This is a genomic window from Sphingomonas sp. Leaf198 (genome assembly GCF_001424005.1).
GTDB lineage: Bacteria > Pseudomonadota > Alphaproteobacteria > Sphingomonadales > Sphingomonadaceae > Sphingomonas.
Genome location: NZ_LMPX01000003.1, coordinates 275,990 through 391,332, shown reverse-complemented (window position 1 = coordinate 391,332; position 115,343 = coordinate 275,990). Strand labels below are relative to the sequence as shown.

Here is a 115,343-nt window from a genome sequence, read left to right as displayed (position 1 = left end):
CTGGCCGCGATCACCGCACAGACCGATCCGATCACCGGCAATCTCCGCTCCGATCCCGCCGCGACCAGCCTGCTGCGATCGTTCAAGGCGCTGTCGTCCAAGGCGCTCGTCGGCGGTGCGGTCTCGGGTATCCCGCGCACGCTGTCGGAGATCGGCGTCGCGACCAGCACCGACGGCACGTTGCGCGTCGATGCGGTGTTGCTCGCCAAACAGATCGCGGCGAACCCCGACACGATCGAATCGATGTTCGCGCCGTCGGGGACCAACGCGCTCGGCCTGTCCGCGACGCTGACCGCGCTGACGACCGGCGCGACCAGCACGCTGACCGGGCTCGGTGCGTCGGCGCTGCGCTACACCGCGGCGCAGTCCGTCGTCACCGACCAGCAGGACAAGGTCACCGATCAGTCGGCCCAGATGAACACCCGCCTGACCCAGCAATATGCCAGCATGAATTCGCGCGTGTCGGCGTACAAGTCGACGCAGACGTTCCTCGCCGGCCAGATCGCCCAGTGGAACAAGAGCGACTCGTGACCTACGCAACGACCCTGACCCGCGACCCGTTCGCGACCTATCGCCAGATCGATGCGGTCGGCCGCACCGCGACCGCGGATGGCCCGGCGCTCGTCCAGCTGCTGTACAAGGAACTGGTCGCCGCACTGCGCGCCGCCGCCTGGGCCGCCGAAAAGGGCAAGCTCGCGATCAAGAGCGAGCGGGTCACGCGCGCCACCGCGATCCTGTTCGCGCTCGAATCGGGTCTCGATTTCGAAAATGGCGGCGCGGTCGCCGAAACGCTGGCGCGGCTGTACGGCGGCGCGCGGAAAACCATCATCAACGCCTCGATCGGCCTCGATCCCCGCCCGTTCCGCGATTCGGCCGACATGCTCGATGAGATCGCGCAGGCCTGGCGGACCGTCAGCGCGGCGTAGGCGCTACCGCCGGAACCAGTGGCGCGCCGAGAAATATCCCACGACGCCGACCGCGATCACCAGGCACGCCACCGCGATCGCATCGAACGCCCACGGCTCCTCGGCATAGGGCAGCCCCTTGACGTTCATCCCGTACAGCCCGGTCAGGAAGGTCAGCGGCAGGAACACCATCGCCGCGATCGAGATGATCAGCGAGCGGTTGTCGATCTGCTCGGCGCGCAGGTCGGTCAGCGTCTCGTGGACCAGCGCCGAGCGTTCGCGGATCGATTCGAGCTCCTCCGCCATCCGCGCCGCGCGGTCCGCCGCCGCCGCCAGATGCAGCCGATCGTCGTCGGCGAGCCAGTCGCCCGGCAGCGCCGCCAGCTTCTCCAGCGCCGCACGCTGCGGATTGAGGAAGCGTTTGTAGCCAATCGCCGCGACGCGCACCTTGCTGACCGTGCGGCGCAGTTCGAACACGCGGTTGGCGTCGAGCTGTTCCTCGCAATCGTCGAGCTCGTCGCCGAGCGTCGCCACGTCGGGATCGAGATCGGTGGTGATCGCGGTCGCGAACGCGGCGATCAGGTCGCCTGGATCGCGGATCTCGCCACGCTCGACCATCTTTTCGACCTCGGCCACCGCGATCAGCGGTTTCCGCGTGACCGAGTACACGCGGCCCTTCACCGCCCATATCCGCACCGAGGCGAGCAGGTCGGAGGTGTCGAGCTCCTCCTTCGATCGCCCGCGCAGATTGACGAACGCGCCGTCGCCGACCGCCTCGCACCGCGGCCGCGTCTCGGTCGCGGTCAGCGCATCGACGACATAGTCGAGCAGCCTGGCTTCGTCGCGCAGCCAGGTTTGCGCATGCTCGGCAGTGGTCGACAGATGCACCCAGACGAGGTCGGCGGTACAGTCGAGCGCTTCCTTGACGTCGACGCGCGTCGCTTCGCCGTTGGTGATGCGAAAGCCGAAGCCGCTCACAGGGCCATCTCGATCGCCACCGACAGGCCGGTGCCCGGATCCGCCGGCATTGCCGCGCAATGGCGGGCTGCATCGGCGCGCGCGCGGTCGAGGATCGCCGCGGGGACGTCTGAGCTATGATAGACTCGGTCCGCGCTGGCCAGCGCGCGCGCCTGACGCAATGTCAAATCCTCGGGATCGTCGGACAGCAGGACAAGAGTAATCGCCACGTCGCGCGCCGCAGCCGGCGTCCCCGTCGGAGTCAGCCACGCATCGACGTCATGCGTCGGCGACAGTGGATCGAGCATGCCGCCCGCCCCCATTGCCGTCGCCAGCGCCCGGCGGCGCTCCCCCATGTCGGGCCAGCGCTTTCGCAACGCGCCGCGCGCGCCCTGCAACGCCAGCGCGAGTTTGCCGAGATCGGCGGGAACGATCGCTTCCAACCGTTGCCGCAGCGCCGCCGCGAGTCCCGCCGAAACGCCGCTCGTCCCGATCGCGATCAGTACCGGCGCACGGTCGACGATCGCCGGCAGCGTGAAATCGCATAGTGCCGAGCGGTCGACCGCGTTGACGAGGATGCCGCGCGCCTTCAGCCGCGCCACCGCCGCCAGCGCGTCGTCCTCGTCGTCGATCGCGACGATCGCGAGCGACGCACTGGCATCCTCGCCGACCACGTCCGCCCCCGCGCGATCGAGCAACCGGCGCTTGGCATCTGCCGCCTCGCCCTCGCCCAGCAGGATCACCGGGCGCCCCGCCAGCCTGACGAACAGCGGCAGGCTCTGTAGCGGGACGGGCAGAGGCGCGGGTGATGTCACCGCTTGAGCCATTCGGGCACGCGCTCGGCGGCCAGGATCGTCTCGGGGTGAATGCGGTCGGCGACCACCGCAAACCGGTCGCCGTCGACCAGCACTTCGGGCACCAGCGCGCGGCTGTTGTAGGTCGACGCCATCGTCGCGCCATACGCGCCCGCGGTGCGGAAGATGCCGAGATCGCCCGACTTCACCGCGTCGATATCGCGGCCCATCGCGAAGGTATCGCCGGTCTCGCACACCGGCCCGGCGATGTTGGCGGTCATCCGCTCGCCGGTCGGCGCGACCGCGACGAAATCATGATACGCGTCGTACATCGCGACGCGCGCGAGGTCGTTCATCGCCGCATCGACGATCACATACGGGTTCACGACGCCGGGCTTCACCCAGATCACTTCGGTCAGCAACACGCCGGCATTGCCCGCGATCACGCGACCGGGTTCGAACATCAGTTCGACGTCCCAATCGGCAGTCGCGCGCGCGACCATCGCGCCGTACTCGGCCGGGCTCGGCAGCACGTCGCCGGGCTTGTACGGCACGCCGAGCCCGCCGCCGAGATCGACGCGGCTGATCGTGTGACCGGCGGCACGCAGTTCCGCGACCAGCTCGCCGATCCGCGCATAGGCGGCCTCGAGCGGCGCGAGATCGGCGAGCTGGCTGCCGATGTGGATCGCGACGCCGCGCAAATCGAGACCGTCATGCTGCGACAACCGATCGAACATCGCCACCGCCTGGTCGATCGCGACGCCGAACTTGTTCTCCTTGCGCCCGGTGGAGATTTTCGCGTGCGTGCCGGCATCGACGTCGGGGTTCACGCGCAGCACCGCCGGCGCGCGTTCGCCGCGCGCATGGGCGAGCGCGGCAAGGACTTCGCCTTCCTCCTCCAGCTCGAGATTGAACTGGCCGATCCCGGCGTCCAGCGCCTGCGCCAGTTCGCGCCGCGTCTTGCCGACGCCCGAGAACACGATATCCGACGCCGGAATACCCGCCGCCAGCGCGCGCTGCATCTCGCCCGCCGACACGACGTCCGCGCCGTAGCCCTCGTCGGCGAGCACGCGCAGCACCGCAACGTTGGGATTCGCCTTGATCGCATAGGCCAGATGCACCCGCCCGGCGCCCTTTAGCGCGTCGCGAAACACCTGCGCGTGGCGGCGGAAGGTGGCGGTCGAATAGACGTAGACGGGCGTGCCGACAGCCTCGGCGATCGCCGGCAGGGCGACGTCCTCGGCGTGCATCACACCGTCACGATAGGCGAAATGGTCCATGGATCAGGTCTTCAATTGGGCGGCGGCAGGTCGAACTCGTCGCTACGCCGCTCGTCGGATTGGGTCAGCAGCTCGTCGCTGCGCTTGGGGCGTTGCTGCGTGGTGGGGGTCAGCAACTGCGCCGGCGTCGGCCGGGTCTTCGCACCATAGGGCGCGACTGGCAGCATCTTGCCCTCGGCCGGTTTCAAGCCATCCGCCGCACCGCACCCGGACAAGGCCAACGCCAGTCCCGCCAATCCAACACACCGCTTCATGCCGTCTCTCCCCGAGCCGCGCGGATCGCAGCACGCACATTGTCGGGCGCAGTACCGCCGAAACTGGTCCGGCTGGCGACCGACGCATCGACCGAGAGCACGCCGTACACGCGTTCGTCGATCCGCGCATCGATTGCCTTGAGGTCCTCGATCGGCAGCGCGTCGAGCGCGACCTTGCGCTCCTCCGCGAGCTTCACCGCGCGCCCCGTGACATGATGCGCCTCGCGGAACGGCAGTCCCGCTTCGCGCACCAGCCAGTCGGCGAGATCGGTCGCGGTCGCGAAGCCGCTTTCCGCCAGCCCGCGCATCCGATCGGTGCGGAACGTCGCGCTCTCGACCATCCCGGTCATCGCCGCGATCGACAGCGCGAGCAGGTCGTGCGCCTCGAACACCGGCGGCTTGTCGTCCTGCATGTCCTTCGAATAGGCGAGCGGCAGGCCCTTCATCGTCACCATCAGCGCGGTCATGCAGCCAAGGATACGCCCGGCATGCCCGCGCACCAGCTCGGCCGCATCGGGATTGCGCTTCTGCGGCATGATCGAGCTGCCCGTCGACCATTGATCGCTGAGCGCGACGAACCCGAACGGCTGCGATGCCCACAGCACGAACTCCTCGGCGAGCCGCGACAGGTGTAGCGAGGTCTGCGTCGCGGCGGTGAGATACTCGATCGCGAAATCGCGGTCGCTCACCCCGTCGAGCGAGTTGGTCATCGGCCCGTCGAAGCCGAGCGCCTCGGCGGTCATCGTCCGATCGATCGGGAAACCCGTGCCCGCCAGCGCCGCCGAGCCCAGCGGCGACTTGTTCATCCGCGCCCGCGCGTCCGCGAACCGCCCGACGTCACGCGAAATCATCGCGTGATACGCCATCAGATGATGCCCAAGCGTCACCGGCTGCGCAGACTGCAAGTGCGTAAAGCCTGGCATAACACTCGCCGCATGCTCTTCCGCCCGCGCGAGCAGTGCCGCCTGGAACCCGGCGAGCGCCGCCAGCGCCTGGTCGATCGCATCGCGCACCCACAGCCGGAAATCGGTCGCGACCTGGTCGTTGCGCGACCGCGCGGTATGTAGCCGCCCGGCGACCGGACCGATCGCATCGGCCAGCCGCGCCTCGGTCTGCATGTGGATATCCTCAAGGACCAGATCCTCCTCGACGCCGTGCTCGGCGTAGTACGCCGCCACCGTGTCGAGGCCCGCCGAGATCGTCGCAGCGTCCTCCGCCGAAACGATGCCCTGCTTGCCGAGCATCGCGACATGCGCCTTCGAACCGGCAATATCCTGCTGCCAGAGCCGCTTGTCGAAGGGAATGGAGGCGTTTATCTCGCGCATGACCGCTGCCGGTCCTTCGGCGAACCGCCCGCCCCACATCGAATTGGAACCGTCCATGTTCTCGAATCCTGTGTTCAATTCGCTGTTAAAGTCTGGGCCGATCGCCGCCGTGATGGGGATGGGCCTGCTGGTCGCCGGCTGCGATAGGAAATCGTCCGCGCCGGAGCAAGCAAACGTCGTCGCGGCGAACACGGCGTCCGCCGACGAGGTCGCGTCCGGCCCTGCGCCCGACGAAGCCACCGGTGCGACCGCCCCCGCCGAAAAGCTCGACCGCAGCCACAAGGGCGAGACCGGCCCGACGGTCGCCTTCACCGCGCCCGACGGCAAGCCGGTCACGCTCGCCTCGTTCAAGGGCAAGCCGTTGCTGCTCAACATGTGGGCGACCTGGTGTGCGCCGTGCGTCGCGGAAATGCCGACGCTCGACGCCGCGGCGAAGTCGCTCGCCGGCAAGATACAGGTCATTGCGGTCAGCCAGGACATGCAGGGCGCGGAGAAGGTGACGCCGTTCTTCGCAGCCAAGAAATTCTCGACGCTGAAGCCGTATCTCGACCCGAAGCTCGGCCTCAGCCTCGCCTACCAGGCGAACCTGCCGACCACGATCCTGTACGACTCGGCGGGCAAGGAAGTGTGGCGGATGACCGGCGGCTATGAATGGAACACGCCCGCCGCCGCCAAGCTGATCGCCGAAGCGTCCTGATCGGGACGCGACCGCGTCAGTCGCCGAGCGCGGACCTATATACCCGGTCGACCGCATCGACCATTTTCTCCGCGGTATATTCGGCGATGAAGCGCGCATGGCCTCGCTCGCCCCAATCGGGCAACGTGGCGGGGTCGAGCGCTTCCAATGTCCGGCGCAGCGCGGCTGCATCGTTCGCCGGGAAGCTCACGCCGTAGCGTCCGCCGTCGAGGATGTCGTTCAGCCCGCCCGCGGTCGAGGCGATCACAGCACGGCGGACTCGCATCGCCTCGATCGCGACCAGGCCGAAGCCTTCCCAGCGTGACGGCACGATGATCGCATCCGCCGCCATCATCTCGGCGACCACGCCGTTGCGGTCGCGCCATCCGACATACTCGACGAAATCGGGCGTCGGGCTGCCCGTTCCCGTCGACAGCACAGCCTGCCCGACGATTCGCAACGCATAGCGATCACCCAGCCCGGCGATCGCCTCCAGCAGCAGATCGAGCCCCTTCTGCCGGTCCAGCCGGCCGACAAACAAGAGCTTGATCCGGGCGTCGTCCCACCGCGCCGGCGCGACCGCGGGCGGGGCTGCGGCGATCGCGTTGTTGATCGTTACCAGCTTGCGCTCGGGCAAGCCGGCCTCGACCGCGACATCGCGTTCGTGCGGCGAGATCAGGATGATGCGGTCCGCCGCCCTTGCCAGATAGCGCTCGACCGCAACGATGAAGCGCCGCACGTTCGGCGACACCTGCATGCTGAACGCCCAGCCATGCGGGCAGAACAACACGCGAGGGCGACGCCCGAACCGCAGGATCCGCGTGATCACGCCCGCGCCGAACGAATGCGCGTGGACGATGTCCGGCCGCGTCGCGCGCCGCACGCGCCGATACGCAAAGAACAGTTTCGCCATCCCGCGCAGCCGGTTGGGCCGATCGAAATATTCGAACCGGATCCCGCTGTCGCGCAGCCGCGGCTCGATATGGTCGCGGTGCTGCTCGGGCATCAGCAGCGTCAGCGCGGCGGGGCCGTAAAGCTCCGCCTGCGGGGTCAGCAGTTCGGCGAGAAAGCTCCCCGTCCCGCCGATGATGCTGTCGCACACATGCAGCACGCGGGGCGCGCCGCCATCCCCGCGCGGTCCGGTCGACACGGCCATGCGATCAGACGAGGACGGTGCCGGTGATCGGAATGCCGTGTTGGTCGAGCACTTCGATCAGCCCACGCACGTCGCTGCGCTTGGTCCGGTGTTTGCGGACGACGATCACCGCCGCGTCGAAGCCGCTGATCGCATCGGCGATGCTGGTCGCACCGTTGGTCGAATGGATCGCGGCGACGGCCAGCATCTGGCCGCTCGAGGTCGCGACCGCATCATGCTGTTCGAGCAGCGACCGCCGCTCGATCGGTTCGCCGCTGCCGCCATCCGATCCGGTCCCCTGCACCAGCAGGCCCGGGATCGCGGTGCCCTGGTGATCGGCATGATCGGCCAGCTGGAACAGGCTCGCGATCCGCGGATGCGCGCGATTGGTGTCGACGATCAGCGTGTGCGATCCGGCCTGCGCCATCACCACGCCGATATTGGCGGCCAGCACGGCGAGCGCCTCGTCGCAATCGACGCCGATCAGCGCACAGGCGCGCGACCGGCGGTCGGTCTCGCCGTAGCTTTGCAGGATCGAGCTGCGGATCGCGCGCGCCGCCACCACATAGGGGGTGTCGGCCGCATAGGCCGCGACGACCAGCGGATCGACGCTGCCGGGGGCGACATGGGACGATCCGGTATCGTCGCCGTCGGAACGAAACGATGCGGGACCAGTGGTCGAACGAAGCCTCACGCTATTGCCTCCTTGCGCGGGGCTCGCCAGCCCGTTGTCCCGCTTTCGATGTCGGTCATGTCGGCGATCACGTCGAGATCGAGCGCGCGCGCGGTCCCCGACGGGGTCCGCAGCCGCGGCGTGAGCATTTCCTGCCCGATCGCCGAGGCGAGGCCAGCGCCTGCACCCAGCACGATCGCTGCGATCACCCACAGGATCAGGTTCGGCTTGGATGGCAGCGTCGGCGCCACCGCGCGATCGAGACGGCTCGCATTGGCCTGCGACACCTCGGATTGCAGCGTCGCCTCGTTGTAGCGCTGACGCACCGTGTCGTAGGTCGCCCGTGCCGCATCGACGTCGCGCTGCAACACGTTCAGCTGGTCCTGCACACCCGACAGCGCGAGCATGCGCGTCTGCTGTGCCGCCAGATCGGCGCGGATCTGCGACTCGCGCCGGCCCGCTGCCGAGCTCGAGGCGGTCAACGCCTGCGCCTGGATCGATCGCGCCGATTCGAGCTGGCTACGCAGCGCCGCCAGCTGCGCGTTGGCGGCCAGCATGTCGGGGTGGTTCGGACCAAGCGTCTTCGACAGCTCGGCGACCTTGCCCGCCTGCAGACCGCTCTCGCGCTGCAGATCCTGGACGATCGTCGACTGCGCGACCTCGGGCTGCGCGGTCGACCCCGATTTGGACTGCGCGACCGCCGCGGCGGCCTGCGCGGAGACCAGCTCGGTCGACAGGTTGCGGACGCGGTCGGCCTCGACGTCCATCCGGTTCATGCCGACGATGCCGTGCTGCCGCTGGAAGTTGGACAAGCGCGACTGCGCCGCTTCCAGCCGGTCACGAACATCGCGGGTCCGCGCGTCGTACCATTTGGCGTTACCCTGCGCGCTGCCGCTGCGCAGCGTCACCTGCTTGGTCAGGAACGTGTCGACGATCAGGTTCAGCGTCTTGGCCGCCTGCTCGGGCGTGTTCGCGGTCAGGCTGAGCCGGATCACGTTGCTGCCCTTCTCGTTGCTGATCGCGAGATCGCGGCGCAGCATGACGAGGCCGTTCTGGGTCCGCTCCGCGGGCGTATCGCCCAGCTTCGCGCTCTGGAACTGCGGGCTGCGGCGAATGACCTCGCCGAGCACGGCATCGCTGCGGATGATGTCCTCCTGCGTGCCGATCACCGATTCCAGGACCGAACTATTGTCGGAACCGGTCACGCTGTTGGCGCTGACCGGATCGCGCTGGGTCAGATCGACCAGCACCGACGACGACGCGGTGTAGGCGCGGGGACGCGTGAAGCCGAGCACGGCGATGGCGAGAAACACCAGGCCGCCCACGATCAGGACAAGCCGGAGCCTATACCGGATCGCGCTTACCAAGTCAGTGAAACCGATCACAGATCACGCACTCCCCGTTCCAGAACAGTTCGCAGATCGTCGAGCCCGGGGGTCTTGATCCGGGTCGGATCGATCCTGCGATTATACACAAGCAGATAGAATTGCGGTGCCAGCGTATCGTCGAAATAATAGCTGCCTTCGATCGCGCTGGCATGCAGGATCGGGCTCAACGCCGCGAACGCCGCGGCGATCGTCGCATCGTCATGGCCGTCTTCGTCGAGCACCAGGACCACCTCGGTGCGTTCGATGCGGGTCCGCATCGCCGCCGCAAGGCAGATGACCGCCGCCGCCGTCGCGATCTGCTTCGGCAGGCGCTGGATATCGGCGACCACCGCGGCGGCGCGCGGGCTCAGCGCACTCCACTCGGCATAGGCGTCGACCAGACCCTGCTGGACGACCGCGTCGTCGATATGGTCCTGACCCGCGCGGCTTGCCGCGATCGCGCAATTCGATCCGAACAACCGCAGATGATAGGGCGACCCCACCGCGGACCGCGAGATCCTGGTGGCGGCGGCGTCGTCGATCGTCATGCCCGCGGTCTCGCAGCAGCGCAGCAGCAGCGCCTTGAGCTGCTCGGTCTCGATCCCGCCGATCGGCACCGACACGATATGCCGGCGGAGCGACGGATGCCCCTCGATCAGATCCTCGAGATTGGCGGCGATGCCGACCGCGACGATCCGCACCGGCGAGCGCATGTCGGACAGCAGCTTCATCAGCGTCGCCATCTCGGTCTTGGTCGCCAGGTTCTCGATCCGGTCGAACTCGTCGAGCACGAGGATCGTCGGCCGGCGAACCTTTTCGGCGAGGATGCTGGCCACCTGTCGCGCGTCGAACGGCGCGTTGAGCAGCGGCTGGATATCGATCCGCCGCACGCCCTCGCCGGGGATCGACATCAGCTCGACGAGGTACGGACGGCACAGCTCGGAGAAATCGATGTCGCCGCCGGCCAGATTGTACAGGACCGTCGCCCCGGCCTCGTCGGCCAGATCGCCGAACACGCGCGACAGCGACGTCTTGCCCGATCCGCGTGCGCCGAACACGATGCCGTGCTTGCCATGCTCGAGGACCGCCTCGACGAGCCGGTCGAGCTCACGCGCGCGCCCGGCCAGACCGGCGCGATGCTCGACCGGCATCCCTGCATCGAACGCCGCATGGATACGAGTCCGCTGCGAGCTGATCGCCATGACGCCCGCGTTCGCGCGCGCCGGTTGCGATACCGCACCCGGAACCGGCTGCGCCGCCGACCCCGGACGCGCGCCCGGACGCACCGTCGCGGAGGCTTCCTGCACGGGCGTACCGACCGCGATACGCAGGTCGGGCAGGCTCGACATCGGCGGCTCGGGATCGAGCAGACCGGACAGCCAGTCACGGAGGCGTGCGAAGAAGCTCACGAGTGGCTACCCCGCGCTTCGGACAGGATCGGGATCATCACGATCAGAACCACTTTTCCTTGATGACCAGCACGTCTTCGGGCTGAACCACCATGTCGAGATCGGGCTTGTCGATCTTCTGACCGCCGCGCCGCACTTCGATCCGCTTGACCGAACCGGCCAGCGTCGGCCCACCGGCGAGCGCCAGCGCCTGGCGGAAGGTCATGCCGGGCTGGATCGGATAGGCGCCGCCCTTGTTGACTTCGCCGTAGACATAGACCGATTCGGCGGTCGGCACGAACAGCGTGTCGCCCGGCTGGACCATGCGCGACGCGCCGCCTGCCAGATCGGCGAGCGAGATGCGGACCGGCTGGCCACCGACCGGGGTCAGGATCACGGCATTGGCGCCGTCGATCCGCGGCCCGCCCGCGCGCGCGACCATCGCCGACACGGTATAGGGACGATCGATCGGGTAGAGACCCGAATTGGGTACGGCACCCAGCACGGTCGCGGTCTTGCTGGCATAGGCGGTGATCTCGACGTTGATCGAGGGCTTGCTCAGATAGCCGCCACGGACATACGCCTGCGACAATTCGGTGCCGAGCTGCGCGGTCGTCTTGCCCGCCGCCTGGACCACGCCGAGGAACGGCGCGGTGATCGTGCCGTCGGCGCGGATCCGCGTCTTCGACGACATCGAATCCTGTCCGAACACGGTGACCGAAATCTCGTCGTTGGGCCCGAGCACGTACGAGCTTGCCGGCGTGACGGGTCCCTGACCAACGCCCGTCTGACCAACGGGTGCATTGGCGACCTGCGCCTGCGCCTGCGCGAGCGGCACCGCGGACAACGCCACTGCGCCAGCCAGGCGTACGAAGTGCCAGCTAACTGTCATGATGTGCCTCGTCATTGTGTCAGAACCTGTACGATACGCCGGCCGCGGCGCGGTTGGCATCATAATCGTTTAACCCCGTATTGGTACGCCGCGACGTGCGCTGGCCATCCAACGTCAGATTGAGGCGCTCGCCCATCGCACGGGTCAGCCCCAAAGTCAGGCTGGAAAAACGATCGCTGGAAAAAGGCGACGCGATCACAAGCGGATCGCCACGGAACTGTCTCCGCCCCAGAATCGCGCCGCCGCGCAGCGTGGTGCGCTCGGCAAACCGCCATTCGGTGTTCAGCGCGTAATCGGACTGGACGGTGAACCCGGACGGCACCAGCGAATCGTTGACGATGCGACGACCCGCCTCGCCCTTGAACATGATCCGCGGAATAGGCCGGAACACGAGGTCCACGTCCCACCCGGGGCCATGATAGGGCCGCACGTTGGCCCCCTCGCTTCGCGCCTGGAGGTAATGCAGATCGACGTTCAGCTCGACCCGGCTCACGACCGCGCGATTGAACGTCACGCCCGCCTCGTCGATGCGATTGACGACGCCGATCGTCGGACGATCTGCGCGCGAATAGCGATAAAACAGTGCCACCTGTCCCAGGCTGGGACGCGCATAGCCGATTCCGCCCGCCGCGGAGACCAGCGTCTGATCCGCGAAATCGAACTGCGTCGTGTTACGCGTGGTCCGCCGAGACACCTCGGCCAGCGGGAAGAACCCTACGGCGCGAGGGCAGCTGGCCTTGACCGCCAGCGTCGAGAACGTCTGGAAGTTGTCGACCGGGCCGTTGATGTCGCCATAATCGGCCTGTTGCCGCGCGAATCGCAGATCGGGCTGAATCTGGCAAATGCCGGCGACACGGATCGTACCGGTCCCCTCTATATCCGCGCGCGCGCGGCTGCGATCGGTGTTCCGGGTATAGAAACTATAGGCGAAATCGCCGTCGACGCGCAGATCGTTATGCCCGACCTGCCGTTGATAGGTCGCGCGCACGGCAGGCGTGACGATGATGTCGTCGACCGGCGCCGCGCGGGCTTCGTTGGTTCGGAAGATGTTGTCGTCATAGGCGACCTCCCCCGACGGCGTCACGCTCAGACCCGGCTGATCGATCGTCGTTACGCCGATCAGCGGGATCGGCAGCAACGGATTCCCCAGCTGCTCGGACTGCGCGACGGCGACCTGCGGGACGACGAAGGCAGCGGCCCCCATTGCCTGGGCAAGAACGCTGAAGACTCGCGCGCGATTCGTGCTGCAATGCAACATCGAGCGACGAACCGGTGAGGAATAACAACCGAACATAGAGTCTGCGTGCCTTCTCGTATCCACGGCGTCAAGACGCTCCTAACCGATGTAAAAGACGAACTCACCTTCGATCACGCTGCGCTGCCGCATAAGTGTTCCTATATGTCCCCTCCATTAACCGCATGTAAAACCCTGCGAATTAAGCATGAGTCCTCATCGAGGGTTCGTCATGGTTCGCCGTTTTTTGCCACTATTCAGCATTTTGCTCGCATCCTGCGGCGGCGGCGACGGCAGTTCCGCCTCGACCGAGGCGGTTACGACGGTTCCTGCTGCAGTGCCGTCGCCGACGCCCGCGCCTGCCGCCACGCCGACCGCCGCCGACGCCAGTGCGCTGCCCACCGAAGCCGGCGCCACCGCGATCATATTCGCCGCATCGGACCTGCCGGTGCGCGCGTCGCCCTATATCGTCGGCGCGGCCACGCACTTCTCCTATGCGGCGCTCGCCGGTTACGATCCCGACAGCGTTGCGCAGCGGTTTACCGATAGCGGCATCCGGGCGTTCCGCGAGGATCTCTACTGGAACGCGCTGGCACCCGATTGGGACGTCACCGGCGCGCATCTGCCGCAGCCGCTCGTCACCTTCCTCGGCAAGACCACCGCACGCCCTTTGTATATCCTCAACAACGGCAATGCGTTCATCCCGGGCGCGTCGCCGCCGGTCGCCGATGCCGGACAGACCGCGTTCGCTGCCTATGCACAGCGCGCGGTGGCCGCGACCGGGGGCCGCGATGCGATCTACGAGATCTGGAACGAATGGAACCGCAACGTCGTCCGCGACAAGCCGGTGATGGTCGGTCCGGGCGACGCGTCGGACTATCGCGCGTCGCTCTACTACGCGCCGCTCGCCGCGCGCGCGACCAGCGCGATCAAGCAGGTCGCACCGAGTGCGAAGGTCTTGGTGGGCGCGGCGGGCGACGATCCCGAATGGCAATGGACGCTCGACGTCCTTGCCCGCGGGGCGGCTGCGCAGGCCGACGGCGTCTCCGCGCACATCTACAATCACTGCGCCAGTACCGCCAATCGCACCGCGTCCGAGGCGCTCGGCCGGCTGACGTTGCTGCACTCGAAGGTCGCCGGCGCCAATGGCGGGCGCGACCTGCCCTTGTATGTCACCGAATGGGGCTGGCCGGCGGGTACCAACGTCTGTGCGGTGAGCGCTGCGCGGATCGCGACCAACGTGCCGCAGTTCCTGCTGCACACCGCCGCGCTGCCCTGGGTGGCGGGGTCCTGGTATTACGAGACCAAGGATTCGGGCGTCGATCCGACCAATATCCAGCATAATTTCGGTCTGTACGACGCCAATTACGCGGCGAAGTCGGCGCAGTGCGCGTTCGCCGATGCCAGCGCGGTGATCGCCGATGCGAAGGCGATGGCGGTGCAGAGCGTCGACAACGGCTTGACGGTGATCCGCGTCACGACCTCGCGCGGCCTGGCGATCGTCGCCTGGAGCGCGGTAGCCGGCCGACAGGGGCGGATCACGGTCGGCGGCACCGCCGCCTACACCACCCGCACCCTCTGCCAGGCCACCGCTGCCGCCACCTCCGACCGCACCCTCACCATCGGCGAGATGCCGGTGGTGATCGACATGCCCAACGCCAGCCGACTTGGGGTCAACGCCCGCCTGCTCTAGGCTGCCGGACAAATCGCGAACCCCGCGCCGGTCAGCGGTTTCCGCTGCCGGCCGCGATCTGGTCGAACGCGTCGAGCATCTGTTTGGCGAGCACGTCATAGTCGTACCGGTCGGTCTGCTTGGCGGCCTGCTCGCGCAGGACCAGCAATTGCTCGGGATTCTCCAACACGTCGACGATCGCCGCGCGCCAGCGCTCGGTGTCGCCGGGCGGTACCAGCATGCCGTTGACACCGGGCTCGATCAGTTCGGGCAGCCCGCCCTTGTCGCTGCCCATCACCGGCACCGCGTTGACCAGCGCCTGGAACACGACGCCCGGCGAATTTTCGGCCCATAGCGACGGAACGATCAGCATATCGCTTTCGGCCATCAGATCGGAGACGTTCTGCTGCGGCACATGGCCCTGCATCGTCAGCCACGGGCGATCCCCATACGCCGCCCGCAACGCCTGATCCTCCGGCCCCTTGCCGAGCACGGTGAGATGGAACTTATACTGCGCGGCGAGCGGATCGAGCAGTTCGAGGAGGAAATTGATCCCCTTGGTCTTTTCCAGCCGTCCGACGAACACCAGTCGCACCGTATCCGACGGCACGTGCGTGGTGCGCGGGGTGGGATAGCGGTTGGGGTTGAGGATGTGGAAGCGCGGATAGTCCTCGATCGGCAGGAACGACGACACCGTGTCGAGGTTGGACTGCGACGGCGAGATGAAGCCGAGCCGCGGGATCTCCCGCAGGAACCCCATCTTGACCTTCGAACTCACGCGGCAGCTGGTGCACTGGCCGACGCATTCGTCGCTGCCGCGGAACATCGTCGTCCGCAGGCAGGTATAGGCGAGGTCGTGCAACGTGATCGCGGTCGGGATGTCGTGACGGCCGATCGCCTTCAACCCGTTATAGCCCAGCCCCGATATCCAGTGGATATGGATGAAATCGGGTTTGAAATCGGCGATGACCTGCTCGAACATAGCCTCGTTGCGCGGGTCGTAATGATCCTGCGCATGCCAGATCGGCTTCTTCCAGCTTGGCGCCTGGCTGGTCTTGAACACCGGATAGATATGCGGCGTGCCGACCCGGTACAGCGTGTAGCCGTCCTGCGGCGTCGCCCAGCTCTCATGCTCGGCCATCGGCGCCGCGGTCAACACCGCCGCCTCATGGCCATTGGCCGCGAACCAGTAGGTCAGACTGTGCGCGCACAGTTCCGCGCCACCGATCACATAAGGCGGGTAATAGGCGGAAATGCTTAGGATGCGCATCGCGTGCCGCTCCAATGGCTATAGGACGAAAGTTCGCGCAGCATCATGACGCGGCGACGATCCGGGCCGGCACGCCAACCGCGACCGCACCGTTCGGCACGTCACGCAACACTACGGCATTGGCGCCGATCATGGCTCCCTCCCCGATTGAGATCGCGCCTATAATTGCCGCCCCTGCCGACAGATAGGCGTTTCGGCCGATCCGTGCATGACCAGGGCTGTGCGAATGGCGCGAGCCGATCGTCACGTTCTGCAGGATCGCGACGTTTTCGCCCAAGGTGCAGACGCCCACGACGATCCCGTACGGATGAGGAATGTACAGTCCCGGCGAAACTGTACAGCCGATCGCGATCTCCGAACCGAACGAGCGGCACGTCGCCCACCACCAGATACGCCGCATCGGACGACCAATCACGGGAATGCGCGCCAACAGATCCTGGATCCGCCGCGCCAGCACGAACTGGAACCCTTGCGTCACCAGGATCATCCGCAAGGCGAAGCCCGCGGTTACGATGGTCGATTCGTGATGGGCGAACAACGCGAGATCACGCCGAACCGCCGCGCGGAAACCGGCGGCTTCGCCTGATTCCGTATTGGTCATGGGCGGACACTACCTCTGCTGGAGACTGCCATTTGGCGTGGTGAAAATGGTATAAAGAAATTTTTTGTGCATTGCGGCAATTGTGACGTCACGCAAAGCCATAACGGTGAACTCGTATCGTTTTTTGTAAAAATATCGTCTGTCGAGGCCACGTGCCTGCCCTTGCCTTCACAAGTTCACGGTTGCGAAAGATGCTGAGGTCACGATATCGCAGACGCGAGATGAACGTTCGATGGCGTAGTATCCGCACTGGATTTGATCGCGACGATAGTAACGATCGACCAGAACGGGTGGATGTCGCCTAAGAACTACGCCGCCTTGAATTCCATGGTGCGCCTCCTCCGCGGTATTTGGGTCGCGGCTGATACGCAAAAGACGAATTGATAGGGTAGCATGCGCATTCTGATCGTGAACACGTTGTATCCCCCCTCCCTCGTCGGTGGCGCCGAGCGGTCGGTCGCGCTGCTCGGCCGGGCGGTCGGCGCGCGCGGTCACGACGTTCACGTCGCCTCGCTGCACGACGGCGATACGGTCATCGAGGAACGCGACGGCCCCGTCACGGTGCACCGCCTGCCGCTGCGGAACATCTATTGGCCGTTCCGCCCCGGTCATCGGCCGTCGAAGCCCGTGCGCCTGATGTGGCACCTGCGCGACCGGAAAAATCGGCGGGCAACCCGCGACCTGATCGCGCTCGCCAAGCGAATCAAGCCCGACGTGCTGCACACCAACAATCTGCAGGGGTTCTCGACCGAGATCTGGCACTGGGCGCGCGCCAACGACATCCGGATCGTCCACACGCTGCGCGACTACAGCCTTATGTGCGCGCGTGCAGCGCTATACCGCGACCGCAAGGATTGCGTCGAGCGCTGCGCCGATTGCCGCCTGCTGACCGACCGCAAGAAGCGCAATACGCCGCTCGTCGATGCGGTCGCCTCGAACAGTCAGTACGTGATCGATACGCACGAGCGTCACGGCTTCTTCGACGATACGCCGAGCCGCGTGATCTTCAACATCGCCGATGTGAACGCGGTGGTGTCCAGCGCGGAACGACCGGGGCGCGAGGACGCGGCCGGCCTGGTGTTCGGCGTGATCGGCCGGGTCGAACCGGAAAAGGGCATCGAAGTGGTGCTCGCGGCGATCACCAGCGTCGAAGGCGACTGGCGACTGCGCATCGCCGGCGGCGGCCAGACCGACTATATCGACGGACTGAAGGCGCGCCATCCGGATCCACGGATCGACTGGATGGGGTTCGTCGAGGCCGATGCGTTCTACGACAGCATCGACGTCCTGATCATCGGCTCGACCTGGCCTGAACCGCTGCCGCGTACCATGATCGAAAGCCTCGCGCGCGGCACGCCGACCTTGTATTCGGACGCCGGCGGCACGCCCGAGATCGGCCATATGGCGCCGCTCTCGGCGATGTACGCCAAGGACGATCCCGAGGCGCTCGCCTCGCAAATCCGCCTTGCGCTCGACGACCCAGCGACCTGGCGCGCGCGCCGCACCGCCGATCCGGCATTGCTCGAGCAATTTTCCGAAGCCGCGGTCGCGGGCCGCTATATCGCGCTCTACACCAGCGACGCCGACCGCCCAGTCTGATCCGCGTTTTTTTTTCGCTCGCTATTCAGATCGCAGCGAGCGCGGCGATCAAATCGTCGGTGCTCGCCGACCAGCTATAGGCGTCGGCGCGCGCCGCGGTGCGTGCCGCCAGATCGTCGACCAAAATGTCGTCGCGCAGGATCCGCTCAAGCCCCGCAGCGATCGCGTCGATCGAGGTCGGATCGACGTACAGCGCCGCATCGCCGCACACCTCGCGCACCGGGGGGATATCGCCCGCCAGCACCGGACGGCCGAACTGCATCATTTCGAGCGGTGGGATGCCGAAGCCTTCGTACAGGCTGGGAAACACCAGCGCGCGGGCGGCGCGATACAGCCCCATCAACGCCTCGTCGCTGATCCGGCCCGGCAGGATCACGCCCGGCGGCACGTCGTCGATGCCGTTCTGCGCGAACGACTTGACCGCCGCGCCGACCAGCACGAGCCGATCGTCGGGCCGCGCGACCCGCGCGAACGCCTCGAGCGCGCGCGGCAGGTTCTTGTTCGGCGCGAACGATCCGACGAACAGCAGGAATCGCCCTGGAATCAGGCCCAGTTGCGCGACGATGTCGGTATCGGGGACGATCGCATCGACATGGTCCGCCGCGTTGGGGATCACCGGAATTTTGGCGGCGTCGAGCTTGAGCACAGCGGCCAGACGATCGCGCGAAAAGCCCGACACGGTCGCGATCTGTGAGCGACGCGCGATGAGATGCCCGAGCGTCCGGTGCATCGTCCGATACGGTCGCGAGAAATTCTCCGGCAGATCATAGACCAGCGCGTCGTGGATCACGGTCAGCGACCGGCGCGGCGCGACCGGGCCGGAATTGCACAGGTTGAGAAGCGTCGACCCGTGCGCCGCTCGCGGCAGATGGATCTGCTCCCAGGCGTGACCACCGCCGCGACCGACGGTGCGCGCCGAAAACCGCGGCCATTCTGGCGGTGCAGCAACGCCGGGTGGCAGCAACAGCGTCCAGCGAGGCGGCTCGGCGCCCGCCACGATGCGGTCGTGAACCTGCCCCAGCAACATACGCGCGAACCGTTCGACACCGGTGACCGAACGTCCCAGAAAACGACCATTAACTGCGATCATTGTCTCTATTTTCCAATTCTATCCGGGGATAGGCACGGTGTGACGCCATATTGTTGCAAGGCTGCTATGCGCCGCCATGGGTGGCCATCTAAACTGATTCGAGTGTTTCGTTCAGGTTAGATCCTGCATCGTAAGGTTATATCGCCGTGATTGCTCCACGATGGCCCACCCGCTATCACTGTTGCAGCGCAGCGAAAACCGGTCGGGTGGCCAGGGGCCGATTTTCTAAGGATAAAGTCACGCGATGGAAGTAGCCATGGACCATCTCGGCGAAGTTTCGTTGGCCGGCGCCCTCCACCGACGGAACCTGCGCCTGCGGCTATATTGCCTGTTGATCGCGACCGACCTGTTCGCGATCGCGATCGGATTCGCGATCGGCAGCTTCGTCCGCGGCGACAATTGGCTGTCGCTGAGTGGGATCGATCTCGCCTATCCGGTCCTGCCGATCTATTTCCTTATCGCCTTCAACAACAAGGCATATTCCCGGCCCGCGATCACCAGCGGCACCGAATCGATGATGCGCGCGATCGTGCCGCTGGCGATCACCGGGTTCGCGCTGCTGACGCTGATCTTCTTCGTTCAGGCGGGCAACGACATCTCCCGCGTCGCATTCGCGATCGGTTTCGGCGGCACGACGATCCTGATGGCGACGTTCCGGATGATCATCGTCATCGTCGTCCGCCGCACGGTCGCGCCGAAGCTGGTCGCCGAACTGCTGATCGTTGACGACGTGCCGCGCGCGCAATGGCACGAGCCGAAGCTCTGCGACACGATCTTCGCCGGCGAGGCCGGAATCGAGCCCGACATGGGCAATCCGCACATGCTCAATCGATTCGGCCAGATGGTCAGCAAGTACGAGCGGGTCGTGGTGCACTGCCCGGTCGATCGCCAGCTCGACTGGTCGCTGCTCCTGCGCGGCGCCAATGTCGATGGCGAGATCCTGTCGGCCGGTTTCGGCAAGCTGGGCGTGCTGGGCCTGCAGAACTTCAAGGGCCGCCAGACGCTGCTCGTCGCACGCGGGCCGCTGAGCTATACCGACATGGCCAAGAAGCGCGCGCTCGACATCATCGTGACGCTGATCGTGCTGATCGCGATTTCTCCGGCACTCGTGCTGATCGCGCTCGCGGTGAAGCTCGATTCGCCCGGCCCCGTGCTGTTCCGGCAGGAGCGGATCGGGCGCGGCAACCGCATCTTCAACATCCTGAAGTTCCGCTCGATGCGCGTCGAAAGCCTCGATGCGAAGGGCGCAACGTCGACGCAGCGCGACGACAAGCGCATCACCCGCGTCGGCGCGTTCATCCGCAAGACCAGCCTCGACGAGATTCCGCAGTTCCTGAACGTCCTGCTCGGCGACATGAGCCTGGTCGGGCCGCGCCCGCACGCGCTCGGCTCGCTCGCGGGCAACCAGCTGTTCTGGGAAGTCGACCGCGAATATTGGCATCGCCACGCGCTGAAGCCGGGAATCACCGGCCTCGCACAGGTTCGTGGTTTTCGCGGCGCGACCCATCGCGACGTCGATCTCAAGAACCGGCTGCAGGCCGATCTCGAATATCTCCATGACTGGAGCCTGATGCGCGACGTCAAGATCCTGTTCCGGACGATGACCGTTCTCGTCCACAGCAACGCCTATTGAGCCCGCGCCGCGGGGGCGGTAGGGCGCGATTCCGGGGGTTGAGGAGAAGCCAATGCCATCTATTCGATCCCCGAAATCCCGCCTGACGGCCGGGAAGATCGTGGCCCGTGCCGGGCTGGCGCTGGCCGGCCTGGTCGGGGGTGCCGTCGCGCTCGCCTCGATGGCGCCGATGCCGTCGTCGTCGCCCGGCCCGTTGCGGCCGCTGCCCGATGGACCGCTGACGCCACGCGCCGCGCCGTTGATCATCGGCGTCGGCGTGCATTTCGGGATCGGCGGCGAATATGGCTATGATCCCGCCCGGACCGCGCAAGCGATCGACACGGTCGGTGCCTCGTCGTTCCGCGACGATCTGACCTGGCCCGGCTTCAAGGGTGCGGGCATGAACGCGCCGGGCAGCATGCGGCCTCGCCTGGCGGCGTTCCTGGCCGCGACCAAGGCGCGGCCGCTGTTCATCCTCGATCATCCCAATCCGGCGATCGGCGGCGACGGCGTGCCGGTTACCGATGCGGGTCGTGCGGCGTTTGCGAACTTTGCCGGCGAGGCCGCGCGCCAGACCGCGGGGCGACGCCCGATCTACGAGATCTGGAACGAGTGGAACCTCAACGCCGCGCCAGCGATGGGCAAGCTGATCGGACGCGCCGCGCCCGGCGATCCGCGCGGCGGCGACGCCTATGCCCGACTGGCGGCCAAGGCGACCGCCGCGATTCGCGCGAGCCAGCCGAACGCCACCGTCCTGGCGGGTGCGGCGGGGACGGATGACGGGTGGCAGTGGGTGCACGCGGTAGCCGGCGGCGGCGGGCTGAAGGGCGCCGACGGCCTGTCGGTACATTATTATAACCACTGCGAACGCCCCGATAACCGGACTGCCGCCGAAGCGATCACGCGGATGCAGGCGCTCGCCACGAAAATGCGGATTCGCGGCGGTCGGGCGATGCCGATCTACGTCACCGAGATCGGCTGGCCGACCACGCAGGGCGGGCCATGCGATATAGCGCGCAACGATTCGGGCAATAACATCGCCCAGTTCCTGCTGTGGTCCGCGGCGACGCCGTGGATGCGCGGCGTCTGGATCTATCAGTTGAAGGACCAGGCCCAGGACCCCGCTGACAACGAGGCCAATTTTGGGCTGTTCACCTACGATTACAAACCCAAGCCCGCCGCCTGCATGATGCGCGATGTCAGCCGCTTGATCGGCCGCGCGAAAAGCTGGCGGATCGATCGGCCGCAGCCCGGTCTGACCGTGGCGAGGATGAGCGACGGGCAGTCGCGCACGCTGATCGCGTGGACGGATCGTGCCGCTCAGAAGGCCGAGCTGCAAATCGGCGACGCGCCGACGCCCTACCGGCCGATCTGTTCGCCCGCCGGCCCGCGCGACACGACGATCCCGGTCGGGTCGCGGCCTGTCGTGGTGTCGCTGTCGGGCAGCGGTGCGGGAATACGCTACCGCATGTTGTAGACGCACAAAAAAAAAAGCTGGCCGCCTCCCTCCTGCGCGTGGAGGGGGCGGCCAGCGCAAATCTCCGAAGCTAGCGGACTGTCAGCCCAGCAGACGCTCGACCACCAAAGTGATCGCGGTCCATCCTGCCAGGCTGATCACGCCGAGCAGCAGCAACCGCCCGCGCGGCTGCCATTTGAACGTGGCGGGCGCACGGATCGCGCCGGTGATGGTGTTCAGACCATAAACATTGTCGGTCATCGCCGCGGTGATGCTGCCGGCGGGGAGCGGCAGGTCGAACTGGCAACCATAGTCGCGTGCGCCGGCCCAGGTGATCTGCGCCTCGCGCTGGCCTACGCCGGGAATACCGACCACGACACTCTGATCGAGCAGCAACGGCAGTACCGATTCGATCCGGCACCCGTCGCGGTTGAGATCGGCGATCCGGATCTCGCGCGACGTCGTCTCGTCATGCAAGCGCAACGTACCGGTACGCGCCAACGCCACTCGCGTGTCGGCGCGACGTTCGGCTGGATCCGCGAAAAATGCTGCGTTGTGTACCGTTGCCACCATCTGTTCCCTAGTGCGGGCGAAACCCTGAACCCTCGCTCTATCTAGGTGGCATGCAATGAAAAATTGCTGTTATTCTATAGTTTCTTCGATCTTAACTAATATTTGTTTTGCTCCGAAGATTATTACAAAACGATCCGGGCTTTGGACGGCGACCCGACGCCGAGCAGCCTGCCGAATGCGCGCTGGAACACACGCTTGCGACGCTCCGACACTTCGGCGATTAGTAGCGCCAGGACCACTGCGGCGACGATTGCCACCGGGCCACCAAGCGCACTCGCGCGCAGCTTCGGGAAGACCGATGCCAGCATGAGGAAGAACGGCTGGTGGACGAGGTACAACGTGAAGCTTGCCCCGGCCAGCCAGCGGATCGCGCGGGCGATGCCGGCGGGGAAGATCGTCCGCCCTTCGGTCGCGCGCCGGAACGCGATGATGTTGACGGTGATCAGCCCGCCGACGAGCGCGAAATAGACGAAGCTCTTCGCCAACTGCGCCAGGTCGGCTTGGTCGTACATCGGCCACGCCCAATGCTCCAACGTCCGCTTGACGACGAAATAGGCGAGCAACGTCGCGACGAACGCGGCAAGCGCCAGCCGCTTCGGCATCGTCACGCGGCCGGCGCGAACATGGCGGTAGGCGAGCAGCCCGAACAGCCAGATCGGCATGTACGCGACGACCTTCGGTCCGAACGCGAGCATCAACAGGACGCCGATCACCGCGCCCCGCACGCGCCCGAGATAGAAGAACGCGGCGAAGATGACGTAATAGGCGGCTTCGAAACCGAGCGACCAATAGGGCTCGTTGCTGCCGAACACGCGGTGGCTGAACCAGAGTTCGTTGGTGAAGGTCAGCGCGAACGGCAAGTTGGTGAAGTAGGCGGGATCGTAGAACGGGTGATCGGTGAGCGGTACCACGCCATATCGCTGCGTGATCATGTCGCAGACGAACCCCGCCAGCAGCGCGATCAGGCACACCGAATAGAGCCGCGACAGACGCGCGGTCGCATAGGCGCGCAGGCTGTGCTCCTTCTCCTCGGCGACGAAGGCGATGACGAACCCCGACAGCACGAAGAACACCGCGACCGCTTCGCCGGTGTGGCCCGAAATGAACCCGGGCAGCCGGGGCATGACGAAATGCCGGGCATGGCCGAGCACCACCTCGAATGCCGCGACGAGGCGCAGCAGATCGAGATAGATCGACAAATTGGGATCGAGCACCCTGACCTTCGTCCCGAAAGGACCGGTCGGTTCTGCGTGCGTCTGCGGCTCGCTCACGATGCCCGCTCCTTATCCGTCTTGGGCGCCATCATCCGGCCCGTCCTGCGCGTGCTCCGATCAGCGTATCGACCAGGGCGCCCTCACGCTGCCGGCTGTGCGCGGCCCAGCGCTCGCGGACGTGCGTCCGCGCCGCCTCGACCGCTGCAGGGTCCTGCGCGAGCCCGAGGATGTGGCGGGCGGCGGTTTCGGGCTGATCAAGGTCGAGCAACGCGGGCACGCCCATGAATTCGAAACCCTGGAGCGACAGCGGCGTCGCCATCACCGGCGCGCCCGCGGCGAAAGCCTCGAGCATCTTGATCTTCAGCCCGCTGCCGTGAACGACCGGGCTCAGCATGCACAGGCACGCGCCGAGCAACCGCTCCATCTCGTCGTCGGCGACGAAGCCCAATGTTTCGACATTGGCGGCGGGGGTGCCGATATGCTCGCGCGTGCCCTTGCCGATGAACGTCACGATCGCGGCGGCGTCGAGCGCCAGCAGCGCGGGCGCGAGCGACCGCGTGATCCAGTCGATCGCGGCGCGATTGGGCGGGAAGCCGGGACTGCCGATGAACAGGACGCGGCGGTGGTCGACGTCGTTGGATGCCGGCGCGATGGCCTTTACCGCAGAAACCGGCGCGCGCTCGATCACCGGGCACAGCGCGACGCCCTTCGCGCCGGTCAGCCCGCGATAGTGGCGCGCGTCGCTGTCGGAGATGAACACGGTCTGCGCCGCACGCCGCAGCAGCAGCGCCTCGATCAGCCACGCCTGCACCGCCTCAACGCGGAGGAACGCCGCCGCCGCGCGCGATTTCCGCAGCCGCGCGCCATCGACCAGCGTGTCCGGCGTAACGTTGTGCGCGATGAAGACGAAGGGCGTGCGCCCCAGCACGAGCCGCCACAGCGAGACGTTCGCGAGCGTCTGGATATGGTCGACCACGATCAGATCGGGTTTCGCCGCCAGTCCCGCGCGGATCGCACGTCGCGCCGGAGTCGAGACGAAGCCGATGCTCATCAGCAGCTTACCCGACAACAGATGCGCCAGCTTGCGCGCCTTGGACGGAGTCTTCGTATCCGCCCGGTAGCCGGCGACGCCGCCGAACGCGGGCGCCGGGGTATCGGCGGGCAACGTCGTGAAGACGCCGGTCAGGTCGATCGCGGGTGAGGCGGCGAGTTCGGCGATGTGCGCGCGTGCGACGACATCCATGCCCGAGCGCGGATCGACCGGATCGCCGGCACCGATATAGAAGACCCGCAGCGCTCGGCGACCGGACGCCGCAGTCTCCGTCATCGCGCGCCGCCGAGGATGCGCGCCGGCGATCCGGCAGCGACCGCGCCCGCGGGCACGTCCTTCAGCACCACCGAGTTCGCGCCGATCTTGGCACCGCGACCAATCGTGATCGGGCCGAGGATCGTCGCGCCTGCGCCGATCTCGACATCGTCGCCGATGATCGGTCCGCGCGGTGCATCGTCGCCGCGCTTGCCGATCGTGACGCATTGCAGGACCGCGACGTTGCGGCCGAGCGTGCAGTCGCCGAGCACGATCGCATAGGGGTGCGGCATGTAACAGCCCGGGCCGACCGTCGCGATCGCGGCGATCTCGGATCCCGATCGCCGACACGTCCGCGCCCAATAGAGCCGCGCGACGACCCGTCCGACCACCGGCAGCGACGCGAGCAGGCGCTGGATCCGGTGCTGCAGGATGAAGCGGAAGCCCGGCAGGAACAGCCACGCATAGACTAGGAACGCACCGCCCGGCCGCTGCCCGCCGACCTTGGCGACGCGCACCAGATCGCCGCGAAGATGCTCGGCGAACGTAGCCCAGGCAGGGGGCTTGCGCGTGTCGGTCATCGGCGTATCGGTCATGGGCGGGGCATCTCCGTTGCCGAGCCGCCCCCCGTTTCGGAGAAAGGCTCGGGCTGCTTCATCTTCCGGAGCACATGCCGCAGATAGAGCAAACGGACGATGAACAGCGTGCTGGCGGTGGCCGCGGCCGACAGCCCCGCCCCGATCAGCCCGAAGAAATACATGAACCCGGTGCCGAACGCGATCGCGACGATCACGCCTGCGACGTTGTTGACCGCGTACATCCGGTCGCGCCCCATGCTGGTGATCGACACGTTGAGCAGGTCCGACCCCGAACGGATCGTCGCCGCTAGCAGCATGATCGCGAGCAGCACGCGAAACACCGGGAAGCGCCCCGCCGGCGCGAAGTAGAAGATCATCTCGGTCGCGAGGAAGATGCCGACGCTGAACACCGCGGCGAAGGTCATCGTCTTCATCATCTGGCGGCGCAGTTCGGCCTGCCACTCGACCGGATCACCGCCGCGGAACGCGCGCACCATCCGCGGCAGCGCGAGCTGCACGACGGCGGTCGAGATCAGGGTCTGGAGCGCATTGGTGATCGAGAAATAGAAGCTGTAGATACCCGTCGCGACCAGCCCGAGCAGCGCGTTCAGGATGAAGCGATCAGCATAGCCCAGCCCGACGATGCCGAGGTCGCTGAAATAGATGTACCAGGCGCGGCGGGCCCGCGTGACGAGCACGCTCAGCTTCTTCTCCTCGCGCAGGCTCGCCTTCATCGGCCAGCGACGCAGATAGACGAACAGCATCGCGATCGCGAGCACATGACTGAGAATCCAGCCGATAAAGATCATGTCGAGCGTCTTCAGCGTCGGCAGCGCGAACCCGATCGCGACGACGATCGGGATCCACAAGGCCGAGCGGACGAACACGAGGACATTGGCGAACAGCGCAAGTTCGAGCCCGATCATCGGCATGTAGATGTCGAGCGCGACCGTCTCGAGCCACAGGAGGATCAGGATCAGCACCTGCGTCTGCGTGATCCCGCCGGTCTGCCAGACCAGCACCGGCACCGCGATCAGCGTGCCCGCGAGCAACGACGCGAAGGTGATGATCAACCGGTCGCGGATCAGCGGCGCGGCGGTCGCGGGGGTATGCCCGACCACTTCGCGCGACACGAAATAGTTCAGGCCCCAGCCGACCGTCGCGGGGACGATGCCGATCGCACCGATCGCCAGGCCATAGACGCCCGCCGCCGCCAGACCGAGCTGGCTGACGATGTAAAAGGACAGCGCGAATCGAAGGAACAGCGTCGAGCCACGCAGAACCATGTTCGGCGCGCCACCGCGGATCAATCGTGTCAGTAAGACAGACATGACGAGGGCGGTCTCTCCGCTAGGACATCGGCACAGAACCCGATCGCCGGCCGACTGCCGGGTCATACTGCACTACAGCATGCCACTAGGCGATTTCGGTCCCGCACGTCCACCCACGCCGATCCCACCCGACCCTACTCGCGACCGGCGGACCGCGAAAAACGATCGGTTCGGGCGGCCAACCTGCCTCGTTTCGGGGCGTGCTGCACCGCACCGTAATTTTCCGCAATTGACGTTGCAGAGTGCATTCAGCAGTGAGTAGATTCCCAACCTAAGGTTTTCCCGATGCGTCTAGGCCGGATAGACAGCCTCCAGATCCTGCGTTTCCTAGCGGCCTTTCTCGTACTCTGCGGGCACAGCCAGCACGCGCTGGTCGATCATCTCGGCGCACGCGCCGGATACTGGAGCTTCGTTCCGCTCGACTGGGGACTGGGCGTCGACGTCTTCTTCGTGATCTCGGGCTTCGTGATGTACTACATGATGCACGACCGGTTCGGGAAGGCAGGCGCCGCCGCCGACTTTCTGCGCCGCCGTCTGATCCGGGTCGCGCCACTCTACTGGGTTTTCACCACGCTTGCGCTGGTCGTACTGGTCGCGACCGGCGCGCCGCGACCGGGCGCGCTGAACATCGTGTTCTCGTACCTGTTCCTGCCCGGACCGGTGTGCGGCGACTATTGTTTTCCGGTGTTCACGCTTGGCTGGACGCTGAACTACGAAATGATGTTCTACGCCGTGTTCGCGGTCGCGCTGCCGTTCCGCCGCGCCACCGGCATCGCGATCATCGTCGCCGCGATCCTCGGGCTGATGGCCATCGCGCATCTCGCCCCGGCCGACTGGCGGATGCTGCATTTCTGGGGCTATCCGCTGACCGGTGAGTTCCTCGCGGGGATCGGGCTCGCGCACCTGTTCCTGAAGGGCGTCCGCATTCCCCGCCCGATCGCGCTCGCGACGATCCCGTTCGCGCTAGTGCTCGCGGTGATCGGGTATCAGACCGACGCCTACGACACGATCGGCCGGATCGTCACCGGCGGTATCCCCGCCACGCTGATCATGGCGGCGGCCGTCCTCGGGCTGGAGCCGGTCGGCGGACGCCAGGTCGCCCCCACCGGCCTGACCCGTCTGCTGGTCGCGGGTGGCGACGCGTCCTACGCGCTGTACCTGTCGCATCCGATCGCGATCAAGCTGGCCCAGGTGATCGCGCAGAAGCTCGGCATCCTGGACCGCGCACCGGAACTGCTGCTGCCGCTCGTGTTCGTCGGCGCGGTGATCGGCGCGGTCATCGTCCACCGCTTCATCGAAAAGCCGATGCTCGCCTTTCTCAGCCGCCGCTGGAGTCGCTTCGGCAGCACTGGTATGGGCGACGGCCAGCCCGCGCCCGGCCGCGCCGGCGTCATCGTCACTGAAGAACCGGAAACTCGCTGATGGCTACCACGATCGATGCATTTCCCGCCCGGACGACGGTCCAGCGGAACTGGTCGACGAGCATGAACCAGGAACTGGCCAACAAGCTGCTGGCCGGTCTGTTCCTGATGTTCGCGTTTCGCGATACGCTGACCGCGGTGCTGCGCTGGGCGCTCGCGCTGACGCATCTGTCGCCGGTGTGGTTCATCCCCGACCTGCTCTCGATCGGCGCCTTCGGCTATTTCGCCTGGCATATCGCGTTTCGAGACCGCTCGCCCTTCGCCATTCTGCTGGTCCTGAACACGATCACCGCGGCGATGGTCGGCTATGTCTTCATGTCCGAATCGCCGTTTGCGCTGATCTCGTCGCTCAAGCTGTTCTTTCCGTTCTACGTAGGTCTGGCGCTCTGCGGCAGCGACATCACGCAGTACAAGTTCGTGCGGTATATGATGATCGGGCTGATGATCGCCTCGATCGTCGGCCTGATCGCCGCGCCCTATTTCGATTATCCGTGGACGGGCGCGGAGTTCGAGAATTTCGGCAACAGCAAGGAAGTCGGCCGGGTCTGGTGGATCGACGGCGTCGTGCGGTACGGCGGACTGGCCGGCGACAGCACGATGGCCGCGTACATGGTCGTCTTTCCGTATCTGATGCTGTTCCACCGGATTCCCAAGTGGCTCAATCTGGCGTTGTGGCCGGTCATCTATTGGGCGATCCATATCAGCACCAGCCGGTCGGCGATGCTGGTCGCGGTGTGCTTCGCGCTCTATTATCTCGCTACCGAGATCCTGATGCCGTCGTTGAAGAAATACGACATCGAGCGCAACCTCGCCAAATGGTCGTTCCTGTGCGTCCCGATTCCGTTCGTACTGATCGCGGTTCTCGGCGGCGTCGACCTGTCCGAGATGAGTTCGTCCCTGTTCAGTCTCCAGGACCGAATCAACAACAGCTGGCAGCTGCCCTTCACCTACCTGTCGGATCTCTTTCCTGCCGGCCTGTTCGTCGGCTGCGGGCTCGGCTGCTTCTCCTATCCGATGGGCTATACGGATATGGCGGGATACACCGTACCGGTCGATAATTTCTATCTCAGCACGTACCTGATGATGGGGGTCCCGTGGCTGGTCTTCATGGTGGGCATGGCGATCGCGCCGTTCCGTACCAAGATCCGGTCGAAGCTGGTGATGATCTTCATCCTCAACATCTACACGATCACGGTGCAGTGCTACGGTCCGTCGTTCGCGACGATCTCGATCGGCTATGCATTTTCGGACATGTTCCTGCGCGGCAAGCCCTGGCAGCGGCGCGCGCGCCGCTCGGCCGAAACCGATGCCAACGCCGCGGTCGCTACCTGATCGGTGACGGGGCCGGCCGGTGTCGCTTGAACGGCGACTTGCCGGTCAGCGCGGCCCAGTCCGCCATGCCGAGCCGCTCGGCCAGCATGAAGACGGCGACCGGAACATACAGCCCGACGACCGTGCCGAACGCCAGATCGAGCGGAACGCTGCGCAGGTGCAGCGTCGCGAGAAGCCGCGGCGCCGCCGGCAGGAAAATGACGTGCATCAGGTAGATCGGCAGCGACACCATCCCGAGCCAGGCCAGATGACGACCGGCGCGCCCGGCGGGTGCCAGCGCACAGGCCAGCGTCATCATCAGCGACAGACCCAGCATCGACACCGGGATCGTCCACAGGCTGACCGCCACGACGTCACCACGCCGCCACAACGCCAGCGCGGCCGCAACGAACAGGATCGCGGCGACGGCGATGCCGATCGGCGAACGGATCGGATGCATCAGTTTGCGGCCATGCTGCGCCAGCCATAGGCCCGCCACGAAATACGGCGCGTGGACGATCATCTGCGGCACGACGTCGGTCGGCGGCGCGTCGGACAGAAACGTGAAGGCCAGCAATGCGAGGGCGGCGGCACCGGCGGCGACAGTGGCGCGCCCGGCGAACAGCAGGGCCGCCAATTGCATGAGCAGCAGCGCGTACAGGAACCAGAAGATGCCGATCGGGTGTGTCGCGATATGCAGCAGCGCATCGAGAGGGAGATCGCCGTTGACGTGGATGATCAGCCGCGCCGCCGTCATGCTCGCCCAGAACAGGGCCGACCACAGCACATAGGGATAGACGATCGCCCATCCCCGCGACCGGAGATAGTGTCCGGCCGCGACCTTGCGGATCGAGAAGAACGCGTTGTAGCCCGCGACCAGGAAGAACACCGGCATGTGCGTCGTGTAGATCGCGAAATCGATCGCCTGGAGCACGCGCAGCATAGCCGAGGCATCGGGATTCTTCATGACGCCACGCGCGTGATGGCCATAGACGACCAGCACGATCGCCAACCCGCGCAAGATATCGGCGGCGACGTCGCGCTCTCGCCGAACTACCGTTCCGGGCTTATCCGTCATCTGCATTCGTTCCGATCCGCCTCGCCCGTCGCATCCGAAGTCGATCGAAACGGACTGTGGGAAACCCGCGTTCGGTCGATGGACCAAGAGGCCTGGCCCGCGATATCGCGCCGCGGGCCCTCTAGGTCATCTTGCAGCATGGGCGCAAGATGATGCGGCACATCCGGTTCGGATGCGCCCACCCCTACCGCTCTCGCGCCGCTTCGGAGACATCGCGCGATACCGGGTCGAGCATGTAATCGAGCAGGCGGCGGCGACCGGTGCGGATATCCGCGGTCACCGCGAGGCCGGGGGTCAGGACCATCTGACGCCCGTCAGCGGTCACGGTGCGCTGATCCATCGCGATCCGCGCCATGTAATAGGACGGCCCCTTCTCGTCCTGCACCGCGTCGCGGCTGACCGAGACGATCCGGCCCGGCACGGTGCCGAACCGCGTGAACGGATACGCCTCGAGCTTGAGCGCGACCGGCTGGCCGGCGTGGACGAAGCCCGCATCGCGGTTGAGCAGCTTGGCCTCGACGGTCAGCTTGCCGTCGGGGACCACCACCATCAGCGTGCGGACCGGCTCGACGACGCCGCCGACGGTGTGGATCGCGAGCTGCTGGACGGTGCCGTCGACCGGCGCGACCAGCCGCTGCATCCGGCTCTGCTGGCTGGCCTTGGCGAGATCCTGGCGACGCTGCATCGCATCCGACTGCGCCTTGGCGAGATCGCCGAGCGCGGTCTGGCGCGCCTGTTCGCGCGAATGGTTGAGTTCCTCGCCGAACCGCTGCGCCTCCGACAGCCCGCGCGTGCGCTGTTGCGCGGCGACGTCGCGGCTGCCCATCTCGCTGTGCCGCTGGCGCTGCATGTCGAGAACACGAAGCCCGCTGGCATAGCCGCGCGCCGCCAGCGTCTCGATCGCCTTGACCTGGCGCTCCATCAGCGGCCGGTTGGCGTCGAGCGCGCGCATCTGGTCGCCCGCCCCTGCCGCATCGGCGAGCGCGGAGCGACGCGCGGCGGCGAGCCCGGCATCGGCGGCGCGGGCGCTGCCGAGTTGCGCCGCGACCAGCCTGCGCTGCGTGTCGAGCACGTCGGCGGGCGTGCCGGGCGGCGCCGTGAAGACGCCGCGCCCGCCGCTCAGCCCGTCGACGATCGCGGCGTTGCGCGCGACGTCGATCTCGGCGGTGAGCAGCGCCTGGCGCGCCTGCGCTTCGTCGGCGGAGGACAAGGTGGGATCGAGATCGACCAGCGGCTGGCCGCGCTTGACGACGTCGCCGTCATGCACCCAGATCCGCCGGACCAGCCCGCCGCTGACCGACTGGACCAGCTTGACGCTGTCGGCGGGGATCGTCCGCCCCTCGGCGGTCGCGACGATGTCGACATGGCCGAGCGTCAGCCACAGCCCACTCGCCGCCATCCCGCCGAGCAGCAGCCAGGCGGTGATCCGCGCGGTCGGCGACACCGGGCGCTCGATCACCTCGAGCGCGGCGGGCAGGAACGCGGTCTCGAGCGGGATGCGACGGTCGCGGCGCGTCGCGCGATCCTCGATCCAGGCGCGACGGACGAGCGACAGATGATGGGTGAGCGCGGTCATGAGGCGATTCCGTACAGGACGCCCATCTGGCGTCGGTAGAGGTCGGCATAGCGGCCGCCGTGGCTGAGCAGCTCGTCGTGCGAGCCCTGTTCGACCAGACGCCCCTTCTCGAGCGCGACGATGCGGTCGCACTGGCGGATCGCGGACAGCCGGTGGGCGATGATGATGACGGTGCGGCCGACCGCCATCTGCTTGAGGTTGGTCTGGATGATCTCCTCGCTCTCGGCATCGAGCGCGGAGGTCGCCTCGTCGAAGATCAGGATGCGCGGCTGCGTGACGAGCGCGCGGGCGATCGCGAGCCGCTGGCGCTGGCCACCCGACAGGTTGGCGCCGCGCTCCTCGATCATCGTGTCATAGCCTTGCGGCATCCGGCTGATGAACTCGTGCGCGCCCGCCATCTCGGCGGCGGCCATGACCTTGTCGATCGGCAGCGCGGGGTTGGCGAGCGCGATGTTCTCGCGCACCGTGCGGTTGAACAGCACGTTCTCCTGCAGCACGACGCCGATCTGTCGCCGCAGCCACGCCGGATCGATCTGCGCGACGTCGACGCCGTCGACCAGCACGCGGCCATTGGCGGGGACGTAGAGCCGCTGGAGCAGCTTGGTCAGCGTCGACTTGCCCGAGCCCGACGAGCCGACGATGCCGAGCGTCGAGCCGGCCGGGACGACCAGGTCGATGTCGTCGAGCGTCCACGGACCGTCGTCGGCATAGCGGAAGCGGACGTTCTCGAACGTCACGCTGCCGCGGATCGCGGGCAGCGCGGTCTGGCTGCCGGCACCCGGCTCGACACGGTGGTTGAGGACGTCGCCGAGCCGCTCGACCGCGATCCGGACCTGCTGGAACTCCTGCCAGAGCTGCGCCATGCGGATCACAGGCCCTGAGACGCGCTGTGCGAACATGTTGAACGCGACCAGCCCGCCGACGGTCAGGTCGTGCGCGATCACCGCCTGCGCGCCGAAATACAGGATCGCCGCCATGTTGAGCTTCGAGATCAGCTGGATCGCGTTGTTGCCGGTGTTGCCCAGATCGATGACGCGCTGGTTGGCGGCGGAATAGCCCGCGAGCCGGCGCTCCCATGCGTCCTGCCACTGCGGCTCGACCGCGGCGGCCTTGACCGTCTGGATCCCGGCGATGCTCTCGACCAGCAATGCGTTGTTGGCGGCACCCCGCTCGAACTTGTCGTCGAGGCGGCTGCGCAGCGGCCCCGTCACGAGCAGCGCGACCGCGAGATAGGCGGGGATCGCGAGCACCGCGACGAAGAACAGTTTGATCGAATACAGCGCCATCACCGCGAGGAAGACGACCGCGAACACCGGGTCGATCAGCACCGTCAGCGAGGCGTTGGTGAGGAATTCGCGGATCGTCTCGAGCTGGCGGACGCGCATCGCGGTGTCGCCGACGCGGCGCGATTCGAAATAGCTCAGCGGCAGTCGCAGCAGGTGCCGGAACAGCCGCGCGCCGAGCTCGACGTCGATTTTCTGGCTCGTTTCCGAATACAGGCGCGTGCGCAGCCAGCCGAACGCGGTTTCCCAGAACGACACCGCGACGAAGCCGATCGTCAGCACCGACAGCGTCGACAGCGTGCCGTGGACCAGCACCTTGTCGACCACGCTCTGGAAGAACAACGGCGCGGCGAGCCCGAGCAGGTTGAGCGCCAGCGTGATCAGCAACACCTCGCCGATCAGCCGGCGATAGCGGACGATCTGCGGGATGAACCAGGAGAAGTCGAACCCCTTGCTCGCCAGCGCCGCGCTCTCGCGCGTGGTGACGAGGACGAGCGTGCCCGACCACAGGGTCGCGAGCGTCGCGAGGTCGATCTTCTCGACCGGCTGGTGCGCGCGCTGGATCAGCACCTCGTCGCCCTGCATCCGGCCGATCAGGAACCAGCCCTCGGGCCCATCCGCCAGCGCCGGCAGCGGCAGGCGGGCGAGATCCTCGGGCTTGGCGGTCCGCGTCTTGGCGCGGACACCGTCGATGCCCCCCGCCAGCCGGACGAGCGCATCGGCGTCGAGCGAGTGGAAATGGCCGAGACCGTGCCGCAACTGATCGGAATCTACCGCAATGCGGTGGATCGCCAGCAGCGCGGTCAGCGCGACCAGCCCGCTATCGTCCTGGATCGCCTGATACTTCATGCGCCCGGCCGGCCCGCAGCAGGAACACGGACGACCGGCGCACGAGTGGCGGGAATACGGACTGGGGTCATAACATCTTCCACAAAACCGATTCGGTGTTGTTTATGGTTAAGCCCTAAATCCTAATCGGATGTTGCGGTGCGGCGCGCTTCACCGCTTAAACCGGTACGCGCGCCGCAAAGCGTCAGCCGAAGGCGTAAACCCCGCTGCTCGCCGAGGTCTGGACGAGCTTGTGTGCCGCCGCCCCGGTCAGCGTGATCGTCGCCCCCTGATCGTATTTCACGGTAAGGTCGCTACCCGAAATCTCCATCATCGGCTGATACCCCGATTTGGCGAACGCCGAGAGATCGAGCAGGTCGTGGCCCGCACCGAAGTCGGCGATCGTCGCCGAGGTGCCGAGTGTGACCAGGAAGCGATCGTTGCCACCGCCGCCCGCCACGGTCGCGCCGCTGCGATCGACGAGCAACAGTTCGTCCGCCACCGAGCCGGTGACCCCGCCCGCACCGCCGACCAGGATCGCGTCATAGCCACTTGCCGCGCTCCGGGCATCGGCGATCGCATGGCCCGCGGTGGCGAAGTTCTCGGTCGTCGCAACGCCCGCGGCGGTGGTCGTCGTACGCCCGGTCATGACGCCCGCGGTATAGGTGCGGGCAATGCTGCCCCCGCCGGTCAGCTCGGTCTTGCTCGCGTAGAGCTGATCCTTCGCGGTATCGAAGTTCATCGTCGTACGCCCGGCTGCATCGGTCACGACCTTGCCCTGCTCGCGCCCGGCGACGTCGAAATATTGCTGCGTCTGGCCGGTCGCGTCGCTCACCTCGGCATAGGCGCGGCTGCCGTCGGCGCGGGTGCGATCGACCGAGATCGTCTTGCCGGTCGCATCGGTCTTGATCACGCCGACCGCATAGTCGGAGCCTGCGGGCATATAGACGGTGTTGACCGCCGAGCCGTCCGGCGCCGTTACATAGCGGCGCGTGACTGCCCCCGACTGATCGTACAGCAGGGTCGTCCACTGCCCCGTCGCGGTAACGGTGACGTCCTTGGTGAGCAGCCCGGCGGAGTCGAACCCGCGACTGTGCGTGATGCCCCCGCCCTGTTCGGTGCGGGTCAGCAAATTGCCGGTCGCCGCGTCGTACTCGCTGGTCTGCGTCGTGTTCCCACTGACCGTCGCAGCCTGCGTCTTCCGCCCCTTCGCATCATAATAGGTCAGCGTGCGGGTGCCGTCGGGATCGCGCGTTTCGGTGTAGTCGAGCGTGCCGTCGCCATGCGTGCGCACGACCGAAACGACCGCGCCCTTCGCATCGACCTGCTGCGTCTGCGTGACGTAGGATTTGCCCGTGAGGTTATACAGCGTGTTCTCGGCGGTGCCGTCGGCGCGTTCGACGAAGTTGCTCGTCTGCTTGCCCGCCGCGTCATACAGGGTCGTGCTCCAGGTGCCCGCCGCATCGACGACGACGGCCGTCGTGCGGAGTCCGGCAGCGGTATAGGTGTCCGCGGTGCGTGATCCGTCGGTGTTGTACGCCTCGACGATCCTGCCGCCCGCCGCGAGTTGCGTACGACGGCTGGCGAGTTTCCCGTCGGTGTAGAGCGAGGTCGCGACGTCGCCATTGACCAGCTGGCCGATATCGCGGGTGATCAGCCCGGTGGTCGCATCGAACTGTTGCGTATGCGTTTCGCCACCGACCGCGATCGTCACCGACTGAACGAGCTTGCCGGTCGCGTCGTAGGTCTGGAGCAGACGCGATCCGTCGGCGGCATTCGCCTCCTGATACGCCGCGCTGCCATCGGCGTGGCTGCGCACCACCAGCGTGACCTTGCCCTTGGCGTCGAACACGCTGCGCTGGGTGGTCCAGGCCTGGCCGGTGATACCGAACAGCTGCGTTTCGCCGCTGCCGTCGGCGTTCTGGATATAGCGCCTCGACGCCGCACCCGTGGCGTCGAGCACCGTCGTGGTCCAGGTCCCGGCGGCATCGACCGTCACTTCGTTGGTCTTCTTGCCGGCGGCGTCATAGGTCATCGTCGAACGGCTGCCGTCGGGCAGGACCGAGACGATCTGTGCGACGATCCCGGCCTTGAAGCTGGTCGTGACCGTCCCGCCGGCCGCCGACTGAAACACGCGAGACACCAATGTCGCGCTCGCCGGATCATAGGTCAGTATCGTCCGCGTACCGTCCTTGGTCACGTCGCCCGTCGCCGTCGTCTCGGTCTGGCGGCGTCCCTGCGAGTCGTAGGCGGTCGTCACCCGCGAGGTGCCCTGGACGATATCGGTGGACACCAGCCGCCCACCGTCTGCGCTGCGGGTGAGCGACACCAGCTTGCCCGCCGCGTCGGCAACCTGGACTTCCGTCGTCCAGGCGAGCCCGGTCAGGCCATAGGCGCGGGTTTCGCTGCTGCCGTCCGGATTAGCCAGATAGACCTTCGTGACCGCCCCCGTCGTCGCGTCGTACAGCGTCGTGGTCTTGGTACCGTCGGTGGCGGTCTGCACCTGCGAGAGCTTCGCACCCGCGCTGTTATAGGTGTAGCTGACCTTGCCCTGATCGCTCGCGACCTCCTCGTTCGCCAGACCGCCGCCGCTGTAGGTCTGGTTGCTGATGATCGCGCCGTTGGCGGCCTGCTCGATGCGGCTCTTCAGTCCGCCGGTCGCCGTATCGTAGGTCGTGATCACCCGCGCGCCGCTGACCGCGGTGATGGTCTGGTTGAGCCTGTGCCCGGTGGCGTCATAGGCGATCGTCGTCCGGACCCCGTCGCTCGCATACGAGTCGGTATAATCGGGCGTGCCGTCGGCATGGCTGCGCACGACCGACACGACCTTGCCCGCCTTGTCGGTGGTCTGCGTCTCGGTGACGTAGGATTTGCCGGTGACGTTGTAGCTGGTGACGATGCTGCGACCGTCGGCATATTGCACATAGGTCCGCTGCGGCTTGCCCGTCGTCGCGTCGAAGACCTGCGTGGTGTAGGTCTTGGCGGTGTCGACATCGACCTGCCGCGTCTTCATCCCGGTCGTGTCGAAGGTTTCGGCCGTGCGGCTGGCATCGGCGCGGACCAGCGTGCGATCGGACATCACGCCTGCGACATAGTTGATCGTCGTCGTCGCGCCGGCCGACGTCTGCACGACGCTGGACGCCAGCTTGGCCGTGGTCGCGTCGTAGGTCAGCGAGGTCATCGTGCCGTCCGCCGCATTCGTGACCCTGGTCAGCAACTGACCCTTGGGTCCGAAGCTGCTCGAGACCTTGCCGCCATCGGCCAGGACCTGGGCGGTGGTCACCAGCGTGCCGTCGGCGCGCGACCGTTCGACCAGAGTCACCACGCCCTTGGCGTTCATCACCTGATGCTCGGTCGCATAGGCGAGGCCGGTCAGATTATAGCCATAGCTCTCGCTGCTGCCGTCGGGGCGCTGGACGAACTTGCGCGCGACCGCGCCGGTCGCGTCATATTGCAACGTCGTCCACACGTTGCCGGTGTCGACCTGCACTTCGCTGACCCGCGCGCCGGTCGCATCGAAGGTGTCGGTGATCCTGGCGCCGTTCGCCGCGATCGCCGTGTAGGTGGAGACGATCCCGTTCTTGTACACCGTCGCCGCACTGCTGCCGTCGATGTTGGTCACGGTCATCGTCGTCGGCTTGCCGGTCGTGATGTCGTAGCTAGTGACCGTGCGACCGAGTTTCGGATCGTTGACGATCGTCGCCGACAGCTTGCCGGTGGTGAAGCTCTGATCGCTGACCACGCCACCCGCGAATTCGGTGTGGATGTTAGAGACGACGCCGCCGACATAGCCGTAGTCGGCGGTCGACACGAGGACGCCCTTCGCGTCGAACGACTGGTCTTCCTTCCAGCCATCGCCGGTCTGCGTGACCAGGAACGAATAGCCGCCCGACACCTTCGCGAGCGTCGAACCGTAGTTCGCGATCATGTACCGCATCGTCGATACCGATGCGACGCTCAGCACCGCGCTGTCGCTCAACGCGATCGTCTGCAGCCCGGTCGACGCCGCCAGCTTGTCGATCTGCGCGACGAGGCCGTCGGCAGTCGTGCTCAACGCCGCCGGAATCGCCGTCGCCGTATCGGTATAGGCCGATTTCGACCCCACTTCGACGACCAGCGCGTGATCGCCGACCGCCAGCGTGATCTGGCTGACGTTGGTATAGGTCGCGATCGGCGTGCTGCCCTTCAGCGGATCATAGACGTAGACCGTCTTCTGCAGGCCGCCGAGATCGACCGTCACGGTCTTCGCCGCCAGCGTCGTTTCGGACTGGGTCGCGGTGTTCCACAGATTGGCGTCGCGCCACAGCAGGATGTCGTAGGCACCATTGGCCTTGGTCAGCGTCATCGAATGGCCGTCCGCGGGCATGCCACTCAGCGAATAGGCGGTCGCGGCAGACGCGGCCGTGCCGGTGCCGGCATCGACATAGGACAGCAGGCTGGTCAGGTTGTGGACCGCGGTCGCCGCCATCTTGGGCGTCCCATCCGCGTTGAACAGGCCGAAGTGGAATTCCTTTTCCGCACCGCTCGGATCGAGGCTGCTGTCGAACAGCTCGTACAGGAAGGTCTGGCTCGATCCGTTCTCGAACGCGGTGAGCAGCGCATTGACCGTCAGCTTGGCCTGCGCACTTTCGTTGACGCCGAGGCCGGGGTCGCTCGACAACGTGGTATAACCGGTTTCGGTGATGACCACCTTGTCGCCCTTCGACGCCGCGCCCGCGCGCGCCATCGACGCCTCCATGACCTTGTCGGAGGTGCTGCCCGACGCGGTATAGGCATGCGCGTTGGCATAATCGGAATACGCGCCGAGATCGCCGATCGCCGCATAGGCCGACGGGCTTTCCAGCGCGACCGACAGGTTGATGACCGACACGCCGGACAGGCCGGTGCTGCCCTTGACCGCGGTATACAGCGCCTTCTGGTAATCGACCGCTGCCGCCAGCGATCCGCTGCCGTTATAGCTGAACGGCTGCGTGTTGACCTCGTTCAAGCCCTCGACCGCGACGATGCTGCCGGCATGCCGTGTTTGGAAATCCGCCAGCGTCGCGACATAGCTCGCCAACCCCGACGCCCCCGTCGCGGGCAGCGCCGACGACGTGACGAAGTCGAATTTGACGCCCGCCGCCGCCATCGCGTTGACGACGGCGTTACCGATCCCGGACCCGGGCAACGTGTCGCGCACGGTGCCGATGCCGAGATAATTCAGGCTGTTGATCGTCAAGCTCGCATTGCCGTACGCGTTGTTGGCGTTCCCGGAATGCGCGTTGACGCCCAGCGTGGACAGGAAGGATGTAGCGGAAGCGGGTGTGGTGGGCACGGTTTGCATCTCCATGACGTCACTCGTGCAATCGCAGAAAGTCCTGCAACCAACCCTAAGCAAGGCCGTTAAATTCCGATTAACCGTATTATATTTACAAAAACGTTTCGCGCTGCAGCAACGCGTCGAACAGCGCCATGCGGACGACGGAACCCTGTGCGCCACTTGCCAAAATCGGCCGGACGCGGCACCAGCACAGTCTACACGCTGCCTTGCAGCATAGATTGCCCGCCCGTGCGCGGGCTTCGCAAGATGTGAGTAAACGACCATGCGGATCGCAGTAATCGGAACGGGATATGTCGGACTCGTGTCGGGGGCTTGCTTCGCCGACTTCGGTCATGACGTCATTTGCGTCGACAAGGACGAGAGCAAGATCGACGCATTGCACGCGGGTCGCATCCCGATCTTCGAGCCAGGCCTCCAGGCATTGGTCGAGACCAACGTCAAGGCGGGTCGTCTCGGCTTCACCACCGACCTGACCGAAGGCGTCAAGGGCGCCGAGGCGGTGTTCATCGCGGTCGGCACGCCGTCGCGGCGCGGCGATGGCCATGCCGATCTCGGCTATGTCTTTGCCGCCGCCGCCGAAGTTGCGACAGCAGTGAGCGGCTTCACCGTCGTCATCACCAAGTCGACCGTTCCGGTCGGCACCGGCGACGAGGTCGAGCGGATCCTGCGCGAGAACAACCCGGCGGCGGAATTCGCAGTGGTCTCGAACCCCGAATTCCTCCGCGAGGGCGCCGCTATCGACGACTTCAAGCGCCCCGACCGAGTCGTCATCGGCGGCCACGACGAGCGTGCAATGGCCGTGATGCGCGAAATCTATCGCCCGCTGAGCCTCAACAGCTCGCCGGTGATCGAGATGTCGCGCCGCGGTGCGGAGCTGACCAAATATGCCGGCAACGCGTTCCTCGCGACCAAGATCACCTTCATCAACGAGATCGCCGACCTGTGCGAAAAGGTCGGCGCCGACGTCCAGGAGGTCGCGCGCGGAATCGGTCTGGACAAGCGGATCGGGTCGAAGTTCCTCAACGCGGGTCCGGGCTATGGCGGCTCGTGCTTCCCCAAGGATACGCTCGCCCTGCTCAAGACGAGCCAGGACTACGAAGCGCCGCAGCGGATCGTCGAGGCGGTGGTCGCGGTCAACGAAAACCGCAAGCGCGCGATGGGTCGCAAGGTCATCGCCGCGATGGGCGAGGACGTCCGCGGCAAGACCGTCGCGGTGCTCGGGTTGACGTTCAAGCCGAATACCGACGACATGCGCGACAGCCCCGCCATCGCGGTGATCCAGCTGCTCCAGGACGCCGGCGCGCGCGTTCAGGCCTATGATCCCGAGGGCATGGAACAGGCTGCCAAGCTGCTCCAGAACGTCGATTTCAAGACCGACACCTATGCGACGATCGAAGGCGCCGATGCGCTCGTGATCGTCACCGAATGGGACGCGTTCCGCGCGCTCGACCTTAAGCGCGTCAAGGCATTGCTGTCGGAGCCGATCCTGATCGATCTCCGCAACATCTATCCGCGCGAGGTCGTCGAGACCGCCGGCTTCAAATACATCGCGGTCGGTCGCTGATCGCCGCAGCGACCCGGTCACGCACGTGGTCGGGTCGCGTCACCGCGCAGGGGCGCTGACGCCTGCCCATCGCGAACTAGAGTGAAACCTGTTTAGGCTTGGCGCAAACGCGCATCGCGATTTGGCCGCTCGCACTGTCTCGCCGGTATTGCGGGGCCTTTCGCGTGCCCGGCACCGCGGATTTCGACCCAGATATCCCGCCGGTTTTTCCGCCCACGAAACCGTCTTTTGCCCATTCCGCGGGCGTGCCGAACTCGGGTGCCGCCGAGGCGCGACAACAATCGCGCGCCGTTACGGTTTTATGACTAAAAATATCTTGATGTTTGTCTCACAATAGAACATTTTTACCAAGACGGCGCTAATCGCCGCTGGAGAGAGATGATGCATTTGAGCTCGACCTGGGACGCGCGCAAGGCAAAGGGCGCCTTGGTACTATTGTCGATGTCGTCCGCCTGTTGGGCAATCGCGATCGGCTTCGTCGTCCTTCATTGATCGCCCCACGGATCCACGCCGAGTCGTTTCGGACCCGTGACAAACCGAATGTGATACACGACCACCGAATCTGAGATTCGGCAGCGGCATTTCCGCGGATGGTCGTTTGCGGATGCGCATTACTCACGCGTCAGCCTGAACGCGTAGCAGCGCCCATCCATGCCCGCGCGGCGGGTGGTTCAACGTAACCAGCGCCGAAGCGCGTCCGATAGATCATGACCGCGGTCCGCCGTCAGATTTGACGCGAAATGCCATACCTCAACGCGTAGCGAATAACTCAAGCAGCCGACGCTTCGCATGCGCCCAGCATGGCTGACGGCTCGTCAGCGCTAGCTATCGTCGGGTGCGACATCGCCCGCCCAAATATCAACCACGGAGCCCGCCGCCCCGATCAAGAGCGCAATGTCGTCATGGCTCGCGCGGAGCGGTTCGCCGACCAGCCGCAAGCGAGATTCGCGACGGCGCAATCGAAACGGCCCCCCTCCCCAATCGCGCAGCATACGGCAATCGACGATCACCATCGGTAGCGCACGACGATTTCAGAGGGTCGCTGGATGCCCCGTGAGGGCATCAACCTTGCGCGGATTACAATGACTTAAGCAGGCTAACTGGAAGCTCTGCTATGGTTTTCTCCCTCAGCGTCCCGACCAAATTGGCTAACCTTTCGGGGGCGCCACCGAGCCGAAAAGTAAAAGCCCCCGCGGCGGCTCGAACCGCTGCGAGGGCTAAAAACCACAGGCTGGCTGGCGAGAGGTTCACCCCACTTTACATCAACCCGTTTTCGTCTGCAATTTCGATCACGACGATCGGTAGCGCTATCGGGTCTGAGCTTGGCCGTAGACCGGCTGCCGTGTCTCGCATCGCGCGGAAAGCCGATTTGTGAGAGACGGTTTCGATCTCATCCGTGATGCTTACGACGTTGCCGGGCTCGACGAGCATGAGCGCGCGGTGCTGGTTCGCCTGGCGTTCATGGCAAACGAGGGCAAGGCGTGGCCATCGATAGCGCACCTCGTCGTGAAACTCGGCAAGTCGGAGCGGACGGTTCAGCGCGCAATCCGCCGGCTCGTCGAAGCTGGGCATATCACTCAGCGCCAACGCCGGCACGATACCGCAATCTATACCGTCCACCCGATCTTGGGTGATCCCAAACCCGTCAGTGTGACGGGCGTCAGTGTGACGCCCGTCACGGCGACGCCCGTCGCAGATGACGCCAATACCCGTCCCACTGACACCCTAATAGCCAAGAACAACCAATCTTCTTCGAAGACTTCGTCTTCTCCGAAGAGGGCTGCGCGATCCGCGCCGGTTTCTCCACCAGTGGTGAAGCTGCCAGACTGGATCCCCGTGGAAGCTTGGGAGGGCTGGCTGGAGATGCGCCGGACGAAGGGCGCGAAACCAACCAGCCGCGCGCTCGCCCTCAGCATTGAGCACCTTCGGAAGCTTGCCGACGCAGGCCATCCGCCTGGCGATGTCCTCGACCAATCGACGCGCGAGCTTTGGCTCGGCCTCTTCCCAATCAAGGATCCCCAAAATGAACAATCTCGCTCGACTCGACGATCGCCGGCAAATCACCACGCCGTCGGCGACGCCGTCCTTGCCGCCCACGATCGCGTCGACTTTGGCTGACAACCGCTTCCGCAGCACGCCATGGAACGCTGCCGATGCGATGTTCTCGATCGTATCGAGCGAGGAACGCCGGCAGGTTGTCGAAGGTGCACGGGTCTATCGCGCGTCGCTGGCGCCGTGCCACCGCGACTGGCTGAAGAAACGGCTCTCCAGCATGGCAATGGCACACGGTCACGAGAAGGATCCTGACCGCGCCGCTGCATGGCTGCAGGAGACCGGCCGGCTGCTCTGGGATCTGCCCCATGACGTGCTGGCGTACGCCATCGACGAGGCGATCAAGCGTTCCGAACATGGCTTCATGCCAGCCGTGGGCCAGATACGGGCCATTGCCGACCCGATGGTCGCGACCAGACGGGAAGAGACCTACCGCCTCGAGGCAATGGCGATGGTCATCGAGGGGCGATCCAGGCCGGACCAGAGCGCGAGGCCTTGGGAGCGAGTGGTCGCTGACGTTGCACCTGAGGACGATCGCATACCCGCCTCGGACATCGCGGCCTTCAATCGGAACATGCGCAAGTTTGGCATGGCTATGCGGTGCCGTGCTGATGGCAGCACCTTCAACCTCGAGCCCGGCGCGGCTGACCCAACTATCGACGGAGATGACCGATGAACATCGAGCACGAGACGATTGCGAAAGACCTATTGCAGCGAGCTCTAGACCGAACCGACGAACCGGCTCGGGCAGCGTCCGTCCTCATGAGCGCGGCAGCTGCCATCCTCCAACGGCACTTCGGCGAAGAGGCCGCGATCGAGTTGATGCAGCACGGGCTGGACACGGCCGGGGCCGAATGGAGGCGTGGGCAACTCAACTAGGGCGGAGGCACCTCGCCGCCCCCCGGCCTTCGGGTCCCTGTCGGGATCGGGCGTAATGAGGGGAGCAAAGGCGCAGGTCTTTTCTAGCCATGGCCTTCCACAGGGTGCCGCCGCCGCCAGTACTAAAACGGCGGAATTCAGCCATTCCCAAGTATTCGAGGGGTACAATTATGAGTATAGAGACTGCCACCATGACGCGGCGCCAAGTTGCCTGGTTGCTCGGCATGTCAGACGGCTGGGTCGCACTCCGGATGCGGGCGGGCGACCTGCCCCGGCCCGGCCTTACCGCGCCGGAGTATGTCGCCGCCTTCGTCCGGTACCGGGCCGCGGATCGTGGCTGACCCGGAGGTTATGACCGAGGCGCAGGCGGCGGCGGCGCTTCGGGTTCACCCCAAGACGCTTGCACGGTGGCGGCGGGCGAAGCTGATCGCATGCGACCTTTCCCCCGGCGGGCGGGTCCGCTACCAGTGGGGCGACCTGCTGGCCTTCAGGCGCTCAATGCGCAGTCCGGCCAATGCTCCCATATGCTCCCATATGTCAGGCGAGGCGCGCGACGGGATCGCGTAACCCTGCCGTCATGGCAGAGATAATCCTGTACGGCGTGATCGGTGATGAGTTCGACAAGCTCGACTCGAAGACCATCGCCCCGCTGATCCGCGCCGCCTCCGGCCCCCTATCCCTTCGCATCAATTCCCCCGGCGGTTACGTCATGGAAGGGCTCGCGATCATCGCGGCCATTCGCGACTATCGCTGGAAGGTAACGGCCTACGTCGACGGCCTCGCGGCCTCGATGGCATCCGCGATCGCCGCGGCCTGCGACGAATGCGTGATGGCCGAAGCGTCGATGCTGATGATTCATAACCCCTGGGATGTAGCGATTGGCGATGCGCCCGAGCTTCGGGCGGCCGCTGATAAGCTAGATCGCATCCGCGACCAGCTTGTCGGGATCTACGGCAAGCGAAGCGGGATCGGAGAAGACGAGCTCGTCGCCATGCTCGGCGCCGAAACCTGGATGAGCGCAGCGCAGGCGGTGGAGCAAGGCTTCGCGGACCGGATCGCCCCCGACCTGAAAATCGCAGCCATGGCGAACGTCTCTGCCTTTGGCTTCCGTCACACACCCGTTGCCTTGAAAGGAACGAACATGCCCCCCCTCACCGACGACACGCAGGCGGCGGTTACGCTCGAGCGTACCCGCATCTCGACCATCATGGCGCTGGGCGCAAAGCACCGCGTCCCTCAGAACGTCACGCAGGACCTCATCACGCGCGGCATCGATCTGGACCAGGCGCGGGCTTCGATCCTCGACCACCTCGCGACCGACGGCGATCGGCACAACATCGGCCACCAGTTCGGCGGCAGCGGCCACCAGACCCTGGACGATCCGACGGTTCGCGTGAAAGCAATGAGCGACGCGATCGGGGCCAAGCTGCTGAATAAGCCGGCGGCGGGCGCATCGGCGGAATATCGAGGCATGTCCCTCGTGGATATGGCGCGCGACCACCTCTCCCGCAGCGGCGTGCAGGACGCCTATCGAATGAGCGCCGATCGCGTTGCCGCCATGGCGATGCAACCCAACCCGTTCACCGCGCGCGCAACCGTCATCACGCATACGACCAGCGACTTCCCGCTGATCATGCAGGCGGGCGTCGATGCGGCGTTGGTCGCGCGCTACCGAGCGCAGGAATCTCAGCTGAAGCGACTGACGGCGATCCGCGATGCTCCCAACTTCAAGGAGCAGGTCGGAATCCAGATGAGCGGCTTCGGCTCGCTCGACCAGGTCAACGAGGCGGGCGAGTTCAAGAACAAGACGCTGAGTGAGAGCAGCGGCAGCTACCAGCTGCAAACGTTCGGCAACATCATCAACTTTAGCCGTCAGATGCTGATCAATGACAGCCTCGGCGCGCTGGCGGACATCGTGCAGGTAATGGCATTCGCCGCCTCGCAGATGGAAGCAACGATCCTCGCCGCCACGATCAACAGCAACATTCCCCTGCATGACGGCATTCCGTGGTTCGACGCGCAGCACGGAAACTTGGCTGGGACCGGCGGCCCCCCCACGATCGCCACGCTCGATGCAGCCCGGCAGGCGATGCGGAGTCAGAAGGACCGCGACAACGTAACGCTGATCGACGTGCAGCCGAAGTTCCTGCTGGTTCCGACCGGGCTTCAGACGGCGGCCGAGACGCTCGTTTCAAGCGCCACGGTCCCCTCGACCGTAACCACCGGATCAGGCAGCACGGCGGTAACGTCCTTCACCGGCGACGTGGCGAACCCCTTCGCGGGCAAGCTCGAGCCGATCGCCGACCCTCGCTTGGTCAACCCGGCAGCGTGGTATCTCTTCCCGGATCCGGAAATCTGGCCCGCGTTCGTCAGCGTCTACCTGAACGGGAACCGCGAGCCCTTCACCGAGAGCCAAGACGGCTTCCGCGTCGACGGCATCGAGTGGAAGGTTCGCCACGACTTCGGCGCGGGCGTGCTCGACCCGAAGGCGGCTTACAAGAACCCCGGGCAGGCCTGATGGCGGGGGCCTTCGGGTCCCCTTGCAGCCCCTTTGTAACAAGGGGAGCTTAGGCGTGTGTGATCCCCAGCTACCAATTTCCAAAGGGGTCCGCACTTTGAAATGTCCGCACCATAAACGGCAGAAATCAGCCATTATTGGTGCGGACAAAGTGCGGACACTCGGTGCGGACATCGAGAAGTGTCCGCACCCCAATGAAAGCGAAGCGCGGATACTCCGCGTCATCAAGGACCGCGCTCGGGCTGGTCTCATCCTGGGTACATCCTGACGCGGCGGCCCACGGCGGGCCGCAAGCCGACGGCGCCATGCGGGGCGCCGTCGGCAGCCCCTCACCATAGGAGGCTTGATGTCGAGATTTATACAAACGGCCGCCCTTGTTGTCGGCGGCATCGCCCTAGTCGCGACTGGCGCCGGTGCACTCGCAGGCGCGGGTCTACTCGGAACAGCAGCTTCGGCGGCTGCCGCGGCAGGTACGGGCCTGCTTGGCACCCTTGCGACGGTCGCGACGTTCGCCCAAGTCGCGACGGTTGGTTTGGGCATCGCTGGGGCCCTGACTGCGGCGAAGGCCTCTAGCGGCGGCTCGCCCGATCAATGGAAGGCCAACCCTGAGGCCGGAATGGATATTGTATTCGGGGAGGCCATGCCCGGCGTCGTGATCTACCGGGGGTGCCCGCCATGACTGCGATCGGCCTGATCGTTGGAACCGATTCAGTGCACCTCATAAGCGATGGAGCTCTATGCGGCGCTGACGGCGTGATCCAGGGGATTGCATCCAAGGTTGCGATCGCCACGCACCTGAGAATGGCGATCGTAGGCACGGGGCGGATTAACCCGGTGGAGATCGCGGCGGCACTGCCTGCGAGTTCGCAGGATGCGGCCATGCGTAGACTCCCGAGCTACTTGTTCGAACAGCGACGGAAAAACGCAGCCGATGCACCGCATCTGGAAGCGGACGGCCGGAACAACGTCACCTTGCTCGCTGCGATATGGGCCGACGACACCGACCGGGCGGAAGGTTGGATAATCAGCACCGGCCATCCGTTCCTTGGTCCTGATTACGTGCCATACACGCTTTGCGAGGTGGAGCAGGTTTGGATGCCGCAGACTGCCTCCCTGATCGGCCGTCCAGATCGGTTCCGCCCCCAGATCGACGGGTCGCGCATTCTCAATGAGCAGCGCAGGATTGGCCAGCGCGGGCGCTACTGGGTCGGCGGCTTCGGGGAGGCAACGACCGTAACGGTAGGCGGCGTCACGAAAGAGCGGTTATGCGAATGGCCGGATATCGTCGGCGCTGTCATTGATCCGCCCCGCTTAGCTACCTGAACCGGAATAGCGGTTCACCTGTTCAGTTCATATGAACCAAAGCTCAGCGGTCGGCCCGGATCATGCAACTGGACTCACTTCGTTGACCGCTTCCTCGATTTGAGCCGTCAACACGAACAAGAAGTTGCCGAGAGCTTCGGCAAAATCGACAGAGCGTTTCGCATCAGCTGGACTAACATGGGGACTGTCCATGTCGGCGTGGCGCGGGCGGTTAGAGCCTAGCCGGACGCTGTGCGCCCAGTCAGCCATACCTGCAGTCAACAGAGCATCGGTCTTTGCTTTGTCTATCCGACTGTAAAGCGATCCCTCGAGATAACCGTGCTCCTTCAACATCGCGTCTACTGCAGATCCGGCCATAACAGCCGCAGCGTCAGGCGCATGGAGAGTGTCGAAAGCCTGTTTCAGAAACACGCGGGCGACTGACGGAAGTTTATCGCTTACCTGGGGCGCGGAAGGGTAGATACTATCGACGGTTGGCACGCCCTCCACTGTCGCGACCTGCTCCCCCGGTTTCCCCTTAACCGCGACCACGCTTCCGCAGTTTGAGCATGAGTAGGCCGCCCATTTGCTGACGATGCCCCCATCGCCACGTACGTTTCCTCCGTACCCAGAAATCCATTGCCTGGTGAACAGCGGATTAGCGACGGCACAGTATGGGCACCGGCTTAACGCCTGCAGTGTTGACGACATCTTCGGGCGTTCTACTGGCATGCCGAGAGGGACGATGCTGTTCACTTCTCTGTACTCCTATCACGTCAAATTCACTTCACCGGCGCGGTAACTATCTGTGTCGCTGCACACTCTCTTTTTTCTTTTGCAAGGGGGCATAGACGCTTCCCTCCCCTTGGGGACGGCAACCGAGCGCTTGGAACAGGTCCGGCCCGTCGTCACGGCGCGGGTTCGCGGACAGCATGTCGCGCTGAATAGCTAAGCAGCGACGATCGTTCGCCCAAGATTCGTCTTCGGCCTGCGAAAAGCTAAACATCAGCAGGAAAACACCAAAGCTTCCAACGACCGCCCTGACGGCAACCTTATCGAAATCTTTGTCGGCCGCAGCGGCATGATAGCCGACCAGGGAGATCGCCAGCACCAAGCCGCCGATAACTGTGTTCGACGGTAGAAATCGAACGTAAGGCTGAAGTATATACGCCAGTAGCGCAGCGGCGGCGACGAATCCCCCCCCTAATGAGGCAGCGGCCTGACCGAAACGTCTGAAATTATTAGCGGGCGGGTCCATACGGTGACGACTATGCATTTAGGCTTCCGCCCTTCTAGCCTCACGCCTAGCTTTAGCTATGCGAAGCCGGGCGGGCTCACTGTACACCCGCTCGAGTAGCTGCTGAGTAAAATCGACGAGATCCTCAGCATCTGCTTTCCCTAAAGTACCGTCATGAGCTCCATCGTTCCCGTCCTCGCGCACGCAGTCCGCCAGGTCGGCCAGTTCGGGGGCAATTAATCGCTTGTCGAAAAGGTAGTTTAGCCGATCAAAAAGGCGTTTGCGCTGGGCACTGTTGGGCCCCCCTTCCTCCGCAGGTTCGCTGGGAAGCAAGCCTTTGGTACCAAGATCCAGCGCCAACCGAAACATAGCCGCCGCAGCGTTGTATGCGCCGATATTATAACTCGCACCGCCCTCGCGGAAGCAATTCGCGACATTGTCCGGAAGGTGGTCTGGTAGTGGGAATGTGACCCGATCGGCGGTGCTCACAAACCGGAGAAAGTCGAGAAATGTCAGGGCCCCGTTATAGGAGGTGATTCCGCCTGGCGAGTATTGCCCAGACCCCTCGTTGATTATTTTGAACACACCGATGCTACAGTTGGAACAGGCTCGACACCGAGAGAGGGTCTCGAATATCCAGGAATTATCTGAGTAACCCGTCGGGCTGTCACCTAACACATCGAAAGTGATCGACTTCGCGCCACATCGCGGACAATCCTGAACAAATTCTGCCACTACCTGCCCCCACTCGATGTTCAAACTCTATTGTTAGCGCGGCAATGCTCGATATCCCATAGGGTCGGAAACAAACTCCCCGATGTCGGTCTCGTACCACGCCACACACTTCGGCCCCAGCTGCACCTTGCGGGGAAACGTGCCGTCCGCTTCTCGACGGTAAATGCTTGCCCTCGATAAACCCACGCGATGGCGAACCTCCGGGATGCGAAGCAGCCGATCACCTCGGCGATCGACCACCGCGCTCAAGCAAACTTCTCACGAAGAATGAGGCGAATGGCCTCGGGTCGAGATGGTGAAGGCTGGGGTTGATTGGCTATCCAAGCATCTAGCTGCGTCAGCTGTTCCGGGTGCAGCCGGACTCCGACAACGTGCCCCTGTCCAGTAGGCTTGGGACCACGTTTCCGTGTTAACGAAGTTTGTTGACCACTCATAGTAACTGCGTTAACGCAGAAACGAGCCGAACGGAAGCTACCAACGACCGCCCGGCTCTAATCACAACCGTTCCAAGAGAACGATCATGGCTACCGCTCTATTAGAGCCGCGCACCGTCGCGGCCAATACCTCGACGCGCCGCAGCGTAATCGGATTCATCGGGCTGTTAGGCGCGGCCGCGGCCGCGGCCGCGGCCGCGGCCGCGCCAGCTGTCACCGTCGCCTCAATGCCCCCGCCACCGACCGGCGTTTTCGCGGCCTACCTCGCCTCGCGGGCTCGTTTCAACGCCTTGCCCGTGGACTTGGAATTGAACGATAAGGATGCCTGGGAGCGGGAAGAGGCTGCCTACCTTGGCGCCTACGACGAGTTGGAAAACGCGAAGCCGACCAACTTTCGCGAGTTCGCGATCTGGCATGTCGGGGTCTTTGATCAAACCGAATGGCGGGTCATGAGGGCACAAGAAATCCTGGCCGAACTCGCTGCAAAGGAGGGCCGCTGACATGGCTTCCAAAATCATCGATCGCGGTTCTGTCTTTCTGCAGAAACTGGTCGCACCGCTGCCCGAGTTCGAGGAGCAGGTTGCTACCGACGATTTCCTCAAGCAGATCGCACGTGACTTGAGGCAGATCGAACGCGACATGAAACAGGTCTGGCGACGCAGCCTTGAGAACGTTGAGTACGCGGAAGCGCTGCACCGGATCGCCGCCATCAATTTCAGAAACAGCCCCGAGGCAGCGCAACACTCATTTGGTCAGCGATCGCTGGAACTCACCAAGGCATATAAGTCCGTTTGTGAGCAGCGCGCTGCTCAGTGTCTTATCCCTGCGCCAACGTCCGCTGAATTGCGCTGGAAGAAGCGCTGGGCGAAGAACCGGACCGTCCCGGATGAGGTGATCAAGGCTATCTCAAGTGACGAGGCGAGGCTCGGAACTCAAACCGCCCCCCCGGACAAGGCAATATCAACCGGCAGCGGGGCCCGCCGATAACGCCTGCCAAGAATGTGTGCGATCGCACGTATTCTATTGCGCGACGCTTTCTATCGTGCTTTATGTGCGCTTGCACACAGGAGGTTTGTATGCGGATCGGCCATATTCTTCATCTCAGCGGCATGAACCGCGACACTTACAACTCGCTCGCGCGGCGCGGCCATTTGTCGTTCATGGCAAATCGGTTTGGCGACGACGAAGACCGCAGCCTGACCGCCGCTCACGCCCTCGCTCTCGTCGCTTTCCAAACCCTCCGCAGTATCCCGGTAGAGGTGTCTGCGGCCCACGAGGCCGTAAGCGAGTCTTGGTCGGACATCGTACGTACAACCGGACTGAGCCAAGAGGCCCCGAAATCCCATTTATGCGGCGTTCGCATCAATGACATCGGCGTGCGCGATACCTGGGGCTGGCCTCATCCGAAGAGCAAGGGCGGGAAGCCGATCGCGGATGCATCGGTCGACCTGGTCCAACTTTGGAAGGGTCTTCAACCTGCAATCGCCTTGCTCGATAAGAACGACCAGAGCGTCGATGATGGAAAGCAGGAAGCCTGATCGATGAGCCGGCGGGCCGCCTTCAACCAAAGCGATGTGACCCGCGCCTTCAAAGGCGCGCTGGCTGCGGGCGTGAAGGTAGCCGTTCTGATCCGTCCCGACGGAACTATGGAGATCGTGCCAGCTGCTGGCGATCGCCCGCTGATTGCCGACAATGACCTTGATGCGCGTCTTGATGCGTTCGGTGGGCTATGAAGAAGAAGCTCGCCTACGTTTCTAGCTTTGTCGATCGGCACGACAAGCGGCGGTACCGTTTCCGCCGAACCGGTTATCCGGTTCACTACTTCAAGGAACCGCACGGCACGAAGGCATTTGAGCGCGAGTACGCAGCCTGCCTTTCGACCGAGCCCGCACCGGTCGGCGCCGGCCGCACCAAGCCGGGCAGCGTTTCGGACGTGATCATCCGCTACTATGCCGATAACAACTTCCTCGACCTGCGCCTCTCGACCCAGGCGGTTTACCGCGGCGTGCTGGAGCGGTTGCGGACGAAGTTCGGCGATGACCCTATCCGCATGTTCGATTCGGAGCGGCTTGCCCGCCTGATGACGCTGATGCGCGATCGCCCCCATGCGGCGGCGGGGCTCCGGAAGCTATTTGCGCAGCTGTTCGTCATCGCGCGCCGCGCGAAGCTGGTCCCGCATGGTTTCGACCCCGTCCGCGACACCAAGCCGCCCAAGGCGGTCAGCGACGGCTATCACCGGTGGACAGAGGACGAGCTCGAGGCGTTCGAAGCTAAGCACCCGCTAGGTACGAAACCCCGCCTGGCGTTTGCGATGCTGCTCTACGGAGCTCAGCGTAGCGGCGACGTCCGGTTCATGACCCGAGAGACGATCGCTGAAGGCCGGATCAGGCTCGACCAGAGCAAGACGAGCACGGCAGCGGACGTTCCGGTGGTACCGCCGCTGAGGGAGGCCCTGGCAGCCGGTCCGCTGGGCGCTGAGACGCTATTAGAGACCAAGGGGGGCGAGCCATTCACCCCCAAGGGCTTCTATGGGATGTTCAAGCGCGCGTGCATCGCGGCGGACCTTCCGCATTGCTCGCCGCACGGCCTACGCAAGTCGGCGGCGCGGCGATGCAAGGACGCCGGCTGCTCGAACGAGCAGGGCATGGCTATCACCGGTCACAAGACCGAGAAGGAATACCTTCGATACGCTGGAACCGGCGCTCGCGCGGATCTGGCTGACGAAGCAATGGAAATGGTTTTGGCTAACCGGACTCTCCGGGTAGCCAAGGCTCTGTCGCAAACCCCTGTAGAGTCTGCGTAAACCGAGCAACGCTGGATGCCCCGTGAGGATTCGAACCTCAATAGGCGGTATCAGAAACCGCAGTCTTACCATTAGACGACGGGGCATCAGCGAGGGCGCGATCTAGGCGGGGGAGGTCGGGCTGTCAACGCCAAGATCGTACGGATTCGCCACATCGCTTGCGTAATCGCTGCACCCCGCTACATTCGATGCCAAGCACCGGGTGGGTATTTTCCTGCGGCGGCAGATATAGATAGCGAGTTTTGCGGCGATGGGGGATGTTTCCACCCGAATGCCGTTCCGGCAGGGGTCTCCTGCCCGTCCGGCGGCGACCCGGCCCGGTCGAGGGCGGTGGGCCGATGCGCAGGCGTTTGCCGCGCTGGATCTTGGCACCAACAATTGTCGATTGCTGATCGCGCGACCGCAGGCGGGCGGGTTCGCGGTGATCGACGCGTTCTCGCGAATCGTTCGGTTGGGCGAAGGTTTGGCGTCCACCGGCAAGCTGAGCGATGCGGCGATCGAGCGGACCATCGCAGCGTTGCGGGTATGCTCGGACAAGTTGCAGCGCCGCAACGTCACGCTGGCGCGGTCGGTGGCGACAGAGGCGTGCCGACAGGCCTCGAACGGGCCCGACTTCATCGCCCGCGCGCTCGCCGAGACGGGGATCCATCTCGACATCATTTCCGCCGAGGAGGAGGCGCGGCTGGCCGTGCTCGGCTGCCATGCGCTGATCGAGCCGGGCGAGGATCCCGCGCTCGTGTTCGATATTGGCGGGGGGTCGACCGAACTCGTGCTCATTGATACCTCGACGCCGATCCCGACCGTGCTCGACTGGCATTCGGCGCCGTGGGGCGTGGTGTCGCTGACCGAGCATGCCGGTGGGGGCGAAGGCGAGGACGGTCGCCGTGCCGCCTATGCCCGGATGCGCAGCGTGGTCGCGGACAGTTTCGCGGGGTTCGCCAGCCGCCTGCCCCGGCACGTCGCGCGCCCCCGGCTGCTCGGCACCAGCGGCACGGTGACGACGCTTGGCAGCGTGCATCTCGGGCTCAGCCATTACGACCGCTCGGTGGTCGACGGGCTGATCGTGCCCGCGTCGGCGATGCGGAAGATCAGCGCCGACCTTTCCCACATGTCGATCACGGAGCGCGCCAAGCTGCCGTGCATCGGCAACGAGCGCGCCGACCTGGTGGTCGCGGGCTGTGCCATTCTGGAGACGATCATGGATTTGTGGCCCGCCGAACGGCTCGGCATCGCCGACCGCGGCATTCGCGAGGGCATCCTCCGCCGACTGATGGGCGCCCCCCGACCTGGTGGCAAACCGGGCAAGTCGGGAGTGGCAGCATGAGCCGCGGCGGCTCCGGCGGGCATGTCCGCGTCCTCACCGCGCGGAAACGCACCGCGCAGTCGACGCGCTGGCTCGAGCGCCAGCTGAACGATCCCTATGTGAAGCGCGCCAAGGCCGACGGCTATCGCAGCCGCGCCGCGTACAAGCTGATCGAGCTCGACGAGCGATTCGAGCTGATCCGCGGGTCGAAGCGCGTCGTCGATCTCGGCATCGCGCCGGGTGGCTGGGCGCAGGTGATTCGGCGGCGGATTCCCAAGGCTGCGGTTGTCGGGATCGACTTGCTCCCGGTCGACCCGATCGAGGGCGTGACGATCTTCGAGATGGATTTCCTCGACGATGCCGCGCCGGGCAAGCTGATCGAGGCCTTGGGCGGCGCGCCGGATCTGGTGCTGTCCGACATGGCGGCGAATACGGTCGGACATCCGCAGACCGATGCGCTCAGGACGATGGCACTGGTCGAGACCGCACTGCACTTTGCGTGCGAGGTGTTGGAGCCGGGTGGCACGTTCGTGTCGAAGGTGTTCGCGGGCGGTGCCGATTCGGAGCTGGTCGCGGAGATGAAGCGCAACTTCAAGACGGTGAAGCACGCCAAGCCGCCCGCGAGTCGCAAGGGGTCTGTCGAATGGTTCGTGGTCGCGCAGGGGTTTAAAGGCCGAGACCCGAAATAGCGCAGCTATTTCGGATAAGTCGAAAGCCCGGCCAGCGTCGCACAGCGACGACTGACGTCGTGGCTTTGCCACGGCGCGACCTGCTTTGCTCTATAAGGCCGCCGGCAAAGCCGTCGTCGGATGGGTTCGCTGGTGCGACCCACCGGCCGAGCCGGCGATTGCGCGTTTGCGCATCGGCTCGGGCGTGGCCGAGCCTATCGCTGGCTTAGCGACGACTGACGACATGGCTTTGCCACGGCGCGACCTGCTTCTCTCTATAAGGCCGCCGGCAAAGCCGTCGTCGGATGGGTTCGCTGAAGCGACCCACCGGCCGAGCCAGCGATTGCGCGTTTGCGCATCGGCTCGGGCGTGGCCGAGCCTATCGCTGGCTTAGCGCAACGATATGATCGAACACTGCCGGATGCAGCGGCTTGGCGAAGGCGCAGCCATATTTGAACTTGTCGCGCCATGCCACGACTGCCTCCAGCGCGGCGAGTCCCGGCAGCGTCAGCCACACCACCGTCCCCGGCCAGAGCGTGAAGCTGGTTTCCGCGCGAAACCCCGAGAGCGACAGGTCGGTGACCTCGATCTCGAACCGTGTCTGACCACGATCGCGCAAATGCGCCCGCATCTTCACCGCTTTGCGGAGCGACTGACGGAGCTCTTCGCTGGTCAGATCGTGGGGCAATGGAGTCGCAGGCTGTGTCATGCGAGGATAATGCCCTGAAAAGGGTTACTTTTATGCAAACGCGGTCGCACGTCGAACATATCTGCGTTTTGTCGGCGCTTCTCGGCAATCTTAGGACGTCACGATCGAAACGCGACATAAAGCTTGGGCTGTAGCTAGCGCGAACGCGAGTAACGCTAGCACCCAAAAACTACCCAAAACTCAATGCGCTTGGTCAGCCAATTCGCGTCTATTGCGAACGAGACGCAAGTGCATATGCCTTAAGGGTGGATTTGCGCCACGCCCTGTGCTTTACGCCGAACCAATTCCCGAGTTTCCTAAAAATTGCGTGGAGCCTTCCCGATGAACATCCATGAATACCAGGCCAAGGAACTGCTGGCCAAGTTCGGCGTCCCCGTGCCTGCCGGTTTCGCGGCACTGACCGTCGAGGAGGCCGTCGAAGCCTCGAAGAAGCTTCCCGGACCGCTCTATGTCGTCAAGGCGCAGATCCACGCCGGCGGCCGCGGCAAGGGCAAGTTCGTCGAGCTCGGCCCCGACGCCAAGGGCGGCGTCCGCCTCGCCAAGACCGAGGATGAGGTTCGCGCGGCGGCGACCGACATGCTCGGCAACACGCTCGTCACCATCCAGACGGGTGACGCGGGCAAGCAGGTCAATCGCCTGTACGTCACCGATGGCGTCGACATCGACAAGGAATTCTACCTCGCGCTGACGCTCAACCGCACCACCGGCCGGGTGATGATGGTCGTCTCGACCGAAGGCGGCATGGACATCGAGGCGGTCGCACACGACACGCCCGAGAAGATCCAGTCGATCGACATCGACCAGGCAACCGGCTTCATGCCGCATCACGGCCGCGCCGTCGCTGCCGCACTGAAGCTGACCGGCGATCTCGCCAAGCAGGCCGCGAACACCGCGTCGAAGCTGTATGACGCGTTCATGGGCACCGATGCCGAGCAGATCGAGATCAACCCGCTCGCGGTCACCAACGACGGCAAGCTGATGGTGCTCGACGCGAAGGTCGCGTTCGACGGCAACGCGCTGTTCCGCCACAAGGACCTGCTCGAACTGCGCGACGAGACCGAGGAAGATCCCGCCGAGCTCGAAGCGTCGAAGTACGACCTCGCCTACATCAAGCTCGATGGCGACATCGGCTGCATGGTCAACGGCGCCGGCCTCGCGATGGCGACGATGGACATCATCAAGCTCAACGGCATGTTCCCGGCCAACTTCCTTGACGTCGGCGGCGGCGCCAACAAGGAGAAGGTGACCGCGGCGTTCAAGATCATCCTCGCGGATCCGAACGTGAAGGGCATCCTCGTCAACATCTTCGGCGGCATCATGAAGTGCGACATCATCGCCGACGGCATCGTCGCTGCGGCGAAGGAAGTGAACCTCTCGGTGCCGCTCGTCGTCCGCCTCGAGGGCACGAATGTCGAGAAGGGCAAGGAGATCCTCGCGAACTCCGGCCTCGCGATCGTCCCGGCGAACGACCTTGGTGATGCCGCGAAGAAGATCGTTGCTGAGGTGCAGAAGGTCGCGGCCTAACCGCTGCCAACTGCATACTGATTTTGCGAAATTGGGGCTCGGACGGAAACGTCCGGGCCCTTTTTCGTTGATAGCGCGACTGGTCCGACGGGTGGTTCGGCGTGACGCTACGGCATGGCGATGTTTCCATACCGCACTTGCGAAAACGGCGTAAAACAGCCATCTGTCGGCCTAACGCCGCCGGGTAACGCCGTCAGCGAACAAACTATATCCACCTTGGAAGGAACCCCGATGAAGGTGCTGGTGCCGGTCAAGCGCGTGCTTGACTACAACGTGAAGCCTCGCGTGAAGGCGGACGGAACGGGCGTCGATCTGGCGAACGTCAAGATGAGCATGAACCCGTTCGACGAGATTGCGGTCGAAGAGGCGATCCGTCTCAAGGACAAGGGCGTGACGGAGATCGTCGTCGTCTCGATCGGCGAGCAGAAGAGCCAGGAAACGCTTCGCACAGCGCTCGCGATGGGCGCGGACCGCGCGATCCTCGTCGTCAGCGAGACCAAGGTCGAGCCGCTCGGCGTCGCCAAGATCCTCGCCAAGATCGTCGAGGAGGAAAAGCCCGACCTCGTGATCCTCGGCAAGCAGGCGATCGACGACGACAACAACCAGACCGGGCAGATGCTCGCCGGCCTGCTTGGCTGGGGCCAGGGCACGTTCGCGTCGAAGGTCGAGATCGCCGATGGCTCGGTCAACGTAACGCGCGAAGTCGATGGCGGCGCGGAGACCGATACGCTGAAGCTGCCCGCGATCATCACCACCGATCTTCGCCTCAACGAGCCGCGCTATGCCTCGCTGCCGAACATCATGAAGGCGAAGTCGAAGCCGATGGCGCAGAAGACGCCGGCCGATTTCGGCATCGACGTGACGCCGCGCCTGACCACGCTGAAGGTGGTCGAGCCCGCGAAGCGCTCGGCCGGGATCAAGGTCGCCGATGTCGACGCACTGGTCGGCAAGCTCAAGGAAATGGGAGTGGCCAAGTGAAGACGCTCGTCTGGGTCGAACATGACGGTCAGGCCGTCAAGGATGCCACGCTGTCGGCGGTGACCGCCGCATCGCAGCTTGGTGAAGTCCACCTGCTGGTCGTCGGCCAGGGCGTCGACGGCGTCGCTGCCGAGGCTGCCAAGATCGCCGGCGTAGGCAAGGTGCACGTCGCCGATGACGCGGCGTTCGCGCATGCGCTCGCCGAGAACGTCGCGCCGCTGATCGTCGAGCTGATGGGCACGCACGATGCGTTCGTCGCGCCGTCGACCACGCACGGCAAGAACATCGCGCCGCGTGTGGCCGCGTTGCTCGACGTCATGCAGGTCAGCGATATCCTGTCGGTCGAGAGCGAGGACACGTTCACGCGGCCGATCTACGCCGGCAATGCGATCGCAACGGTCCAGTCGACCGACGCGAAGAAGGTCATCACGGTGCGCGGCACGGCCTTCGCCAAGGCCGCGACCGAGGGTGGCTCGGGCGAGATCGAAGCGGTCGCATCGACGGGCGATAAGGGTCTGTCGACCTTCGCGGGCTCGGAGATCGCCAAGAACGAGCGTCCCGAGCTGACCAGCGCGAAGATCATCGTCTCGGGCGGCCGCGCGCTCGCCTCGAGCGACCAGTTCCACGCGATGATCGATCCGCTCGCGGACAAGCTCGGTGCCGGCGTCGGTGCCTCGCGCGCGGCGGTCGACGCGGGCTATGCGCCGAACGACTATCAGGTCGGCCAGACCGGCAAGATCGTCGCCCCGGAAGTGTATGTCGCGGTCGGTATCTCGGGCGCGATCCAGCATCTCGCGGGGATGAAGGACTCGAAGGTCATCATCGCGATCAACAAGGACGAGGACGCGCCGATTTTCCAGGTCGCGGACATCGGTTTGGTCGGCGATCTGTTCAAGATCGTGCCGGAATTGACGGCGAAGCTGTAGGCGAATGCCGCTGCGCAAGGCGAAGCCAGCGCAACAGCGAGCCCGGCCGGCGGCGCATTAGCGCCGACCGACGACGCGGGATTTACTCCCGCGGCGCGCGCCACGAACGGGCGGTGTGACTTAAGTCGCGCCGCCCGTTCTAGCGTCTGCCGAACGCACAGGTCTGCCGACGCCCAACCGATTTGTTTACAAACCGACGTCTATCTCACCCAAAGTTACCACCTCCCCGGCGCAGGCCGGGGCCCAATTGGGAAACGGAGGTAACGACGGACGGCCCTTCGTTACATCGACCTTTCTACTTGGACCCCGGCCTGCGCCGGGGAGCTGCATCTATCGAAACGGGATACGTACCGAATACGTCCGGATTACCGAGATCGTTCGCGCGCCCTCATGCGCAGTTGCCGCACAATGCCCGCCTCCCCAACTACCCAGCATGTACGGCGTCCACCCGAACGCGCGCGACCGCCTGATATCCGCGGCCGGCGCCTCCATACTCTGCGCCGCCATCGGCTACGCCCTCATCCTCGGTCTTGGTGTCAGCATCCCCACGGCTATTCCCGAAGCCGTCAAGACTTTCATCGTCGGCCCCACACCGCCGCCCCCGCCGCCCGAAAAGATCGTCCCCCGCCCCGCGAAAAGCCACCGTCCCGAAGGCGCGGCGTCCCCCGCCAACCTCCGCTCGAAGGCGACCGAAGTCGTCGTTCCCAAGCCGATCATCCCCCCGGTCGTTCCACCGCCCCCGGTTATCGCCACACTGAAACTAGGCCCCGGCAGCGACGCCACCACGGGCGCGGCACCCGTTCCCGGACCAGGGACCGGCACCGGCGGTGAGGGGAACGGCACCGGCAGCGGTCGCTCCGGAAATGGCGACGGCGACGGTGGCGACGAAACCCCGCCCCGTCTCCTGAAAGGCCGCTTCAAGAACAAGGATTTCCCCAACGCCGAGGCGGTGATCGGTGCGGGCGGGATCGTCGGCGTGCGCTACACGGTCGAAACCGACGGCCAAGTCACGCACTGCATGGTCACGCGCTCCAGCGGAAACGGCGTGCTCGACGCCACCACCTGCCGCCTGATCGAACTCCGCTTCCGCTACCGCCCCTGGCTCGACGCCGCCGGTCGGCCGGTGCGCTCGACCGTCGTCCACAACCAGGAATGGGTGAACCAGCTCGGTCCCCCGTCACGCGGTAACTGAAGCCTACCGCCCGAGCCGTCCCCCACTGAGCACCCGCGCGACCGCTGGCGAGAGCGTCATCAGCCCCCGCCCAAGGGCAACCGTCGCCCCGAGCACCAGCAACGGCTGGACCAGCAGATACGCCGGATACAGCCCCGCCCCCAACGGACCGGTCGCCAGCCCAATCACCGGCCCGAACAGCCACAGCAGCACCAGGTGATCGCAGAATGCGAGAAACCCGTACCGCTCGATCCCGCGCAATCGGTCCGCAACGTTGCTCCCAGCCAAGCCCCAGGCGAGCCGCCAGAACAGCACCGCGGAGGCCAGCCGAAACACGATATCGAATGCCGCCATCACATGCGGATGTGCGTCGAAGAACGCGTTCCCGAGCAGCGCGGTCCACAGCCGCGGCGCAATCAGTAGCACGAACGGCAGCGCGCATAGGGCGACATGCCACCCCGCCACCCGCTCCGCCACGCCAGATCGCCGCGCGGCGATCCCTGCGGTGAAGAACAGCAGGATCTGCGGTCGCAGCAACAACGGGACGTGCACCCCGGGCACGCTCCACACCACCGCGATCAGCGCGACCACCGCCAGCCACGCGCTCGACGTGCGCACCAGAACGGGCGCGATCATCATGCAGACGAACAGATCGCGCAGGAACGGCATCTGCACGTTGATATCGTCGGCATGCACCATCGGAACGAGTTCGTTCAACGTCCATCCGATACTCGACGGCGTCGGTGCCTTCAGATCGCCGAACGTCGCAGCCGCCCCGACCAGCACCAACGCGATCGCGTTCCACAAGACCATCGGCAGCAGGATCGTGCGCGCCTTGCCACGCAGGAACGCGCCGTACGGTTGCCTCGTCGCGGTCGACACGACCAGCCAGCCCGAAATCATCCCGAGCAACGGCACCGCGCTACGTCCGAACACTTCGCCGAGCAGCGTTCGCAGCACCGCCTGCCAGCTGAACGCCACCGCAGCCAGCTCTTCCGCGGTCCGCCCGGTCCAGGCGTGGACGTAGACGATCCCCAGGATCCCGATCAGCCGCGCGATCGCGATCGCAGTGGACAGGCGCGTGTCGTTGGTCCGGGCACTGCTTCCGGCGCGTATATCGATAGCTCTAGTGCTCAAGTCCGCCACTTCGCTCTGGTTCGCCGCCGCCTACCCGGCTTGTCGCGCGCGAACACCTCCTTCAGGATGAAATGGCCGTTATGGGGGACCAAGAGATGATCGCCGCCTTCCTGCTCATCGCCGCGCAGTCGAGCCCGGCCGCGGTGCCGGACCCGCAGATCGCGCGTCGCGTCGCGCGCGTGCTGGAGCGCAGCCCGGTGATCGATGGGCATAACGATCTCGCCTGGGAGATTCGCGAGCTGCACGACGCGAAGGTCGAGGCGGTCGATCTTTCCGTCGACACCGCGCGGCTGCCGAACCCGTTGCAGACCGACATTCCCCGGCTGCGGAAGGGTCATGTCGGCGGGCAGTTCTGGTCGGTCTACATTCCCGCCGACGCGCCGCGCGCGGTCGAGATGACGCTGGAGGAGATCGACATCGTCCGCCGCGTCGTCGCCGCCAACCCGGCGATTTTCGAACTCGCCACCACTGCCGCCGACATCCGCCGGATCGAGAAGGCCGGGCGGATCGCCTCGCTGATCGGCGTCGAGGGCGGGCACCAGATCGACGGGCGGCTGTCGGTGTTGCGTCAATATCGCGCGCTCGGTGTGGCGTACATGACGCTGACGCACGGCAAGAGCCTGAACTGGGCGGACAGCTCGACCGACGCACCACGTGCCAACGGGCTCAGCAATTTCGGGCGGCAGGTGGTCGCGGAGATGAACCGGATCGGCATGATCGTCGACGTCTCGCATGTGTCCGACGCGACGATGGCCGCGGCGCTGGCGGCGACCAAGGCGCCGGTGATAGCGTCACACTCCAGCGCACGGGCGATTGCGGATGCGCCGCGGAATATCCCCGACGACCTGCTCCGCGCGATCGGCGCGAACGGCGGCGTGGTGATGGTGAACTTCTACCCGTCGTTCCTGTCGGGCGCATGGCGCGTCTGGGACGTCGCACGCTCGGCCTATGCGAAGTCGGTCGGCGTTCCGGCGAACGTCTACGGCGCGAAATCGCCTGCGCCGCTGGTGGCATGGGACACGGCGCATCCGGAGCCGCAGGTCACCGCCGCGACGGTCGCCGATCATGTCGAGCATATCGCGACGATCGCTGGTCACGATCATGTCGGGATCGGCGGCGATTTCGACGGCATCCAGGGGACGGGGCCGATCGGTCTGAAGGGCGTCGACGGCTATCCGCTGCTGTTCGCCGAGCTCGCCCGCCGAGGCTGGAGCGATGGTGACATGGCCAAGTTGTCCGGCGGCAACGTCCTCCGCGTCATGGAGCGGGTCGAGGTCGTCGCGAAGAGCATGGCGGGTATGCGGCCGGTCGATGCGACGGACGTGGCGTCGCGGTTGAGGGGATTAGCGGCCTCGTTCGCGCTCCGACTAGACCCCGGCCCCGCCCCCAGCCCCATTCCGTCACCCCAGCGAAAGCTAGGGTATTCCTCCGTATCAGATGACGTGGGTCAAACGATGATATCCCAGCTTTCGCTGGGATGACGGGTGGAGGGCGGTCAAGGATCCGGCATCCGCTGCGGCGCCGGCGGCTCGACCATCAGCGGCGGCACCGTCCGCAGCACCAGCCCGATCACCAGTGCGGCCACGCCGAGCAACAGGCAGAACGCCGTCACTCCCGGCCAGCCGGCGTGTGTCCAAGCGAACCCGCCGGCGGACCCCAGCACGCTCGACCCCATGTAATAGAAGAACAGATAGAACGCCGCCGCCTGCCCGCGCGAGCCGCCGCCGCCTGCAACCTGTGCTCGCCTGCCAACCCAGGCGCTCGCGATCGAATGCGCGCCGAAAAAGCCGATCGTCACGACCGCGATCCCGGAGATTACCAGGACCAGCGGCGTCATCGCGGTCAGCGCGACGCCGGCGATCAGCAGCACGACGGGTATCCAGAAGACCTTCCGCCGCCCGAGCTGTCCCGCCAGCGTCCCGAACTTCGCCGAACTGACCGACCCGAGAACATACAACAGGAATACTGCGCCGACCGCCGCCTGGCTGAGGCCGTAGGGCGGGCTCATCAACCGGAAGCCTGCATAGTTATAGATCGTGACGAACACGCCCATCAGCAGGAACGCCTCGAGATACAGCAGCGGCATCGCGCGATCGGTGAACAGCGCGACGGCACTACGCAGCAATGCACCCGGCCGACCCACGCTGGGCGTGAAATTGCGCGAGAGCGGCGCGAGCCGACGGAACGCCTCCGCCATTGCGAGGCCAGCGACGCCGACCGCAGCGAGCGCCCAGCGCCAGCCTTCGAGATCGGCGACGATGCTGACGACCAGTCGCCCGGCCATCCCGCCGAGCGCACTGCCGGCGATATACAGCCCCATCGCCGCGCCGACCGAGCCCGAATCGACCTCCTCCGCGACATAGGCCATCGCTACCGCCGGCACGCCCGCGAGCGCGACGCCGGTCAGGAACCGCAACACGAGCAACCCGCTCCAACCCGGCACGACCGCCGCCGCCAGCGTCAGCGCACCGGCTGCAAACATTGCCACGATCATCAGTGAGCGCCGGCCCATGCGATCCGATACGAACCCGGCGAACAATATGCCGATCGCCAAGGGCCCGGTCGCCAGCGACACCGCGAGCGATGCACCCTCCGCGGTCAGTCCGAACTGTGCAGCGAACAGCGGCAGCAAAGGCTGTACCGAATACAGCAGCGAGAAGGTCGAGAACCCTGCGAACAGCATCGCCAGCGTCAGCCGACGATAGGCGGGCGTGCCCAAGGCAATTGGCGCGTCAGAACCCATTGAGGAAGCTCGTGACATTGTGGCCTAGCGCATCGACCGCGTATCCCCCTTCCATGACGATGACGGTAGGCCAGTTGCGTGCCGCGATATCGCGCGCGAGGACCGCGTAATCTGGCGTGGTCAACTTGAAGTGCGAGATCGGATCGCCCTCCCACGTGTCCGCGCCGAAGCTGACGACGAGCAGGCCGGGATCGAACGTGGCGATCGCGTCGAGCGCGGTCGTCTGCGCGGCCCGGAAGGCATCGATCTGCGTGCCGTGGGGAAGCGGGAGGTTCAGCGTAGTGCCGACTCCTTCGCCCTCTCCAGTCTCGTCGGCATGGCCCCAGTAGAAGGGGTAGTCGGTCTTGGGATCCGCGTGGACTGAGGCATAGAACACGTCGCCGCGAGCGTAGAAGATGTCCTGCGTGCCGTTGCCGTGGTGATAATCGATGTCGAGGATCGCGACGCGCGCGACACCGGCATCGCGCGCGGCCTGTGCGGCGATCGCGGCGGTGTTGAGGTGGCAATATCCGCCGCAATAGTCCGCGCCGGCGTGGTGGCCGGGCGGGCGGCACAGCGCGAATGCTGCGCGGTCGCCGTCGAGGACCGCGTGCGTCGCGGCGAGCGCGGACTGTGCGCTGCCGTAGGAGGCGGCCCAGGTCTCGGGCGTAATCGGCGTGGTCGCGTCGAAGCTGTGTGCGCCGATCAGCGCGTCGATCCGGGTGAGGTCGAGCGGACGGCGGCCGCGGATCGGGAAGGTGTAGGGGATCGCATCGCCTTCCCGCCCCGCTTCGCGCCACAGTCGCGCGGCGTCTTTCAGAAACGCGACATAAGCGGGGGAGTGCACCGCAAGGATCGGCGCCTCGCCGCGATCCTCCGGCGTCTCGAGCGGACCGACAGCACGCAGGATCGCGTCGATCCGCGCGGGCGTCTCGGCATAGGCAGTGAACGCGCCGTTGTGCAGTTCGCGCGCGGGCGCATGGGTTCGCTGGGCGTCGTCGAAGAACAGCCGCATGTTCGCTCCTTTGTGCGCGGTCATGAGGGAAGAACCAACCGATCGCGTCCGGGGTCCTACGGGATCGCGCGCGCCCGGCAAATTCGAAGGCTCAGAACAGCGCCAGTTGCCGATCGTCGTCGCCGCTCAGCAGCCAGCGGCCGAGCACGTCGTGTCGCGTTCGCCCTACATGGCTGTGGACCAGTACGAACGCATCCGCCGTCCAGCCGATCGGCGCGATGTCTTGCGTGAACGGCGCGCCGTCGCGGTAGCCGAGCGTCATGTGAGCACTCGAGCGAAAGCCGGCGCGGGCGCGTAGCCCTGCCGCCTCGCGCGCTACGGCGATCCGCTGATACAATGCGGCGAAGGATGCGTTTTTACGGCGGGGACGCATCGCAATGGATCGATCGCTGCCGATCACGGTATCGAACTCGATCGCGAACGGCGCTGCCTCGACCGCATCGCCGATCGCCTTCAGGTCCCGCTCCAGCGCGGTCGATACGCGGTCTTGGTCGTCGAGGATGTCGATCGTGACGTGGAGATGCTCGGGGCGCAGCTTGTCCCTGTCGGTCTCGAACCATGACGCTGCAGCGGTGATCTGGCGCGCTAACGGGAGTGGCGGGCGGAGCGCGAAGAACAGGCGATGACGCGCGAGTGGTCGATGAAACATGCCGGTTTCCGAATCGGGGGAGGCGGACTTGTTGCTAATATGTTCTATCAAATTCGTCTAGGTAACTCACGAAATCGAAGGGCCCCATGCACCACCCCGGCGAAGGCCGGGGCCCAATTGGAAAGGTCACAGTAACGAAGCGTGGAGGGGAGTTAGCAACGTCCCCCAATTGGGCCCCGGCCTCCGCCGGGGTGGTGCATCGTTGCTAGTTCGCCCCTCTACCGCGCCAACGCCTCGGCGATCAGCTTCCGCGAGTTCGCCACGCCGTACAGCGCGATGAAGCTGCCCATCCGCGGGCCCTGCTCCGAGCCCAGCAGCGTCTCGTACAGCGCCTTGAACCAGTCGCGCAGGTTCTCGAACCCGCCGGTCTTGCCGATTTCGTAGATGATGTTCTGGATATCCTCCGCGCTCGCCTCCGCGGGCAGCGCGGCGAGTTCCGCGTCCAACCGCTCCAGCGCCGCGACCTCGACACCCTCGGGCGCGCGGCGCTTCAGCGTCGGCGCGACGAAATCGCGGCTATAGGCCAGCGCGTAGCCAATCAGCCGGTCGAGCTCGGGATATTTGGCCGCGGACGCGTCCGGCACATAATTGGCCAGATAGCCCCAGACCTGCTCCTTGCTCGCATCGCCCATCACGCCGACGAGGTTGAGCAACAGCCCGAACGTCACCGGCAGCTCGCCTGTCGGCAGCTTGCCGTCGTGGATGTGATGGACCGGGTTGCCAAGCTGCTGCTTCAGGTCCTGGCCCGCGTAATTGCCGCGGAACTGCCAATATTCGTCCACCGCGCGCGGGATCACGCCCATGTGCAACGACTTGGCCTTCTTCGGCTCGCGGTAGGCGTAGAACGCGAGCGATTCCTCGGGGCCGTAGGTCAGCCACTGCTCGAGGCTCAACCCATTGCCCTTCGACTTCGAGATTTTCTCGCCATTCTCGTCGAGGAACATCTCGTAGTTGAAACCCTCGGGCGGACGGCCGCCGAGCACGCGTGCGATCTTCGACGACTGGGTGACCGAATCGATCAGGTCCTTGCCCGCCATCTCGTAATCGACGCCGAGCGCGACCCAGCGCATCGCCCAGTCGACCTTCCACTGGAGCTTGGCCTTGCCGCCGAGCACCGACTGCTCGATCCGCTGGCCCTCATCCTCGAACGCGATCAGCCCGGCCTCGGCGTCGATCACTTCGATCGGCACCTGCAATACGATGCCGCTCGTCGGCGAGATCGGCAGCACCGGCGAATAGGTTGCGCGACGTTCTGCCCGCAGCGTCGGGAGCATCACGTCCTGGATGCCCTGGAAGTGACGCAGTACGCCCTTCAGCGCCTCGTCGAAGCGGCCGGAGGTGTAATATTCGGTGGACGAGGCGAACTCGTAGTCGAAGCCGTAACGGTCGAGGAATTCGCGCAGGATTGCATTGTTGTGTGCGGCAAAGCTGGAGTGCGTGCCGAACGGATCGGGAATCTGCGTCAGCGGCTTGCCGAGATGCTCGCGCAGCATGTCGCCGTTGGGGACATTGTCCGGAACCTTGCGCAGACCGTCCATGTCGTCAGAGAACGCGATCAGCCGCGTCGGCGTATCGCTCAGCGCGTGGAAGGCGTTGCGCACCATCGTCGTGCGCAACACTTCGTTGAACGTGCCGATATGCGGCAGGCCCGACGGTCCATAGCCCGTCTCGAACAGTACCGGGTCGCCCGACTTGCCGTTTGGATAACGCTTGAGGAGTTTGCGCGCCTCCTCGTACGGCCAGGCTTTGGACTCGAGGGCGGCGGTGCGGAGTTCGTCGGTCATGATACAGCGCGACTAGCGCGTGCATTCGTGTCCGTCACCCCCACCGCCGCTCGCGACTCAGCGGCAACGATCCTTCGCGGTGATCGTCCGGTCGACCGCCCGGCCACCGAGCGCACCCGCTGCGCCGCCGGCGAGCGTGCCGAGCAAGCCGCCGCCGACCGCATTGCCGAGCACCGCACCGCCGACGCCGCCTGCGACAAGGCCGGTCGTGCCGCTCGAATGACGGCAACGCTTGGCGCGGTAACGGCGGTCATGCCCGCGATATTCGCGCTTCGAGCGTGCTTCGGCCTTGCCCGTGGGGATCACGGCAGCCGCCGGGATTGCAAGCGAGAGCGCGCTCAGCGCCATGAGAAACTTCCGCATGATGATCGTCCCTGTTTATGTAGATGATGATGTAGATAAAGTTCGGTATCGATACAGGCGCAACGCACGCGCTTCATGTCGGTTGCGTAACAGGCCGGAGTCGGCGGCCTTGTTTGCATTTGCATGATCGGCGGCGGCGCTTTCTTGGCTGCGACACATTCAAATACGCGAGTTCACGGCACAAAAGGTTGCCCTTTCGTTCTCATTGCAGCAAGGTCTCGCGGTGCTTCGCTATCCAGCCCTCTACGCCAGCCACGCCGGCATCTGGATCGCGAACGCGGACGGCGCGCGTCCGATTGGGCGAGGCGAGGCGATCCGGATCGCTGCCGATACGCCGGTCATCATGCTCAACGCGCCGCTGGTCGGGCAGCGACTCGGGTATCCAGATCTGTCGGGGCTCGATTTGCTCGAACTCTATGCGTTCCTCCGCCCGGCGCAGTTCGCGGTGCCGACCCCGAAGGGGATTGCGCGGGTTACCGGGCTCGACGTGCCGACCGAGGACGCAGAGGTTGCGCCGTTCCTACTGCGTGCGGCCGAGGCGATGCTGGCGCTTACCGATGGCGACTGGCCCGAGCGCGAAGGCGCGTGGACGGCGGCGCAATCGCTGTTCCGCCTGCGCTGGCCTTGGGCGTCGGTCGTCGCCGAACGTCTGAAGAAGCCCGCGGTCAACGAACGCTGGCTGTTCTCGTCGCTCCCCGAATGGGAGGAGCACGCGCCGCGACCCGCGCCGCGCACCGTGACGATCGAGCCCGGCGATGCCGAGGCGCGGCTTGTCGACCTCACCGGCCACGGTGCGGAGGAACGCCCCGGCCAGCGCGCCTATGCCGGTGCCGCCACCGCCGCGTTCGCGCCGCGCGCGATGCGCGACACGCCGAACCTCGTGCTCGCCGAAGCGGGCACCGGGATCGGCAAGACGCTCGGCTATCTCGCCCCCGCCTCGTTATGGGCGGAGAAGGCCGGCGGCGCGGTATGGATCTCGACCTACACCAAGACTCTGCAACGGCAGCTCGGCCAGGAAACCGCGCGCCTCTATCCCGACGCGGCGATCCGGAAAGCCAAGGTCGTCACGCGCAAAGGCCGCGAGAACTACCTCTGCCTGCTCAACCTGGAGGACGCGTTGCAAGGCGGGTTCGCGGGGCGCGCGGCGATCCTCGCGCACCTCGTCGCGCGCTGGGCCGCGTACAGCGCAGACGGTGACATGGTCGGCGGCGACCTGCCCGGCTGGCTGCCGACGCTGTTCCGCCGCAACGGCTCGACCGCGCTGACCGACCGGCGCGGCGAATGCGTGTACGCCGGCTGCCCGCACTACCGGAAATGCTTCATCGAGCGCGCCGCCCGCGCCTCGTCCGACGCCGACATCGTCATCGCCAACCACGCGCTGGTGATGGTCAACGCGGCAAGGGGGCGCGAACTCGCCACCCGGCCGACGCGGTACGTGTTCGACGAGGGCCATCATATCTTCGACGCCGCCGATTCGATGTTCGCAACGGCGCTGACCGGCGCCGAGACGATCGAACTGCGCCGCTGGATCCTCGGCCCCGAATCGAGCGGTCGCGGGCGCCGGCGGGGGCTCGCCGCACGCCTGTCCGATCTCGCTAGTTATGACGAGCAGGGAGCGCGGGCGATCTCCGACGCGGTGACCGCGGCGGGTGCACTGGCGTCCGACGGCTGGCTGCAACGGCTCGGTGAAGGCGCACCGTTCGGGCCGATCGAGACGCTGCTCGCCGCCGTCCGGGGGCTTACCTACGCGCGGGCTGAACAACCGGGCGACGCGGGGTACGGCCTGGAGACCGAACTCGCCGAACCCGACGCCACGCTGATCGAAGCCGCCGCGCCTGCCGCCGCCGCGCTCGACGGACTCGTTCGCCCACTCGTCACGCTTGGCCGCCGCCTCGAAGCCGTGCTCGCCGAAGCGCCCGACTGGATGGACGCGCCCGCGCGAGCCCGAGTCGAAGGCGCGATCGCCTCGATCGGCTGGCGGGCGGAGACGGTGGCGTCGTGGCTGTCGCTGCTCGCGCGCGTCGGCGGCCCGGTAGACGCCGATTTCGTCGACTGGCTCGCGGTCGACCGGATCGAGGGGCGCGAGTTCGATATCGGGCTGCATCGCCACTGGCTCGATCCGACGCGACCGTTCGCCGAGATCGTCCTGAAGCCTGCGCACGGGGCGCTCGTCACCTCGGCGACGCTGACCGGCGGCGGCGATTGGGAAGTCGCCGAAGCCCGCACCGGTGCGCCGCATCTCCTCCGTCCCGCCGCGCGGTTCGAGGCGAAGAGCCCGTTCGATTACACGCGCCAGGCCGAAGTGCTGATCGTCACAGACGTCAAGCGCGGCGATATCGGCGCGCTCGCCAACGCCTATGCGCAGCTGATCGTCGCCAGCCGAGGCGGGACGCTCGGGCTGTTCACCGCGATCCGGCGCCTGCGCGGCGTACATGGCCGCATCGCCGATCGACTCGCGCGCGAAGGCCTGCCGCTTCATGCGCAACACGTCGATCCGATCGATACCGGCACCCTGGTCGATATTTTCCGCGACGATCCGGGGGCATCGCTGCTGGGCACCGATGCGCTGCGCGACGGTGTCGACGTGCCCGGCGAGTCGCTGCGGCTGGTGGTGATGGAGGGCGTGCCTTGGGCGAAACCGTCTGTGCTGCACGCCGCGCGACGGCTCGCGGGCGGCGGTTCGGCGTATGACGACCGGCTCGTCCGCGCGCGTCTAGCGCAGGCGTTCGGCCGGCTTATCCGGCGCGCGGATGACTCCGGCGTGTTCGTAATGCTGTCCGCGGCGATGCCGTCGCGACTGCTCAGCGCATTCCCTCCGGGCGTACCGATCGCGCGCGTCACGCTCGAAGAAGCGGTGGCCCGAGTCGCAAGCCGGCTTTCCTCGCCAGCGCCGGTAGGGCATGAAAGCCGCGAACCGGCTTGAGGATTGCCATGAAGACGTTGACGCTGTTGCGCCACGCCAAGTCAGGCTGGGACGATCCGGTCGCGCGCGATTTCGACCGCCCACTCAACGCCAAGGGCAAGCGCGCCGCGGCGATGGTGGGGCGGCACATGCGGTCGCTGGGATTGGCGTTCGATCATGCGATCGCGTCGCCGGCGGTTCGGGTTTCGGAGACCTTGGAGCAGATCGAATCGGGCTATGGTCGGACGATCGCGCCGAACTTGGATCGGCGTGTGTATCTGGCTTCGGCGGCTACGTTGCTGGATGTGGTGCACGGTTTTCCGGCCGAGTCGGAGAGCGCGCTGCTGGTCGGGCATAATCCTGGGTTGGAGGATCTGGTGCTGATGCTGGTCGCGGATGGGGCCGATCCGCTGCGCGACGCGGTCGAGGACAAGTATCCGACGGCGAGCATTGCCGAGCTTCAGTTCGAGGGGGATTGGGGGGATGTCGCGACCGGCACCGCCCGCCTGACCCGCTTCATCCGCCCCCGCGATCTCGATCCGACTTTAGGCCCCGACGCGGATTAAAGAGTGTTTCCCCGCGAAGGCGGGGAGACAGACTGGGCTCCCGCCTTCGCGGGAGAACAAGGGGTGCGGGAGGTGCCAAAAACGCGCACCATCCCGATCCACTAGCCACCCCGGCGAAGGCCGGGGCCCAATTGGGCACGGATGGTGAAGTAGCGTGGACCGCCGTTACGACCACCTTCCCAATTGGGCCCCGGCCTTCGCCGGGGTGGTGCGCGTGTTTAGGTAGTCCGATCATCAACAGGCCAAGACAGCAAACCCGCTCAGCTCTTCCCGGCCATCCTAGCCTTCAGATCGGAGAACGCATTCGCCGGACGGAACTCGTCCTCGCTGATGACGCCCGCCGCCGCCAGCGCCGCCGCCGCGTTCGGCCCGCGCGGGAACGGATCGATCGCCAGCGCCAGCGTGTCCGCCGCAGCCTCGCCAAGATCGATCGTGCCGCCCTCGATGGCGACCGTGTCGAGCGCGTCGTCGGACAGTTCGACCTCGTCGCCCTCGGACACCAGCTGTGCGACGAACAACAGCGCGACCGGCTCGTCGATCTTCGTGTCGAGCGGTTCGTCGGTCACCGAACACGCCTGCACCGCCGCGCCGGTGACGCGGCCCTTCACGACGATGCCGCTCTCGGTGCGCTTAATCCCGAGTCGCGCGTCGAGACGCGTGATCGAGAGCAGCGCGAACCGCTTGGCCAGCGCCGCGCGCTCGTCCTCGGTCGCGGAGATCTCGACGATCCGCTCGCGTTCGCCGATCGTGTCGAGGCGTTCGGGGCGGCTGAACTCGGGCTTCACGGTAATTCTCCAGATAACAAATTTGGTAGCGGCGTCGCAGCCAGCCCCGCATGAAACGTCATCACCGACTCGCCGACATGCGTCAGCGCGGAATGGTCCGGCTGAGCACCCCGATACAGGTTCCGCACCAGAGCCGGCGCGATATCGCCCGCCACCAATCCCTCGCGGTATGCGCCGAGACGGCCGCCGAGCATGCTCATCATCTTGCCGATATGCTTGCCGACGATGATGTCGCCGATCCCGATCTCGCGGAGCTGCCCGTCCATGTCGTCGACGAATCGCTCGGCCAGACGTGCCGCGGGTTCACCACCCGCCGGCTCCGTCTCGAGCCGCAGCATCACGATCGCCAGCAACGTCGCGATCATGTCGAACCGGCCGTCGACCGTGTCCGGCACCGCGCCCTCGACATACCAGTGTTCCGCGCGCGCCCGACCGACCACCGCATTATACAGCGGCAGCGCCTCATCCGGCTTCTCGCCGAGCAGTCTTCCAAACCAGCCCAATCCGTCGTCCTTCAGGTCGCAACCGCGCTTCGGCTTGTTTGCCTGCGCAACCTCGCATATCGAGGCGATCGGCGGCCGATGCAAATGCGTTCGCTCGTGTTCCGCGTGACCCAGTCTCGGCTTAGTATGGCCCCGGGAGAGTATATGAGCGTCGTTTCCACCCGTATCGTCCAAGTCGCGGCCATCGGCCTCGTCGCGCTGGCGAGCGCGGGCTGCACCCAGTTGCGCTCGCACCAAGGCTATGTGGTCGACACCGACCTCGTCAACTCGGTTCAGCCGGGCGTCGACAACCGCCAGTCGGTGCTCGCCACGCTGGGCAAGCCGACGATCGCCGGCCAGTTCGATCAGGGCGACTGGTATTATCTCGCGCGCGACAGCCGCAACCTCGCGTTCCGTAACCCGCGCCCGAACGCGCAGATCACGTTGCAGATCAGCTTCGACCAGAAGGGCACCGTCACCGCGATCCGTCGCGGCGGGCTAGATCAGGTCGCCTCGATCAAGCCATACGGCAAGAAGACGCCGACGCTGGGTCGCGAACGCGGGTTCTTCCAGGATCTCTTCGGCAACATCGGCACGGTCGGCGCAGCGGGGGCTGGCGGCGGTGGTGCGGGTAACGGCAGCAACACCGGTGGCGGCGGTCGCGACCGGCCGTAATTTCGGTGTGATTCGCGCGTCGTAAGGCCGGTTTGGCCGCGCCGCGTGCTACGCATCGGCGCGGCCGGCCCGATAACGGTTCGGCGCCGATCCCGAAAGGGGGGAAAGGGATCGGCTGGTTAACGCGCAAGGTGCGCGAAGGTTCTCCCATTCCCGCGCGCGGCAAACATTCGATTCGGATCAGGTTGAGACCGAAACGGATACAACCTCCTATACTCTCCGCGCCGGGGGTGCGATGTGCGCGAGTCGTTGTGGATCGTCGACGCATTCGCGCACGAGACCTTGCTGTTTGCCGGAGTCGGATTGCTGCTCGGCGGCATCGACGACCTGCTGATCGACCTTGTCTATATCGTCAGGCGCATCCTCTATGGGCGTCGGCCACGCCTGACGCTCGCCACCCTGGCGCCGCCGCACACCGTCGGTCGGATCGCGGTGTTCGTCGCCGCATGGGACGAGGTGGCGGTGATCGGCGGCATGTTGTCGGCAGCGGTCGAGCGCTACGAGCATGACGACTATCGCATCTATGTCGGTCTCTATCCCAACGACCGGGCGACGATCGACGCGGCCGCAGCAGTAGCCGAGCGCGACTCGCGCATCCACCTGGTCATAGGGCCGCGTGACGGCCCGACCACCAAGGCGGATTGCCTCAATACGCTTTGGAAAGCGCTGCGCCGCGACGATGCGCGCGAGGACGCCAAAACCAAGGCGATCGTCCTCCATGACGCCGAGGACGTCGTCCATGCGCAGGAATTACGCGTCTTCGACAGCCTGATCGACCGGTACGAGGTGGTGCAACTGCCGGTCCTGCCGCTGGTCAATCACGGGTCGCGGCTGGTGTCGGGCCATTATGCCGACGAGTTTGCGGAGTCGCATGCCAAGCAGATCATCGTGCGCACGGCGCTCGGTGCGGGGATGCCGCTGGCCGGGACGGGCTGCGCGATCGCGCCCGAGGTCTTGGCGATGATCGCCCAGGCGCGCGGCGGCGAGCCATTCGACGCGACCAGCCTGACCGAGGATTACGAGCTTGGCCTGCGCCTCGCCGAACTCGGGGCACGCGGCATTTTCGCGCGGGTGGCGACCGACGAGGCTGGCGGCGTGGTCGCGGTCCGTGCGTATTTCCCGGGGACGATCACCACCTCGGTACGACAGAAGACCCGCTGGATGACGGGTATCGCGCTGGCCGGCTGGGATCGTACCGGATGGGCATCCCCTCGCGCGTTCGCCGATCACTGGATGCGGATGCGCGACCGCCGGGCGCCGCTCGCCGTCGTAGTCCTCGCGGTCGCCTATGTCGCGATTCCGGCATGGGGCACGGCGCTGCTACTGCACTGGCAGATCGGCGCGGTCATGCCCTACCCCGCGCCGCACCCGATCGCCTTCGTCCTGCTCGTCGCCAACGCCGCGCTGCTGATCTGGCGGCTCGCGATGCGGATGATCTTCACAGGACGAAGCTATGGCCTGCGCGAGGCCCTGTGGTCGCTGCCGCGCTTTCTGGTCGGCAATCTCGTCTCGCTGATCGCGGCACCGCGCGCGGTCATCGTCTATATCGGCATGCTGCGCGGCGCGGCGCCGGTTTGGGACAAGACCCGCCACGAGTTTCCTGCCGGGCCGGCCGACACCGATACGCTCCCGTCAAGTCCGCCGCAGTCCATCGCCGCCGCGGGATGACGGGCGGTCGTCCGCTGCGGTTCCTGGCGATGGCGCTGGGCGGGTGGACGATGATCAGGATCGCGTTCGTGTTGTCCGATGGCCGGGCGCTGCCCGATGGTGGCGCCATTCCCGCGGTGATCAGGATTCTGGTTCCCGATGCCGTCGCCACGGTGTTGGCGCGGACGGAAGGGCGGCTGCGCACGGTCGGCAGACGTATCGCCGCGCCTATCGTCGCACCGATCTTGACGCCGAGCTTGCACTTCCCGGCGCGCACGCGGACATCCGGCATTCCCGAACGGACCGATCTCCGCTTTCTGGCGCCTCCGCCCCCGCCTCCCCCTAAGTGGAAGCGGCAAATCGTCCCACTACCGTCCCCGTTCGCACCGCCAGCGCGCGTGCGCGACGCAAAACGATTGAACGGCAGCGCGTGGCTGCTTGTTCGCGGTGGCCCCGCAGGCACGTTGTCGGGCGGACAGCTCGGCGCCTCGCAAGGCGGGGTGCGGTTGACCTACGCGCTGGGAGGACGCCGCCGGTTCGCACTGGCCGCGCGTCTTGCGGCGCCGCTGCGGGGCAAAGGCCGCGAAGCCGCGCTCGGAGTCGAATGGCAACCCACCACGCTGCCGATCCGGCTGATCGCCGAGCAGCGGTTCGTGCTGGACGGCGGTCGCGGCGGCCCGACCCTGGGGATCATCGCCGGCTATGGCCCAGCCGACATCGCACCCGGCGTCCGCGTCGAGGCTTACGGCCAGGCCGGCGTCATAGCCCGCGATGGCGTCGAAAAGTTCGTCGACGCGTCCGCGCGGATCACGCATCCGCTTGGCCATGTCGCGGGCGCCCGCATCGATATCGGGGTCGGGATCTGGGGCAGCGCGCAACGCGGCACCGAACGCCTCGACATCGGCCCGTCGCTGGTCGTCGGCGTGCCGATCGCGGGCAAATCGCTGCGCCTCACGCTCGACTGGCGCGAACGCGTGGCGGGCGCCGCGCGTCCCGGTTCCGGCCCTGCCCTGTCGATCGGCAGCGACTTTTAAGACGGCCTAGCCGCGCCGCCGGGTTCCGGTGTAACGCGTGTGCGTGGACCTGTATCTCCCCGTCGCCAACCTGTCGGTCAACGCGCTCGTGATCATCCTGCTCGGCGGGGGAGTCGGGCTGTTGTCGGGCATGTTCGGGATCGGCGGCGGGTTCCTGACGACGCCGCTGCTGATCGTCTACGGCATCCCGCCGACCGTCGCCGCCGCTTCGTCGGCCAGTCAGGTGACCGGCGCCAGCGTCTCGGGCGTGTTCGCGCATTTCCGCCGCAAGGGCGTCGATACCAAGATGGGCGGTGTCCTCGTCGCGGGCGGTATCCTCGGCTCGTTCTTCGGCGCGTGGCTGTTCCGCCTGCTCCAGCAAAGCGGCCAGATCGATACGGTGATCGCGATCGTCTACGTCGTCATGCTCGGCTCGATCGGCGGCCTGATGGCGAAGGAATCGATCGGCACGATCGGTCGCGCGCGCACCGGACGCCCGCCGAAAGCGCGCAAGCGGCGCCATCATCCGCTGGTCGCCGCACTGCCGCTCCGCACGCGCTTCTACGCATCGGGGCTCTACATATCGCCGCTCGCGCCGCTGCTGCTCGGCTTCTGCACCGGCATCCTGACGATCCTGCTCGGGATCGGCGGAGGCTTCATCCTGATCCCGGCGATGATCTATCTGCTCGGGATGGCGACCTCCGTGGTGGTCGGCACCTCCTTGTTTCAGACGCTGTTCGTGACCGCGGTCGCGACGATGGTGCACGCGACGACCACCAAAGCGGTGGACATCGTGCTCGCCGGATTGCTGCTGCTGGGCTCGGTCGTCGGTGCGCAGATCGGCGCGCGGTTCGCCACCAAGTTCAAACCGGAATATCTCCGCCTCGCGCTGGCGGTGATGGTGCTGCTGGTCGGCGCCCGCATCCTGCTCGGCCTGGTCTGGCGGCCCGAGGAGATCTTCTCGGTCACGCTTTCGTGACGGTCGGGACCCAAGCGCTGAAGCCGGCATGGCTCATCCTGCTCGCGCCGCTAATGATGGCGCAGGCCAAGCCGGTTCTCGTTCCCGACGTGTCACAGCGCAATATCGAAATCGCCTACAGCTTCACCGGTGCCGAACTGCTGCTGTTCGGCGCGATCCTGTATCCCGGCGGCCGCCTGCCGAGCGGCGAGCATCCGACCGATATCGTCGTCGTCGTGAAGGGCCCGACCCAGTCGATCCTGATGCGCGAAAAGGAGAAGGTCGCGGGCATCTGGGTCAACGCGTCGCGGCTGCGCTATCGCTCCGCCCCCAGTTTCTACGCGATCGCCTCGTCCAAGCCCATCGGGCGGCTGGTCGACGATCGCACGCGGGCGATCTACGAGCTCGGGCTCGACAGCCTGCAACTGTCCCCCGCCTCCAGCGCGCCGACCGACACGCAGGACCGGTTCCAAAAGGGGCTCGTCGACCTGAAACGCCGCGCCGGCCTGTATTACGAAGCGCCGCGCGCAGTCGAGATCACCGACGACGTGCTGTACCGCGCGCGCGTCACCATTCCCGCCCGCGTCCCCGTCGGTCGCTTCACCGCGGAGACGTTCCTGATCCGCGACGGCCGCGTGCTGGCGGCGGCGGTGCGCGATATCGACATCCGCAAATCCGGCTTCGAACGCTTCGTCGCGCGCGCCGCGGAGCGTTCGTCGGTGGTCTACGGACTGGTCGCGGTCGCGCTGTCGGTGTTCCTCGGCTGGGCGGCGGGGTGGATCGCGCGCAAACTGTAAGGAATTTCTCCATCCTCACCGGATATTTACGCCTTTGACGACATAGCGTCGGTGCGATGAGCGGGGTCCAGGAACAATGACGGAAATGCCGGGCTCGAACGCGTTTCACGATGCCTCACCTTTGGCCGGGCCTTTTGCCGGTACGCAGCTGAACGACCTGTTGGCCGGCGCGCAGGCGCCCGCCCCGATCGGCGTGGTCTATGCGATCGCCGGATCGAGCAGCCGGGTGTTGCTGGATCGCGCGTCGATCGTCGCATTGTCCGACGATTCCGATCCCGTCATTGCCGCCGCGGGCCAGGTCGGCAGCCAGATCAAGATGCGCATTGGGGCGTCGTGGCTGGTCGCCAACATCCGTTCGCTCAAGCTGGAGGATAGCGCCGGCACCTGCATCGCCGCGGAGATCGACTATCTCGGCGAGGGCGACGAGGAGCGCCTGACCGGCAAGCTCTACACGTTCCGTCGCGGCGTCACCCGCTATCCGATGCCGGGGTGCGAGGTGTTTCCGGTCACCAGCGCCGACCTGAAACAGATCTATGCCGCCGGCGACCGCGCCAATATCGAGGTCGGCATGGTCTATCCGACCAGGGACATCCGAGCCGCGCTATACGTCGATGCGATGCTCGGCAAGCATTTCGCGCTCGTCGGCTCGACCGGCACCGGCAAGTCGACCGGTGCCGCGTTGATCCTGCACCGGATCTGCGAACTGGCGCCACAAGGCCATATCGTGATGATCGATCCGCACGGCGAATATGCCGCGGCGTTCAAGACCAACGGCGCGATCTACGACGTCACGAACCTGCAGATGCCGTATTGGCTGATGAATTTCGAAGAGCATTGCGAGGTCTTCCTGACCAGCAGCGGCTCCGCGCGGCAGTTCGACGCCGACATCCTCGCCAAGTGCCTGCTGATGGCGAAGGCGAAAAGCCGGCTCGGCCAGGAGATCGCCAAGCTGACGGTCGACGCGCCGATCCCGTATCTGCTCAGCGACCTGACCAACATCATCAGCCTGGAAATGGGCAAGATGGATCGTGCCGGCGACACTGCGCCCTATCTCCGCCTCAAGACCAAGATCGACGAGATCAAGGCCGATCCGCGCTATGGCTTCATGTTCTCGGGGATGCTGGTCGCCGATACGATGGCCGCGTTTCTCGGTCGGATCTTCCGACTGCCCGGCGACGGCAAGCCGATCTCGATCATCGACGTCTCGGGCGTGCCGTCCGACATCACCGCGGTGGTGGTCGCGGTGCTGGCGCGGATGACGTTCGATTTCGCGATCTGGTCGCGCAACGAACCGCAGCGCCCGATCCTGCTAGTGTGCGAGGAGGCACATCGCTACATCCCCGCCAGTCAGGAAACCAACACCGCAGTCGGTCGGATTCTCGGCCGGATCGCCAAGGAAGGCCGCAAATACGGCGTGTCGCTCGGGCTTATAACGCAGCGCCCGTCCGATCTCGCGGAAGGGGTGTTGTCGCAGTGCGGCACGATCATCGCGATGCGCCTCAACAATGATCGCGATCAGGCGTTCGTGCGCGCCGCGATGCCCGAAGGTGCGCGGGGGTTCCTCGATTCGATCCCCGCGCTGCGCAACCGCGAATGCATCATCTGCGGCGAAGGCGTGACGATCCCGATCCGCGTCTCGTTCGACGATCTCGAGGACGCCAAGCGCCCCGCCTCGGGCGACCCGCTGTTCTCCGAACTCTGGCGCGACGTCGGCGGCGAGGAGCAGATCATCGCCCGCACGATCCAGCGCTGGCGCGCGCAGGGGAAATAGCGACGTCTCGTTACGGACGTATGGCTTTGAAAACCGGACGGGGCGACTTCGCGTAAGGAGGTCGAACACGCCCGATTGATTCGCGTGGGATGCATCGTCGTACCGCTGGGCTTTTCGCCACTTGTCGCCGCATGCAGAACTTGTGATTTTTGAATCAATCTGCCCAAAACGGCTTGTTGACTCTAGTAACCTATGGGTTACATGTAACCCTAGGGTTACATGGAGATCGACATGACAGCAATCGATGTAGCGGAACGTAAAGGCCGTTATCGGGCGACCAGTTTCTACGTTTTTGCCGCGATGAGCGTGGTGACCTTGTGGGTCAGCATGGCAATGCCCGGAAGTGATCTTCTGCGAGGTATATGGACAGGACTGAGCTTCGCAGCGGCAATCAATCTGTTGCCGCTCGCTCGCTGGCTGAAACCTAATAGCGCCGTAGCCCGGCTACTTGATGATGATGGGGTTCGAGAACATCGACGGATGAGCTGCACAGCGGGCTTCTGGGCTTCGATCGTATCCGCGTTTGCTGTCGCGATCACCGTAGAGGAAGCGGCTCCTATCAGCGCATTTGACGCCGTGCGTGTGGTCGCAACCGCAGCGATCGCAGCGGCACTTATTAGTTTTGCCACGCTGGAATTGCGTGCAGCTCGTGGGTGATCGCCTTTTCAATATCCTCAAGGCTGAGCGTGAGCGGCTCGGACTCACTCAGGGTGCGCTAGCAGAAGCTATCGGCGTTAGCCGTAAGACGATCAACACGATTGAAAATGGTATCTTCGTCCCATCGACGCTGCTTGCACTTAAGCTTGCGCGTACGTTGGATCGTCCAGTCGAAGCGCTATTTCAGATCGAGGAATAATACCAAGCAGCTGATACAAAACTTTTGATTTGTGCATCAAGTGCATCAGGAACGTACGCTACCCGCCGACCCGCACAGCCAGCAACCGCGCGACCTTGGCGCTGAACGCACGCAGCTTGCCACCGGACAGTTGCGCGACGTTGGCGAACGACACCGAGCGCGGGTTGATCGCGGCGCCGTTCTTCCACACTTCCCAGTGGAGATGCGGGCCGGTCGACATGCCCGTGGAGCCGACATAGCCGATCACCTGGCCGGCGCGGACGCGAGTCCCCGACGCCACCGCGATCCGACTCATGTGACCGTAGCCGCTCGCCATCCCGCCGCCGTGAACCAGCTTGACGAAATTGCCGTAGCCGCCGGTGCGCCCTGCGAACGTGACGATGCCGTCGGTCATCGCGTGGATCGGCGAGCCGTAGGGCGCACCGATATCGAGGCCCTTGTGCATCCGCGTGAAGCCGAGCAGCGGATGCATGCGCAGGCCAAAATTCGAGGTGATGTGACCCAGCACCGGCATGCCCGACACGGCGCGACGCTCGGTCTGGCCGTTCGCGTCGAACCAGCCGCCGCGGCTCGACTCGTCGTCGGCATCGACGGTCGCGGCGTCGGGAGCGAACCGCACGAGCTGCACCTTCCGGCGGCCCTGATCGAGACCGGCGAACAGAAGGTCGCCGATCTTGGTTTCGCCGGTTGCGGCACGCTGCCGCTCGACGATCACGTCGAAGCTGTCCGCGGCATCGACATCGCGCCCGATCGACAATCGCGTCGAGATCGCCTTGATATACGACTCGACTGCCTTGGCCGGGACGCCGGCCGCGCGCGCGGAACGGTACAGGCTTGAGCCGACCAGCCCCTGTATCCGCAACGGGGTGGAGTCGATCGCGATCGGTTTGCGGTCGACCGTCAGCCCCCCCGCCCCGCGCGCGAGCGACAGCGCCAGATCGAACCGCGCGCGGAAATCGAGCTTTTCCAGCGGCCGCGCGACGGTGCGGTCCGGCCGCCGTCCGAGCGTCAGTGCGATCCGCGTGCCCGCCGGGATCGCCTTCGGATCGACGGATTGCGCGACCAGCGCCGCAGCGGCTTCGGCATCGTTGCGACCGACGCCCGCGCGGATCAGCGCCCGGTCGAAGCTGTCCCCGTCGCCGAGCGTCGCGGAGAGGTCGATGCTGGGGCGCTCTGCCACATCGGCGAGCGGCGCGACGAGATCGTTCGCCGCCATCCGCCGCCCGGTCGTCGCGCCTTGGGCAAGCGGCGCGATGCCCTGTGCCCGCGTCTCCTCCCACTCCGCACCGGCGAGTGGCGACGGCACGGCCCCGACGAGCGGCTTGAACCCCGGCGACAGCATCCAGGTCGCAGCACACAGCGCCGTGCAGGTCGCGAACCCGCGCCACCAGTCGAGACTGCCGATCGCCGCGCCCAGATCGGGCACCCAGTCGATCCGCATCGCCCGGTCGCGCAACAGTGCACGCGTCGGCCGGGGCAACGACGACGCGGGCGCACGACCGAACCCCTGGCCCGGTGCCGCGCCCGCCAATTCGAAGCCCTGATCGTTACGAAGATACACGCAGGCCCGCCCCGATGGTGCCGGTCCCCCCGGCTTCAGGCGGTCGTTGTGGTCGCAACCTGCTAAAGTCAAATTAACCGGTGTGTGCGCATCGCCAGGATCGCGGCGAGATGTGCGGTCTTGGCGCCGGATCGTTAATACCGAGGAAACTCTGCGCAGGTCATTGCGCACGCAGACTTTACCCCCGATGTTGCTGGGATGAACGACGGCGCGAACGACGGGATCACGGCGGTTCTCGGCCCGACCAACACCGGCAAGACGCACCTCGCGATCGAGCGGATGTGCGCGCATTCCAGCGGCATGATCGGCTTTCCTCTGCGATTGCTGGCGCGCGAGGTTTATGACCGCGTGGTGGCGATCAAGGGCGCGAACCGCGTTGCGCTGGTGACGGGCGAAGAGAAGATCGTGCCGCCCGACGCGCGCTGGTTCCTGTGTACCGCCGAGTCGATGCCCGATCGCGACGTCGCGTTCGTCGGGCTCGACGAGGCGCAACTGGGGGCGGATCCCGAGCGCGGGCATGTCTTTACCGATCGCCTGATGCGCGCGCGCGGGCGCGAAGAGACGATGATCCTTGGCTCGGAGGCGCTTCGACCGATGATCAAGAAACTCGTTCCCGGCGCGGAGATCGTCAACCGGCCGCGCTTCTCGACGCTGACCTATGCCGGCGCGAAGAAGATCAGTCGGTTGCCCAAGCGCTCGGCGATCGTCGCGTTCTCTGCGGAGGAGGTGTACGCGGTGGCCGAGATGCTGCGGCGTCTTCGCGGTGGTGCTGCCGTCGTGATGGGGGCGCTGTCGCCGCGTACCCGTAACGCGCAGGTCGCGATGTTCCAGGCGGGCGAGGTCGACTATCTGGTCGCGACCGACGCGATCGGGATGGGGCTCAACATGGACGTCGCGCATGTCGCGTTCGCCAGCCTCAACAAATTCGACGGCAAGCGCCAGCGGCGCCTGACGGTGGCGGAGATGGCGCAGATCGCGGGGCGTGCGGGGCGACATCAGCGCGATGGCACGTTTGGGGCGCTGTCGGACGATGGCCCTGGCGCGTTCCTGCCCGAGGAAGTGCTGGCGATCGAGGAACACCGGTTTCCGCGACTCGAGAACCTTTACTGGCGTCAGGGCGAGCCTGATTACGCGAGCATCGATGCGTTAATTGCGAGCCTCGAAGCGCGCCCGCCCGCCGGTGTTTTGCGCGCCGCGCCGCAAGCCCTCGACCTCGGCGTCTTGAAGCGGCTGGCGGAGGAAGGCTGGGTCCGCGAACGCGCACGGCACCCGGCGATGGTCGCGCGGCTGTGGGCGGCGTGCGGCGTGCCCGATTTCCGCAAAGTCGGGCTCGATCCGCATGCGCGTTTCGTATCGCGGGTGTTCGGGCATCTGAGCGAGGGGCGTGGGCATATCCCGCACCAGTGGTTCGCGGACGAGATCGCGCGGCTCGATACGGTGGCGGGCGACGTGCCGGTGATCGCCGGGCGGATCGCCGCGACTCGGATCTGGGCATATATCGCACAGCGCGCCGACTGGCTGGCCGAGCCGACGCTCTGGGCCGCGCGCACCGCTGCGCTGGAGGAACGCCTGTCGGATGCGCTCCACGCCAGCCTGACGCAACGGTTCGTCGACAAGCGCACGACCGCGTTGATGCGTCAGATCGGGGCGGATGCGGGCGCGCTGCCGGTAGTGATTGGGCCCGAGGGCGAGGTGATGGTCGAGGATCATCCGATCGGCCGCCTCGACGGGTTTCGCTTTACCGTGGCGGCGGACGCGCGGGCGAGCGACAAGCGTCTGCTGCTCGCGGCGGCTGAAAAGCGTCTTACCGGCGAGCGGTCGCGGCGCGGGCAATCGCTGGTCGATGCGCCCGACGCCGACATCGCGCTCGACGACGCGGCGCAGATCATCTGGGCGGGGCATTCGGTCGCCAAACTTGGCGCAGGGCCGTCGTTCGCGCGGCCGAAGCTGATCCTCGATCGCTCGCTCGACTGCCTCGACAAGGCTGCGCGGGAGCGGATCGAGGCACGGCTGGCGCGCTGGCTTGGCACGATGCTCGGCCGGCGACTCGGCGTCCTGGTCAAGCTCGCCGAGGCCAGTCGCGATCCCGCGGCGACGTCGGCGTTGCGGATCGTCGCGAGTACGATCGAGGCGGCGGGCGGGATCGTGCCGCGGCTGCCGTTGCGATTGTCGCTCGACGCGATCGACGCCGACGAGCGGAAGTGGCTGCGCAAGATCGGGATCACGATCGGTGCGCTCGATCTGTTCGACCCGCGGCTGACGAAGCCCGAGGCCGCGCGCTGGCGGCGGGTGCTGGCGGTCGCGCGCGGGGCGATCATCGCGGCACCGCGCGAGGGCGCGACGGTGTTGGCGCGGGGCAGCGAGGGCGCTGTGCTGGAGGCGGGGTTCCGCCCGCTGGGGCTGCAGGCGGTGCGCGTCGACCTGATCGAGCGGATCGCGCGGGCGGCGCACGACTCGCGGCAGGGGCGGACGCCGTTCGCGCCCGATCCGGCGCTGGCGACGTCGATCGGGCTTGATCCGGCGTCGCTGGAGCGACTGATGGCGGAACTCGGATTCAAGGCCCTGGCGGGGGACGCGCCGAGGTGGGTCTGGCGTGGACGTCCGCCCGCGCGCGCCGTGGCGCCGACGCCGATCGATCCTTCGCGGCAGAATGCGTTTGCCGGACTTGCCGCACTGGTCGGCCATGGTTGAAGGCGCGATGCGGATCGATCGGTTCCTGTGGTTCGTGCGGCTCGCGAAAACGCGCAGCGCCGCGCAGACGATCGCCGAGAAGGGGCATCTTCGGATCGACGGACGGCCGATCGATCGCGCGCATTGCCCGGTGCGGGTTGGGAATGTGCTGACGTTTGCGGTTGAGGAGCGGGTGCGGGTGATCCGGGTGGAGGCGTTGCCGGCGCGGCGCGGGCCGGCGCCCGAGGCGCAAGGGTGTTATCAGGATCTGATTGCCGGGAAGACGCCGGTTGGTACGGTTCGCGATCCTGCTTCGGAGTGACTGAGTGCAGTGACCTCCGCGATCGTTGACGCAGACGATGGCGCCACAGCGACCCCCGTCATCCTGACGAAAGTCAGGACCCAGGATACCAAAGGCAGCGTCTCGTGGCTCTGGGTCCTGACTTTCGTCAGGATGACGGAAGGGGGGTGGGCGACTGGATGACGGAGGGGTGTTGGGCAGGAGAGGATGCGAGAGCGACAAAGCGTGATAACGTCTCGCAGAAGGCTTGCTATGATTGACGCGACCGACCTGCGCGCATAGTCGCTGGCGCGTTCGTCGCCGGAAAGGAATCCGGCCCAGGAGTTCTGCAATGACCTACGTCGTCACCGATGCCTGCATCCGCTGCAAGTACATGGACTGCGTGGAAGTGTGCCCGGTCGACTGCTTCTACGAAGGCGAGAACATGCTGGTGATCAATCCCAGCGAGTGCATCGATTGCGGCGTGTGCGAGCCGGAATGCCCCGCCGAGGCGATCCTGCCCGACACCGAGAGCGGCCTTGAGCAGTGGCTCGAGCTGAACACGACGTTCTCGGCGCAATGGCCCAACGTCACGCGCAACGACAACCAGACGCCGCCGGATGCCGACGCCATGAAGGGCGTCGAGGGCAAGTTCGACAAGTATTTCTCGCCCGAGCCCGGCGCAGGCGACTGATAAGAGGCGGCGAATCCCGAAAAGGGCAAGCCGCCTGCCACGTTCGGCTGGTAATTTTGTTGCAAAGCTGCTAGAAGAGTCCGCGACGGGCGCGATGATTCACGTCATCCGCCTGACGTGTAGACCTATCCCTCCCCCGATGCAGCAGCGACGAGTCCTTCGTCGAGGCGTCGCGGCGAGGCCTGATCCGGAAAGGCCCCAAATGGCTGCCAAGGCACTGTCCTTCGATGTCGGTGATTTCGTCGTTTATCCCAAGCACGGGGTCGGCCGTGTGATCGAGCTCCAGCGCTCGGAAATCGCCGGCATGACACTGGAACTCTACGTCCTCCGGTTCGAGAAGGAGCGCATGACGCTCCGCGTACCGACCAACAAGGCCGAAAGCGTCGGCATGCGCAAGCTGTCGTCCGACAAGACGATGCGCGAGGCGATGGACACGCTCAAGGGCAAGCCCAAGGTCAAGCGCACCATGTGGTCGCGCCGCGCGCAGGAATATGAAGCGAAGATCAACTCGGGCGACCTCGTGTCGATCGCCGAAGTGGTCCGCGATCTGTTCCGTGCCGACGACCAGCCCGAGCAGAGCTATTCCGAGCGCCAGATCTTCGAAGGCGCGACCAGCCGCCTCGCGCGCGAACTGGCGGCGATGGAAGAGCTCGACGAGCCCAAGGCGCAGGAGAAGATCCTCGACATCCTCCGCGCCGCGGCCGCGATCTACAACAAGGACAAGGTGCCGGCATAACGCCTTCGCACTCGATCCGAACGCGAAAGGGCGGTCCTGCGGGGCCGCCCTTTTTCGTTAAATTCCGGTTTGCAGATGCCGCGTGCGAGTGTATTGCATAGACAATACACAGGAGGATGCGATGAACTTTCTTGCGCTCGGACTGATCATTCCTCTCGCGGCCTGCTCGTTCAGCTGGAACGGCGACAGCGAAGGCTCGGGGGCTGCGGCGGCGGGATCGGGAACGACCCGTACCTATCAGGTCACCGGCTTCGACGGCATCGACCTGCGCGGCTCGGACGATATCGACGTACGGGTCGGCACCGGTTTTTCGGTCCGGGCGGAAGGGCCGTCGGATCAGCTCGAACGGCTGACGATCGAGCGTAGCGGCGAGACGCTGAACGTCAGCCGCAAGAGCGGCTCGAGCTTTGGCTGGAACAAGAGCGGCAAGGTGAAGGTGTACGTCACGCTGCCACGGCTGACCGACGCAACGGTCTCGGGATCGGGCACCATCGCGGTCGACCACATCGAGGGCGCGAAGTTCGCAGGCGGGATTCCCGGGTCCGGCAACCTGAATATCGCCGCGATCCGGGTCGAGGATGCCGCATTCTCGATCGCCGGATCGGGCACCGTGCGCGCCTCGGGTACGGCCAGGATGCTCGCGATCAACATTGCCGGCTCGGGCGCGGTCGATGCGCCGAAGCTTCAGGCACGGTCTGCCAAGATCGACATTTCCGGCTCGGGCAAGGTCCACGCGATCGTCGACGGCCCTGCCTCGGTCGGCGTGTCGGGTTCGGGCAATGTCGATCTCGGTCCGAACGCGCGCTGCACGATTTCGAAGTCGGGCTCGGGGTCGGTGCGCTGCGGGAAGTGACTTGCCGGCGGGCGCGGAAGCAGCGACGGTCGCGGGCATGAGATATCTGCTCGCTCCGCTGCTGCTACTGTCCTCGCCCACGCCGGCCGGCGCGGCACCCGCAGCGAGTCGGACGGTCTCGGTCGGCAGCTTCGACCGGATCCGCGTGGAGGGCCCGTTCGAGGTGCGCGTCTCGATCGGTTCGCCGCGCGCGACGATCACCGGCGACGTGAACGAGGGGGTGGCGGTGCGCGTCGATGGCACGACCTTGTCGGTCCGCAAGGGCACCGGCGGCTGGGGCGAGCAACCGCGTGGTGCAAGCGGAGGCAGTGGGCCAATCGTCATCACGCTCTCGACTCCCGGTCTCGTCTCGGCGAGTGTCGCTGCGGGCGGGCGGCTGACGATCGCGCTGATGCGCGGGATGAAGCTCGACGTGACGGTCAGCGGCAATGGCAGCCTCGCGCTGACGGAGGCCGACACCGACCAGTTGAATGCGACGCTGATCGGCACCGGCGAGTTGACTCTCGCCGGCCGTGCCGCCCGCGCGCGCCTCATCGCCAGCGGCCCGGGCGCGATCGATGCCACCGGGCTGGCGGTCAACGACCTGACCGTGCACCTCGACGGCGTCGGCGACGTGAAGGCGGCAGCGCGCTACACCGCGCAGGTGACGAACAGCGGGCTGGGAACGGTGACGGTCGCGGGCCCCGCGAAATGTCGGGTGGATGCGGCGGCTGGCGGACCGGTGGTATGCGGGAAGCCGGCGGCGGAGGTCTCTGCTCCGTAAGAGAAGATGGCGCGTCTGCCGCCCCATCCACATTGGCTTCTTCCGACCGAGTTCCGGATCTTGATCGAGCTAGGCACCCAATCTGTATCGGCCCTCATACCTTCCAAACAGGTATCGTCATTCCCGCTGAGGCGGGAACCCATACTGGCTGACCTCACGCTGAGATCGCCATCCTCTGAGGATATGGATCCCCGCCTGCGCGGGGCTGACGATGGAATTTATCGTCGGGTGGGATGAACCTCGACGAGTTCTGGGCCCTACCCCTTAAATGAGCGCCAGTTCCGCCAGCTTGGTCATCAGCGCCGGCGGCATCACGTCCAGTCCGGTCGCATCCCCGCCCAGATCGAGCGGTGCATCCGCCCCTTCCAGATAGCGCCACCCTTGATGCGCGCGCTTCGGTCGCGCCTGCACCAGCACCAGCTTCGGATCGATGTGGATCGCCACGCGCCCCTCCTCGGCCTCGCCGAACCCGAGGATCGGCGAGCGCGCGATCAACTGGTGCTTGAGGATCCAGAACATCGAACCCTGACCAGCCACTTCCTCGTGCCGCTTGGGCAGATACCGCGTGGTGAGGAACACAGGCCCCTCCTCGCCGCGCAGGCGAAGCCGCTCGGCGAGGTGGTCGACGCTTTCCGCGCCGAACGCGACTTTGGTAAGGTGGAGCGGCATGGCGTTGGAAATGGGCGCTAAACACTGCCGATCAACCGTGCAGCCCCCAAAGACTCGCCAGACCCAGGAACGAGAAGAATCCCATCGTGTCGGTCATCGTCGTCACGAACACCGCCGACGACACCGCCGGATCGATCCGGAACTTGTCGAGCGTTACCGGCACCAGCACGCCGCTGAGCCCCGCCGTGATATTATTCACCAGCATCGCCGCGGCGATCACCAGCGACAGGTCGGTGTTGCGGAAAATGACATACGTCCCGCATCCGATCAGCGCGCCCAGCATCACGCCGTTCGCCGCGGCGATGCGGAACTCGCGGCCGATCATCCGCGCGGTGTTGGAACTCGTCAGCTGGTTGGTCGCCAGCGCGCGCACCACCACCGCGAGCGTCTGCGTGCCCGCATTGCCGCCCATCCCCGAGACGATCGGCATCAACACCGCGAGCAGCGCGAAGCTCGCGATCGTCCCCTGGAACAGCCCGACGACGGAAGATGCCACCATCGCGGTGCCGAGATTGACCACCAGCCACGTGAACCGCGTCCGCACCGTCAGCCGGATCGGTTCGTTGATGTCGCCGTCGCCCGCACCGGCAAGGCGCAGCGTATCCTCGCCCGCCTCTTCGGAGATGATGTGGACGATGTCGTCGACCGTGATCATCCCGACCAGCCGGCCGCCATGATCGACCACCGCCGCCGAGATCAGCGCGTATTTCTGGAAGCGCAGCGCGACCTCCTCCTGGTCCATGTCGACCGGGATTAGCGTCTGTTCGCGCTTCATCACGTCGGCGATCGCGATCCCGCGCGGCGTGCGCAGCATCCACGACAGCTGGCACGTGCCGATCGGCTTGTGTGCGGGGTCGACGACGAAGATTTCCCAGAAATCGGTCGTCAGCTCCTCGTGGCCGCGCAGGTAATCGATCGCGTCGCCGACGGTCCAATGCTCGGGCACCGCGATCAGCTCGCGCTGCATCAGGCGGCCGGCGGATTCCTCGGCGTAGCTCAGCGCCTCCTCGATCGCCGCGCGATCGTCGGGATCGAGCGCGCGCAACACCGCGCGCTGCTCGTCCTCGTCCATGTCCTCGATGATCGCCACGGCATCGTCGGTATCGAGTTCGGACGCGAGATCGGCGACCTGGTGCGGCTCGAGCGCATCGATCAGGTCCTCGCGGACGTAATCGTTCATCTCGGCGAACACGTCGCCATCGAGCAGATCGGTGACCGCCCGCGCGAGTGCGGCACGATCCTCCTGCGGGGTCAGCTCGAACAGATCGGCGATGTCGGCCGGATGAAGCGGCTCGACCAGCGCGCGCGCCGCCTCGTCGTTGCCGTCCTCGACCGCATCGAGCACGGCCCGGACGAATTCGGGCCGCAGATGGTCGTCGCGATCGAGTTGCGTCTCGGGCTGGGTGTCGGTTTCGGGCTCGGGAAGCTCGAGTTCGCTCATGGCTGCCTCCCTTAAAAGATGGTCGGTTGGGCCCTAACGCGACGCGCATGCATTTGCCAGTCGGAGTGCGGCTCCCTATCTGCCGCGCATCAATTCAGGAGACCAAGAATGGCTGACACCCCCGAAACGCTGACGCTGACCCTCGACGGCGGCGACGTCACGATCAAGTTCCGCCCCGATCTGGCGCCCAAGCACGTCGAGCGGATCGCCGAGCTGGCGAACGAAGGCTTTTACGACGGCGTCCCCTTCCACCGCGTGATCCCGGGCTTCATGGCGCAGGGCGGTGACGGTGGTCGCGGCGACGGCACCGGCGGGTCGAGCAAACCCAACCTCAAGGCGGAATTCTCGGCCGAGCCGCACGTCCGCGGCGTGTGCTCGATGGCACGCACCAACCAGCCCGACACGGCGAACTCGCAGTTCTTCATCGTGTTCGACGACGCACGCTTCCTCGACAAGCAGTACACCGTCTGGGGCGAAGTCACCGACGGCATGGACCTGATCGACGCGCTGCCCAAGGGCGAGCCGCCGAAGACGCCGGGCAAGATCGTCAAGGCTCGCGCGGCGTAAGCTACATTCCCCTCCCGCTAGCGGGAGGGGCTAGGGGAGGGAGCGACGTACGTACCGGCGTTCGGTCAGCGAGGTACGCCCCTCCCCCGCCCCCTCCCGCAAGCGGGAGGGGAGTAGCGGTCAGACCTCTGCCACCGTCCGTATCAGCCAATCGTGGAACAGCTTCACCGGCTTGGTCTGCAACGCCCTTGGGCGGCACACGAACCAGTAGCTGTACGGGCTCTCCACCTCGATATCGAATAGCCGCACCAGTCGCGGATCGTTTGCATCCTCGAAATGGCTCGCGTGCATGAACGCCACGCCAAGCCCCTGCGCCGCAGCCTCCAGCATCAGCGCCCCCGAGTCGAAATGATCGATCGCCAGCGGCTCGATATCGTCGAGCCCCGCCGCCGTCCGCCACGCGGTGAACGTATCCGTCATGTCGCGGTGCACCAGCGCCGTCAGCGTCGAGAGCTGTTCGGGCCGCGTGACCGGGTCCGCGCCCTCCAGCAGGCTCCGCGCGCCGATCACATATACCGAGTTCCGATCGAGCCGCCGCGCGTAGAACGCCGGGTCGATCTCGCGCGACAAGGCGATCACCGCATCCAGTCCGTCGCCGAGCCGCGACACCAGATGCGCCGCGGTATCGATATCGAGGTGCAGCTCGGGATGCGACGTGCGCAACTCGCCGAGCTTGGGGAACAGCTTCTGCGACGCATAGAGCGGCAGGATCCCGAGACGCAGCCGCAGCACTTCGGTCGTGCTGGTCAGTGACTCGACCGCATCGGACAGCGAATCGAGCACCGGCGCGATCTGTGCCAGCAGCCGCTCACCATCCGCGTTCAGCACCATCGCCTGATGCCGGCGCGCGAACAGCGGCTTGGCGATGAACCGCTCGAGGCTCTGCACGCGCCGGCTGAGCGCAGGCGCCGACAGCGCGAGATCCTCGGCCGCGGCCTTGATCGACCCCAGCCGCGCGACCTGCACGAACGCCTCGATAGCCCCCAGTGGCGGCAGCCTGCGCATGATCCCTCTTTCGACTCGACGAGTGTGACAATGACCGCTGGACGCATTCAGCCATACGATTGCAGTTAGCGCAATCGTAGCTGATCCCTTCGCACTTGCAACATGAACCGTCTCGCCGCAAAAAGACCTCGCCTTTCAGGCATCCTCTCCTAAAAACTTTCACGGGCTGGCCTTCATTGGCCGGCCCTTTTTTTGTGCGTTTTCGGATGCGCGAACAGGGCCGGTCCTCGAAACCGCGTGGTGCACCCCCCATTTAATCCTTCGAGTTCGAAGGAGTCGAGATGCCCGATAGCGAAATCCCCACGCGGAAAATCCAGGTCGCCAATGCGCGTCCCGAGGACAGCGGCCGCGGCCTGGCACATTTGCCGCGCGCGTTGATGGCAACGCTCGGCATCGGCGAAGGCGACGTGATCGAAATCCTCGGCAAGCAGAACACGCCCGCGCGGGCGGTGGGTCCGTATCCCGAGGACGAGGGCCTCGACATCCTCCGCATCGATGGCCTTCAGCGTGCCAATGCCGGCGTCGGCTCTGGCGATTTCGTCGAGGTGCGGAAAGCCGAGTCGAAACCGGCTACGCGCGTCGTCTTCGCGCCAGCGCAGCAGAACCTTCGCCTCCAGGGCTCGACCAACGCGCTTAAGCGCACCTTCCTCGGCCGGCCGATCTGTCAGGGCGATATCGTCGCGACCGCGGGGCACCAGCGCGTCGGCAACATGCCGCCCAACGTCCAGCAGTTCATGAACGCGCCGGCCTACGCGCTCCAAGAAATCCGCCTCGCGGTGATCGCCGCCAGCCCCAAGGGCGTGGTGCACATCGACGAGAACACCGAGATCGAACTGCGCTCCGAATACGAGGAGCCGCAGGCCGCACGCCGCGCCGACGTCACCTATGACGATATCGGCGGCATGGCGCAGACGATCGACCAGTTGCGCGAGATGGTCGAACTGCCGCTCCGTTATCCCGAACTGTTCCAGCGGCTTGGCGTCGATCCACCCAAGGGCGTGTTGCTGCACGGTCCTCCCGGCACCGGCAAGACGCGGCTGGCGCGTGCCGTCGCCAACGAATCCGACGCGCAGTTCTTCCTGATCAACGGCCCCGAGATCATGGGCTCGGCGTACGGCGAGTCCGAATCGCGCCTCCGCGAAGTGTTCGAGGAAGCGGCGAAGGCAGCGCCTTCGATCGTTTTCATCGACGAGATCGATTCGATCGCGCCGAAGCGTGGTCAGGTATCGGGCGAGGCGGAGAAGCGTCTCGTTGCGCAACTGCTGACGTTGATGGACGGCATCGAATCGCGCGCCAACCTCGTCGTGATCGCGGCGACCAATCGTCCCGAGGCGATCGACGAAGCGCTGCGTCGTCCGGGCCGGTTCGACCGTGAAATCGTCGTCGGCGTGCCGGACGAGCGTGGCCGTCGCGAGATCCTCGGCATCCACACGCGCGGCATGCCGCTCGGCGATCGTGTCGACCTCGATGAGCTGTCGCGCACCACCTACGGCTTCGTCGGTGCCGATCTCGCCGCGCTGACCCGCGAGGCGGCGATCGAGGCTGTCCGTCGGATCATGCCCAAGCTCAATCTCGAAGAGCGAACGATCCCGCCCGAAGTGCTCGACGAACTGTCGGTCACGCGCGAGGATTTCCTGGGGGCGCTCAAACGCGTCCAGCCCTCGGCGATGCGCGAAGTCATGGTGCAGGCGCCGACCGTGCGCTGGGCCGATGTTGGCGGTCTCGACGATGCGCAGATGCGGCTGAAGGAAGGCGTCGAACTCCCGCTCAAGAACCCCGACGCGTTCCGCCGTCTCGGTATCCGCCCGGCCAAGGGTTTCCTGCTCTATGGCCCCCCCGGCACTGGCAAGACGTTGCTTGCCAAGGCGGTCGCGCGCGAGGCGGAGGCAAACTTTATCGCCACCAAATCGTCCGACCTGCTCAGCAAATGGTACGGCGAAAGCGAGCAGCAGATCGCCCGTCTGTTCCAGCGCGCACGCCAGGTCGCACCGTGCGTGATCTTCATCGACGAACTCGATTCGTTGGTGCCAGCGCGGGGTTCTGGCGCGGGCGAACCACAGGTGACCGAGCGCGTCGTCAACACGATCCTCGCCGAAATGGACGGGCTGGAGGAGCTGCAGTCGGTCGTCGTGATCGGCGCGACCAACCGGCCTAACCTGATCGACCCGGCGTTGCTCCGTCCAGGCCGGTTCGACGAACTTGTCTATGTAGGCGTCCCCGACAAGGCAGGCCGCCGCCGCATCCTCGGCATCCAGACCGAGAAGATGCCGCTGGCGTCCGACGTCGATCTCGACCGCCTCGCTGAGCGCACCGATCGCTTCTCGGGTGCAGACCTCGAGGACGTCGTCCGCCGCGCCGGCTTGGTGGCGTTGCGCCGCTCGATCGATTCGACCGACGTGACGATGGCCGACTTCGAGGGCGCGCTGAAGGAGTCGCGCGCCAGCATAACCCCGGAAACCGAGCGCGAGTATGAGCAGATGGCTGCGCGCCTCAAGCAGGATGCGACGGCGATCCAACCGTTGGGCTTCGCCTTCCCGCCAAGAAAAGACGACTGAATCGGGCGTTACCCATCGCCACCCCGGGCCTGCCCTATCGTGAGACGGGACAGGCTGCGGGGTGATTGGGCGCTTGCTCCGCCTCGTAGTGGCCGCCTCGGCACGGCCGAAAGTGAACCCTTCGTCGCGACGGGCGTTTGGCGAACGGATCACGAGAGAAGGACATATCATGAAGATTCAGCATGCTACGGCTATCGCGGCCGCTCTGACGATGATGTGCGGCACGCCGGCGCTCGCCCAGACGACGCGGCAAACCAAGGTGGATCACGACACCAAGGTCCATGACGGCGTCGCCACCGCCACGACGAAAGTCACCACGACCAGCAAGCGCAAGACGCACCGGCCGAAGAAGATCCTCGGCGTGAAGGTCGGTCACAAGACCGTCGAGCACAAGACGGTCCGCGAAAGCTCGGTGAGCTCGGACGGCGACCGCAGCGTCAAGGTCAAGACCTCGCATTGATCCGACACGGGCACTGGCGCCGATCGCGCCAGTGCCCGGCAAGCGGAAGCGACCGTCCGGGCGCAGGTTCGGGCGTTACCGCCAGCAGACGGGTGATTGCTACCCTGATACGCGTTCGATCAGCGCCATCGCCGCGTGAGGCGCCCTGACCTTGGCGCCGTTGATGAAGAAGACGAACGTCTCGCGCGCATGCTTGGGCGGTAGCGCCTCTTCGATATAGGGAAGCCCCTCGGGTCGACCGCCCGCCGCCCAGAGCCTCGCCTTGGCCGCCCAGTCGTCCAGCGCGGCCGGGGCATAGCCGGCGACGAAGCGCTCCTCGGCGTCCTCCAGCCGGACGTAGACGAAGTCGCCGGTCAGATCGGCGATCGCGGGATAGTCGGCGGATTGCGCGAAGACGATCGTCACGCCCGCCTCGCGGCACATCGCGACGAACGCGGGCACCGCGAAGCTTGCGTGCCGGACCTGGACCGCGTGACGGAGCGCGATGCCATCCTGCTTCGCGGGCAACAGCTTCAGGAATGCGGCGAAATCGTCCGCGTCGAACTGCTTGGTCGCCATGAACTGCCACAGGATCGGCCCGAGCCGGTCGCCGAGCTCGACGATGCCCTGTCCGGTGAACTTCGCGATCGACTCGCCCGCCTCGGCCAGGACCTTGCGGTTGGTGCAGTAGCGCGACGCCTTCAGGCTGAACACGAAGCCGTCGGGGACTGCCTTGGCCCAGGACGCGAAGGTCGCGGGCTTCTGGCTGCCATAATAGGTGCCGTTGATCTCGATCGCGGTGACGTGCGCGGCGGCATAGTCGAGCTCGCGCTTCTGCGGCCATTTCTCGGGGTAGAACGTCCCGCGCCACGGCTCGTAGGTCCAGCCGCCAATACCGATTCTGATGTCACTCATCGACGACGTGTAGCGCGCGCGAAGCCGTTTTGGCGATGGGCCATTCGGGTGGCATATCAGGAGATGACGAAGGGATTGTGCAGACCGCATCGGCGAAAGTCGCTGCCGTCATGGCAGCGACTGGAGCGGGCGAAGGGATTCGAACCCTCGACCCCAACCTTGGCAAGGTTGTGCTCTACCCCTGAGCTACGCCCGCTCTGGCGCCGTAGTCTCCGGTCTGAAGCGACACGGTGACTGGGTGAGGCGCGCTGTTAGCCCGGTGTTTGCGGAACGGCAAGCGCCTTTCGCACTATCATCGCGATATTTCGTCGAACCGCTGTGTGCAGCGCACAAAAAAGGGGCGGACGTTGCCGTCCGCCCCTTCCTGGCCATGCGTCGGGAAAGCGATCAGAACTGGAAGTTCGCCCCCACGCGCATCGTCCGGCCGACCGCACCGATCTGCGTGTAGGTCGGGTTGTAGTTGACCGCGGCATAGTTGCCCGCGTTCAGCGGCGCCTTCTGGTCGAGCAGGTTGACGACGTTGAAGTACAGCTTGAACTTGTCGTTCACCGCCACGCTGCCGGTCAGGTCAACATCGACGAAGTGCTTCACGTGGCAATTGAACTCGGGATCCGTGCCGCCGTACGTGCTGCCGCCGTTGCAGTCGGTGGTGCCGAACTGGTCGAACGCCACCGCCTTGTAGCCCGACGTGTAATACGCCGTCGCGGTCAGCGTGTACGCCTTGTAGTCGACGCTGTTCTGCCAGTTGCCGCGCCATGCCGGCGTGCCTGCGCCCGACGAGGTGACGTAGGGCGCCTGCGTGCCCACATAGTCGACGAACGGATCGGCATCGCTCGACTTGAAGTCGTAATGGAGGATGTAGGTCGCCTCCGCACGGCTCGAGAAGTGGAAGTCGTCGCTCGGCTTGAACTGGACCAGCGCCGAGAAATCGAGCCCGGAGGTCTTCAGCGCCGCCGCATTGGCAAAGGGCGAGTTGACGAACAGCGCGCGCGGTTGTGCGTTCGGGAACGACGGATCGATCGCGTCGGGCGTCACGCTGTAGCCGGTCGGCAGCGCGGTGCCCGCGTAATAGGCGGCGAGCGCCTGGTTCGAGAGCGGGCCGCCGGTGATCACGCGGGTCTTCTTGATGTTGTAGTAATCCGCGGTGAAGCTCAGCCAGGGCAGCGGCTGGACGACCACGCCGCCGGTGAAGCTGCGCGACAGTTCGGGCTTGATGTCCGGGTTGCCGGCGGTGTTGAAGCCGATCGAATAGGACTGGTTATACGCACTGCCGCCCGAGCACGTCGTGCCGGTGAGCGTGGCGCCATGCTGCGCCTGAAGCGAGCAGGGCGGCACGGCGGCGGTGAAGCCGACCACCGAACCCGACGTCTCGGCGAAGCTCGGGGCCCGGAAGCCCTTCGAGAAGGTGCCGCGCAGCGCGACCTGACGGATCGGCGTGAACTTCACCCCGATCTTCGGCGAGAAGTGGCTGAACCCTTCCGAATAATGATCGAAGCGGCCCGACCCGTCGATCTCGAGGCTGGTCAGGATCGGCGCGTTGACCTCGAAATAGGCCGATTCGACGGTCCGGTTGCCGACCGCCGAGAACTGGTTGAGGTTGATTGTCGTGAAGTCCGGGTTCTGGCTCGGATCGTTCTGCGCCTCGTAGCGGACCGAGCCGCCGACGCCGACCTGGAGCGGACCGCCGGGAAGCTGGAACAGGTCCTTGGTGATGACGCCCTGGATCATGTCGAGGTCGCTGGTCGCCTGCGAACGGACCGTCGGCGAGATCGCGGCGCGGACGGCCGCGGTGTTCAGATCGGGATTGGCGAAGTTGTAGCTGCCGGTGGTGATCGCGGTCTGCAGTCCGGCGAGGTTGAGATAGCCGTTCTGCGTGATGTCGAGCCACGAATGCGCCGCGGTGATCGACGCGGAATAGCCCCAGCCCTCGCCGAACTGGCCGTCGATGCCCGCCGCCGCACGGATCACGTGGTTCTTGTACTCGGACGAGGCGGGGATGTCGCCGAACCGATAGCGGATCGCCGCTGCCAGACCCTGGGTCGCGAACGGGTTGTTGGTGGTGTTGAGCGTGCCGTTCGCCAGCACCGCCGGCAGGACGATATTCTGCGTGTTGACCGGATTGGCCGAGCGGATCAGCGCAGGACTGCCCTCCGACTTCACGTCGTTCTGGAAATACGATGCGATCAGATAGGCCTGCGTCTTGTCGTTGATCTGCACGGTACCGTGGGCGGTGACGCCGAAACGAGTCTGCTCGGGCTGGATCTGGCCGTAGTCGGAGACGAGGTTCTGTTCGCAACCCTGGTCGATGAAGGTCGAACCCGACCGTGGCGTGGTGACGAGCGTCTGCCCCGCGGCGCACCCATTGGGGTTGAGCACCTGGAAGGCACCGGTCGCGAGGCCGGTACCCGACAGGATGTTCCCGGGTGTGGTCTGCGTGGTGGGCGCGACGACCGCGCTGGTGGTCTGGCTTGGCGCGACCGAGCCGGGGTTGTTGTTGTCGCCGCCGATCGAGGTCAGATCCTGCGTGTTGTACGGGAAGCCGCGGTTGCGATTGTAGATCGGGTCGTCATGCTGGTATTCGCCGCTGACGTAGAAGTTGAAGCCCTTCTCCTTCAGACGACCGGTGCCGAGCGTCAGCGTCGCGCGCTGTTCGCCGCCGTCGCCGCGCTGGGACACGCCGCCTTCGACCGTGCCGTACGCGCCGACGATCTCCTTCTTCATGATGATGTTGACGACGCCGCCGATCGCGTCGGCGCCATAGCTCGACGAGGCGCCGTCCTTGAGCACTTCGACGCGGTCGACGATCGCGTTCGGGATGGTGTTCAGATCGACGAACGAGCGCTGGCCGTCATCCGAAAGCGGATAGTTGGCGGTGCGGACACCGTCGATCAGCGTCAGCGTCGAGCTCACGGTCAGGCCGCGCAACGACACGCCCGACGAGCCGGCGCCGAAGCCGTTGGTGAACGAGGTCGGGACCGAGCCGCTGCTGTCCGCGGAGATCGACCGCACCGCGTCCGACACGTTGTTGATGCCGGCCTTAGCAAGCGAATCCGAGGTCAGCACGGTGACCGGCGACGGCGTCTCGGTATCGGTGCGGCGGAACAGCGTGCCGGTGACGACGATGTCCTGCGACTGGCCGGCGTCGGTGCCGGGCTGGGCGGTGCCGGGCTGGGCGGCGGTGGTCTGGGCGGCAGGGGCGGCAGTGGCCTGCGCTGCGGGTGCGGGCGAGACGTCACCCTGCGGCGGGGTCGATACCGACGTGCCCGGCTGGACCTGCGCATCCTGTGCGAACGCCGGCGCGGTGCCGATCAGCCCGACCAGGGCGAGCGCCGAAAGCGCAGAGCTCCGCAGCAAAGTCGGCCGGAAAGCGATTTTGGTCATGATGAAGCGATCTCTTGCAAGGCTCCTCCCCCCCCCTTGGGAAGACAGTGAGCGCGTTCCGGAACGGCCGCGTCATCCGGGGAGGAATACGGCACGGCGGAAGGCTGCAACGCTGTCGTAAAACTGTAAATAACCGCGAAGATCGGGGGAATCTTCGGTACGGACATGTCACGGAATAGACACTGTTCCTGACGCATTTTTCATGTGGGAGCGTGTCTGAGCGACGAAGCGTGCCCGGCCCGCGAGCAAATGAATGAGCGTGTCATTAAGACTGAAAGACGAAATTTCCTGCGCCCAGACACGCTCGAAAAAAGATTCCGCTTGGCGACTCACCCGTCGGAACATTACAAGAACAATTGTGAACGAGTCGTCCGCCCTGATTGCCCGCCTGAAGCGGATCGCCACGACCGGGATGCCGACCCAGGGGGATGGCCGTGCCGACGATGCGTGGCTGACGCAGGGCATGGCCCGAGCGCAGCTGCACGAGATTTTCACCGCCATCGACGATTCGGCGAGCGGCGCGGGGTTCGCGGTCGCCTCGGTTCTGGCAGCGCGCGCGGCCCCGGTGATGTGGTTGCGCACCGAGGCTAGCGAGCGGCAAGGCGGGCGGCTGCATGCGACCGGGCTGGTCGAGATGGGGCTCGACGTGACGTCGCTGGTGCTGGGGCTGGTCGAGGACGAGGCGGACTTGTTGCGCGCCGCCGCCGATGCCGCGCGCTGCCATGGGCTCGGCACGTTGCTGATCGAATCCTGGGGGCGCGCGCCAGGACTCGACCTGACCGCGACGCGGCGACTGATGCTGGCGGCAGAAGCCTCTGGCGTGACCATTCTCAGCCTGCGCATCGGCGCCGAACCGGTGCCGAGTGCGGCTGCATCGCGCTGGCAGGTCGCCGCGTGTCGGTCGCGACCGCTGGAGGCCGACGCACCGGGCAAACCTGCCTTCGACATCGAATTGCTGCGTCGACGCGGAGGCCAGGCCGGGCTTCGCTGGCGTGTGGAGTGGGACCGTGACGCGTACATCTTCGATAATACCGCCTTCGACCAGATCGCCTTCGCCTCTGGTGATTCCGCGACGCTACCTGGCGCTGGTGTTTCCGTGGCTGCCGATCGAGCGGCTGCAGACGATGCGGCCGCATTTGTTCGTCGGACGGGCTGAGACGCCGATCGCGTTCGTCGAGACGGTCTCGGGCGGTATCCGGCTGAAAGCGCTAGACCGTGAAGCCATGCGAGCGGGTCTCCGACCCGGCCTGACGCTGGCGGATGCGCGGGCGCAGGTACCGGAACTCGAGGTCTACGAGCATGATGCGCATGCCGACCACGAATGGCTCGAGCGGCTCGCGGACGGATGCCAGCGCTACACGCCATCGGTCGCGCTCGACGAGCCCGATGGCCTGATCCTCGACATCGCCGGGTGCGTGCACGAGTTCGAGGGCGAACGGCGTCTGGCTGCCGACCTGGAGGAGCGGCTGGCGCGGCGGGGTGTGCTGGTGCGCCATGCGTTCGGCGACACGCCCGACACGGCTCGCGCGCTGGCGCGGTATGCGGGGGCGCCGGCGCCGGATGAAAAGCGTGCGGTCAAGCGATTGCCGGTGGCTGCGTTGGGTCTCGACGAGGATGCGACGACCGCGCTGTCGCGTGCGGGACTGAAGACGGTCGGCGACGTGATGGCGCGGCCCTTAGCGACGATCGCCGCACGGTTCGGTGAGGAGGCGGCGATGATGATCCGCCGTCTCGATGGCTCGGTGAAGGGGCCGATCCTCGCGCGGCGGACGGTGCCGAAGATCGGCGTCGAACGCCGCTTCGCCGAACCCATCGCACGCACCGAATACGCACTCGAGATGCTGGCCGAACTCGCCACCGAAGCTGCGGCTCAGCTTGCCGACCGTCACGAGGGCGGCCGCCGCTGGGAAGCGCGCCTGTTCCGCGCCGACGGCCTCGTCCAGCGGCTGCGGATCGAGACCGGTCAACCAACACGCGACATAGCGTTATTGATGCGATTGTTCCGCGAACGGATCGACAGCCTCGCCGATCCGCTCGATCCGGGGTTCGGCTATGATATGGTGAGGCTCGACGTCGCGTTGGCCGAAAAGCTCGACGCGTCGCAGCTGAAGCTGGAGGGCGGCGAGGCGCAGAAGGGCGAGGTCGCGCAGCTCGTCGACCAGCTCGGCACGCGGCTGGGCCGGGCGCGCGTCCGCCGGTTCTCCGCGCGCGACAATCATATTCCCGAACAGGCCGAGCTGATGCTGCCCGCCGCCGAAGCGCCCGCCCCAACGCCGTGGATCGCGCCCGAAACCGACGAACCGCCGTTGCGGCCGATCTACCTGTTCGACCCGCCGCAACCGATCGAATCGATGATGGCCGAAGTCCCCGACGGCCCGCCGCACCGCTTCCGCTGGCGCCGCACGGTGCACGACGTCGCGCATAGCGAAGGCCCGGAACGGATCGCTGGCGAATGGTGGCGACGCCAAGACATACCGACGCGCGATTACTACCGCATCGAAGACCGCCGCGGTCGCCGCTTCTGGATCTTCCGCCACGGCCTGTATTCCGAGATGGAGGCACCCCGCTGGTACCTCCACGGCGTCTTCGCGTGACCCCTCTAGCGTCATGACCGGGTTTGCGGAACTCGTTGCTGCGACCAACTACTCGTTCCTCGACGGTGCGAGCCATGCCGAGGATATGGTCAGCGAGGCGATCAGGCTGGAACATGCGGGAATCGGCATCGCCGACCGCAACACGGTGGCTGGCGTGGTGCGTGCGCACAAGGCGTTGCGCGAGAAGCGGGCAGACCTCGATCTGCTCGGCCTGCCTGACATCGATTTCAAGCTGGTGGTCGGCGCACGCCTGATCTTTGCGGACGGCACGCAGGACATCGTCGCCTATCCCGAGACCCGCGCCGGATGGGGCAGGCTGACGCGGCTGCTGACCGTCGGCAACCTGCGGGCGGAGAAGGGAGGCTGCATTCTCGGCCTTGGTGACCTGCTGCGCCACGCCGATGGCTTGTTGCTGATCGTGTTGCCCGAAACCAGCGTACGCGATGCGACCCCGCTAAAGGCAGGCCTGTTGCCGCCGCCACGAAAGAATCCAAGTCTGAAATCGACTTTGGCCCTGCTGGCGCGTAACCTGAACGGCCACCTCTGGCTTGGCGTTACGATGCCGCGTGGCGGTAAAGATCGCCGGCGTCTCAACAGGCTGGCGCGGATCGCGGACCCGCTGGGCGTGCCGCTGCTGGCGACGTGCGATGCACTGTATGCAGATTCTGACGATCGTCCGTTGCATGACATAGTTACCTGCATCCGCGCGGGCGCTACCGTACAGAACGCGGGGAAGCTGATCGCGGCCAATGCCGAACGCCACCTGAAACCCGGCAGGGAAATGGCGCGGCTGTTCGGAGACCGGCCAGATGCGGTAGCCGAGAGCCTGCGCCTGTTGGAGCGGATCGATTTCGATCTTACCCAGCTATCCTATGAATATCCTCACGAGCCGATCCCGGACGGATGGGAGGCGCAGGACTGGCTGGAGGAGCTCAGCTGGTCCGCGGCGCGCGAAAGGTTTCCCGACGGCGTTCCCGATAGGCTGGTGCGTCTGCTGAATGAAGAACTGCCGCTGATCCGGGAGCGGAAATACGCGCATTATTTCCTGACTGTGCACGACATCGTCCGCCATGCACGGTCTCTCGATCCGCCGATCCTGTGTCAGGGCCGAGGATCGGCGGCCAATTCTGCGGTGTGCTGGTTGCTCGGCGTTACGTCGGTCGATCCGATGAAATACGATCTGCTTTTCTCGCGCTTCGTTTCAAGTGAGCGTGATGAACCGCCCGACATCGACATCGATTTCGAGCATGAGCGCCGCGAGGAGATCATGCAGTACATATATGGTCGCTACGGCCGCCACCGGGCGGCGATCGCGGCGACCGTCATCCACTATCGCTCACGCAGCACGGTACGCGAGGTCGGCAAGGCGCTGGGGTTGACCGACGACGTCACGCAACGGCTGACAAGCACCGTATGGGGCAGTTTCTCGGATAAGTTCGACGACCGGCGGTTCCGCGAAACGGGGTTTGATATCGAGAATCCAGAGATTGCGCGCTTGCGGACGATCGTTACCGGATTGCTCAAATTCCCTCGGCATCTGTCGCAGCATGTCGGTGGATTCGTGCTGACACAGGGGCGTCTCGACGAGACTGTACCGATCCATAATGGAGCGATGAAGGACCGGACGTTTATCGAATGGGACAAGGACGATATCGACGAACTTAAGATAATGAAGGTGGATATCCTCGCGCTCGGCATGCTGACCTGCATCCGCAAGAGCTTCGACCTGATGCGGCAGCACCAGCTCGGCGATCATCTGCTGAACACGATCGCCAATGACGAGAATCCAGCGGTTTATGACATGCTGTGCAAGGGCGACAGCATTGGCGTGTTCCAGGTCGAGAGCCGCGCACAGATCAATATGCTGCCACGTCTGCGGCCGCGCGTGCTGTATGATCTGGTCGTGCAGGTTGCGATCGTGCGGCCGGGGCCGATCGAGGGCGATATGGTGCATCCGTATCTACGGCGCCGCAGTGGCAAGGAAAAGGTCGAATTTCCCTCGCCTGATCCAAAGTTCGGCCCGCCCGATGAGCTGCAACAGTTGCTCCGATTCACCTACGGCGTTCCGTTGTTCCAGGAGCAGGCGATGAAGCTGGCGATCGTCGCGGCGGGGTTCACGCCGAACGAGGCGAACCAGTTGCGCAAGTCGATGGCGACGTTCCGCAAGGTCGGGGGAATGGACAATTTTCAGGCCAAGCTGGTCGGTGGAATGGTCGCGCGCGGGTATGAGGCAGAGTTCGCAGAGCGGTGTTTCAAGCAGATCGAGGGGTTTGGGTCCTACGGGTTTCCAGAGAGCCATGCGCTGTCGTTTGCGCGGCTGGTGTATGTGTCGTCGTGGATCAAATGCTTTCACCCGGCGGTGTTCTGTTGCGCGTTGCTCAATTCGCAGCCGATGGGGTTTTATGCGCCGGCGCAACTGGTGCGCGATGCGGTAGAGCACGGGGTTACCGTGCTGCCGGTCGACGTGAATGCGAGCGGGTGGGATAACAGCTTATCCTCCCCGGCACGAGGAGGGGGACCGCGCGAAGCGGGGTGGAGGGGGGCTTCCGCCAACGTATCGCTTGCGACTGGGCCTGTTACGAGCGCCGCGTTTGGGGATGCTACTCTTCCAGGCGGGACGTCTGCGGCGCCCCCCCTCCACCATCCTGCGGATGGTCCCCCTCCCCGTGCCGGGGAGGATTTGCGGCTTGGGTTTAGGCAGGTCGATGGGTTTCGGAAGGATTGGGCCGACGAGATCGTTCGCGTTCGGACTACACCGTTCGCGAGCATCGAAGACCTCGCGCGTCGGGCGAACCTGCCGCAGCGGGCGATGAACCTGCTGGCCGATGCGGATGCGTTCCGGTCGGTGGCGAAGGAGCGGCGCGAGGCTTTGTGGGATGTGCGCCGGACGCCGCCCAAGCAGCTTGCGCTGTTCGCCGCGGCAGAGGTGCCTGAGCTTGGCGCGGAGCCCGATGCGCATCTGCCGGCGATGCCTCTGTCCGAACAGGTCGCGGCGGATTACCAGACGACGCGGCTGTCGTTGAAGGCGCATCCGATGCAGTTCCTCCGCGAACGCTTTGCCGCCGAGGGGATCTTGTCGAGCGCGCAGGCCAACGCAACGAAGGACGGGCGGCGCGCGAAAGTGGCGGGCGTGGTGCTGGTCCGCCAGCGGCCGGGCAAGGGCAACGCGATCTTCGTGACGATCGAGGACGAGACCGGGATCACCAACGGGCTGATGTGGGCGCGCGACTTCGAGGCGAACCGCCGCGCGGTGATGGCATCGCGGCTGATGGTGCTGGAGGGCGTGATCCAGCGCAGCGAGGAAGGCGTCACGCACCTGATGACGTCGCGTGTGCAGGATCGCAGCGACATGCTGCGGCTGTTGTCGGAAGATCAAGCGCTGGAGCCGCCGCTCGCGCGCGTGGACGAGGTGATCCGGCCCGTCCTGCCACGCGGCCCTGACGGACGGACACCGCGTGCCCAGCATCCGCGCGCGCAGCATCCCCGGAACGTCCGCGTGCTACCCAAATCGCGCGACTTCCATTGATGCCCGCCACTCCCGCGAACGCCAAGGTCTCCCTATTGGGCGCAGGTCGCGTGCCACGTGAGATACCCCGGTTTTCGCTGGGGTGACGGACTGGGCCACCGCAGAGACAAGCTGGTGCGCGCGTGGAATTTCGGACGCGATGGTCTAGACATGGGCTCTAGAGGTGGCATTCGCTGCGGGGGCGCCCCAGATAGCACGCGAGAATTACACGGGAGTTGAACTTGGCCACGCTTGGAATGTCCCCCGCGGAGAAGGACGCCGTCGAGGCGTTCCGTCGCGACGTCGTCGAACCGTCGATGACGAGCCTCGTGATCATCGATTTCTGGGCGGAATGGTGCGGGCCGTGCAAGGCGCTGACGCCGACGCTGGAGAAGGTCGCGGCGGATTATGCCGACAAGGGCGTCGTGCTGGCGAAGGTCGATACCGACAAGAACCAGTTCATCGCCGCGCAATTCCAGATCAAGTCGATCCCGACCGTCTACGCGATGTTCCAGGGCCAGCTGGTCGCCGACATGACCAGCGCGCGCACCGAATCGCAGTTGCGCGTGATCCTCGACCAGTTGCTCAAGCAGCTGCCGATCGAAGCCGGCGCAACCGACGCGGTGCCCGACGTCGAGCCGTTGATCGCGATCGGCGAAGAGGCGCTCGCGGCCAATGACGGCGAGCGCGCACTGGGAATCTTCCGCGAGATCGCCGAGATCGCGCCCGAGCATCCGCAAGTGCATGCCGGCTTCGTCCGCGCATTGGTCGCGACCGGGCAGCTCGACGAGGCGACCGACTGGCTGGCCAACCTTGATCCGGCGATCGCCAAGGACCCGGCAATCCACCGCGCGCAGGCGGCGCTCGCGCTCGCGCAGTCGGCACCTCCGGTCGAGGACCTGTCGCCGCTGCTCGCTGCGGTCGAGGCGAACCCAGACGACTTGCACGCGCGGTTCGCACTCGCCAACGGCCAGATGGCGGCGAACGACCGCGATGCGGCAGCCGACACGTTCCTCGGCATCATCGCCACCGAGCGCGACTGGAACGAGGGCGCGGCGCGGACGCAGCTGCTGAAACTGTTCGAAGTCGTCGGGCTCGAGGATCCGTGGGTGTCTGGACAGCGACGCCGCCTGTCTGCGATCCTGTTCGGATGACCACCGAGTCCGCCCCCCCGCGCGCCACCCCCCCGCGCACGACCACGCGGCTGTCGATCTTCCCGTTGCCGGGGGCGTTGCTGTTCCCCGGTATGCATCTGCCGCTGCACATGTTCGAGCCGCGCTATCGGGCGATGATCAGCGATGCGATGGCGCGCGATCGGCGGATCGGGATGATCCAGCCGCGGGGCGGACCGCATGACGACGCGGACGCGCTGTACGACATCGGCTGCGTCGGCAAGATCGCCGAGGTCGAGGCGCTCGACGACGGGCGCTACAACGTCGTGCTGGAGGGTATCGCGCTGTTCCGGATCGTCCGCGAGCTCGACGTGACGACCGCATTCCGCCAGGTCGAGGCCGAGTTGCTGCCGGTGATCGAGGACGATGCGCTGTCGCTCGGCCGGCGATCGTCGTTGGAACTGGAGTCGCGTCGATTCGCGGACATGCAGGGCTATGCGGTCGATTGGGATGCGGTCGGCCGGCTCGACGACGAGAGCCTGGTCAACGGCATCGCCCAGATCGCACCGTTCGACGCAGCCGCGAAACAGGCGTTGCTCGAGGCGCCGGACATCGAGCAGCGCGCCGAGCTGATCATCCAGCTGATGCAGTTCTTCGGCCGGCATGACGGCGACGAATCGGTGACGTTGCAATGAGCGCGCTCGATCCCTGGCTGCTCGAACGCCTCGTATGCCCGATGACGCGAACGCCGCTCCGCTATGACCAAGCAGCAGGAGAGTTGATCTCCGACGCGGCCGGCTTGGCGTATCCGATCCGCGAGGGCGTGCCGGTCATGCTGGTCGAGGAGGCCAGACGAATCGACGCAACCGCGCCCAACGTATGACGTCGACCGACCGCCGCCTTCCAATACTGGGCGCGGTCTGGGCGGTAGGGCTATTGGCCTCGGGTTGGTCGCCGGCGGACCGCGCAACATGGTGGATGGAGGTCGCGCCCGTCCTGCTTGCATTTCCCGTACTGGTCGTCCTGCGCCACCGGTTTCGCTTCTCACATCTCGCGCTGGCGTTGATCATGCTGCACGGCTTGGTGCTGATGCTCGGCGGTGCCTACACCTACGCCCGCGTCCCGATCGGTTTCGCGGTGCGGGACTGGTTGCATCTCGCGCGCAATCCCTATGATCGGTTCGGGCACCTGATGCAGGGGTTCGTGCCCGCGATCGTCCTGCGCGAGATCCTCATCCGGACCGGCAGTATCGCGTCGCGCCGACTGCTGACGGTCACCGTCCTCGCCTACTGCCTGTCGGTCAGCGCCTTGTATGAACTGATCGAGTTCGGCGCCGCCGTCGCGCTCGGCCAAGGCGCGGACGCGTTTCTTGGGACGCAGGGCGATCCGTGGGATACGCAGTGGGACATGCTGATGTGCCTAATCGGCGCTATATTCGCGTTGGTCCTGCTATCGCGCGTTCACGACAGGCAGATCGCCCGCCTCAGACCTTGAGGCCCTGTAACAGCTTGGGCAGATCGCCGCTTTCACCGCGTGCTTCGGCCATGAAGCGGTCCTTCAGCGGCGGGATCGCGTTGACCGCGCTGATGCCGAAGCGGCGGACCGCGCTGGCGGTCTTGCCGGGGAGGCCGAACAGACGGGTGAGCGTGTCGGTGGCCGCCGCGGTCATGAACGTGTCGAGCCCGCGCCAGCGCTGGTAGCGCGCGAGCAGCGCCGCATCGCCGAGGTCGAGGCCGAGGCGCTTGCCCTCGACCAGTACCTCGGCGAGCGTCGCGACATCGCGGAAGCCCAGGTTGAGGCCCTGCCCGGCGATCGGATGGATGCCGTGACCGGCGTCGCCGACCAGCGCGAGCCGCGTGTCGGTGATACGCGCGGCGTGGTGGAAACCGAGCGGATAGGACGCGCGCGGCGTCGCCATCGACAGCGCGCCGAGAAAACCGCCCATGCTCTTCTCCGCTTCCGCCAGGAACGCGCGGTCGCCGAGCTTCAGCATCCCGGGCGCGTCCTTCGCGTCGACGGTCCAGACGATCGCCGAGCGGTGGCCGTCGGCATCGTCCGGCAGCGGGAGCAGCGCGAACGGGCCGCTCGAATAGAAGATCTCGTACGCCACGTCGTTATGCGGCAGTTCGTGATGGAACGCGCCGATGATCGCGGTGTGATCGTAGGACCAGCGCGCGATCGTGATCCCGGCAGCCTCGCGCGTCGGGGAGTTGCGACCCTCCGCGGCGATCAACAGCGGGGCGCGAATGACGTCGCCCGAGTCCAGCGTGGCGGTGACGCCCGATTCGGCACGGTCGACTGTCGTCGCACGTGTCTGCATGCGGAGGTCGACATGCGGCGCGGCGGTCGCGGCATCGAACAGCGTGCGGCGGAGCAGCTTGTTCTCGTACATCGTGCCGAGCGCGCCATCGTCGGCGGCGGGGACGAAATCGAGCGCGCCGGGTTCGAGGCCGTCGCTGACGCGGATCTGGCGGATCGCACAGCCCTGCCCCGCCAGCGTCGCGCCGATGCCGATCGCGTCGAGCATGCGGTGGCTCGCGCTCGCCACTGCCGACGCGCGGCCGTCGAAGCCGGGCGCCAGCGTCACCGCGGGGTCGGCGGGGTCGATCACGATCGTCGAGATGCCGTGCACGTCGAGCGCCACGGCGAGCGTCGCGCCGACCAGCCCGCCACCGAGGATGATTACATCTGTGTCCATGAGCCCGCTTTATCCCGCCAGCCGGTCGCTGCCAACGACGATCCGGACGCAGCTTAACCCGTGTTGTCGCGTGGTTACCTTGACGTTGAGCCTGCCGAGGGCGATGCATTTCCGATTAGATTGCAACTGGAGAATTCGGGTCATGGCCAGCCGCGCGCAGCCAGCCTTGTGGCGTGAGACGGTAAAGGCGGGTGCCGTCCGCAGCGGTGCGCTGATCGCGGCGATCGCGTTGTTCGTCGGCACGCTGCTGATGGCGCTGGCCTTGGCGAGCTATCACCCGAGCGACGCGGCACTCAACACCGCGTCGGGCGCCTATCCGGACAATCTGGTCGGCCCGCCGGGCGCGTGGTTCGCCGACATCGCGCTCACCCTGTTCGGGCCGGCGGTCGCGCTGTTGCTGCCGATCGGACCGATCCTCGGCATGCGGCTGTGGCGCGATCTGCCGCTCGGCCACTGGCTGCGGATGGTGCGCGGCGCGGCGATCGGCGTCGCGCTGATGGCGAGCGCGCTGGCGTTCGTGTCGGGCACCTCGGTATTGGCACTGCCTGCCGGATGGGGTGGGATCATTGGCTTGTCCGTCGCGAGCGCCGTGCATTGGGGGCTGAGCTTTGTCGGCCAGCCGGTTGCGGAACTCTGGACCGCCCGCGCGATTGGGCTGGTCGCGGCGATTGCGGGCGCGATCGTCTGGGGCAAGAGCATCGAGATCGATCTCGGCGAGCGCAAATGGCGCCTCCCCCGCCGCAATCCCACCGAGGCGCTAGGCTATGACGGCTTTGCGGAGATCGACGAGGACGACGACGAGCCGCTGACGTTGACCCGGAAACCGGTCGAGCCGCGTGCCGTGGCTGAGCCGGACCCGCGCCCTGCCCCGGTGATCGCGGACCGCCAGAACGCACCGTCGCAGGCGAAACCCAAGGAGCGCCAGTCGTCGCTCGACCTGCGCGATAATTTCACGTTGCCGAGCCTCGACCTGCTGACCCCGTCGCCGCCGAGCCAGGGCAATGTGATCGACAAGGCTGGGCTGGAGCGCAACGCGCGGCTGCTCGAGAACGTGCTCGACGATTTCCACGTGAAGGGGTCGATCATCGAGGTTCGGCCCGGCCCGGTCGTGACGATGTACGAACTCGAACCCGCGCCCGGCATCAAGGCGAGTCGCGTGATTGCACTCGCCGACGACATCGCGCGTAACATGTCCGCGATTTCCGCGCGCGTCGCGGTGATTCCGGGGCGCAACGTGATCGGCATCGAGCTGCCGAATGCGCGGCGCGAGGCGGTCAGCTTGCATGAACTCGTCGGCAGCCAGACGTTCGAGGACCAGTCGGCGCAGTTGCCGATCATCCTCGGCAAGAACATCGCGGGCGATTCGGTGATCGCCGATCTCGCGCCGATGCCGCATCTGCTGGTCGCGGGCACCACCGGCTCGGGCAAGTCGGTCGGCCTGAACAGCATGATCCTGTCGCTGCTGTACAAGCTGACGCCGAACCAGTGCCGGATGATCATGATCGATCCGAAGATGCTCGAACTGAGCATGTACGACGACATCCCGCACCTGTTGTCGCCGGTCGTCACCGATCCCGCCAAGGCGGTGCGCGCGCTGAAATGGGCGGTCGAGACGATGGAGGATCGCTATCGCCAGATGTCCTCCGTCGGCGTGCGCAGCCTCGCCGGCTTCAACGACAAGGTGCGTGGCGCGAAGGCCAAGGGGCAGCCGCTCGGACGGAAGGTGCAGACGGGGTATCACCCGGATACCGGCGCGCCGATGTACGAGGAGGAGAAGCTCGAATACGACGTGCTGCCGCAGATCGTGGTGATCGTCGACGAGCTTGCCGATCTGATGATGACCGCGGGCAAGGAGGTCGAATTCCTGATCCAGCGGCTTGCGCAGAAGGCACGCGCGGCGGGCATCCATCTGATCATGGCGACGCAGCGGCCGTCGGTCGACGTCATCACCGGCGTCATCAAGGCCAATCTGCCGACACGGATCAGCTTCCACGTCACGTCGAAGATCGATTCGCGCACCATCCTCGGCGAGCAGGGCGCAGAGCAGCTGCTCGGCAAGGGCGACATGCTCTACATGCCCGGCGGCAAGGGCATCGTCCGCGTCCACGGACCGTTCGTGACCGACGACGAAGTGCGGCTGGTGGCGGATCACTGGCGCTCGCAGGGGCTGCCGGATTACATCTCGTCGGTGACCGAGGAGCCCGAGGAGAGCTTCGCATTGGAGGGCTCGCCGACGGGTGAGGATTCGGCGGAGGACCAGCAATATCGCCAGGCGATCCAGCTGGTCTGCGAGTCGCAGAAGGCCTCGACCTCGTGGCTCCAGCGCCAGTTGCGGATCGGCTACAATTCGGCTGCGCGGTTGATCGAGCGGATGGAGAAGGACGGCATCGTCGGTCGCCCGGATCATGTCGGCCGCCGCGAAGTGCTGCGCGATACCGAGGGGCATGCGATCTAAGATCGCGGTGCTGCGGCGCTCCGTCCTTTGCCTCGCTGCTCCCTCGCGAACGCGGGGGTCCAGGAACCAAGAACGATGTCGTCTGGAACCCTGGGCTCCCGCCTTCGCGGGAGAACTGGGAGGGGCGCCCTTCACTAAATGACGCACGCAGACCGGGGTTTCGATCAGCCAACGCCCGGTATACGGGGTTGATACAAGTTACGAAGAACAGGTGGGCGTAATGCAGTATCGGCGGTTGTTTGCGGCAGCGGTGGCGCTCGCCCTACCCGGTCAGGTCTCCGCGCAGGACACCGCCAAGCAGACCCCCGGCAGCACCGCCACCGACACGCAGCATCGCCCGCGCGCCGGCGTTCGCCGCGACAGCGATCTCTCCCCTTCCGCGCTGACCGCCGATACGCGGCGCACCCCGCCCCCCGGTTTGTTCGCCGACTGGTTCGACATCCGCAAGCGCCTCGCGGATCGCGGTATTGGTGTCAGCGCCCGCTATGCCTCGGAAAGCGGCTATAATTTCTCGGGCGGCGACCGGAAGCTGTTGCGCGAGACCGGCCAGTTCGACGTCGGCGTACTGCTCGATCTCGACAAGGTCGTCGGCCTCAAGGGCGGTGCGTTCCAGGCGACCGTCACCTATCGCCGTGGTCGCGATCTCGGCGCGGACGCCAATCTTGGCGTGCTGCAACAGGTCCAGGAAGTGTACGGCCGCGGCCAGACCGTCCGCCTCACGCAATTCTGGTACGAGCAGAAGATCGGTGAGAAATTCGAGATCAAGGCGGGCCGGACCAACCCTGGCGAGGATTTCGCGGTCTTCTCCTGCTATTTCCAGAACCTCAGCTTCTGCGGCGCGCAGCCCGGCAATCTGGTTGGCGATTACTGGCAGAACTGGCCGGTCGGCCAATGGGGCGCGCGGCTGCGCTACGACGTCAACGATCATCTGACGCTGAAGACCGCCGCCTACGAGGTGAACCCGCGCAATCTCGAAAAGGCCTTCGTGATCGGCCGGTTCCACGGCGCGACCGGCGCGCTGATCCCGGTCGAAGCGGAATGGCATCGCGGCGATAACGATGGCCGGGTCGGCGCGTACAAGGTCGGCGGCTGGGTCAACACGTCCAACGGCGACGACGTGTTCTACGATGTGAACCGCCGGCCGATCGCGATCACCGGGCTCGAACCCCTCCGCCGCAGCGCGCGCTACGGCGTGTATTTAAATCTCCAGCAACAGGTCACCGGCACGTCGAAGGACGGCAAGTCCGTCACCGGGCTCAGCGTTTTCCTCAACGCGACTCAGGCCGACCGCGCGACCTCCACCACCGACAACCAGATCGCCGCCGGGCTGTTCTACAAGGGACTGGTGCCGTGGCGGCCGGGCGACATCCTCGGCTTCGGCGTGGCGAGGACCAACGTCAACGGGCGCGTCGCGAAGGGCGAGGCGCTCGATCCGACGCGGCCTGCGGTGCAGGATGCCGAATATGCGTCGGAGATCTATTACAGCGTCCATCCGACCCGGTGGCTCGAATTGCGGCCGAACGTGCAGTTCATCCACAACCCCGGTGGCGTGCATGACGCGAACGACGTCGCGGTGCTCGGCCTGAAGGGCGCGATTACGCTGTAACGGGGGTATCGACTTTACACGTTGCCGGCATCCGCCTCCCCCGTCATCCTGACGAAAGTCAGGATCCAGAGTAACACTCGCTGCCCTGCTTGATCCTGGGTCCTGACTTTCGCCAGGATGACGGATGCAGGTTGTGCAGTGACCGCACATCGAATTCAGTGGCGGTTCAAGCGCGCGCGGGCAACGGTGGCGCTCCAAGGAGAATTCGATGTTCAATACCCGCCCCGCGGTGATCGCGACGATCGCCGCTTTGTCCGTCGCCGCCGTGCCCTCGCCAATCGCCGCGCAGGCGACCGGTGATCTGGCCGCCGTGCAGAAATCCCTCCAGGCAATGGAGACGATGACTGCCGATTTCTCGCAGGCGGATCGCAACGGCAAGGTGCTGACCGGCGTGCTGACGCTGAAGAAGCCTGGCAAGATCCGTTTTCAGTACCAGAAAGGCGTACCGATCCTGATTGTCGCGGAGGGCGGCGCGCTGACCTTCATCGATTATTCGGTGAAGCAGGTGCAACGCTGGCCGATCAAGAACTCGCCGCTGGTCGTATTCCTCGATCCGTCGCGCGATATCACGCGTTATGCCAAGCTCGTACCCGGCTATGATCCACGGATTATATCGGTCGAGGTGAACGATCCCAAGCATCCCGAGACCGGCAAGATCACGCTAGTATTCGTGCGGAGCGCGAGCGCACCCGGTGGGCTGATGTTGCAGGGTTGGGTTGCGCTCGACAGCCAGAACAACCGCACGACCGTTAGGCTGACCAACCAGAAATTCGGCGTTCCGGTCAGCGACAATACCTTCCGTTGGAACGATCCGCGCCGCACGGGTGTAAGAAAGTAACATAAAATCGGTGTCATTCATGCAAGCGACAGGTTCGGCCCCGTAGAGAGTGGCCTGCGGATGTGGGGCATTCGGGATTTTTCCCCCTGTTGCCCGGATGGTTTCCCCATGTCTTGCCTGCGTGACGAACGCTGAGTTGGCCCTCGCTCCATGCCCCCGGAGCGGGGGTCTTTCGCGTAGAGCGGCAGGCAAAAAGATTTGCCTGCCTCGCTCAAGCGCGGCCGGCGGGCCCCTGTCTTCCCAAGGCCCGTCCGACGACAGCGGCTTTGCCGATGGCGCCTTCTGACTTCTCCCTTCTTCCGCACCCCCAGCAGCGTTCCTTGTCCCGCCCCTCACGCAACGCTACATCGCGGCCGTGAAGATCGTATCCTGGAACATCAACTCGGTCCGTTTCCGGATCGCCATCGTCGAACAGTTTCTGCGCGACGAGCAGCCCGACATCCTGTGCCTGCAGGAAACCAAGGTCATCGACGGCGACTTCCCGTTGGAGGCGTTCCGCGCGCTCGGTTACGAGCACATCGTCCTGCACGGCCAGCGCATGCACCACGGCGTCGCAATTTTGAGCCGAGTCCCGATAGTCGAGGACGACCGCTTCGACTGGCAGGCAAACAGCGAGGCGCGCCACATCGGCGTCCGGCTGGAGAACGGCGTACGGCTCGAGAACGTCTATGTCCCCGCTGGCGGCGATGTCCCGAACCGCGAGGTGAACCCCAAGTTCGGCCAGAAGCTCGACTTCATCGAGCGCATGACGACCTGGTCGGAAACACTGGCGGGGCCTACGATTTTGGTCGGCGACTTCAACATCGCCCCGCTCGAATCCGACGTCTGGAGCCACAAGCAGTTGCTCGACGTCGTCAGCCACACCCCTGTGGAGGTAGAAGCGCTCGGTAAGTTGCAGGCGGCCGGCGACTGGGTCGATCTCGGCCGCCGCTTCCACCCCGCCCCCGCCCGCCTGTTCACCTGGTGGAGCTACCGCGCGAAGGATTGGGCCGCGTCGGACCGTGGCCGCCGGCTCGATCACATGTGGGCGACCGGTGCGGCGGCCGAAGCCGCGGTGTCGCATCACGTCTATGAACGCTGCC

General features: G+C 65.8%; 102 protein-coding genes and 2 tRNA genes (2 of these 104 running past the window's edge). 59 read left to right on the top strand and 45 right to left on the bottom strand.

Annotated elements, in window-relative coordinates; translation table 11 throughout:
* Together fliD and ASG20_RS14410 are read left to right on the top strand one after the other, a co-directional pair.
* Positions 1 to 531, top strand: partial view of a flagellar filament capping protein FliD gene (gene fliD, locus ASG20_RS14415; RefSeq protein WP_056054121.1) — the end only. It extends 918 nt beyond the left edge of the window; the window shows 531 of its 1,449 coding nt (coding positions 919-1,449); its start codon lies beyond the left edge, outside the window; its stop codon occupies positions 529 to 531.
* Positions 528 to 926 carry a flagellar export chaperone FliS gene (locus ASG20_RS14410; protein WP_056054118.1) on the top strand — a complete coding sequence of 133 codons (399 nt, stop codon included), beginning with the start codon at positions 528 to 530 and terminating at the stop codon, positions 924 to 926. Before fliD ends, ASG20_RS14410 begins: the two co-directional genes overlap by 4 nt.
* Before the next feature lie 3 nt (positions 927 to 929).
* On the opposite strand, the gene ASG20_RS14405 is transcribed toward ASG20_RS14410, so the two are convergent.
* From ASG20_RS14405 to argH, 5 genes are read right to left on the bottom strand one after another with little or no spacing between them, the layout of a single operon-like run.
* The gene (locus tag ASG20_RS14405) at positions 930 to 1,883 is read right to left on the bottom strand and encodes a zinc transporter ZntB (RefSeq protein ID WP_056054116.1); all 954 of its coding nucleotides are present in this window, start codon (positions 1,881 to 1,883) and stop codon (positions 930 to 932) included.
* A complete protein-coding gene (locus tag ASG20_RS14400; protein ID WP_231420575.1) occupies positions 1,880 to 2,677 on the bottom strand; it encodes a precorrin-2 dehydrogenase/sirohydrochlorin ferrochelatase family protein in 798 nt (265 codons plus the stop codon). Before ASG20_RS14400 ends, ASG20_RS14405 begins: the two co-directional genes overlap by 4 nt.
* A complete protein-coding gene (lysA, locus tag ASG20_RS14395) occupies positions 2,674 to 3,936 on the bottom strand; it encodes a diaminopimelate decarboxylase (RefSeq protein WP_056054110.1) in 1,263 nt (420 codons plus the stop codon). The genes ASG20_RS14400 and lysA overlap by 4 nt, the downstream gene beginning before the upstream one ends.
* A gap of 11 nt (positions 3,937 to 3,947) precedes the next feature.
* Positions 3,948 to 4,190 carry a hypothetical protein gene (locus tag ASG20_RS14390; RefSeq protein WP_056054108.1) on the bottom strand — a complete coding sequence of 81 codons (243 nt, stop codon included), beginning with the start codon at positions 4,188 to 4,190 and terminating at the stop codon, positions 3,948 to 3,950.
* Positions 4,187 to 5,554: an argininosuccinate lyase gene (argH, locus tag ASG20_RS14385; RefSeq protein ID WP_082471011.1), complete on the bottom strand. Its 1,368-nt coding sequence runs from the start codon at positions 5,552 to 5,554 to the stop codon at positions 4,187 to 4,189. The genes ASG20_RS14390 and argH overlap by 4 nt, the downstream gene beginning before the upstream one ends.
* A 16-nt stretch (positions 5,555 to 5,570) precedes the next feature.
* Between argH and ASG20_RS14380 the strand changes: the two genes are divergently transcribed.
* Positions 5,571 to 6,212: a TlpA family protein disulfide reductase gene (locus tag ASG20_RS14380; protein WP_056054103.1), complete on the top strand. Its 642-nt coding sequence runs from the start codon at positions 5,571 to 5,573 to the stop codon at positions 6,210 to 6,212.
* A 16-nt stretch (positions 6,213 to 6,228) separates the two neighbouring features.
* Here ASG20_RS14380 and ASG20_RS14375 read toward each other — a convergent pair whose 3' ends face one another.
* Genes ASG20_RS14375 through ASG20_RS14350 form a run of 6 tightly spaced genes read right to left on the bottom strand, consistent with a single transcriptional unit; the run spans position 6,229 to position 12,850 of the window.
* On the bottom strand, positions 6,229 to 7,347 hold the full coding sequence (locus ASG20_RS14375; RefSeq protein WP_056054101.1) for a glycosyltransferase: 1,119 nt from the start codon (positions 7,345 to 7,347) through the stop codon (positions 6,229 to 6,231).
* A gap of 4 nt (positions 7,348 to 7,351) precedes the next feature.
* Positions 7,352 to 8,020, bottom strand: coding sequence for a hypothetical protein (locus ASG20_RS14370; RefSeq protein ID WP_056054098.1), 669 nt, complete (start codon positions 8,018 to 8,020; stop codon positions 7,352 to 7,354).
* Positions 8,017 to 9,384 carry a GNVR domain-containing protein gene (locus ASG20_RS14365; protein ID WP_056054095.1) on the bottom strand — a complete coding sequence of 456 codons (1,368 nt, stop codon included), beginning with the start codon at positions 9,382 to 9,384 and terminating at the stop codon, positions 8,017 to 8,019. Before ASG20_RS14365 ends, ASG20_RS14370 begins: the two co-directional genes overlap by 4 nt.
* Positions 9,381 to 10,775 carry an ATP-binding protein gene (locus tag ASG20_RS14360; RefSeq protein ID WP_056054092.1) on the bottom strand — a complete coding sequence of 465 codons (1,395 nt, stop codon included), beginning with the start codon at positions 10,773 to 10,775 and terminating at the stop codon, positions 9,381 to 9,383. Before ASG20_RS14360 ends, ASG20_RS14365 begins: the two co-directional genes overlap by 4 nt.
* A 43-nt stretch (positions 10,776 to 10,818) precedes the next feature.
* Positions 10,819 to 11,646, bottom strand: coding sequence for a polysaccharide biosynthesis/export family protein (locus ASG20_RS14355; protein WP_056054088.1), 828 nt, complete (start codon positions 11,644 to 11,646; stop codon positions 10,819 to 10,821).
* A 19-nt stretch (positions 11,647 to 11,665) separates the two neighbouring features.
* Complete coding sequence (locus ASG20_RS14350; RefSeq protein WP_056054085.1) at positions 11,666 to 12,850, bottom strand: outer membrane beta-barrel protein; 1,185 nt, start codon at positions 12,848 to 12,850, stop codon at positions 11,666 to 11,668.
* A 262-nt stretch (positions 12,851 to 13,112) separates the two neighbouring features.
* Here ASG20_RS14350 and ASG20_RS14345 point away from each other — a divergent pair, with 262 nt between their 5' ends.
* Positions 13,113 to 14,573 carry a hypothetical protein gene (locus tag ASG20_RS14345; RefSeq protein ID WP_056054083.1) on the top strand — a complete coding sequence of 487 codons (1,461 nt, stop codon included), beginning with the start codon at positions 13,113 to 13,115 and terminating at the stop codon, positions 14,571 to 14,573.
* A gap of 31 nt (positions 14,574 to 14,604) precedes the next feature.
* Here the strand turns inward: ASG20_RS14345 and ASG20_RS14340 are convergent, their stop codons facing one another.
* Positions 14,605 to 15,822 carry a glycosyltransferase family 4 protein gene (locus ASG20_RS14340; protein ID WP_056054080.1) on the bottom strand — a complete coding sequence of 406 codons (1,218 nt, stop codon included), beginning with the start codon at positions 15,820 to 15,822 and terminating at the stop codon, positions 14,605 to 14,607.
* A 43-nt stretch (positions 15,823 to 15,865) separates the two neighbouring features.
* Positions 15,866 to 16,423: a serine acetyltransferase gene (locus tag ASG20_RS14335; protein ID WP_056054077.1), complete on the bottom strand. Its 558-nt coding sequence runs from the start codon at positions 16,421 to 16,423 to the stop codon at positions 15,866 to 15,868.
* Positions 16,424 to 16,816: 393 nt separating this feature from the next.
* Here ASG20_RS14335 and ASG20_RS14330 point away from each other — a divergent pair, with 393 nt between their 5' ends.
* Positions 16,817 to 18,022, top strand: a complete 1,206-nt coding sequence (locus ASG20_RS14330) for a glycosyltransferase family 4 protein (protein ID WP_056054074.1) — start codon at positions 16,817 to 16,819, stop codon at positions 18,020 to 18,022.
* Between the two features lie 25 nt (positions 18,023 to 18,047).
* On the opposite strand, the gene ASG20_RS14325 is transcribed toward ASG20_RS14330, so the two are convergent.
* Positions 18,048 to 19,112: a glycosyltransferase family 4 protein gene (locus ASG20_RS14325; RefSeq protein WP_056054071.1), complete on the bottom strand. Its 1,065-nt coding sequence runs from the start codon at positions 19,110 to 19,112 to the stop codon at positions 18,048 to 18,050.
* A gap of 244 nt (positions 19,113 to 19,356) precedes the next feature.
* Between ASG20_RS14325 and ASG20_RS14320 the strand changes: the two genes are divergently transcribed.
* On the top strand, positions 19,357 to 20,745 hold the full coding sequence (locus tag ASG20_RS14320; protein ID WP_056054069.1) for an exopolysaccharide biosynthesis polyprenyl glycosylphosphotransferase: 1,389 nt from the start codon (positions 19,357 to 19,359) through the stop codon (positions 20,743 to 20,745).
* A 52-nt stretch (positions 20,746 to 20,797) separates the two neighbouring features.
* Positions 20,798 to 22,201 carry a cellulase family glycosylhydrolase gene (locus ASG20_RS14315; RefSeq protein WP_156364350.1) on the top strand — a complete coding sequence of 468 codons (1,404 nt, stop codon included), beginning with the start codon at positions 20,798 to 20,800 and terminating at the stop codon, positions 22,199 to 22,201.
* A gap of 81 nt (positions 22,202 to 22,282) precedes the next feature.
* Here ASG20_RS14315 and ASG20_RS14310 read toward each other — a convergent pair whose 3' ends face one another.
* The 5 genes from ASG20_RS14310 to ASG20_RS14290 form a co-directional block, all read right to left on the bottom strand.
* A complete protein-coding gene (locus ASG20_RS14310) occupies positions 22,283 to 22,750 on the bottom strand; it encodes a PilZ domain-containing protein (protein ID WP_168371637.1) in 468 nt (155 codons plus the stop codon).
* A gap of 125 nt (positions 22,751 to 22,875) precedes the next feature.
* The gene (locus tag ASG20_RS14305) at positions 22,876 to 24,024 is read right to left on the bottom strand and encodes an acyltransferase family protein (RefSeq protein WP_056054062.1); all 1,149 of its coding nucleotides are present in this window, start codon (positions 24,022 to 24,024) and stop codon (positions 22,876 to 22,878) included.
* Positions 24,025 to 24,055: 31 nt separating this feature from the next.
* Entirely contained in the window at positions 24,056 to 25,294 is a 1,239-nt protein-coding gene (locus ASG20_RS14300; RefSeq protein WP_056054058.1) for a glycosyltransferase, read from the bottom strand.
* Positions 25,291 to 25,869: a serine O-acetyltransferase gene (locus ASG20_RS19800; protein ID WP_056054056.1), complete on the bottom strand. Its 579-nt coding sequence runs from the start codon at positions 25,867 to 25,869 to the stop codon at positions 25,291 to 25,293. Before ASG20_RS19800 ends, ASG20_RS14300 begins: the two co-directional genes overlap by 4 nt.
* Complete coding sequence (locus ASG20_RS14290) at positions 25,866 to 27,182, bottom strand: lipopolysaccharide biosynthesis protein (protein ID WP_156364348.1); 1,317 nt, start codon at positions 27,180 to 27,182, stop codon at positions 25,866 to 25,868. Before ASG20_RS14290 ends, ASG20_RS19800 begins: the two co-directional genes overlap by 4 nt.
* Positions 27,183 to 27,467: 285 nt before the next feature.
* On the opposite strand from ASG20_RS14290, the gene ASG20_RS14285 reads away from it, so the two are divergent.
* On the top strand, positions 27,468 to 28,604 hold the full coding sequence (locus ASG20_RS14285; RefSeq protein ID WP_056054050.1) for an acyltransferase family protein: 1,137 nt from the start codon (positions 27,468 to 27,470) through the stop codon (positions 28,602 to 28,604).
* Complete coding sequence (locus ASG20_RS14280; RefSeq protein WP_056054049.1) at positions 28,604 to 29,935, top strand: hypothetical protein; 1,332 nt, start codon at positions 28,604 to 28,606, stop codon at positions 29,933 to 29,935. The genes ASG20_RS14285 and ASG20_RS14280 overlap by 1 nt, the downstream gene beginning before the upstream one ends.
* Here ASG20_RS14280 and ASG20_RS14275 read toward each other — a convergent pair.
* The 4 genes from ASG20_RS14275 to ASG20_RS14260 all read right to left on the bottom strand — a co-directional run bounded on the left by ASG20_RS14275 (position 29,928) and on the right by ASG20_RS14260 (position 39,993).
* Positions 29,928 to 30,992, bottom strand: coding sequence for an acyltransferase family protein (locus ASG20_RS14275; RefSeq protein ID WP_168371636.1), 1,065 nt, complete (start codon positions 30,990 to 30,992; stop codon positions 29,928 to 29,930). The two genes, ASG20_RS14280 and ASG20_RS14275, sit on opposite strands and share 8 nt — an antisense overlap.
* A 184-nt stretch (positions 30,993 to 31,176) precedes the next feature.
* Positions 31,177 to 32,568 carry an HlyD family type I secretion periplasmic adaptor subunit gene (locus tag ASG20_RS14270; RefSeq protein WP_056054043.1) on the bottom strand — a complete coding sequence of 464 codons (1,392 nt, stop codon included), beginning with the start codon at positions 32,566 to 32,568 and terminating at the stop codon, positions 31,177 to 31,179.
* Positions 32,565 to 34,700 carry a type I secretion system permease/ATPase gene (locus ASG20_RS14265; RefSeq protein WP_056054041.1) on the bottom strand — a complete coding sequence of 712 codons (2,136 nt, stop codon included), beginning with the start codon at positions 34,698 to 34,700 and terminating at the stop codon, positions 32,565 to 32,567. Before ASG20_RS14265 ends, ASG20_RS14270 begins: the two co-directional genes overlap by 4 nt.
* A 184-nt stretch (positions 34,701 to 34,884) precedes the next feature.
* Positions 34,885 to 39,993: a hypothetical protein gene (locus ASG20_RS14260; RefSeq protein ID WP_156364346.1), complete on the bottom strand. Its 5,109-nt coding sequence runs from the start codon at positions 39,991 to 39,993 to the stop codon at positions 34,885 to 34,887.
* A gap of 268 nt (positions 39,994 to 40,261) precedes the next feature.
* Between ASG20_RS14260 and ASG20_RS14255 the strand changes: the two genes are divergently transcribed.
* The 8 genes from ASG20_RS14255 (at position 40,262) to ASG20_RS14210 (ending at position 48,335) form a co-directional block, all read left to right on the top strand.
* Positions 40,262 to 41,563, top strand: coding sequence for a UDP-glucose dehydrogenase family protein (locus tag ASG20_RS14255; RefSeq protein WP_056054035.1), 1,302 nt, complete (start codon positions 40,262 to 40,264; stop codon positions 41,561 to 41,563).
* A gap of 1,371 nt (positions 41,564 to 42,934) precedes the next feature.
* A complete protein-coding gene (locus ASG20_RS19100; protein WP_082470986.1) occupies positions 42,935 to 43,681 on the top strand; it encodes a helix-turn-helix domain-containing protein in 747 nt (248 codons plus the stop codon).
* Positions 43,587 to 44,291 (top strand): hypothetical protein, encoded by a 705-nt coding sequence (locus ASG20_RS14235; RefSeq protein WP_156364344.1) that lies wholly within the window; start codon positions 43,587 to 43,589, stop codon positions 44,289 to 44,291. The genes ASG20_RS19100 and ASG20_RS14235 overlap by 95 nt, the downstream gene beginning before the upstream one ends.
* Positions 44,288 to 44,494 carry a hypothetical protein gene (locus tag ASG20_RS14230; protein ID WP_056054020.1) on the top strand — a complete coding sequence of 69 codons (207 nt, stop codon included), beginning with the start codon at positions 44,288 to 44,290 and terminating at the stop codon, positions 44,492 to 44,494. The genes ASG20_RS14235 and ASG20_RS14230 overlap by 4 nt, the downstream gene beginning before the upstream one ends.
* Before the next feature lie 170 nt (positions 44,495 to 44,664).
* Entirely contained in the window at positions 44,665 to 44,835 is a 171-nt protein-coding gene (locus tag ASG20_RS19485; RefSeq protein ID WP_156364342.1) for a hypothetical protein, read from the top strand.
* Complete coding sequence (locus tag ASG20_RS20160) at positions 44,792 to 45,061, top strand: helix-turn-helix domain-containing protein (RefSeq protein ID WP_368077295.1); 270 nt, start codon at positions 44,792 to 44,794, stop codon at positions 45,059 to 45,061. Before ASG20_RS19485 ends, ASG20_RS20160 begins: the two co-directional genes overlap by 44 nt.
* Before the next feature lie 10 nt (positions 45,062 to 45,071).
* Positions 45,072 to 47,012 (top strand): head maturation protease, ClpP-related, encoded by a 1,941-nt coding sequence (locus ASG20_RS14220; RefSeq protein WP_056054015.1) that lies wholly within the window; start codon positions 45,072 to 45,074, stop codon positions 47,010 to 47,012.
* A gap of 675 nt (positions 47,013 to 47,687) precedes the next feature.
* Positions 47,688 to 48,335: a hypothetical protein gene (locus ASG20_RS14210; protein WP_156364340.1), complete on the top strand. Its 648-nt coding sequence runs from the start codon at positions 47,688 to 47,690 to the stop codon at positions 48,333 to 48,335.
* A 60-nt stretch (positions 48,336 to 48,395) separates the two neighbouring features.
* Here the strand turns inward: ASG20_RS14210 and ASG20_RS14205 are convergent, their stop codons facing one another.
* The 4 genes from ASG20_RS14205 to ASG20_RS19090 are packed head-to-tail and all read right to left on the bottom strand — an operon-like array spanning position 48,396 to position 50,526.
* Positions 48,396 to 49,070: a DUF4145 domain-containing protein gene (locus ASG20_RS14205; RefSeq protein WP_082470983.1), complete on the bottom strand. Its 675-nt coding sequence runs from the start codon at positions 49,068 to 49,070 to the stop codon at positions 48,396 to 48,398.
* Between the two features lie 46 nt (positions 49,071 to 49,116).
* The gene (locus tag ASG20_RS14200; RefSeq protein ID WP_156364338.1) at positions 49,117 to 49,590 is read right to left on the bottom strand and encodes a hypothetical protein; all 474 of its coding nucleotides are present in this window, start codon (positions 49,588 to 49,590) and stop codon (positions 49,117 to 49,119) included.
* Entirely contained in the window at positions 49,591 to 50,286 is a 696-nt protein-coding gene (locus ASG20_RS19480) for a DUF4145 domain-containing protein (protein ID WP_156364336.1), read from the bottom strand.
* A 33-nt stretch (positions 50,287 to 50,319) separates the two neighbouring features.
* Positions 50,320 to 50,526 (bottom strand): helix-turn-helix transcriptional regulator, encoded by a 207-nt coding sequence (locus ASG20_RS19090; protein WP_269083216.1) that lies wholly within the window; start codon positions 50,524 to 50,526, stop codon positions 50,320 to 50,322.
* Between the two features lie 280 nt (positions 50,527 to 50,806).
* On the opposite strand from ASG20_RS19090, the gene ASG20_RS14190 reads away from it, so the two are divergent.
* The 5 genes from ASG20_RS14190 (at position 50,807) to ASG20_RS14170 (ending at position 53,523) form a co-directional block, all read left to right on the top strand.
* Positions 50,807 to 51,220, top strand: a complete 414-nt coding sequence (locus ASG20_RS14190) for a hypothetical protein (protein ID WP_056054003.1) — start codon at positions 50,807 to 50,809, stop codon at positions 51,218 to 51,220.
* Position 51,221: 1 nt separating this feature from the next.
* Positions 51,222 to 51,707, top strand: coding sequence for a hypothetical protein (locus ASG20_RS14185; protein WP_056054000.1), 486 nt, complete (start codon positions 51,222 to 51,224; stop codon positions 51,705 to 51,707).
* 89 nt (positions 51,708 to 51,796) lie between these two features.
* Positions 51,797 to 52,258: a hypothetical protein gene (locus ASG20_RS14180; RefSeq protein ID WP_056053997.1), complete on the top strand. Its 462-nt coding sequence runs from the start codon at positions 51,797 to 51,799 to the stop codon at positions 52,256 to 52,258.
* A gap of 3 nt (positions 52,259 to 52,261) precedes the next feature.
* A complete protein-coding gene (locus ASG20_RS14175; RefSeq protein ID WP_056053994.1) occupies positions 52,262 to 52,453 on the top strand; it encodes a hypothetical protein in 192 nt (63 codons plus the stop codon).
* Complete coding sequence (locus ASG20_RS14170) at positions 52,450 to 53,523, top strand: tyrosine-type recombinase/integrase (protein WP_056053991.1); 1,074 nt, start codon at positions 52,450 to 52,452, stop codon at positions 53,521 to 53,523. The genes ASG20_RS14175 and ASG20_RS14170 overlap by 4 nt, the downstream gene beginning before the upstream one ends.
* 12 nt (positions 53,524 to 53,535) lie before the next feature.
* Here ASG20_RS14170 and ASG20_RS14165 read toward each other — a convergent pair.
* Positions 53,536 to 53,609 (bottom strand) — tRNA-Gln (locus tag ASG20_RS14165).
* A gap of 185 nt (positions 53,610 to 53,794) precedes the next feature.
* Here ASG20_RS14165 and ASG20_RS14160 point away from each other — a divergent pair.
* Positions 53,795 to 54,847, top strand: coding sequence for a Ppx/GppA phosphatase family protein (locus ASG20_RS14160; RefSeq protein WP_056053988.1), 1,053 nt, complete (start codon positions 53,795 to 53,797; stop codon positions 54,845 to 54,847).
* Entirely contained in the window at positions 54,844 to 55,515 is a 672-nt protein-coding gene (locus ASG20_RS14155) for an RlmE family RNA methyltransferase (RefSeq protein ID WP_056053985.1), read from the top strand. The genes ASG20_RS14160 and ASG20_RS14155 overlap by 4 nt, the downstream gene beginning before the upstream one ends.
* Before the next feature lie 358 nt (positions 55,516 to 55,873).
* Here ASG20_RS14155 and ASG20_RS14150 read toward each other — a convergent pair whose 3' ends face one another.
* The gene (locus ASG20_RS14150; RefSeq protein WP_056053983.1) at positions 55,874 to 56,203 is read right to left on the bottom strand and encodes a PilZ domain-containing protein; all 330 of its coding nucleotides are present in this window, start codon (positions 56,201 to 56,203) and stop codon (positions 55,874 to 55,876) included.
* A 321-nt stretch (positions 56,204 to 56,524) separates the two neighbouring features.
* Between ASG20_RS14150 and sucC the strand changes: the two genes are divergently transcribed.
* The 4 genes from sucC to ASG20_RS14130 all read left to right on the top strand — a co-directional run bounded on the left by sucC (position 56,525) and on the right by ASG20_RS14130 (position 60,823).
* Positions 56,525 to 57,727 carry an ADP-forming succinate--CoA ligase subunit beta gene (sucC, locus tag ASG20_RS14145; protein WP_056053980.1) on the top strand — a complete coding sequence of 401 codons (1,203 nt, stop codon included), beginning with the start codon at positions 56,525 to 56,527 and terminating at the stop codon, positions 57,725 to 57,727.
* 231 nt (positions 57,728 to 57,958) lie between these two features.
* Complete coding sequence (locus ASG20_RS14140; protein ID WP_056053977.1) at positions 57,959 to 58,705, top strand: electron transfer flavoprotein subunit beta/FixA family protein; 747 nt, start codon at positions 57,959 to 57,961, stop codon at positions 58,703 to 58,705.
* The gene (locus ASG20_RS14135; protein ID WP_056053974.1) at positions 58,702 to 59,631 is read left to right on the top strand and encodes an electron transfer flavoprotein subunit alpha/FixB family protein; all 930 of its coding nucleotides are present in this window, start codon (positions 58,702 to 58,704) and stop codon (positions 59,629 to 59,631) included. Before ASG20_RS14140 ends, ASG20_RS14135 begins: the two co-directional genes overlap by 4 nt.
* A gap of 433 nt (positions 59,632 to 60,064) precedes the next feature.
* Positions 60,065 to 60,823 (top strand): energy transducer TonB, encoded by a 759-nt coding sequence (locus tag ASG20_RS14130; protein WP_056053971.1) that lies wholly within the window; start codon positions 60,065 to 60,067, stop codon positions 60,821 to 60,823.
* 3 nt (positions 60,824 to 60,826) lie between these two features.
* Here ASG20_RS14130 and ASG20_RS14125 read toward each other — a convergent pair whose 3' ends face one another.
* Positions 60,827 to 61,939, bottom strand: coding sequence for an acyltransferase family protein (locus tag ASG20_RS14125; RefSeq protein WP_236698777.1), 1,113 nt, complete (start codon positions 61,937 to 61,939; stop codon positions 60,827 to 60,829).
* Positions 61,940 to 62,034: 95 nt separating this feature from the next.
* On the opposite strand from ASG20_RS14125, the gene ASG20_RS14120 reads away from it, so the two are divergent.
* Entirely contained in the window at positions 62,035 to 63,420 is a 1,386-nt protein-coding gene (locus ASG20_RS14120) for a dipeptidase (protein WP_231420582.1), read from the top strand.
* Positions 63,421 to 63,434: 14 nt separating this feature from the next.
* On the opposite strand, the gene ASG20_RS14115 is transcribed toward ASG20_RS14120, so the two are convergent.
* The 5 genes from ASG20_RS14115 to ASG20_RS14095 all read right to left on the bottom strand — a co-directional run bounded on the left by ASG20_RS14115 (position 63,435) and on the right by ASG20_RS14095 (position 68,472).
* Positions 63,435 to 64,682, bottom strand: a complete 1,248-nt coding sequence (locus tag ASG20_RS14115; RefSeq protein WP_056053967.1) for an MFS transporter — start codon at positions 64,680 to 64,682, stop codon at positions 63,435 to 63,437.
* The gene (locus tag ASG20_RS14110; protein ID WP_056054796.1) at positions 64,672 to 65,676 is read right to left on the bottom strand and encodes a histone deacetylase family protein; all 1,005 of its coding nucleotides are present in this window, start codon (positions 65,674 to 65,676) and stop codon (positions 64,672 to 64,674) included. Before ASG20_RS14110 ends, ASG20_RS14115 begins: the two co-directional genes overlap by 11 nt.
* A 91-nt stretch (positions 65,677 to 65,767) precedes the next feature.
* Entirely contained in the window at positions 65,768 to 66,325 is a 558-nt protein-coding gene (locus ASG20_RS14105) for a 2'-5' RNA ligase family protein (RefSeq protein WP_056053965.1), read from the bottom strand.
* Positions 66,326 to 66,543: 218 nt separating this feature from the next.
* The gene (locus ASG20_RS14100; protein WP_056053960.1) at positions 66,544 to 68,109 is read right to left on the bottom strand and encodes a lysine--tRNA ligase; all 1,566 of its coding nucleotides are present in this window, start codon (positions 68,107 to 68,109) and stop codon (positions 66,544 to 66,546) included.
* A 57-nt stretch (positions 68,110 to 68,166) separates the two neighbouring features.
* On the bottom strand, positions 68,167 to 68,472 hold the full coding sequence (locus ASG20_RS14095) for a hypothetical protein (RefSeq protein WP_056053958.1): 306 nt from the start codon (positions 68,470 to 68,472) through the stop codon (positions 68,167 to 68,169).
* A gap of 223 nt (positions 68,473 to 68,695) precedes the next feature.
* Between ASG20_RS14095 and ASG20_RS14090 the strand changes: the two genes are divergently transcribed.
* Both ASG20_RS14090 and ASG20_RS14085 read left to right on the top strand, forming a co-directional pair.
* Positions 68,696 to 71,395 carry an ATP-dependent DNA helicase gene (locus ASG20_RS14090; protein WP_056054794.1) on the top strand — a complete coding sequence of 900 codons (2,700 nt, stop codon included), beginning with the start codon at positions 68,696 to 68,698 and terminating at the stop codon, positions 71,393 to 71,395.
* An 8-nt stretch (positions 71,396 to 71,403) separates the two neighbouring features.
* Positions 71,404 to 71,940 (top strand): SixA phosphatase family protein, encoded by a 537-nt coding sequence (locus tag ASG20_RS14085; RefSeq protein WP_056053955.1) that lies wholly within the window; start codon positions 71,404 to 71,406, stop codon positions 71,938 to 71,940.
* 260 nt (positions 71,941 to 72,200) lie between these two features.
* Here ASG20_RS14085 and ASG20_RS14080 read toward each other — a convergent pair whose 3' ends face one another.
* A complete protein-coding gene (locus tag ASG20_RS14080; RefSeq protein WP_056053951.1) occupies positions 72,201 to 72,725 on the bottom strand; it encodes a YceD family protein in 525 nt (174 codons plus the stop codon).
* Entirely contained in the window at positions 72,722 to 73,228 is a 507-nt protein-coding gene (locus tag ASG20_RS14075) for a ubiquinol-cytochrome C chaperone family protein (protein ID WP_236698776.1), read from the bottom strand. Before ASG20_RS14075 ends, ASG20_RS14080 begins: the two co-directional genes overlap by 4 nt.
* Positions 73,229 to 73,372: 144 nt before the next feature.
* Here ASG20_RS14075 and ASG20_RS14070 point away from each other — a divergent pair, with 144 nt between their 5' ends.
* The 8 genes from ASG20_RS14070 (at position 73,373) to ASG20_RS14040 (ending at position 80,924) form a co-directional block, all read left to right on the top strand.
* Entirely contained in the window at positions 73,373 to 73,882 is a 510-nt protein-coding gene (locus ASG20_RS14070) for an outer membrane protein assembly factor BamE (protein ID WP_121885801.1), read from the top strand.
* 237 nt (positions 73,883 to 74,119) lie between these two features.
* Entirely contained in the window at positions 74,120 to 75,550 is a 1,431-nt protein-coding gene (locus ASG20_RS14065; protein ID WP_056053943.1) for a glycosyl transferase family protein, read from the top strand.
* Positions 75,547 to 76,563 carry a hypothetical protein gene (locus ASG20_RS14060; protein ID WP_056053941.1) on the top strand — a complete coding sequence of 339 codons (1,017 nt, stop codon included), beginning with the start codon at positions 75,547 to 75,549 and terminating at the stop codon, positions 76,561 to 76,563. Before ASG20_RS14065 ends, ASG20_RS14060 begins: the two co-directional genes overlap by 4 nt.
* 43 nt (positions 76,564 to 76,606) lie before the next feature.
* Positions 76,607 to 77,521 (top strand): sulfite exporter TauE/SafE family protein, encoded by a 915-nt coding sequence (locus tag ASG20_RS14055; RefSeq protein ID WP_056053938.1) that lies wholly within the window; start codon positions 76,607 to 76,609, stop codon positions 77,519 to 77,521.
* 56 nt (positions 77,522 to 77,577) lie between these two features.
* Complete coding sequence (locus tag ASG20_RS14050) at positions 77,578 to 78,297, top strand: TIGR02186 family protein (RefSeq protein ID WP_056054789.1); 720 nt, start codon at positions 77,578 to 77,580, stop codon at positions 78,295 to 78,297.
* A gap of 76 nt (positions 78,298 to 78,373) precedes the next feature.
* A complete protein-coding gene (locus ASG20_RS14045) occupies positions 78,374 to 80,068 on the top strand; it encodes an ATP-binding protein (protein ID WP_056053935.1) in 1,695 nt (564 codons plus the stop codon).
* A gap of 231 nt (positions 80,069 to 80,299) precedes the next feature.
* Positions 80,300 to 80,725, top strand: a complete 426-nt coding sequence (locus ASG20_RS19475) for a hypothetical protein (protein WP_156364334.1) — start codon at positions 80,300 to 80,302, stop codon at positions 80,723 to 80,725.
* On the top strand, positions 80,709 to 80,924 hold the full coding sequence (locus tag ASG20_RS14040) for a helix-turn-helix transcriptional regulator (RefSeq protein WP_269083215.1): 216 nt from the start codon (positions 80,709 to 80,711) through the stop codon (positions 80,922 to 80,924). Before ASG20_RS19475 ends, ASG20_RS14040 begins: the two co-directional genes overlap by 17 nt.
* A 58-nt stretch (positions 80,925 to 80,982) precedes the next feature.
* On the opposite strand, the gene ASG20_RS14035 is transcribed toward ASG20_RS14040, so the two are convergent.
* Positions 80,983 to 82,485 (bottom strand): M23 family metallopeptidase, encoded by a 1,503-nt coding sequence (locus ASG20_RS14035; RefSeq protein ID WP_056053932.1) that lies wholly within the window; start codon positions 82,483 to 82,485, stop codon positions 80,983 to 80,985.
* Between the two features lie 198 nt (positions 82,486 to 82,683).
* Between ASG20_RS14035 and ASG20_RS14030 the strand changes: the two genes are divergently transcribed.
* The 6 genes from ASG20_RS14030 to ASG20_RS14005 all read left to right on the top strand — a co-directional run bounded on the left by ASG20_RS14030 (position 82,684) and on the right by ASG20_RS14005 (position 88,481).
* On the top strand, positions 82,684 to 85,176 hold the full coding sequence (locus ASG20_RS14030) for a helicase-related protein (RefSeq protein WP_056053929.1): 2,493 nt from the start codon (positions 82,684 to 82,686) through the stop codon (positions 85,174 to 85,176).
* Positions 85,177 to 85,183: 7 nt separating this feature from the next.
* Positions 85,184 to 85,477 (top strand): RNA-binding S4 domain-containing protein, encoded by a 294-nt coding sequence (locus ASG20_RS14025; protein WP_082471007.1) that lies wholly within the window; start codon positions 85,184 to 85,186, stop codon positions 85,475 to 85,477.
* Between the two features lie 310 nt (positions 85,478 to 85,787).
* Positions 85,788 to 86,129: a ferredoxin FdxA gene (gene fdxA / locus ASG20_RS14020; RefSeq protein WP_031393648.1), complete on the top strand. Its 342-nt coding sequence runs from the start codon at positions 85,788 to 85,790 to the stop codon at positions 86,127 to 86,129.
* Positions 86,130 to 86,331: 202 nt separating this feature from the next.
* Positions 86,332 to 86,865 carry a CarD family transcriptional regulator gene (locus ASG20_RS14015; RefSeq protein WP_056053923.1) on the top strand — a complete coding sequence of 178 codons (534 nt, stop codon included), beginning with the start codon at positions 86,332 to 86,334 and terminating at the stop codon, positions 86,863 to 86,865.
* A gap of 121 nt (positions 86,866 to 86,986) precedes the next feature.
* On the top strand, positions 86,987 to 87,718 hold the full coding sequence (locus ASG20_RS14010; protein ID WP_056053921.1) for a head GIN domain-containing protein: 732 nt from the start codon (positions 86,987 to 86,989) through the stop codon (positions 87,716 to 87,718).
* Between the two features lie 37 nt (positions 87,719 to 87,755).
* A complete protein-coding gene (locus ASG20_RS14005) occupies positions 87,756 to 88,481 on the top strand; it encodes a GIN domain-containing protein (RefSeq protein WP_168371635.1) in 726 nt (241 codons plus the stop codon).
* 264 nt (positions 88,482 to 88,745) lie between these two features.
* Here ASG20_RS14005 and ASG20_RS14000 read toward each other — a convergent pair whose 3' ends face one another.
* Complete coding sequence (locus ASG20_RS14000) at positions 88,746 to 89,150, bottom strand: DUF1489 family protein (protein WP_056053914.1); 405 nt, start codon at positions 89,148 to 89,150, stop codon at positions 88,746 to 88,748.
* 31 nt (positions 89,151 to 89,181) lie between these two features.
* Positions 89,182 to 90,591, bottom strand: a complete 1,410-nt coding sequence (gene mgtE / locus ASG20_RS13995; protein WP_056053911.1) for a magnesium transporter — start codon at positions 90,589 to 90,591, stop codon at positions 89,182 to 89,184.
* A 108-nt stretch (positions 90,592 to 90,699) separates the two neighbouring features.
* On the opposite strand from mgtE, the gene ASG20_RS13990 reads away from it, so the two are divergent.
* Entirely contained in the window at positions 90,700 to 91,158 is a 459-nt protein-coding gene (locus ASG20_RS13990; RefSeq protein WP_056053908.1) for a peptidylprolyl isomerase, read from the top strand.
* Between the two features lie 120 nt (positions 91,159 to 91,278).
* Here ASG20_RS13990 and ASG20_RS13985 read toward each other — a convergent pair whose 3' ends face one another.
* Entirely contained in the window at positions 91,279 to 92,163 is an 885-nt protein-coding gene (locus ASG20_RS13985) for a LysR substrate-binding domain-containing protein (RefSeq protein ID WP_056053904.1), read from the bottom strand.
* A gap of 281 nt (positions 92,164 to 92,444) precedes the next feature.
* On the opposite strand from ASG20_RS13985, the gene ASG20_RS13980 reads away from it, so the two are divergent.
* Positions 92,445 to 94,718 (top strand): CDC48 family AAA ATPase, encoded by a 2,274-nt coding sequence (locus tag ASG20_RS13980; RefSeq protein WP_056053899.1) that lies wholly within the window; start codon positions 92,445 to 92,447, stop codon positions 94,716 to 94,718.
* Positions 94,719 to 94,887: 169 nt separating this feature from the next.
* Positions 94,888 to 95,178, top strand: coding sequence for a hypothetical protein (locus tag ASG20_RS13975; RefSeq protein WP_056053896.1), 291 nt, complete (start codon positions 94,888 to 94,890; stop codon positions 95,176 to 95,178).
* A gap of 99 nt (positions 95,179 to 95,277) precedes the next feature.
* Here the strand turns inward: ASG20_RS13975 and ASG20_RS13970 are convergent, their stop codons facing one another.
* From ASG20_RS13970 to ASG20_RS13960, 3 genes are all read right to left on the bottom strand, one after another.
* Entirely contained in the window at positions 95,278 to 96,072 is a 795-nt protein-coding gene (locus ASG20_RS13970; RefSeq protein ID WP_056053891.1) for a DUF72 domain-containing protein, read from the bottom strand.
* Positions 96,073 to 96,193: 121 nt separating this feature from the next.
* A tRNA-Gly gene (locus ASG20_RS13965) sits at positions 96,194 to 96,268 on the bottom strand.
* A 191-nt stretch (positions 96,269 to 96,459) separates the two neighbouring features.
* Positions 96,460 to 99,453: a TonB-dependent receptor plug domain-containing protein gene (locus ASG20_RS13960; RefSeq protein ID WP_056053887.1), complete on the bottom strand. Its 2,994-nt coding sequence runs from the start codon at positions 99,451 to 99,453 to the stop codon at positions 96,460 to 96,462.
* 358 nt (positions 99,454 to 99,811) lie between these two features.
* Here ASG20_RS13960 and ASG20_RS13955 point away from each other — a divergent pair, with 358 nt between their 5' ends.
* From ASG20_RS13955 to ASG20_RS13925, 7 genes are all read left to right on the top strand, one after another.
* Positions 99,812 to 100,609, top strand: coding sequence for an ImuA family protein (locus ASG20_RS13955; RefSeq protein WP_056053883.1), 798 nt, complete (start codon positions 99,812 to 99,814; stop codon positions 100,607 to 100,609).
* The gene (locus tag ASG20_RS13950; protein WP_231420620.1) at positions 100,578 to 102,047 is read left to right on the top strand and encodes a Y-family DNA polymerase; all 1,470 of its coding nucleotides are present in this window, start codon (positions 100,578 to 100,580) and stop codon (positions 102,045 to 102,047) included. The genes ASG20_RS13955 and ASG20_RS13950 overlap by 32 nt, the downstream gene beginning before the upstream one ends.
* Positions 102,048 to 102,060: 13 nt before the next feature.
* Positions 102,061 to 105,573 (top strand): error-prone DNA polymerase, encoded by a 3,513-nt coding sequence (locus tag ASG20_RS13945; protein ID WP_056053880.1) that lies wholly within the window; start codon positions 102,061 to 102,063, stop codon positions 105,571 to 105,573.
* A gap of 236 nt (positions 105,574 to 105,809) precedes the next feature.
* Complete coding sequence (locus tag ASG20_RS13940; RefSeq protein ID WP_056053877.1) at positions 105,810 to 106,706, top strand: tetratricopeptide repeat protein; 897 nt, start codon at positions 105,810 to 105,812, stop codon at positions 106,704 to 106,706.
* Positions 106,703 to 107,359, top strand: coding sequence for an LON peptidase substrate-binding domain-containing protein (locus ASG20_RS13935; RefSeq protein WP_056053870.1), 657 nt, complete (start codon positions 106,703 to 106,705; stop codon positions 107,357 to 107,359). Before ASG20_RS13940 ends, ASG20_RS13935 begins: the two co-directional genes overlap by 4 nt.
* Complete coding sequence (locus tag ASG20_RS13930) at positions 107,356 to 107,547, top strand: Trm112 family protein (RefSeq protein ID WP_056053868.1); 192 nt, start codon at positions 107,356 to 107,358, stop codon at positions 107,545 to 107,547. The genes ASG20_RS13935 and ASG20_RS13930 overlap by 4 nt, the downstream gene beginning before the upstream one ends.
* Positions 107,544 to 108,158, top strand: a complete 615-nt coding sequence (locus ASG20_RS13925; protein ID WP_056053866.1) for a DUF2238 domain-containing protein — start codon at positions 107,544 to 107,546, stop codon at positions 108,156 to 108,158. Before ASG20_RS13930 ends, ASG20_RS13925 begins: the two co-directional genes overlap by 4 nt.
* Here ASG20_RS13925 and ASG20_RS13920 read toward each other — a convergent pair.
* Positions 108,148 to 109,362 (bottom strand): UbiH/UbiF/VisC/COQ6 family ubiquinone biosynthesis hydroxylase, encoded by a 1,215-nt coding sequence (locus ASG20_RS13920; RefSeq protein ID WP_056053864.1) that lies wholly within the window; start codon positions 109,360 to 109,362, stop codon positions 108,148 to 108,150. The genes ASG20_RS13925 and ASG20_RS13920 overlap by 11 nt on opposite strands.
* A 142-nt stretch (positions 109,363 to 109,504) precedes the next feature.
* On the opposite strand from ASG20_RS13920, the gene ASG20_RS13915 reads away from it, so the two are divergent.
* The 4 genes from ASG20_RS13915 to ASG20_RS13900 all read left to right on the top strand — a co-directional run.
* Positions 109,505 to 111,817 (top strand): DNA translocase FtsK, encoded by a 2,313-nt coding sequence (locus ASG20_RS13915; protein WP_056053862.1) that lies wholly within the window; start codon positions 109,505 to 109,507, stop codon positions 111,815 to 111,817.
* Between the two features lie 220 nt (positions 111,818 to 112,037).
* Positions 112,038 to 113,423, top strand: coding sequence for a carbohydrate porin (locus tag ASG20_RS13910; protein WP_056053859.1), 1,386 nt, complete (start codon positions 112,038 to 112,040; stop codon positions 113,421 to 113,423).
* A 208-nt stretch (positions 113,424 to 113,631) separates the two neighbouring features.
* Positions 113,632 to 114,261 (top strand): LolA family protein, encoded by a 630-nt coding sequence (locus tag ASG20_RS13905; protein WP_056053857.1) that lies wholly within the window; start codon positions 113,632 to 113,634, stop codon positions 114,259 to 114,261.
* A 355-nt stretch (positions 114,262 to 114,616) separates the two neighbouring features.
* Positions 114,617 to 115,343, top strand: the 5' portion of a protein-coding gene (locus ASG20_RS13900) for an exodeoxyribonuclease III (protein WP_056053855.1). Its footprint extends 56 nt past the window's final position; only the first 727 of its 783 coding nucleotides appear in the window; its start codon is at positions 114,617 to 114,619; its stop codon lies beyond the right edge, outside the window.

Coding starts and splice junctions, on each gene's coding strand:
- lysA (WP_056054110.1), bottom strand. CDS start 3,936: ATGGACCATTTCGCCTATCGTGACGGTGTGATGCACGCCGAGGACGTC.
- ASG20_RS14390 (WP_056054108.1), bottom strand. CDS start 4,190: ATGAAGCGGTGTGTTGGATTGGCGGGACTGGCGTTGGCCTTGTCCGGG.
- argH (WP_082471011.1), bottom strand. CDS start 5,554: ATGTGGGGCGGGCGGTTCGCCGAAGGACCGGCAGCGGTCATGCGCGAG.
- ASG20_RS14380 (WP_056054103.1), top strand. CDS start 5,571: ATGTTCTCGAATCCTGTGTTCAATTCGCTGTTAAAGTCTGGGCCGATC.
- ASG20_RS14375 (WP_056054101.1), bottom strand. CDS start 7,347: ATGGCCGTGTCGACCGGACCGCGCGGGGATGGCGGCGCGCCCCGCGTG.
- ASG20_RS14355 (WP_056054088.1), bottom strand. CDS start 11,646: ATGACAGTTAGCTGGCACTTCGTACGCCTGGCTGGCGCAGTGGCGTTG.
- ASG20_RS14350 (WP_056054085.1), bottom strand. CDS start 12,850: ATGGGGGCCGCTGCCTTCGTCGTCCCGCAGGTCGCCGTCGCGCAGTCC.
- ASG20_RS14345 (WP_056054083.1), top strand. CDS start 13,113: ATGGTTCGCCGTTTTTTGCCACTATTCAGCATTTTGCTCGCATCCTGC.
- ASG20_RS14340 (WP_056054080.1), bottom strand. CDS start 15,822: ATGCGCATCCTAAGCATTTCCGCCTATTACCCGCCTTATGTGATCGGT.
- ASG20_RS14335 (WP_056054077.1), bottom strand. CDS start 16,423: ATGACCAATACGGAATCAGGCGAAGCCGCCGGTTTCCGCGCGGCGGTT.
- ASG20_RS14330 (WP_056054074.1), top strand. CDS start 16,817: ATGCGCATTCTGATCGTGAACACGTTGTATCCCCCCTCCCTCGTCGGT.
- ASG20_RS14325 (WP_056054071.1), bottom strand. CDS start 19,112: ATGATCGCAGTTAATGGTCGTTTTCTGGGACGTTCGGTCACCGGTGTC.
- ASG20_RS14320 (WP_056054069.1), top strand. CDS start 19,357: ATGGAAGTAGCCATGGACCATCTCGGCGAAGTTTCGTTGGCCGGCGCC.
- ASG20_RS14315 (WP_156364350.1), top strand. CDS start 20,798: ATGCCATCTATTCGATCCCCGAAATCCCGCCTGACGGCCGGGAAGATC.
- ASG20_RS14300 (WP_056054058.1), bottom strand. CDS start 25,294: ATGACGGAGACTGCGGCGTCCGGTCGCCGAGCGCTGCGGGTCTTCTAT.
- ASG20_RS19800 (WP_056054056.1), bottom strand. CDS start 25,869: ATGACCGATACGCCGATGACCGACACGCGCAAGCCCCCTGCCTGGGCT.
- ASG20_RS14290 (WP_156364348.1), bottom strand. CDS start 27,182: ATGTCTGTCTTACTGACACGATTGATCCGCGGTGGCGCGCCGAACATG.
- ASG20_RS14285 (WP_056054050.1), top strand. CDS start 27,468: ATGCGTCTAGGCCGGATAGACAGCCTCCAGATCCTGCGTTTCCTAGCG.
- ASG20_RS14280 (WP_056054049.1), top strand. CDS start 28,604: ATGGCTACCACGATCGATGCATTTCCCGCCCGGACGACGGTCCAGCGG.
- ASG20_RS14275 (WP_168371636.1), bottom strand. CDS start 30,992: ATGACGGATAAGCCCGGAACGGTAGTTCGGCGAGAGCGCGACGTCGCC.
- ASG20_RS14270 (WP_056054043.1), bottom strand. CDS start 32,568: ATGACCGCGCTCACCCATCATCTGTCGCTCGTCCGTCGCGCCTGGATC.
- ASG20_RS14265 (WP_056054041.1), bottom strand. CDS start 34,700: ATGAAGTATCAGGCGATCCAGGACGATAGCGGGCTGGTCGCGCTGACC.
- ASG20_RS14255 (WP_056054035.1), top strand. CDS start 40,262: ATGCGGATCGCAGTAATCGGAACGGGATATGTCGGACTCGTGTCGGGG.
- ASG20_RS14235 (WP_156364344.1), top strand. CDS start 43,587: ATGAACAATCTCGCTCGACTCGACGATCGCCGGCAAATCACCACGCCG.
- ASG20_RS14230 (WP_056054020.1), top strand. CDS start 44,288: ATGAACATCGAGCACGAGACGATTGCGAAAGACCTATTGCAGCGAGCT.
- ASG20_RS19485 (WP_156364342.1), top strand. CDS start 44,665: ATGAGTATAGAGACTGCCACCATGACGCGGCGCCAAGTTGCCTGGTTG.
- ASG20_RS20160 (WP_368077295.1), top strand. CDS start 44,792: ATGTCGCCGCCTTCGTCCGGTACCGGGCCGCGGATCGTGGCTGACCCG.
- ASG20_RS14220 (WP_056054015.1), top strand. CDS start 45,072: ATGGCAGAGATAATCCTGTACGGCGTGATCGGTGATGAGTTCGACAAG.
- ASG20_RS14210 (WP_156364340.1), top strand. CDS start 47,688: ATGACTGCGATCGGCCTGATCGTTGGAACCGATTCAGTGCACCTCATA.
- ASG20_RS14200 (WP_156364338.1), bottom strand. CDS start 49,590: ATGCATAGTCGTCACCGTATGGACCCGCCCGCTAATAATTTCAGACGT.
- ASG20_RS14190 (WP_056054003.1), top strand. CDS start 50,807: ATGGCTACCGCTCTATTAGAGCCGCGCACCGTCGCGGCCAATACCTCG.
- ASG20_RS14185 (WP_056054000.1), top strand. CDS start 51,222: ATGGCTTCCAAAATCATCGATCGCGGTTCTGTCTTTCTGCAGAAACTG.
- ASG20_RS14180 (WP_056053997.1), top strand. CDS start 51,797: ATGCGGATCGGCCATATTCTTCATCTCAGCGGCATGAACCGCGACACT.
- ASG20_RS14175 (WP_056053994.1), top strand. CDS start 52,262: ATGAGCCGGCGGGCCGCCTTCAACCAAAGCGATGTGACCCGCGCCTTC.
- ASG20_RS14170 (WP_056053991.1), top strand. CDS start 52,450: ATGAAGAAGAAGCTCGCCTACGTTTCTAGCTTTGTCGATCGGCACGAC.
- ASG20_RS14160 (WP_056053988.1), top strand. CDS start 53,795: ATGCCGTTCCGGCAGGGGTCTCCTGCCCGTCCGGCGGCGACCCGGCCC.
- ASG20_RS14155 (WP_056053985.1), top strand. CDS start 54,844: ATGAGCCGCGGCGGCTCCGGCGGGCATGTCCGCGTCCTCACCGCGCGG.
- ASG20_RS14150 (WP_056053983.1), bottom strand. CDS start 56,203: ATGACACAGCCTGCGACTCCATTGCCCCACGATCTGACCAGCGAAGAG.
- sucC (WP_056053980.1), top strand. CDS start 56,525: ATGAACATCCATGAATACCAGGCCAAGGAACTGCTGGCCAAGTTCGGC.
- ASG20_RS14140 (WP_056053977.1), top strand. CDS start 57,959: ATGAAGGTGCTGGTGCCGGTCAAGCGCGTGCTTGACTACAACGTGAAG.
- ASG20_RS14130 (WP_056053971.1), top strand. CDS start 60,065: ATGTACGGCGTCCACCCGAACGCGCGCGACCGCCTGATATCCGCGGCC.
- ASG20_RS14120 (WP_231420582.1), top strand. CDS start 62,035: ATGATCGCCGCCTTCCTGCTCATCGCCGCGCAGTCGAGCCCGGCCGCG.
- ASG20_RS14115 (WP_056053967.1), bottom strand. CDS start 64,682: ATGGGTTCTGACGCGCCAATTGCCTTGGGCACGCCCGCCTATCGTCGG.
- ASG20_RS14110 (WP_056054796.1), bottom strand. CDS start 65,676: ATGCGGCTGTTCTTCGACGACGCCCAGCGAACCCATGCGCCCGCGCGC.
- ASG20_RS14105 (WP_056053965.1), bottom strand. CDS start 66,325: ATGTTTCATCGACCACTCGCGCGTCATCGCCTGTTCTTCGCGCTCCGC.
- ASG20_RS14100 (WP_056053960.1), bottom strand. CDS start 68,109: ATGACCGACGAACTCCGCACCGCCGCCCTCGAGTCCAAAGCCTGGCCG.
- ASG20_RS14095 (WP_056053958.1), bottom strand. CDS start 68,472: ATGCGGAAGTTTCTCATGGCGCTGAGCGCGCTCTCGCTTGCAATCCCG.
- ASG20_RS14085 (WP_056053955.1), top strand. CDS start 71,404: ATGAAGACGTTGACGCTGTTGCGCCACGCCAAGTCAGGCTGGGACGAT.
- ASG20_RS14070 (WP_121885801.1), top strand. CDS start 73,373: ATGAGCGTCGTTTCCACCCGTATCGTCCAAGTCGCGGCCATCGGCCTC.
- ASG20_RS14060 (WP_056053941.1), top strand. CDS start 75,547: ATGACGGGCGGTCGTCCGCTGCGGTTCCTGGCGATGGCGCTGGGCGGG.
- ASG20_RS14050 (WP_056054789.1), top strand. CDS start 77,578: ATGGCGCAGGCCAAGCCGGTTCTCGTTCCCGACGTGTCACAGCGCAAT.
- ASG20_RS14045 (WP_056053935.1), top strand. CDS start 78,374: ATGACGGAAATGCCGGGCTCGAACGCGTTTCACGATGCCTCACCTTTG.
- ASG20_RS19475 (WP_156364334.1), top strand. CDS start 80,300: ATGACAGCAATCGATGTAGCGGAACGTAAAGGCCGTTATCGGGCGACC.
- ASG20_RS14030 (WP_056053929.1), top strand. CDS start 82,684: ATGAACGACGGCGCGAACGACGGGATCACGGCGGTTCTCGGCCCGACC.
- ASG20_RS14025 (WP_082471007.1), top strand. CDS start 85,184: ATGCGGATCGATCGGTTCCTGTGGTTCGTGCGGCTCGCGAAAACGCGC.
- fdxA (WP_031393648.1), top strand. CDS start 85,788: ATGACCTACGTCGTCACCGATGCCTGCATCCGCTGCAAGTACATGGAC.
- ASG20_RS14015 (WP_056053923.1), top strand. CDS start 86,332: ATGGCTGCCAAGGCACTGTCCTTCGATGTCGGTGATTTCGTCGTTTAT.
- ASG20_RS14010 (WP_056053921.1), top strand. CDS start 86,987: ATGAACTTTCTTGCGCTCGGACTGATCATTCCTCTCGCGGCCTGCTCG.
- ASG20_RS14005 (WP_168371635.1), top strand. CDS start 87,756: ATGAGATATCTGCTCGCTCCGCTGCTGCTACTGTCCTCGCCCACGCCG.
- ASG20_RS14000 (WP_056053914.1), bottom strand. CDS start 89,150: ATGCCGCTCCACCTTACCAAAGTCGCGTTCGGCGCGGAAAGCGTCGAC.
- mgtE (WP_056053911.1), bottom strand. CDS start 90,591: ATGAGCGAACTCGAGCTTCCCGAGCCCGAAACCGACACCCAGCCCGAG.
- ASG20_RS13990 (WP_056053908.1), top strand. CDS start 90,700: ATGGCTGACACCCCCGAAACGCTGACGCTGACCCTCGACGGCGGCGAC.
- ASG20_RS13985 (WP_056053904.1), bottom strand. CDS start 92,163: ATGCGCAGGCTGCCGCCACTGGGGGCTATCGAGGCGTTCGTGCAGGTC.
- ASG20_RS13980 (WP_056053899.1), top strand. CDS start 92,445: ATGCCCGATAGCGAAATCCCCACGCGGAAAATCCAGGTCGCCAATGCG.
- ASG20_RS13975 (WP_056053896.1), top strand. CDS start 94,888: ATGAAGATTCAGCATGCTACGGCTATCGCGGCCGCTCTGACGATGATG.
- ASG20_RS13970 (WP_056053891.1), bottom strand. CDS start 96,072: ATGAGTGACATCAGAATCGGTATTGGCGGCTGGACCTACGAGCCGTGG.
- ASG20_RS13960 (WP_056053887.1), bottom strand. CDS start 99,453: ATGACCAAAATCGCTTTCCGGCCGACTTTGCTGCGGAGCTCTGCGCTT.
- ASG20_RS13950 (WP_231420620.1), top strand. CDS start 100,578: ATGCGGCCGCATTTGTTCGTCGGACGGGCTGAGACGCCGATCGCGTTC.
- ASG20_RS13945 (WP_056053880.1), top strand. CDS start 102,061: ATGACCGGGTTTGCGGAACTCGTTGCTGCGACCAACTACTCGTTCCTC.
- ASG20_RS13940 (WP_056053877.1), top strand. CDS start 105,810: ATGTCCCCCGCGGAGAAGGACGCCGTCGAGGCGTTCCGTCGCGACGTC.
- ASG20_RS13935 (WP_056053870.1), top strand. CDS start 106,703: ATGACCACCGAGTCCGCCCCCCCGCGCGCCACCCCCCCGCGCACGACC.
- ASG20_RS13930 (WP_056053868.1), top strand. CDS start 107,356: ATGAGCGCGCTCGATCCCTGGCTGCTCGAACGCCTCGTATGCCCGATG.
- ASG20_RS13925 (WP_056053866.1), top strand. CDS start 107,544: ATGACGTCGACCGACCGCCGCCTTCCAATACTGGGCGCGGTCTGGGCG.
- ASG20_RS13920 (WP_056053864.1), bottom strand. CDS start 109,362: ATGGACACAGATGTAATCATCCTCGGTGGCGGGCTGGTCGGCGCGACG.
- ASG20_RS13915 (WP_056053862.1), top strand. CDS start 109,505: ATGGCCAGCCGCGCGCAGCCAGCCTTGTGGCGTGAGACGGTAAAGGCG.
- ASG20_RS13910 (WP_056053859.1), top strand. CDS start 112,038: ATGCAGTATCGGCGGTTGTTTGCGGCAGCGGTGGCGCTCGCCCTACCC.
- ASG20_RS13905 (WP_056053857.1), top strand. CDS start 113,632: ATGTTCAATACCCGCCCCGCGGTGATCGCGACGATCGCCGCTTTGTCC.